General features: G+C 69.3%; 83 protein-coding genes, 2 pseudogenes and 1 riboswitch (1 of these 86 only partly in view). Of the genes and pseudogenes, 51 read left to right on the forward strand and 34 right to left on the reverse strand.

Annotation, left to right across the window (positions count from 1 at the left end; translation table 11 throughout):
* From JR065_RS03255 to JR065_RS03340, 18 genes are all read left to right on the forward strand, one after another.
* Positions 1-464: the end of an adenylosuccinate synthase gene (locus tag JR065_RS03255; protein ID WP_206232062.1), read on the forward strand. Its footprint begins 829 nt before the window's first position; the window shows 464 of its 1,293 coding nt (coding positions 830-1,293); its start codon lies off the left edge, out of view; it ends in the stop codon at positions 462-464.
* Between the two features lie 177 nt (positions 465-641).
* Entirely contained in the window at positions 642-926 is a 285-nt protein-coding gene (locus JR065_RS03260; protein ID WP_206232064.1) for a CopG family transcriptional regulator, read from the forward strand.
* A gap of 125 nt (positions 927-1,051) precedes the next feature.
* The gene (locus JR065_RS03265) at positions 1,052-1,750 is read left to right on the forward strand and encodes an Imm52 family immunity protein (RefSeq protein ID WP_206232066.1); all 699 of its coding nucleotides are present in this window, start codon (positions 1,052-1,054) and stop codon (positions 1,748-1,750) included.
* A 156-nt stretch (positions 1,751-1,906) separates the two neighbouring features.
* Positions 1,907-3,145: a hypothetical protein gene (locus JR065_RS03270; protein ID WP_206232069.1), complete on the forward strand. Its 1,239-nt coding sequence runs from the start codon at positions 1,907-1,909 to the stop codon at positions 3,143-3,145.
* Positions 3,146-3,366: 221 nt separating this feature from the next.
* Entirely contained in the window at positions 3,367-4,020 is a 654-nt protein-coding gene (locus JR065_RS03275) for a MarR family transcriptional regulator (protein ID WP_206232071.1), read from the forward strand.
* Complete coding sequence (locus tag JR065_RS03280) at positions 4,004-4,417, forward strand: hypothetical protein (RefSeq protein ID WP_206232073.1); 414 nt, start codon at positions 4,004-4,006, stop codon at positions 4,415-4,417. The genes JR065_RS03275 and JR065_RS03280 overlap by 17 nt, the downstream gene beginning before the upstream one ends.
* 67 nt (positions 4,418-4,484) lie before the next feature.
* Entirely contained in the window at positions 4,485-4,748 is a 264-nt protein-coding gene (locus JR065_RS03285) for a YlcI/YnfO family protein (protein ID WP_039007274.1), read from the forward strand.
* 6 nt (positions 4,749-4,754) lie between these two features.
* Positions 4,755-5,063, forward strand: a complete 309-nt coding sequence (locus JR065_RS03290) for a type II toxin-antitoxin system RelE/ParE family toxin (RefSeq protein ID WP_206232075.1) — start codon at positions 4,755-4,757, stop codon at positions 5,061-5,063.
* 60 nt (positions 5,064-5,123) lie between these two features.
* The gene (locus tag JR065_RS03295; protein ID WP_206232077.1) at positions 5,124-6,965 is read left to right on the forward strand and encodes a type I restriction-modification system subunit M; all 1,842 of its coding nucleotides are present in this window, start codon (positions 5,124-5,126) and stop codon (positions 6,963-6,965) included.
* A 109-nt stretch (positions 6,966-7,074) separates the two neighbouring features.
* Positions 7,075-8,373 (forward strand): restriction endonuclease subunit S, encoded by a 1,299-nt coding sequence (locus JR065_RS03300; protein WP_206232078.1) that lies wholly within the window; start codon positions 7,075-7,077, stop codon positions 8,371-8,373.
* Positions 8,370-9,284 carry a GIY-YIG nuclease family protein gene (locus JR065_RS03305; RefSeq protein ID WP_206232080.1) on the forward strand — a complete coding sequence of 305 codons (915 nt, stop codon included), beginning with the start codon at positions 8,370-8,372 and terminating at the stop codon, positions 9,282-9,284. The genes JR065_RS03300 and JR065_RS03305 overlap by 4 nt, the downstream gene beginning before the upstream one ends.
* A gap of 147 nt (positions 9,285-9,431) precedes the next feature.
* Complete coding sequence (locus tag JR065_RS03310) at positions 9,432-10,595, forward strand: ImmA/IrrE family metallo-endopeptidase (protein ID WP_206232082.1); 1,164 nt, start codon at positions 9,432-9,434, stop codon at positions 10,593-10,595.
* On the forward strand, positions 10,595-11,116 hold the full coding sequence (locus JR065_RS03315) for a DUF4411 family protein (RefSeq protein ID WP_206232085.1): 522 nt from the start codon (positions 10,595-10,597) through the stop codon (positions 11,114-11,116). Before JR065_RS03310 ends, JR065_RS03315 begins: the two co-directional genes overlap by 1 nt.
* 32 nt (positions 11,117-11,148) lie before the next feature.
* Positions 11,149-14,262: a type I restriction endonuclease subunit R gene (locus JR065_RS03320; protein ID WP_206232087.1), complete on the forward strand. Its 3,114-nt coding sequence runs from the start codon at positions 11,149-11,151 to the stop codon at positions 14,260-14,262.
* A 317-nt stretch (positions 14,263-14,579) separates the two neighbouring features.
* Positions 14,580-14,894, forward strand: a complete 315-nt coding sequence (locus JR065_RS03325; protein WP_206232089.1) for an XAC0095 family protein — start codon at positions 14,580-14,582, stop codon at positions 14,892-14,894.
* 1 nt (position 14,895) lies between these two features.
* Entirely contained in the window at positions 14,896-15,111 is a 216-nt protein-coding gene (locus tag JR065_RS03330; RefSeq protein ID WP_206232091.1) for a hypothetical protein, read from the forward strand.
* A gap of 162 nt (positions 15,112-15,273) precedes the next feature.
* On the forward strand, positions 15,274-16,479 hold the full coding sequence (locus tag JR065_RS03335) for a hypothetical protein (RefSeq protein ID WP_206232093.1): 1,206 nt from the start codon (positions 15,274-15,276) through the stop codon (positions 16,477-16,479).
* A 164-nt stretch (positions 16,480-16,643) separates the two neighbouring features.
* Positions 16,644-16,853, forward strand: coding sequence for a hypothetical protein (locus JR065_RS03340; RefSeq protein WP_206232095.1), 210 nt, complete (start codon positions 16,644-16,646; stop codon positions 16,851-16,853).
* Positions 16,854-17,077: 224 nt separating this feature from the next.
* Here JR065_RS03340 and JR065_RS03345 read toward each other — a convergent pair whose 3' ends face one another.
* Together JR065_RS03345 and JR065_RS03350 are read right to left on the reverse strand one after the other, a co-directional pair.
* Complete coding sequence (locus tag JR065_RS03345) at positions 17,078-17,845, reverse strand: LytR/AlgR family response regulator transcription factor (protein WP_206232096.1); 768 nt, start codon at positions 17,843-17,845, stop codon at positions 17,078-17,080.
* The gene (locus JR065_RS03350; RefSeq protein WP_206232098.1) at positions 17,842-18,945 is read right to left on the reverse strand and encodes a sensor histidine kinase; all 1,104 of its coding nucleotides are present in this window, start codon (positions 18,943-18,945) and stop codon (positions 17,842-17,844) included. The genes JR065_RS03345 and JR065_RS03350 overlap by 4 nt, the downstream gene beginning before the upstream one ends.
* A gap of 208 nt (positions 18,946-19,153) precedes the next feature.
* Here JR065_RS03350 and JR065_RS03355 point away from each other — a divergent pair, with 208 nt between their 5' ends.
* Positions 19,154-19,537, forward strand: coding sequence for a hypothetical protein (locus tag JR065_RS03355; protein ID WP_206232100.1), 384 nt, complete (start codon positions 19,154-19,156; stop codon positions 19,535-19,537).
* An 84-nt stretch (positions 19,538-19,621) separates the two neighbouring features.
* Entirely contained in the window at positions 19,622-20,566 is a 945-nt protein-coding gene (locus tag JR065_RS03360; RefSeq protein WP_206232102.1) for an IS481 family transposase, read from the forward strand.
* A gap of 316 nt (positions 20,567-20,882) precedes the next feature.
* Here the strand turns inward: JR065_RS03360 and JR065_RS03365 are convergent, their stop codons facing one another.
* From JR065_RS03365 to JR065_RS03380, 4 genes are all read right to left on the reverse strand, one after another.
* A complete protein-coding gene (locus tag JR065_RS03365; RefSeq protein ID WP_241093342.1) occupies positions 20,883-21,308 on the reverse strand; it encodes a hypothetical protein in 426 nt (141 codons plus the stop codon).
* Positions 21,309-21,367: 59 nt separating this feature from the next.
* The gene (locus JR065_RS03370; protein WP_206232108.1) at positions 21,368-23,179 is read right to left on the reverse strand and encodes a glycoside hydrolase family 15 protein; all 1,812 of its coding nucleotides are present in this window, start codon (positions 23,177-23,179) and stop codon (positions 21,368-21,370) included.
* 10 nt (positions 23,180-23,189) lie between these two features.
* On the reverse strand, positions 23,190-24,092 hold the full coding sequence (locus tag JR065_RS03375) for an SDR family oxidoreductase (RefSeq protein ID WP_206232110.1): 903 nt from the start codon (positions 24,090-24,092) through the stop codon (positions 23,190-23,192).
* Between the two features lie 394 nt (positions 24,093-24,486).
* A complete protein-coding gene (locus JR065_RS03380) occupies positions 24,487-25,467 on the reverse strand; it encodes an SDR family oxidoreductase (protein WP_206232111.1) in 981 nt (326 codons plus the stop codon).
* Between the two features lie 179 nt (positions 25,468-25,646).
* Here JR065_RS03380 and JR065_RS03385 point away from each other — a divergent pair, with 179 nt between their 5' ends.
* Positions 25,647-26,231 carry an alpha-ketoglutarate-dependent dioxygenase AlkB family protein gene (locus JR065_RS03385; RefSeq protein ID WP_206232113.1) on the forward strand — a complete coding sequence of 195 codons (585 nt, stop codon included), beginning with the start codon at positions 25,647-25,649 and terminating at the stop codon, positions 26,229-26,231.
* A 65-nt stretch (positions 26,232-26,296) separates the two neighbouring features.
* Positions 26,297-26,908: an HD domain-containing protein gene (locus tag JR065_RS03390; protein ID WP_206232116.1), complete on the forward strand. Its 612-nt coding sequence runs from the start codon at positions 26,297-26,299 to the stop codon at positions 26,906-26,908.
* A gap of 186 nt (positions 26,909-27,094) precedes the next feature.
* Here the strand turns inward: JR065_RS03390 and JR065_RS03395 are convergent, their stop codons facing one another.
* The gene (locus JR065_RS03395) at positions 27,095-27,373 is read right to left on the reverse strand and encodes a hypothetical protein (RefSeq protein WP_206232117.1); all 279 of its coding nucleotides are present in this window, start codon (positions 27,371-27,373) and stop codon (positions 27,095-27,097) included.
* Between the two features lie 91 nt (positions 27,374-27,464).
* Positions 27,465-27,989, reverse strand: coding sequence for a DUF1993 domain-containing protein (locus JR065_RS03400; protein ID WP_206232120.1), 525 nt, complete (start codon positions 27,987-27,989; stop codon positions 27,465-27,467).
* A 281-nt stretch (positions 27,990-28,270) separates the two neighbouring features.
* Between JR065_RS03400 and JR065_RS03405 the strand changes: the two genes are divergently transcribed.
* The 3 genes from JR065_RS03405 (at position 28,271) to JR065_RS03415 (ending at position 33,368) form a co-directional block, all read left to right on the forward strand.
* Positions 28,271-29,974, forward strand: a complete 1,704-nt coding sequence (locus JR065_RS03405) for an FAD-dependent oxidoreductase (RefSeq protein ID WP_206232122.1) — start codon at positions 28,271-28,273, stop codon at positions 29,972-29,974.
* Complete coding sequence (locus JR065_RS03410) at positions 29,971-30,276, forward strand: UBP-type zinc finger domain-containing protein (RefSeq protein ID WP_206232124.1); 306 nt, start codon at positions 29,971-29,973, stop codon at positions 30,274-30,276. The genes JR065_RS03405 and JR065_RS03410 overlap by 4 nt, the downstream gene beginning before the upstream one ends.
* A gap of 566 nt (positions 30,277-30,842) precedes the next feature.
* Positions 30,843-33,368 carry an excinuclease ABC subunit UvrA gene (locus JR065_RS03415; RefSeq protein WP_206232126.1) on the forward strand — a complete coding sequence of 842 codons (2,526 nt, stop codon included), beginning with the start codon at positions 30,843-30,845 and terminating at the stop codon, positions 33,366-33,368.
* A gap of 682 nt (positions 33,369-34,050) precedes the next feature.
* Here JR065_RS03415 and JR065_RS03420 read toward each other — a convergent pair.
* From JR065_RS03420 to JR065_RS03435, 4 genes are all read right to left on the reverse strand, one after another.
* A complete protein-coding gene (locus JR065_RS03420) occupies positions 34,051-36,333 on the reverse strand; it encodes a glycoside hydrolase family 3 N-terminal domain-containing protein (RefSeq protein WP_206232127.1) in 2,283 nt (760 codons plus the stop codon).
* Between the two features lie 321 nt (positions 36,334-36,654).
* The gene (locus JR065_RS03425) at positions 36,655-37,254 is read right to left on the reverse strand and encodes a hypothetical protein (protein ID WP_206232130.1); all 600 of its coding nucleotides are present in this window, start codon (positions 37,252-37,254) and stop codon (positions 36,655-36,657) included.
* A 275-nt stretch (positions 37,255-37,529) separates the two neighbouring features.
* On the reverse strand, positions 37,530-37,814 hold the full coding sequence (locus JR065_RS03430) for a hypothetical protein (RefSeq protein ID WP_206232132.1): 285 nt from the start codon (positions 37,812-37,814) through the stop codon (positions 37,530-37,532).
* Positions 37,815-37,964: 150 nt separating this feature from the next.
* Positions 37,965-39,026, reverse strand: coding sequence for an NAD(P)-dependent alcohol dehydrogenase (locus tag JR065_RS03435; RefSeq protein WP_206232133.1), 1,062 nt, complete (start codon positions 39,024-39,026; stop codon positions 37,965-37,967).
* Between the two features lie 86 nt (positions 39,027-39,112).
* Between JR065_RS03435 and JR065_RS03440 the strand changes: the two genes are divergently transcribed.
* From JR065_RS03440 to JR065_RS03450, 3 genes and pseudogenes are all read left to right on the forward strand, one after another.
* Positions 39,113-39,733 (forward strand): TetR/AcrR family transcriptional regulator, encoded by a 621-nt coding sequence (locus JR065_RS03440; protein WP_343237241.1) that lies wholly within the window; start codon positions 39,113-39,115, stop codon positions 39,731-39,733.
* Positions 39,734-40,115: 382 nt separating this feature from the next.
* Positions 40,116-41,546 (forward strand): DUF763 domain-containing protein, encoded by a 1,431-nt coding sequence (locus tag JR065_RS03445; protein WP_206232137.1) that lies wholly within the window; start codon positions 40,116-40,118, stop codon positions 41,544-41,546.
* Between the two features lie 131 nt (positions 41,547-41,677).
* Positions 41,678-42,190: pseudogene (locus JR065_RS03450) on the forward strand (DNA-binding protein); the annotation flags it as partial.
* 521 nt (positions 42,191-42,711) lie between these two features.
* Here JR065_RS03450 and JR065_RS03455 read toward each other — a convergent pair.
* Positions 42,712-43,062, reverse strand: coding sequence for a nucleotide pyrophosphohydrolase (locus JR065_RS03455; protein ID WP_206232138.1), 351 nt, complete (start codon positions 43,060-43,062; stop codon positions 42,712-42,714).
* 280 nt (positions 43,063-43,342) lie between these two features.
* On the reverse strand, positions 43,343-43,645 hold the full coding sequence (locus JR065_RS03460) for a hypothetical protein (RefSeq protein ID WP_206232140.1): 303 nt from the start codon (positions 43,643-43,645) through the stop codon (positions 43,343-43,345).
* Positions 43,646-44,236: 591 nt separating this feature from the next.
* On the opposite strand from JR065_RS03460, the gene JR065_RS03465 reads away from it, so the two are divergent.
* From JR065_RS03465 to JR065_RS03475, 3 genes are all read left to right on the forward strand, one after another.
* On the forward strand, positions 44,237-44,632 hold the full coding sequence (locus JR065_RS03465) for a post-PEP-CTERM-1 domain-containing protein (RefSeq protein ID WP_206232216.1): 396 nt from the start codon (positions 44,237-44,239) through the stop codon (positions 44,630-44,632).
* A complete protein-coding gene (locus tag JR065_RS03470) occupies positions 44,625-46,283 on the forward strand; it encodes a PA domain-containing protein (protein ID WP_206232142.1) in 1,659 nt (552 codons plus the stop codon). Before JR065_RS03465 ends, JR065_RS03470 begins: the two co-directional genes overlap by 8 nt.
* A gap of 262 nt (positions 46,284-46,545) precedes the next feature.
* Complete coding sequence (locus JR065_RS03475) at positions 46,546-47,199, forward strand: SMI1/KNR4 family protein (RefSeq protein ID WP_206232144.1); 654 nt, start codon at positions 46,546-46,548, stop codon at positions 47,197-47,199.
* Between the two features lie 31 nt (positions 47,200-47,230).
* Here JR065_RS03475 and JR065_RS03480 read toward each other — a convergent pair whose 3' ends face one another.
* The 6 genes from JR065_RS03480 to JR065_RS03505 all read right to left on the reverse strand — a co-directional run bounded on the left by JR065_RS03480 (position 47,231) and on the right by JR065_RS03505 (position 56,179).
* Complete coding sequence (locus JR065_RS03480) at positions 47,231-48,340, reverse strand: sugar kinase (RefSeq protein ID WP_206232145.1); 1,110 nt, start codon at positions 48,338-48,340, stop codon at positions 47,231-47,233.
* A complete protein-coding gene (locus JR065_RS03485) occupies positions 48,337-49,512 on the reverse strand; it encodes an SGNH/GDSL hydrolase family protein (protein WP_429001835.1) in 1,176 nt (391 codons plus the stop codon). The genes JR065_RS03480 and JR065_RS03485 overlap by 4 nt, the downstream gene beginning before the upstream one ends.
* A 127-nt stretch (positions 49,513-49,639) precedes the next feature.
* A complete protein-coding gene (locus tag JR065_RS03490; RefSeq protein WP_206232147.1) occupies positions 49,640-50,392 on the reverse strand; it encodes an SDR family NAD(P)-dependent oxidoreductase in 753 nt (250 codons plus the stop codon).
* Between the two features lie 41 nt (positions 50,393-50,433).
* The gene (locus JR065_RS03495) at positions 50,434-51,750 is read right to left on the reverse strand and encodes an MFS transporter (RefSeq protein ID WP_206232149.1); all 1,317 of its coding nucleotides are present in this window, start codon (positions 51,748-51,750) and stop codon (positions 50,434-50,436) included.
* Positions 51,747-53,966 (reverse strand): oligoalginate lyase, encoded by a 2,220-nt coding sequence (locus JR065_RS03500; RefSeq protein WP_206232219.1) that lies wholly within the window; start codon positions 53,964-53,966, stop codon positions 51,747-51,749. Before JR065_RS03500 ends, JR065_RS03495 begins: the two co-directional genes overlap by 4 nt.
* 17 nt (positions 53,967-53,983) lie before the next feature.
* Positions 53,984-56,179 (reverse strand): polysaccharide lyase 6 family protein, encoded by a 2,196-nt coding sequence (locus tag JR065_RS03505; RefSeq protein ID WP_206232151.1) that lies wholly within the window; start codon positions 56,177-56,179, stop codon positions 53,984-53,986.
* 279 nt (positions 56,180-56,458) lie between these two features.
* Here JR065_RS03505 and JR065_RS03510 point away from each other — a divergent pair, with 279 nt between their 5' ends.
* The 7 genes from JR065_RS03510 to JR065_RS03540 all read left to right on the forward strand — a co-directional run bounded on the left by JR065_RS03510 (position 56,459) and on the right by JR065_RS03540 (position 74,259).
* Positions 56,459-59,389 carry a TonB-dependent receptor gene (locus JR065_RS03510; protein ID WP_429001834.1) on the forward strand — a complete coding sequence of 977 codons (2,931 nt, stop codon included), beginning with the start codon at positions 56,459-56,461 and terminating at the stop codon, positions 59,387-59,389.
* Positions 59,390-59,494: 105 nt separating this feature from the next.
* On the forward strand, positions 59,495-60,238 hold the full coding sequence (locus tag JR065_RS03515; protein WP_206232155.1) for a FadR/GntR family transcriptional regulator: 744 nt from the start codon (positions 59,495-59,497) through the stop codon (positions 60,236-60,238).
* A 386-nt stretch (positions 60,239-60,624) separates the two neighbouring features.
* Positions 60,625-69,372, forward strand: coding sequence for a GH36-type glycosyl hydrolase domain-containing protein (locus JR065_RS03520; protein WP_206232157.1), 8,748 nt, complete (start codon positions 60,625-60,627; stop codon positions 69,370-69,372).
* Positions 69,369-69,581 carry a hypothetical protein gene (locus tag JR065_RS03525; RefSeq protein ID WP_241093347.1) on the forward strand — a complete coding sequence of 71 codons (213 nt, stop codon included), beginning with the start codon at positions 69,369-69,371 and terminating at the stop codon, positions 69,579-69,581. Before JR065_RS03520 ends, JR065_RS03525 begins: the two co-directional genes overlap by 4 nt.
* A gap of 99 nt (positions 69,582-69,680) precedes the next feature.
* Positions 69,681-70,844: a zinc-dependent alcohol dehydrogenase gene (locus JR065_RS03530; RefSeq protein ID WP_206232159.1), complete on the forward strand. Its 1,164-nt coding sequence runs from the start codon at positions 69,681-69,683 to the stop codon at positions 70,842-70,844.
* A 1,142-nt stretch (positions 70,845-71,986) separates the two neighbouring features.
* Positions 71,987-73,465, forward strand: coding sequence for a diguanylate cyclase (locus tag JR065_RS03535; RefSeq protein ID WP_206232161.1), 1,479 nt, complete (start codon positions 71,987-71,989; stop codon positions 73,463-73,465).
* Positions 73,466-73,533: 68 nt separating this feature from the next.
* Complete coding sequence (locus JR065_RS03540) at positions 73,534-74,259, forward strand: hypothetical protein (protein ID WP_241093348.1); 726 nt, start codon at positions 73,534-73,536, stop codon at positions 74,257-74,259.
* 411 nt (positions 74,260-74,670) lie between these two features.
* Here the strand turns inward: JR065_RS03540 and gcvP are convergent, their stop codons facing one another.
* Positions 74,671-77,532: an aminomethyl-transferring glycine dehydrogenase gene (gene gcvP, locus JR065_RS03545; protein WP_206232163.1), complete on the reverse strand. Its 2,862-nt coding sequence runs from the start codon at positions 77,530-77,532 to the stop codon at positions 74,671-74,673.
* Positions 77,533-77,633: 101 nt separating this feature from the next.
* A riboswitch (glycine riboswitch) is annotated at positions 77,634-77,736 on the reverse strand.
* Between the two features lie 148 nt (positions 77,737-77,884).
* Between gcvP and JR065_RS03550 the strand changes: the two genes are divergently transcribed.
* From JR065_RS03550 to JR065_RS03565, 4 genes are all read left to right on the forward strand, one after another.
* A complete protein-coding gene (locus tag JR065_RS03550; RefSeq protein ID WP_206232165.1) occupies positions 77,885-78,310 on the forward strand; it encodes a VOC family protein in 426 nt (141 codons plus the stop codon).
* Positions 78,311-78,463: 153 nt separating this feature from the next.
* Positions 78,464-79,714 carry a multidrug effflux MFS transporter gene (locus tag JR065_RS03555; protein WP_206232167.1) on the forward strand — a complete coding sequence of 417 codons (1,251 nt, stop codon included), beginning with the start codon at positions 78,464-78,466 and terminating at the stop codon, positions 79,712-79,714.
* 53 nt (positions 79,715-79,767) lie between these two features.
* Positions 79,768-80,190: a hypothetical protein gene (locus tag JR065_RS03560; RefSeq protein ID WP_206232169.1), complete on the forward strand. Its 423-nt coding sequence runs from the start codon at positions 79,768-79,770 to the stop codon at positions 80,188-80,190.
* 3 nt (positions 80,191-80,193) lie between these two features.
* Positions 80,194-80,724 (forward strand): GNAT family N-acetyltransferase, encoded by a 531-nt coding sequence (locus tag JR065_RS03565; protein WP_206232170.1) that lies wholly within the window; start codon positions 80,194-80,196, stop codon positions 80,722-80,724.
* A gap of 292 nt (positions 80,725-81,016) precedes the next feature.
* Here JR065_RS03565 and JR065_RS03570 read toward each other — a convergent pair whose 3' ends face one another.
* From JR065_RS03570 to JR065_RS03580, 3 genes are all read right to left on the reverse strand, one after another.
* Positions 81,017-83,020, reverse strand: coding sequence for a M2 family metallopeptidase (locus JR065_RS03570; protein ID WP_206232173.1), 2,004 nt, complete (start codon positions 83,018-83,020; stop codon positions 81,017-81,019).
* A gap of 147 nt (positions 83,021-83,167) precedes the next feature.
* A complete protein-coding gene (locus tag JR065_RS03575) occupies positions 83,168-84,823 on the reverse strand; it encodes a phosphoethanolamine transferase (protein ID WP_206232175.1) in 1,656 nt (551 codons plus the stop codon).
* Positions 84,820-85,641: a phosphatase PAP2 family protein gene (locus JR065_RS03580; protein ID WP_206232176.1), complete on the reverse strand. Its 822-nt coding sequence runs from the start codon at positions 85,639-85,641 to the stop codon at positions 84,820-84,822. Before JR065_RS03580 ends, JR065_RS03575 begins: the two co-directional genes overlap by 4 nt.
* Positions 85,642-86,070: 429 nt before the next feature.
* Here JR065_RS03580 and JR065_RS03585 point away from each other — a divergent pair, with 429 nt between their 5' ends.
* Together JR065_RS03585 and JR065_RS03590 are read left to right on the forward strand one after the other, a co-directional pair.
* On the forward strand, positions 86,071-86,772 hold the full coding sequence (locus tag JR065_RS03585; protein ID WP_206232178.1) for a response regulator transcription factor: 702 nt from the start codon (positions 86,071-86,073) through the stop codon (positions 86,770-86,772).
* On the forward strand, positions 86,762-88,054 hold the full coding sequence (locus JR065_RS03590; RefSeq protein ID WP_206232180.1) for a sensor histidine kinase: 1,293 nt from the start codon (positions 86,762-86,764) through the stop codon (positions 88,052-88,054). Before JR065_RS03585 ends, JR065_RS03590 begins: the two co-directional genes overlap by 11 nt.
* 521 nt (positions 88,055-88,575) lie before the next feature.
* On the opposite strand, the gene JR065_RS03595 is transcribed toward JR065_RS03590, so the two are convergent.
* The 5 genes from JR065_RS03595 to JR065_RS03615 form a co-directional block, all read right to left on the reverse strand.
* The gene (locus JR065_RS03595) at positions 88,576-89,085 is read right to left on the reverse strand and encodes a hypothetical protein (protein ID WP_241093349.1); all 510 of its coding nucleotides are present in this window, start codon (positions 89,083-89,085) and stop codon (positions 88,576-88,578) included.
* A gap of 145 nt (positions 89,086-89,230) precedes the next feature.
* Positions 89,231-89,488 (reverse strand): cell division topological specificity factor MinE, encoded by a 258-nt coding sequence (minE, locus tag JR065_RS03600; protein WP_160964358.1) that lies wholly within the window; start codon positions 89,486-89,488, stop codon positions 89,231-89,233.
* Positions 89,489-89,490: 2 nt separating this feature from the next.
* Entirely contained in the window at positions 89,491-90,300 is an 810-nt protein-coding gene (minD, locus tag JR065_RS03605) for a septum site-determining protein MinD (protein ID WP_206232182.1), read from the reverse strand.
* A gap of 36 nt (positions 90,301-90,336) precedes the next feature.
* Positions 90,337-91,089 (reverse strand): septum site-determining protein MinC, encoded by a 753-nt coding sequence (gene minC / locus JR065_RS03610; RefSeq protein WP_206232184.1) that lies wholly within the window; start codon positions 91,087-91,089, stop codon positions 90,337-90,339.
* Between the two features lie 2 nt (positions 91,090-91,091).
* Positions 91,092-91,691 carry a GNAT family N-acetyltransferase gene (locus tag JR065_RS03615; RefSeq protein WP_206232186.1) on the reverse strand — a complete coding sequence of 200 codons (600 nt, stop codon included), beginning with the start codon at positions 91,689-91,691 and terminating at the stop codon, positions 91,092-91,094.
* Positions 91,692-91,828: 137 nt separating this feature from the next.
* Between JR065_RS03615 and JR065_RS03620 the strand changes: the two genes are divergently transcribed.
* The 6 genes and pseudogenes from JR065_RS03620 (at position 91,829) to JR065_RS03650 (ending at position 96,749) form a co-directional block, all read left to right on the forward strand.
* A complete protein-coding gene (locus JR065_RS03620) occupies positions 91,829-93,022 on the forward strand; it encodes a sensor histidine kinase (protein WP_206232187.1) in 1,194 nt (397 codons plus the stop codon).
* A complete protein-coding gene (locus JR065_RS03625) occupies positions 93,022-93,663 on the forward strand; it encodes a response regulator (protein WP_206232189.1) in 642 nt (213 codons plus the stop codon). The genes JR065_RS03620 and JR065_RS03625 overlap by 1 nt, the downstream gene beginning before the upstream one ends.
* A gap of 84 nt (positions 93,664-93,747) precedes the next feature.
* Positions 93,748-93,816: pseudogene (locus tag JR065_RS21410) on the forward strand (DNA-binding response regulator); the annotation flags it as partial.
* A 614-nt stretch (positions 93,817-94,430) separates the two neighbouring features.
* Positions 94,431-95,600 (forward strand): polyketide cyclase, encoded by a 1,170-nt coding sequence (locus tag JR065_RS03640; protein ID WP_206232194.1) that lies wholly within the window; start codon positions 94,431-94,433, stop codon positions 95,598-95,600.
* 98 nt (positions 95,601-95,698) lie between these two features.
* The gene (locus tag JR065_RS03645; RefSeq protein WP_206232195.1) at positions 95,699-96,070 is read left to right on the forward strand and encodes a DUF423 domain-containing protein; all 372 of its coding nucleotides are present in this window, start codon (positions 95,699-95,701) and stop codon (positions 96,068-96,070) included.
* Positions 96,071-96,074: 4 nt separating this feature from the next.
* Positions 96,075-96,749, forward strand: a complete 675-nt coding sequence (locus tag JR065_RS03650; RefSeq protein ID WP_206232197.1) for a DNA-3-methyladenine glycosylase family protein — start codon at positions 96,075-96,077, stop codon at positions 96,747-96,749.
* 39 nt (positions 96,750-96,788) lie between these two features.
* On the opposite strand, the gene JR065_RS03655 is transcribed toward JR065_RS03650, so the two are convergent.
* The 5 genes from JR065_RS03655 to JR065_RS03675 all read right to left on the reverse strand — a co-directional run bounded on the left by JR065_RS03655 (position 96,789) and on the right by JR065_RS03675 (position 99,776).
* Positions 96,789-97,400, reverse strand: coding sequence for a hypothetical protein (locus JR065_RS03655; RefSeq protein WP_206232199.1), 612 nt, complete (start codon positions 97,398-97,400; stop codon positions 96,789-96,791).
* 103 nt (positions 97,401-97,503) lie between these two features.
* On the reverse strand, positions 97,504-98,316 hold the full coding sequence (locus JR065_RS03660) for a M15 family metallopeptidase (protein ID WP_206232200.1): 813 nt from the start codon (positions 98,314-98,316) through the stop codon (positions 97,504-97,506).
* Between the two features lie 176 nt (positions 98,317-98,492).
* Positions 98,493-98,672 (reverse strand): DUF4177 domain-containing protein, encoded by a 180-nt coding sequence (locus JR065_RS03665; protein ID WP_206232202.1) that lies wholly within the window; start codon positions 98,670-98,672, stop codon positions 98,493-98,495.
* Positions 98,669-98,848 carry an Arc family DNA binding domain-containing protein gene (locus JR065_RS03670; RefSeq protein WP_206232203.1) on the reverse strand — a complete coding sequence of 60 codons (180 nt, stop codon included), beginning with the start codon at positions 98,846-98,848 and terminating at the stop codon, positions 98,669-98,671. Before JR065_RS03670 ends, JR065_RS03665 begins: the two co-directional genes overlap by 4 nt.
* A 43-nt stretch (positions 98,849-98,891) precedes the next feature.
* Positions 98,892-99,776: an SPFH domain-containing protein gene (locus JR065_RS03675; protein ID WP_206232205.1), complete on the reverse strand. Its 885-nt coding sequence runs from the start codon at positions 99,774-99,776 to the stop codon at positions 98,892-98,894.
* Between the two features lie 146 nt (positions 99,777-99,922).
* Between JR065_RS03675 and purT the strand changes: the two genes are divergently transcribed.
* Positions 99,923-100,894, forward strand: a 972-nt coding sequence (purT, locus tag JR065_RS03680) for a formate-dependent phosphoribosylglycinamide formyltransferase (protein WP_206232206.1), incomplete at its 3' end; no start/stop codon positions are given.

The raw sequence follows: 100,894 nt of genomic DNA on the forward strand, positions 1-100,894 counted from the left end.
GCCCGTTCCCGACCGAGCTGGACGACGAAGTGGGCCAGGGCATCCGCGACCGCGGCCAGGAATACGGCGCCTCCACCGGCCGCCCGCGCCGCTGCGGCTGGATCGACATCGTCGCGCTCAAGCGCGCCGTGGCCATCAACGGCATCTCCGGCCTGTGCATCACCAAGCTCGACGTGCTCGACGGCATGGAGAAGCTGAAGATGTGTATCGCCTACGAATACCGCGGCAAGCGCACCGAATACGCCCCGCTGGACGCGCAGGGCTGGGAAGAGTGCACCCCGGTATACCTGGAATTCCCGGGCTGGACCGAGAACACCCACGGCATCACCGTGTGGGAAGAGCTGCCGCCGGCCGCACGCGCCTACCTGCGCGCGCTGGAAGAACTGGCCGGCTGCCCGCTGGCGATCGTCTCCACCGGCCCGGACCGCGACCACACCATGGTGTTGCAGGATCCGTTCGCGTAAGCAGGCCGCCTGCGCCTCGATCCTTCTCCTGCGCGCGGGAGGAGCCGGGGCCGAAGGCGAGCTTCGAAAGGCCTCCGCAAGGGGGCCTTTCTTGTATCTGCGTGGTGGGTTGTCGATACGGATTCTGTGGCACAGAAGTACTACATTTGTCCGGGACCCAATGTGCATGGAGGATTCATGAGCACCACCACCATCCGCCTGCCCGAGGAACTCAAGGCACGGGTTGCCGCAGCGGCGAAGCGGCAGGGCATCACGCCGCATAATTTCATTGTGGAAGCGATTGCCGAGAAAGCCGACCTGGCCGAGCGTCGCGCCGACTTCGACGCCGTGGCGGAGCAGCGCTACGCCGACATCGTCGCGTCCGGGAAGGCTATCGCGTGGAGCGATATGCGCGACTACCTGGAAAAGCGCATGGCGGGACAACCTGCCAAGCGCCCCTCGGCTCGGAAGCTGGCCAGATAGAGCGCCGATATCGAACTGGTGCCGAGCGGGCAGGGAAGTAGGGATTCCAGCCGCATCGGCCAGATTGGCCCCTTACATCCTTGGGCGTTTTCCATGAACATCACATGGTATGCCGATTCCCTTCCATGAAGCTTACGGCTGAGCAGGCTTATGAAGAGGCTGCTGGTTGGGTTGAGCGGTTGGCGAGCACTCATGAGGATTTTTGCGACTGGTGGGCCGTGCCCGCGGGACCTAAGGATCCTTTTGTCTCGTTCTCTGACCGGCAAGCCATCGTGTCCCGCATCCAGGCAGATGACCAAATGGACCAGGAATTTCCTGGGGCTCCCTCACAAGGAAGCAATGGGGTTCTTCTAACCAACGCAGGAAGCGAAAAGGAATGGGCCAAGCGCGGGAAAGTCTCCCTGTCCATCACGCCAAGCGCCGGGGACGTTCGCCTAGGAGTGAGTGGGATAGAGAAGCTCTACTCTCCCCCAGTGGATGTTGTTTGGGCGTTGTTGAAGGCATTGGTGTCGGATACGCGAACGAGGTTCGCACAAACCAACATCAAGCAGCGCGTCATCAACGAATTGCTTCTCTACAGCGTGGACCGCGCACCCTTTCCCCACCGCGAGTTCCTCGGCTGGATGGGCTACGTGCCTCAGGCGCTGACGACCGAGCAGGTGCCAAACGCGGCCAAGCTGGAGCGCCAGGGAAAGGGCACGCTGATTCTCTCCACGCCGCTGCTGGATCTGTCCGATCCGGCCGCCATCGAGCAGGCCAACCAGGTGGAAATGAGCCTGGTCGATCTAGACTTGCTTCCCGTTACCGATCCATACCTGTCCTGACCTGATGTGATGGCGCTTCTTGTCGAGACAACGCCCTCGCTTCTGGCGTCAGCGGGATTTCGGTGGGACTAAGCCTGGGCTGCGGCTAAAGCTGTGGTAGCTTTCGCGCGCTGCACACAGTACGAACGATGGCAATCCAACAGGGGAGGATCGCCGATGCTCGCGGCGCTGTTCAACAACGTATTCAATCGCAAGCCAAGCCAGGATGCCTTCGCCAAGCTGCTTCTGGACGCGCTGCGCAAGCGGGGCTATCCGGACGAACTGGTCTACCAGCCGGACGAGTTCCGCTTTGCCGACCCGCGCGGGCGCATCATCAATCTGCACAACGCCTATCACGCCTACACCACGGCCGACCGCCGAGGGCGGGCCGAGGTGCTGCGCAGCTATGTCGCGGCATTCGCGGAAGGGCATGGCGAAGAAGACGTGTCCAAGACCTTCGAGCAGGTGCGGCCGATGTTGATGCCCGTGCTGCGCCATCGCGGCATGCTGGAGGAATTGCGCCTGGCCCATGTGCGCGAGCACGGCTGGGAGGTTCCCTTTGGCGCCGTCTGGCGCGAACTGGCCGAGGACTGCGTCGAACTGCTGGCGATCGACCGCCCCGATTCCACCTTGACCCTGACCCACGGGCCGAAGGAAGCGTGGGGCATCACGCTCGAGGAAGGCTTGGCCATCGCGCACGGCAACCTGCGCGACGCCACGCCGGACCGCTTCGTGGAGGTTGCGGCCGGCATCTTCCGGGGCGCCTGGCAGGACGGGTACGACACCAGCCGCGCCTTGCTGCCCGACGTGCTACAGCGCGTCCCGGTGAAGGGGCGGCCGGTGTTCATGATGCCCACGCGCGATTGCCTGCTGGTGGTGGGCGACCGCGACGAAACGGCGATGGCCGGCATGCTGGAATTGAGCCTGGAAGCGGTCGCAAATGGCCGGTGCATCTCCTCGCTGGCATTCGCCTACGACGACGATCGCCGGATCGTCCCGTTCGCGCTGCCGCAGCCCGAGCACAGGCGCCGCCAGGCCGACCTGCGCCGTCTGCTGGATGCCTCCGCCTATTCCGCGCAGAAGGAATTCCTGGAAAAGATTCACGAGGCCAACCAAGACGACATCTTCGTCGCCTCCTACCGTGTGTTCGAGGAGAACGACGGCAGCGGCCGGCAGTTCTCGGTGGCCACGTGGACCCAGGGCGTAGAGGCCTCCTTGCCCAGGGCCGAGCGCATCGCGTTCGTTGCGCTGAAAGGCGAAGCGGACGCGGATGCGGACGTCGTGTTCGCGGACTGGCACAAGGTTGTGGCAGTGGTGGCCGAGCTCATGGAGCAGGAGCCCGATTTCTATCCGCCGCGCTTCCGGGTGTGTGGCTTTCCCAGTGAGGCGCAGCTCAGGCAGCTGATGCCGGTCTAGACAGCGCACAGCCATATCGCCAGCGGCCGCCCGAGGGCAAACAGGCGAGGGCGGGCGCACCGAGAAGCGTGACGACGCAGCAAGCAAAAGCCCCTCTCCCCCCGGGAGAGGGGTTGGGGTGAGGGTCCGGCACAAGCGAAACCCAGGACGAAGCGAGATCGACGGTCGCGCGACCACCACCATCCTTGCAAATACCCAAATTGGGCAGTAACGTGCCCATTATGGGTACGAAGACCGCCGGCACCACCACCCCAAAGATCGCCACCCCCCAAGCGCCAGCAACGCGGCCATCAGGACTGGCGGACGCCCTGTTCACCCGCACCCAGCAACGCGTCCTGGCCCTGCTGTACGGCCAGCCGCAGCGCGACTTCGGTGTCAGCGAGCTGATTGCGGCCACCGGCGCCGGCTCCGGCGCGGTGCAGCGCGAACTGGCCAAGCTGGCCGACGCCGGCTTGCTCACGGTGCAGCGCACCGGCAACCAGAAGCGCTACCAAGCCAACCCGCACTCGCCCATCCATGATGAGTTGGTCAGCATCGTGCAGAAGACCGTCGGCCTTGCCGGCCCGCTCGGCGAGGCCTTGCAGCCCATCGCCGCGGACATCGTGGCCGCCTTCGTCTACGGCTCGGTGGCTAAGCGCAGCGATACTGCGCGTAGCGACATCGACCTAATGGTTATCTCCGACACGCTGGGCTATGCCGACCTGATGCGCGCGCTGGATGGCATGGAAGAGCGGCTGGGCCGCCCGGTCAATCCCACGTTGTACACGCGCGCCGACTACGCCAAGCGGCTGCGCGACGAAAATGCGTTCCTGCAGCGGGTGCTGCAGCAACCTAAGATCTGGTTGATTGGAGGAATGGATGACCTCGCCACTTGAGAACCTGTCCGGCCTGGGCAAGCAACTCACCGCCGAGCCGGCCGACCAGCGCGAGCTGGAAGGCTTGACCCGATCGGGCCTGGCACGATTGCACGATGCCAAGAACGCGTCCCTCGCGCTCGAAAGCCGCTTCGACCTGGCCTACAACGCCGCGCATGCGTTATGCCTGGCGGCGCTGCGCGCCAAGGGCTATCGCGCCAACAACCGCTACATCGTGTTCCAGGTGTTGCCGCACACCTTGGGCCTGGGGCCGGAGGTATGGCGGGTGCTGGACAAATGCCACCACCAGCGCAACGTCGCCGAGTACGAGGGCGAGCTAGATGTGAGCGAGCGGCTGGTGCTGGATTTGATCGCGGCGTGCGATGCGGTGCGGGCTGCGCTTGGGCTTACGCCATAGCAGCGAACTTGAAGTCACAACGGCCGCCTGACATCATGCGTTGCAATTGCAACGCATGAGGTGTCGCATGAAATCAGCATCCCTTCCTTCGCTCCGTGTCGATCCTGCGCTGCGCGAGGCCGCCGAGGCGGTGCTGCAAAAGGGCGAAACCCTGTCCAGCTTCGTCGAGCAGTCCGTGCGTGCCCAAGTGCAGCTGCGGCAACAGCAGGATGCGTTTGTCGCGCGTGGCCTGGCATCGCGCGATAGCGCCCGGCAGTCGGGCCGCTACATCGACGCGAAAGACGTGCTGGCTGGGCTGCAGTCCCAGTTGGATACGGCCCGAAAGGGCTAGGCCAACGTGGGATTCACCGTCCGCTTCACGGAGGAGGCGCGCGAAGACATCTCGCGCCTTTACGACTGGCTGCTGCAACGCGCACAGGGCGACTTCACCGTGGCCGAGCGTACGCTGCAGGCCATCCGAGATGGCATCACCGTGCTTGAACTTGCGCCGTTGAGCTGCCGCAAAGCAGGTCTGGGTGATCCATTTCTGCGCGAGTTGGTCATCGGCTTTGGCGCCAGCGGTTATGTGCTGCTGTTCGAGGTCGAGGACAGCCAATGCGTCACGGTAGTGGCGGTTCGGCATCAGCGCGAAGACGACTATCACTGATATCCCGGTGGCACCCGACTCGATTTACGGATGCGCCATTCTCCATCTGGAAAGATCACTTTGAATCACGCTTCCCTTTCCGCCTTCATCTGGTCTGTTGCCGACCTGCTGCGCGGTGATTACAAACCGCACGAGTATGGCAAGGTCATCCTGCCGTTCACCGTGCTGCGCCGTCTGGACTGCGTGCTCGCGCCAACCAAGGCTGCCGTGCTGAAAGAACTGGATGCCAAGTCCAAAGCTGGCCTGAATCCTGAGCCCTTCCTGCTGCGTAAGGCTGGGCAAAGCTTCTACAACACCTCGCCGCTGGACCTGACCAAGCTGCTGGGTGACCAGGACAACATCCGCCAGAACCTCTATACCTACGTGAAGGCGTTTTCGCCGGCGGCGCGCGATATCTTCGAGCGGTTTGAATTTTTTACCCAGGTCGACCGACTGACCAAGGCCAACCTGCTGTACCTGGTCACCGAGAAGTTCGCCAATATCGACCTGCACCCTGATGTGGTGGACAACGCCACCATGGGCTCGGTGTTCGAGGAGCTAATCCGCAAGTTCGCCGAAATCTCCAACGAGACCGCCGGCGAGCACTTCACCCCGCGCGAGGTCATCCGTCTGATGGTCGGCCTGCTATTCATCGAGGACGACGACGTGCTCTCGCCCGGTAATGCCGTGGTGCGCACCATCTACGACCCCACCGCCGGCACCGGCGGCATGCTGTCCATCGCCGGCGAATACCTGGCCGAACACAACCCGCAAGCGCGGCTCACCATGTACGGCCAGGAGCTCAACGACGAGTCCTATGCCATCTGCAAGGCCGACATGCTGATCAAGGGCCAGGACGTGGGCAATATCGTCGCTGGCAATACGCTCAGTGACGACGGTCACGCCGGGCAAAAATTCGACTACATGCTCTCCAATCCACCATTTGGCGTGGAGTGGAAGAAGGTGGAGAAGGCCGTACGTGCCGAGTACGAGACCAAGGGCTTCGACGGCCGCTTCGGCCCTGGCCTGCCGCGCGTGTCCGATGGCTCAATGCTGTTCCTGATGCACCTGCTAAGCAAGATGCGCCCGGCGCGCGACGGCGGCAGCCGTTTCGGCATCGTGCTCAATGGCTCCCCGCTGTTCACCGGTGGTGCGGGGAGTGGCGAAAGCGAGATCCGCCGCTATGTGCTGGAGAACGACCTGGTGGAGGCCATCGTCGGCCTGCCCACCGACATGTTCTACAACACCGGCATCGCCACCTATGTGTGGATCCTGTCCAACAAGAAGCCGGACGACCGCAAGGGCTGGGTGCAGCTGATCGATGCCGGCAGCTTCTGGCAGAAGATGCGCAAGAGCCTGGGCTCCAAGCGCAAGGAGATGGCGCAGGCCCATATCGACACCGTCACCCGCCTGTTTGGCGACTTTGCCGAGGCCGAGCTGGTCAGCGTGATCGACGCCGCCGGCAACGCGCTGGGCCAGCCGCAGCTGGTGACCAATACGCAGGCCGCGCCGCAGCCCCCGGAAGGCGGCCGCCTCAAGCGCGTGCCCATCGCGCGCATCTTCAAGAACGAGGACTTCGGCTACACCACGATCACCGTCGAGCGTCCGTTGAAGGACGAGGCCGGCAACGTGGTGCTGGGCATCAAGGGCAAACAGAAGGGCAAGCCGCAGCCGGACAGCGCCCTGCGCGATACCGAAAACGTGCCGCTGGACCAGTACATCGCCGAGTACTTTGCCCGCGAGGTGCTGCCGCATGCGCCAGATGCATGGATCGACGAGGCCAAGAGCAAGGTGGGTTACGAGATTCCCTTCAACCGTCACTTCTACGTGTTCGAGCCGCCGCGCAGCCTGCACGCCATCGACGAGGAACTGAAAGCGGTGACGGCCAGCATCATGAAGATGCTGGGGGAGCTGGCGGAATGAACGCGCCCGATGCTTGCTCCTCTTGTCGTCATCCCCGCGAAGGTGGGACGTGCTTTTCAACGGCCGAACGGTTGGTCATCCAGGGACGTCGCGCCTGGCGAGGCCAGTCATGAGCCTGCCGCGTTATCCGGAGTACAAGGACAGCGGTGTGGCGTGGCTGGGAGAGGTGCCGGCGCATTGGGGCGTTCGCCGTTTGAAGTTGAATCTCGCCCTCCTCACCGAGAAGGCGACGCGACGGGATTGGCCGGTCGCGTTGGAAAACATCGAAGGGTGGTCTGGCCGCTTCTTGCCTACGGAAGGCGAGTTCGAAGGGGATGGTGTTGCCTTTGACGCAGGAGATATCCTTTTCGGCAAGTTGCGTCCATACCTTGCGAAGGTCTTTCTAGCAGAGCGTGCGGGCGAAGCCGTCGGTGACTTCCACGTCCTTCGCCCCAAGCAAGGCATGGACGGCCGCTATGTTCAGTATCAGATGCTGAGTCAGAGTTTCATCGACGCGATTGATGGCTCGACGTTTGGATCAAAGATGCCGCGAGCGAGCTGGGAGACTCTCGGTCACATGCCACTGACAGTCCCGCCCGCCAGGGAGCAAACAGCCATCACGGCCTTCCTCGACCGCGAAACCGCCAAGATCGACGCGCTGATTACTGAGCAGGAAAAGCTCATCGCCCTGCTGGCCGAAAAGCGCCAGGCCACCATCTCCCACGCCGTCATCAAAGGGCTCGACCCCAATACGCCGATGAAGGACTCCGGTGTGCCGTGGCTGGGCGAAGTGCCCGCGCATTGGCGCATGCTCCGCGTAAAAGCTGTCAGTCAGTTCACAACCAGTGGGCCGCGTGGGTGGTCTGAGCGCATTACCGAGGACGGTAGCCTGTTCATCCAAAGCGGCGACCTCAACAACACGTTAGGCATCGATTTTGAAGCTGCAAAGCGTGTGAGTGTCGCTGATGATGCGGAGGCGGCTCGCACTCGTCTCATTGATGGAGACGTGGTGGTTTGCATTACCGGCGCCAAGACAGGAAACGTCGCTGTATGCGCTCAGCTTCGTGAGCCGGCGTATGTGAATCAGCACCTTTGCCTCATTCGTCCGACAGAGGATGTCCTTCCGCTCTTCTTGGCCTCTACGTTGAAGAGCAATTTCGGCCAGACGCAGTTCGAACTTTCGCAGTACGGCCTCAAACAAGGGCTTAGCCTGGAAAACATTCGGGAACTTTGGATTGCGGTTCCTCCGCGTCACGAACAAACCGAAATCATCGGATTTCTCAGCGCGGAAACCATCATGCTTGAAGAACTCAAAGCCCAGTCCGAACATGCCATCGCCCTGCTCAAAGAACGCCGCAGCGCCCTGATCGCCGCCGCCGTCACCGGCAAGATCGACGTAAGCTGCCAAGTTGAGAACATCGCCATATGAACAGTCATCCACAGACCATCCAGATCTTTCTCCCCTCCGGGGATCCGCAGGGCGTGCGTGTTGCCGAGATCACCACGCGCATTGTGCGGATGATCGAAGTGCCGCGCAGCCTCATGGCCGAATTTTTGGCGATGCCGGAGTCTGAGCAGGTGGGCGTGTATTTCCTCTTTGGCGAGGATGAGACGAGTGGACGCGAGCAGGCTTATATCGGACAGAGCGGACTGCTGAGGCAACGGTTGTCCGAGCACAACACAAAAAAGGATTTCTGGAGCCGTGCAGTAGTAGCGGTGTCGTTGACCCAGAGCCTGACCAACACGCATGCAATTTACCTTGAGTGGTGTTCCATCCAGCAAGCCCAAGAGGCCGGGCGTTATCAATTGCACAACGGGACCGGTGGTGGACGACCGCACACGCCTGCGCCGATGGAAGCGGATTGCCGCGAGATCCACCAGACATTCCGAGTGCTGCTGGCGACGATGGGCTACCCGATCTTCGAGCCACTGCGAAAACTACAGGCCTCTGCCGCAGTTCAGAAGCCTCGCTATCACTGTCGTGGTCCGGAGACCGAAGGCCTTGGCGAGTACACCACCGAGGGCATGGTGGTCCTGAAGGGCTCTACTGGACGCTTTGAAACGGTCGCATCAGTCCCTGATCGGTTGCTCGCGACGCGTAAGGAGTTGCTGGAGCAGGGGGTGCTATCCGTTCAGGGGGCGCAGATCCGGTTTGAGGTCGACCACCTGTTCCGGTCGCCCAGTGCTGCATCGGGATTGCTGCTGGGTCGCTCGTCCAATGGCTGGGACGATTGGAAAGATGCTTCCGGCCGTTCCTTAGATGCGATTGAGCGACAGGCAGTGCAGGATGGTGTGGGTACTGTGAGCGGCCGCCATTCGGGCGAAGTAGTTGTTGGGTGACTGGAGCGGTGAATCAGGAGGGGGGCAAGACGGCGCAGATGAGCCATCCATGTTCTAGGCTGGCTTTAACATAGGCCACTTTGATTTTCTTGGGCAATACTGGCGATCACATGGAGCCGCCCGCGGCGTCTTGGTTAAACTCTTCAAATGATACGAGTTGATGTCCAACCTGAATTGTTGCGCTGGGCGCGGGACCGCGCGGGTCTGGATGCGCGGGCGTTGACAGTGCGGTTCCCAAAGTTGCCGGAGTGGGAGGCAGGTGATCTGCAGCCCACGCTGCGGCAGCTTGAAAGCTATGCGCGTGCGACGCACGCGCCCGTGGGCTACTTCTTCCTGCCTAGGCCGCCCGAGGAACCGCTTCCCATTCCGGACTTTCGTACCATCGGGGATCGTGCCGTTGCCCGGCCGAGCGCCGACCTGCTGGACACGCTCTATGCCTGCCAAGCTCGACAGGCCTGGTATCGCGATGAGGCGCTAGTCACGGGCCAGTGGCCGTTACCGTTCATCGGAAGCATGGACCTTTCTATTACGCCAGAACGTGCCGCCGAGCAGTTGCGGCTGACGCTGGGGTTCAGCGTGCAGGCGCGACGGGAATGTCCCGGCTGGACCGAGGCATTGCGCTTGTTCATTGCCCAGGCCGACGCGCTTGGCGTGCTGGTGATGGTCAGCGGCGTGGTGGGCAGTAACAACACGCGTATTCTGGATCCTGAGGAATTTCGCGGGTTTGCGTTGACGGACGCGCTGGCGCCGCTGGTGTTTATCAATGGAGCGGATAGCAAGTCCGCGCAGATGTTCACGCTGGCACACGAACTGGCGCATCTGTGGCTTGGGCAATCGGCGTTGAGCGATGCCGGCGTCGAGGGAGCCGGCCGGCCGCAACATGGCGCTGACGTTGAACGCTGGTGCAACCAGGTTGCCGCCGAGTTGCTGGTGCCTTTGCCCGTGTTTGTTGCGGCCCTGCGTGATGGCGAGCTGTTGGAAGAAGCGCTGCGCAGGCTCGCGCGGGAGTTCAAGGTCAGCACGCTGGTGGTGCTGCGCAGGATGCTGGATGCCGGCAGGCTAAGCCGCGATGCCTTCTGGCAGGCATTTCGTGCCGAGCAGGCTCGATTAGCGGCGATCCAGACAACAAGCAGTGGTGGTGGCGATTTTTATCGCACGACAACCGCGCGGGTGGGCAAGCGTTTTGCCCGTTCCCTGGTGGAGAGCACGCTCGAAGGCCGTACGCTGTATCGCGACGCCTTCCAGATGCTGGGAATCGCGAAGACAGGAACATTCAACGAGCTTGGCCGCTCACTGGGACTGCCGACCTGATGGCTTATCTGCTGGATGCAAATGTCTTTATCCAGGCCAAGAACCTGCAATACGGGTTCGATTTCTGCCCGGCGTTCTGGGATTGGCTGGTGATGAAGCATGCGGCCGGGAATGTTTTCAGCATTCGCCAGGTTGGCGAAGAGCTACAGACCGGTGAGGACGATCTGGCCGTGTGGGCGCACGCGCGCGGCGATGCATTCTTCCTTCCGCCTGACAATGCGGTGTTGGCTGCTGCTGCGCGGGTCAGCGCATGGGCTGCTAGCCAGCAATACGAGCCGGTCGCGGTGAACACCTTTCTGCAGGTCGCCGATTACTGGCTGGTGGCGTTCGCGTTGGCGGCAGGCCACGCCGTGGTGACGCATGAAGTGCCAGCCAATTCAACAAGGAAGATCAAGATTCCCAACGTCTGTGTAGGGCTTGGCGTGCGCTTCTTGACGCCATACCAGATGCTTCGACAGGAACGCGCGCGATTCGTGCTGGGGCCTCCCGCGCTTCCGGCGACGCCGGCACCATTGATTTAAATAAGCAGCAAAGAATGCCAACAGGGGATCGGATGAATCTGCACCAGGAACACCACTTCGAGCGAGAGATCTGCGCGCACCTTGCGGCCAGCGGCTGGCTGCACGAGGAGGGCGATGCGGACTTGTTCGACCGGGCGAGCGGCTTGTTCCTGCCCGATCTGCTGGCATGGATCGAGGCGACGCAACCAGACAGCTTGCAGCGCCTGGTCAAGACGCACGGCCCCGCAACGTCGCAGGTGCTGGCCGAGCGCCTGCGTAAGAACCTCAACGAGCGCGGCACGCTGGACGTGGTGCGCCGCGGCGTGGAGATGCTTGGCCTGCGCGAGCCGCTGGAGTTGGCGCAGTTCAAGCCGGCGTTGGCGATCAACCCGGACATCCAGGCCAGGTATGCGGCAAACCGGTTGCGTGTGGTGCGGCAGGTCCGCCATTCGCCTAACAATCCCGGTGACGAGCTGGATCTGGTGCTGTTCCTCAACGGTATCCCGGTGGCCACCGCCGAGCTGAAGAGTGACTTCACCCAGGGCGTAGACGACGCGGTGGACCAATACCGCTTCGACCGCCATCCGCATCCAAAAGGTGGCGTGCTTGAGCCGTTGCTGGGATTCCCTGGAGGGGCGCTGGTCCACTTTGCGGTTAGCCAGTCCGAAGTGATGATGACAACGCGGCTGGCCGGGACTGACACGGTCTTCCTGCCGTTCAATCGTGGCAACGACGGTGGTGCGGGCAACGCGCCAAACCCCGATGGCTATGCTACGGCCTATCTGTGGGAGGGGGTCTGGGCTCGCGAAAGCTGGCTGGACATCCTGCATCGTTATTTGATTGGCAAGCGCGACGACAAGAAGCAGCTGGCCAGCGTCATTTTTCCCCGCTATCACCAGCTGGATGCGACACGACAACTGGTCGCCGATGTGCTTGCTAATGGCGCGGGTGGGCGCTATCTGATCCAGCATTCGGCCGGTTCGGGCAAAACAAACTCCATCGCCTGGACCGCGCACTTCCTGGCGGATCTGCACGACAAACTCCACACCAAGCTGTTCGACAGCGTACTGGTGGTGAGCGATCGCACGGTGTTAGACGCGCAGCTGAAAGAGGCCTTGTTTGACTTCCAGCGTACCACTGGCGTGGTGGCCAGCATTACCAACGAATCCGGCAGCAAGAGCGCGCTGCTGAGCCAGGCATTGAAGGACGGCAAGAAAATCATTGTCTGCACCATCCAGACCTTCCCCTTTGCACTGCAGGCCGTGCAGGAGCTTGCGGCGACCGAGGGCAAGCGTTTCGCAGTGATCGCCGACGAGGCGCACAGCTCGCAGACCGGCGAGGCCGCGGTCAAGCTCAAGCAGGTGCTTTCCTCAGAGGAGTGGGCGCAACTGCAGGATGGTGGGGAAGTCGATACCGAAGCGCTGCTCGCCGCGCAGATGGAAGCACGTGCGAGCGTGAAAGGCCTGACGTACGTGGCTTTCACCGCCACACCCAAGGCCAAGACATTGGAGCTGTTTGGCCGCAAAGGTGAAGACGGACTGCCAAAGCCCTTCCATGTCTACTCGATGCGGCAGGCAATCGAGGAGAAGTTCATCCTCGATGTGCTGAAGAACTACACCACCTATAACCTGGCCTTCAAGCTTGCACACAATGGGCAAGAGTACGACCAGCTCCAAGTAGAGCGAAGTTCGGCGTTGAAAGGGATCATGCAGTGGGTGCGCTTGCATCCCTACAACATCGCCAGCAAGGTGCAGGTAGTGGTAGAGCACTTCCGCGAGAACGTGCAGCCGTTGCTTGGCGGGAAAGCCAAGGCGATGGTCGTGGTCGGCAGTCGCAAGGAGGCAGTGCGCTGGCAGAAGGCCATCCGCGGCTATATTGAGCGGCAGCACTATGCATTGGGCGTGCTAGTGGCGTTCTCGGGTGAGGTCAATGACCCGGATAGCTTCCCCGATGCAGTCGCCGAATCGAATCAACTGTTGAACCCCGGGCTGCGTGGGCGTGACATTCGCGAGGTCTTTAAGGAGCCGGATTATCACCTGCTCCTAGTGGCCAACAAGTTCCAGACGGGCTTCGACCAGCCGCTGCTGTGCGGCATGTACGTGGACAAGATGCTTGGCGGGATCCAGGCGGTGCAGACGCTGTCGCGGCTCAATCGTTCCTATCCTGGAAAGGACACGACGTACGTGCTCGACTTCGTCAACGATCCTGCCGAGATCCTGAGGGCCTTCAAAACCTATTACAAGACCGCGGAGCTTGCGTCGGTCACTGATCCGAATCAGGTGTACGACCTGCGTGCGAAGCTGGATGCAGCAGGTTACTACGATAGCTTTGAGGTCGAGCGCGTAGCGCGTGTTGAACTGGATTTTGCGGGTACGCAGAAGCAGCTGGATGCTGCCATTGCGCCTGTGGCCGATCGCCTGCTGAAGCGATACAAGGCTTTGCAGCAAGAGAAGATCGAATCCGAAGCCCGGGATGACCAGAAGAAAGCGAAGGCCGCCAAGGATCAGCTGGACGCTTTGATCCTGTTCAAGAACGACATGGGTGTCTATATGCGTCTTTACGCATTCCTTGGCCAGATCTTCAACTATGGCAATACCGACATCGAAAAACGCTTTCTGTTCTTCCGGCGCCTGATTCCGTTGCTCGAATTTGGACGGCAGCGCGATACAGTGGACCTTTCCAAGGTCATCCTCACACACCACACGTTGAAGGGCCGCGGCAAGCAACCGATGGGCCTCAATCAGGACGGCAGTTACAAGCTGGCACCGATGGATGCGGTGGGCAGTGGATCAGTACAGGAGAAGCAACAGGCCTACCTGGTGGAAATCATCGAGAAGGTGAATGGTCTTTTCCAAGGTGAGCTGACCGATGATGACCAATTGGTCTACGTTAATGGCGTCATCAAGGGAAAGCTTCTGGAGAACGACACGCTGGTGCAACAGGCGAGCAGCAACAGCAAGGAGCAGTTCGCCAACTCGCCCGACCTGAAAGACGCGCTGATGCACGCCATCATGGATGCATTCGAAGCACACCAGACGATGAGCACGCAGGCGTTGGACTCTGAGCGCGTTCGCGATGGGTTGAAGGACATCCTTCTCGGTCCGGCTCAGCTGTATGAGGCGCTGCGAGCGCGATCGCTGTCTGGAGAGCCGCCCCGACTCCCGTAAGTGGTTAGATGGTTGGCTCACGTTGGCTATTTACTAATTGCTTTCAAACACCTTGACGCGTCGCGCTGTCAGTAGCAAAATTACTAAACGGAGCCTAGAAACTCCGCTAACAGCGGTACCCACCTCCGACAAACTGGTGGGTTTTTTGTGTCTGCATGCTTCGCAGGTGCAACCGACGCGACGTTCTGCGTCGGGAGGGCGGTGAATACAACACCCGCAAGGGGAATAAGCCCGCCGGCTGTTAGCGGTTTCTAGCCTCCCGACTTCCCGTCCGCCATTGGCGGCGGATGGCCACTTCATGGAACGAGGAGGCGACGATGTCGGACTACAGCGTGGACGATCTTGAAATGCCGGGCTACTTCCTGCCCGAGGAGAGCCAGTTCCGGCTGGCGAGGCTGGCCAACCAGCTCAATTTCCTGGCGCGACTGGCGCGGCCGCGTACCCCGGCCGAAGAGCAGGCGGCTACGCCGGAGATACGCATGGGCGAGCTGGCGTTTTGCATGGAACTGCTCGCCGAACAGGTGAACCTGGTGCTGCGCGAGGTGTCGTGGCCGGCGCGCCGTCAGTCGCCTTACTCGAGCCAGGATCATGGCGCCGATACTGTGGCCGGGGTGGCGAGGGGGAGGAAGTGAGATGGCCACTTCATCCTTCGCCTTCGGCATTGCCTTGGACCAGGCGGACACGCTGGACCGCCTGGTGCGGACGATCGCCGCCCATGGCGACGTGATTGCCGCGGGTAGTGTTTCTCATCTGGATCAGCGAACCTTGCCCGCGCTTGGCGAGGCGATCTATGACGCGGCGCAGGCGGTGCGCGGCATCCTCGATGAGGTGGCCAAGCAGAAGCTTTGAGCGGCGCGGCGCAGTAGCGGGCTTGGCCCAGCTGCTCCGGATGGCATGCCGATCCGGCTGTATGCCGTGCGGTTACAGAGAAGTGTCTGCCTCCGTGGAGCGGCGCTTGAGTATGCTTGGCCCCTGCCAGGAAACAGTGCGGCCAAGCGCCAAGGAACCACGATGCAGCAGAGCGAGGAGGCCGCCCCAGGTGGCGGTGGAGTAGGCGGGCGGGCGATGCAGCACGACGCGCCCGCCATGCCGCTGTGGCGCATGTTGCGCCAGACGTTCGGGGTGGACCTGAAATGGTGGGTGCCATGCTGGGGTGGCGGCATGGTGCTGGCGCACTTCCTGCGCGTCGGTTACGTGCCGTCGTTGTCGCTGGGCGATCTTGGTGTGGTGCTGAGCGCGGTGGCATTGCTCGGCGGGATTGCGTTGCTTGGCTTCCTGGCGGTGCTTGCGTTGCCCGCATGCGTGATCGGGTTCCTGGTCGGTCAGCATCTGCTGATCGTCCCGTTGAGGCCGAGACAGGACGATGCGCCGCGTAAGAGCTTGAAGTCTTACTACCGCCGCGCGCAGCTCGCACTTGGCCGTCGGAAGGAACGCGTCTTCGGCAGTCTTTGGCTGTTCGCAGGAGCGGCGCTCCTCAGCGCTGGGTACTACGCCATGATGCTTGCCTTGGCGCACTGGAAGTTCGGCCGTCTGGCGACTTACGGTGTGATTGCCGGCTTCAGTGTGGGCGCCTTTGCCTTGATGGTGCTGCTGGTGCTTTCGGATGTAGATCGCGTACGGCGATTTTGGCCGGTCTTGCGCAAGCGTCGTGGCACCTTTTCGTTGATGCTGTTGATGTACTTAGTGTTCTGGCCGCTTGCTGCTTTTGCGGTCGGCTATGTGGCACCTCCAATCGGGCGTCTGGATTGGTTCTATCTGGCACTTGCAGCCTTTATGGTCGTCTTTATGCATTGGGTCTTGTATGCGACGCATCGGGCGGAGTTGTCCAAGCGCCTGCGCGTTATCGGACCCGCGATGTTCATGGCCGTTGCATACAGTGGCGCGCTGCTGGGGACAGTGGATATCACCGCGCGCAAGCTCGGCATCGGCATGCTGCCGGGCGTGCAGCTGCAGTTGACGGAGCAGGGCTGCCAGATCGTCAAGGCGGCTTGGCCGGCGGCGCAGTGCGAACCGGCGCAGCCCGCGTCGAACGTGTACGTGTTGCGCTCGGTGGACGTGTTGACGCGGTTGGGTTCGGATTTCTACGTGGCGCCGCCTGGCGGGCTCGGCGACGAGCACGCCCCGCGCTTCCTGATCCCGGCGAGCCAGGTGCTAAGTTGGAGCCGGGTGGAGATCTCCAAGAAGAATGCCGTTGCGGCTGCGCAACCGGGCAAATGAGTGGGATAGCTGCCGCGCCGCGTAGGCGCTGAGGAACGTGTGTCAGCGAGCCCCGCCTGAGCTTGCAATGCCCGCATCGTACGCCTTCTTCGTCATGACACCCGGCAGCAGTCCTCTTCACGCCTTGCGTCGTAGGCTCGGGCCGTCCATGAGGAGATACCGATATGAGCAAGCGCGACGACAACAAGCAAGGTGACACGGTGGATACCGACAAGGCGTCCGGCGGTTCGCCAGCAGATCCTCGCCAGACGCCGCCGCAGTCCGATCCGAAGGCCGGCATCGGGCGCGAGGTGGGCGATCTGGAGGATCCGGATGCGGTGGACGAAGACGGCGCGCTGCCGGGACGGGCGGGCGGTGGCCTGGCCGGTGGTTGAGTTGCTTGGCCGCGCCGATCGCCTGTAGCCGGGTGAGGGCGCGGTCGTCCATCGAAGCAATGCGGTGCCGCTGCCGGTAACAACGGCAGCGGTGACGGACAGGGATGGGTCGTGCAGTCACTCCGACGCCGACCGCTCCACCATGCGCCGCCACATCGCGCATCTGCGTCGGCCGGGGCCGGTTGGCCGACGTCTGCCTTCCGTCTGCCTTCCGCCGCGCTTCGTCAGTCGCCAGTCCCGTTGGTGACCAACCGCAGGAACACCTCGTGCTGGTACCGGCTCATGCGCAGCTGCTGGCCGGTGTCCATGGTGACCACGTGGTGGCCGTTGAACCAGGGGTGGATGGCCTTCACGCGGCGCACGTTGATGATGGCCGAGCGGTGCACGCGGGCGAAGTGGCGCGGGTCCAGGCGCGCGGCGACGGCGGCCATGGTCTCGCGCAGTTCGTGGGTGGCGCCGGCCAGGTGGATCTGCACGGTGTTGCGGTTGGCCTTGATCCAGACGATGTCGTCCACGTCGACGAACACCACGTGTTCGTCCACGCGCACGGCGATGCGCTGCAGGTAGGCGTCGCGCTGGCGCAGCGCGTCCAGCGCCTGCAGGATCTGCGCGGGACTGTTGCCGGCGCCGCCCACCCGCGTCCTGGCGCGCTGCAGGGTGGCGGCGAAGCGTTCGCGGCTGAACGGCTTGACCAGGTAGTCCACGGCGTTGGCTTCGAAGGCGCGCACGGCGTACTGCTCGTAGGCGGTGACGAACACGGTGGCGGGCATGCGTTCGGCGCCGATCTGCGCGACCACGTCCATGCCGGTCATTTCCGGCATCTGGATGTCCAGGAACACCAGGTCCGGGGAGTGCTCGCGGATCGCGGCCACTGCGGCGGCGCCGTCGCCGCATTCGCCCAGCAGTTCGATGTCGGCCTGTTCGCGCAGCAGGCGCACGATGGCGTGGCGCGCGATCGGTTCGTCGTCGATGACCAGCGCGGTCAGGCTCATGCGGGCACGTGCTCCGGCGCGCCTTCGGCATCTTCCAGTTCGCGGAACGGCAGGCGCACGCGGCACACCACGCCCTGCGGCCAGGTGATGTCCAGGCGGATCTGCGCGTCATCGCCGTACAGTTCCTTCAGCCGCAGCCGGGTGTTGGACAGGCCGATGCCGTGGCCGGCGGGTTCGCTACTGGTGTCCAGGGTGCTGTTGCGGTTGCGCACTTCGATCCAGATGTGGCCGTCCTCGCGGCGGCTCTCGATCTCTACGCGGTCGGCGCCGGCGTGGCGGCCGATGCCGTGCTGGATGGCGTTCTCCACGATCGGCTGCAGCATCAGGCTGGGCACGGCGCAGTCCAGCGTGGCCGGGTCGATGTACAGGCGCGTGCTCAGGCGGTCGCCGAAGCGCTTGCGCTGGATGCCCAGGTACAGGTCGAGCAGGGTGAGCTCGTGGCGCAGGGTGATCTCTTCGCCATCGAATTCCTCCAGCAGCGCGCGCAGCAGTTCGCTCAGGCGCAGCAGCATGTCCTCGGCCGAGGCGGTGTCCTCGTCTAGCAGGGTCACGATGGCGTGCAGCGTGTTGAACAGGAAATGCGGCTGCAGCTGGGTCTTGAGCGCCTGCAGCCGCGATTGCGCCAGTTGCGTGGCCAGGCGCCCGGCCTCCAGTTCGCGGCGGTCGCTCTCGCTGCGGTAGTGCAGCGCCTGCTGGATGGCCAGCAGGCCCCAGTAGGTGAGCAGGCCGATGGCGAAGTGCTTGCTGAGGAACTGCCAGAGCTGCTCGGAGAAGTCGCCCTTGGAGACGAACGCGCCGGCGATCATCGCCAGCAGGGTGACGCCGCCGCTGGCGAGCAGTTGCGGGCCCAGCGAACGCAGCCGCAGCGGCGGGCGGATCGGGTAGCGCTCGCCCAGGCGGAACACCAGCGGCGCCAGCGCGGCCCAGGTGTACCACTGGATCATCGACCAGCGCATGTATTCGGTCAGCGCCCAGCGGTGGCTGCCGCTGTTGACCATGTCGTACAGGTAGCCCTGCACGGTGAAGGCGACGACCACCGCCGTCCACAAGCTCAGGTATCGGGTCAGGCCGATTTCCGTGGAACCCAGGCGGATGTTCATGGGGCGGCGCTCGGACGGGATGCGCCGATGCTAAGCGCCGCCGCGCGCGCTGAGAAGCGCTGTGGCCGATGGCTACGATTGGTCACGGCCGCGCGACGATTCGTCCCGGATCGCTTTGCGGCAGGCGGGGGGTGCGCGCCAGATGTGCGCAACGGTCCCGCGGCGGCATGCGTGCGGGGCGGTTCCCTTTCTGCCGGAGATCGTCGCCATGCGCTTGTTCCGTACCGTAGTGCTCGCCAGTTCGCTGTTCGTTGTGGCCGCCGCCGCCCAGGCGCAGGACGAGGGCCGGCTGCACTATCTGCAGCTGGTCAACCGAGCGCACGACAGCGTGACCTCGCTGGCGGTGGCCCACGCCGGCAGCGGCGCGTTCCGCGCCATCGCCGCCGACCCGCTGCGCGGCGGCGGCGACTCGGCCACGGTCGGCATCGCCGGCGCGGGCTGCCGCTACGACCTGCGCTTCGGCTTCAGCGACGGCCGCACGCTGGTCTACAAGGACCTGGACGTGTGCCGGAACGTCCTGGTGCGCATCCGCCCGCTGCCGCGCAAGGCGGCCGGCACGCCGATGCAGTTCGTGGCGTCGATGGGGCGCTAGCTGTGATCTCTCAGTAGGTTGTTCATCCGGGGCATCCCAGGAAGATGGGGGTTACCAAGCCAACCCAGCGCCCAGGAGCCCCGGATGAACCTGCATGAACATGCCCGTTTGAGCCCTCGCGGTCGAGCCCTGCTCGTGGATCGCATCCTTGTTCAGGGATTGCGTGTGGAAGAAGCGGCGCATGCGGCAGGCGTGAGCGTGCGCACCGCCTACACGTGGCTCAAGCGATTCAGGCAGGAAGGTGCCGAAGGCTTGGCCGACCGCTCTTCACGCCCACACGCCTGCCCGCACGCGACGCGGCCAGAGTGGGTGGAACAGGTCCTGGAGCAGCGCCGGGCACGCCATAGCTACCGGCAGATCGCCCAGCACGTGCCGGTGGCACCCAGCACGATCGCCCGGCTGTTGCGCCGCGCCGGCCTGCACCGGCTGGCCGAGCTGCAGCCGGCACCGCCGCAGAACCGCTACGAGTACGCCCGACCCGGCCAACTGCTGCATCTGGACATCAAGAAGCTCGGCCGGTTCCGTCAACCCGGTCATCGGGTCACGGGCGATCGTCAGGTGACCTCCGATGGCGCTGGCTGGGAGTATGTCCATCTGGCCATCGACGATCATTCACGCCTGGCATTTGGCTCCATCGAGCCGGACGAGCGTGGGGCCAGCGCCTGCAGGGCCCTGTTGCAGGCGCTGCGCTACTACCGGGCCATGGGGGTGCGCGTCGAGCGCGTGCTGACCGACAACGGCGCGTGCTACCGCTCGCGCCGCTTCCGCCGACTTATCCGCCGGCTCGGCATGCGCCACCTACGCACGCGCCCCTACACGCCGCGCACCAACGGCAAGGCCGAGCGACTGGTTCAGACCTGCCTGCGCGAATGGGCCTATGCGCGCTCGTATGCCTGCTCTGAGCAACGCGCCAGCGCCTTCATCCCTTGGCTGCACCACTACAACTGGCACCGACCACACGCCACCCTCGGCTACGTACCCCCCATCTCACGCATCACACTGAACAACCTGGTGGGTTTACACAGCTAGCGAGCGGCCGGCATAGTCCAGCGCTTTTGTAGGAGCGGCTTCAGCCGCGACAAGGTCTATCGGTAAAGCTGGTCGCGGCTGAAGCCGCTCCTACAGTGTTCGGTGTGCTTGTCGCAATGTGTTAGCGGGTCGGTCCAGCCGCAAGCTTTTTGTAGGGGCGACTTCAGTCGCGACATGGTCAATCGGTAGAGCCCGTCGCGGCTGAAGCCGCTCCTACAGGGGTGCGCTGTGCTCCATCGCACGACGTTGGGAGAGGAACGCTGCGGCGTGGCGGCGTTGGCAGATGCCGGAGGCGATATCCGCCGCATGGCAGCGCTCAGCGCACCGGCTGCCCGTTCAATTGCCGCTCGACGATCTCCAGGATCGTCGCCACGCTGACCCCGAAGGATCCTGCGTTGCCTGCGTCGAACGCGGCTTTCCACTGCGCGTAGCCTTCGCGGTAGGCCGGGTCGGGCGTGTCGGTGCCGACCAGCGTGGCGCCGCTGCGTTCGAAGGTCTGTGCGATCACCGGCGCGTGCGGCAGGGAGTCGATCCAGCCGCTCGGCAGGGCGGGCTGGCGCAGCCGGATATCGCGCAGGGTCACGTGGTAGATCTCGCCGCCGAGCGGGTGCTGGTCGATCTGGTTGATCAGCAGCGTGGGCGTTTCGTCGGGCGTGCGGCCCTTGCAGCGCCAGAGCTGGCCGACGGCATAGGGGGTGGCGGTAGCGCTCATGCGGAACTCTTGAAGGAAACCAGCATGCATGATGCCCTTGCGCGCCGCCGCAGGGTAGGGCGCACGCCGCCACGCGCGCCGCAACCGGCCTATTCGCCGCCCACCGCCAGCGCAGCGTGGATCAGCGCCAGGTGGCTCAGGCCCTGCGGCATGTTGCCGAGCGCGGCGCCGCTGCGGGGGTCCACCAGTTCGGGCAGCAGGCCGACGTCGTTGCCGACGCACTCGAGCAGGCGCTCGAACAGGCGCCGGGCTTCGTCGCGTTCGCCGAGCAGGCCGTAGGCCTCCACCATCCAGAAGCTGCAGGCGATGAAGGCGCCTTCGCGCGCCTGCATGCCGCTGTAGCGGTGCAGCAGCGCGCCGTCTTCGCCGCGGCCCAGTTCGCGGCGGATCGCCTCGCGGGTGGCGACCATGCGTTCGCGGCGCGCCTGGCCCAGGCCGAAGCGCGAGGCCAGCATCAGGCCCGCGTCGAGCGCGTCGCTGCCGGCGTACAGGGTGTAGGCCTGCTTGTCCTCGGACCAGCAATGCGCATCGATCCATTCGAGGATGCGCGCCTGCTCGCGCTGCCAGCGCCCCAGCATCGCCTGGGATAGATGCCCGGCCTGGGCCAGTTCGCCGGCACGGCGCAGCGCCATCCAGCATTCGATCTTGGACATGGTGTAGTGCTGCGGGTCCTCCAGTTCCCAGAAGCCGGCGTCCTTGCGCATCCACGCGTCGGCGCACTCGTTGGCGAGCTCGAACAGCTGCTGCGCGGTGTGCGGGTCGAGGATGTGGCCGTGGTCGACGAAGCGCGAGGCCATCTCGAACACGTCGCCGTACAGGCACAGCTGCAGCTGGTCGTTGGCGGTGTTGCCCACGCGCACCGGGCGCGTGCCGCGGTAGCCGGGGATGTCGATCGCGCGCTCGTCCGGCACCCGTTCGCCGTGCAGGGTGTAGCACGGCCGGATCCACGGGCGGTGCCGGGCGATGGTGCCCAGCAGCCAGCCGAACGCGGCCTTGGCGTCGGCCAGCGCGCCCACGCGCATGAACGCCTTGGTGGTGTAGGCGGCATCGCGCACCCAGGCGTAGCGGTAGTCCCAGTTGCCGTTGCCGCCGATGGACTCGGGCAGCGAGGTGGTCGCCGCGGCGGCGATCGCGCCGGTGGGCGAGTACCACAGGAACTTCAGCGCCAGCGCCGAGCGCAGCACCGCCTGCGGATAGCCGCCGTCGTAGCGGAGGTTGCCGGACCACTGCCGCCATTCCTGGTCGCTGCGCTCGATGCGCCCGTCGATGTCGGCCAGCGCGGCCACCGGCAGCGCATCGTCCTTGGCGGCGAGCACGGCGAGGACCTCGCGCTGGCCGGCGTGCAGGCGCAGGCGCCCGTGCACGCCGCGGTCGCCATAGTCGGACACGTCCAGCGCGTGCGAGTGGCGCAGCATCGCCATCACCGGGCCGATGTGGAACACGCGGCCGTTGGGCGTGTCGCTCATCCACGGGGTGGACTTGCCGGCGCGCGAGCCGGGGCGGAAGCACAGCTCGAACTCCACCACGCCCTCCAGCCCGTCCAGCCGCCGCGCCAGCTCCGACCACGGCAACCGCCCGGCCTCGCCGCTGTTGAGCGACTCGGTCAGCCGCGCGCTGCCGCCGTCGGTATGGAAGGTGGTTTCCAGCACGTTGCTGCCGTCGCGGTAGCGGCGCTGCACGCGAGTGGCGCCAACCGGCGTGATCGCGAAGCGGCCGCCGTCGCGCGCGTCGAGCAGGCGGTCGAACAGCGGCGGTGCGTCCATCGTCGGCACGCACCACCAGTCGATGCCGCCGTCGAGGGCGACCAGCGCCACCGAGCGGCCGTCGCCCAGCGCGGCATAGCTCTCGATCGGCGCGGTGCCGTCGGCGTCGCGCTGCAGGTGCGGTGCGCGTGCGCTCAAGGCGGCAGGCTCAGGACAGCAGCAAGCCGCCGGTGGCGCCGATGATCTCGCCGGTGATGTAGCTCGATTCCTGCGAGGCCAGCAGCACGTACAGCGGGGCCATCTCCACCGGCTGGCCGGCGCGCTTGAGCGGGGTCTCCGCGCCGAACGCGGGGATCTTCTCCGGTGGCTGCCCGCCGCTGGGCTGCAGCGGGGTCCATACCGGGCCCGGCGCCACCGCGTTGACGCGGATGCCCTTCTCGGCCAGCTGCTGCGCCAGCGCCTGGGTGAAGTTGGCGATCGCCGCCTTGGTCGGCGCGTAGTCGATCAGCATCGGCGAGGGCTGGTAGGCCTGGATCGAGGAGGTGTTGATGATCGCCGCGCCCGGCGGCAGGTGCGGCACGGCGGCCTTGCACAGCCAGAACATCGCGAACACGTTGGTGCGGAAGGTGGCCTCGAACTGCTCGGTGCTCAGTTCGGCGATGTCCTTCACCGCGGTCTGCTTGCCGGCCACGTTGACCAGGATGTCCAGCCCGCCGAGCGCCTCCACGCTCTTGTCCACCAGCTGCTGGCAGAACGCCTCGTCCTGCAGGTCGCCGGGGAGGCTCACCGCCTTGCGCCCTTCGGCCTCGATCAGTTTCACGACCTCGGCGGCGTCCTGCTCCTCTTCAGGCAGGTAGTTGAGGACGATGTCGGCGCCTTCGCGCGCATAGGCGATGGCGGTGGCGCGGCCGATGCCCGAATCGGCGCCGGTGATCAGCGCCTTGCGCCCGGCCAGGCGGCCGAAGCCCTGGTAGGTCTGCTCGCCGTGGTCGGCGGCCGGCTTCAGCGCGTGCACGGTGCCCGGCGGCGACTGGGTCTGCTCGGGGAATTCGGGCTGCGGGAACTGGGTCAGCGGGTTCTGCATCGTGAACTGGTTCTTGGTGCCAGGCATGCGGGATCTCCTTGGCGCGGGGGAGGGAGAGCAGGGCGCCGTCGAGGTATGCGCACTCGGCAGGCGCGAAACGAAGCGCCAGTATGGAAATCGCGCCGATGCGATGCGGTGAACGAATTGAACAGGGCGCGTGAATGTGTGACGGCGGCGGGTGCAGCGCATCGATGTGCGCATTGCGTGCAGACGCGAACCCCGTGCCTGCGTGGTCGTGCATCGTGCTGTCGAAGATGTACCGCGAAAACCAGCGGCGCGGGCGCCGAACGAATGGCGCAGGGCGCGTGACCATGTGACGTGGCGACGCGGCGCATCGATGTACGCACTGCGCGCAGCCGCGAACCTGCCGCGCCTGCGCTGCGTGCTGCTGTCGAAGAAGCTCTGGCGCGGAAGAAGAACGCTAGCGGCGCGTGCGCCGCCACGCGATCACCGCCACCGTGGCCAGCGCGGCGACGGCGCCGACCGCGGCCACTCGGGTGGCCATCTGCGTGCGCGGCGCGCGCCGGCGCAGGCCGCCGTGCACGCCGCCGCCGAACAGCGGCGGCTGGAACACGTTGCCCGACGCGACCGGCGCCTGGGGCGCGCGCGCCAGGTAGCGCGAGAAGAAACGGCCCATGCCCGCGGCGAACGCGTTCGGCGCCAGCGCATGCGCCACGCGCATCGCGCCCACCGCCGGGCCGATCACCACGGTGGGACGCGGGCGCCGCAGCAGCCTGACCACCTCGCGGGCGACCTTGCGCGGATCGAGCATCGGCGGCGGCCCGCCGATGCGGCGCCCGGTGTAGTTGGCGCCATGCGCCAGACCCGGCGAGTCGACGAAGTACGGATAGACGTCGCACACGTGGATGTGCGGGTGGTCCACCAGTTCGGCGCGCAAGGCTTCGGAGAAGCCGCGCTGGCCGTACTTGCTGGCGCTGTACGCGGCCGCGTACGGGGTGGCGGCGAACCCGCCCATCGAGATCATGTTGACGAAGATGCCGCGGTCCTGGGCCAGGAAGATCCGCACCGCTGCGTGCGCATCGTGCATGTGCCCGATCAGGTTGGCCTCGACCACCGCGTCGCTGGCATCGACCGGCACCTCGTGGAACTTGCCGACCGCGCCCACGCCGACGTTGCTGAACCACATGTCGATATGGCCGAGGAACGCCACCGCCTTGTCCGCCAGCGCCTGCACCGCCTCGGCGTCCTTGACGTCGGTGGGCACCACCAGCACCTGGCCGCCGACGCGACGGCAACGCTGCGCCACCTGTTCCAGGGCCGCTTCGCCGCGTGCGGCGAGGACCAGTCTGGCGCCGCGCACCGCGAGCGCTTCGGCGGTCGCCTGGCCGATGCCGCTGGAGGCGCCGGTGATCACCACGTGGGCGCTGTGTGCTGTCGTCATGCGTCGGTGTCGCCTGTGTTGGGGGGGGCGGCTTCATGTTCCCAAGCGGGACGTTAACGCGGTGCGGGCGAAAAGTAAGAATCCTGGTTGTCGCCCGCACGCGCCTGCGCGCGTCTCAGCCGCTGAGCCGTTCAGATGCTGGGATGGCGCTCCTTCGGTCGCGCCCCCATCTTCGGCCCATGGACCTGTTCGCCCATCCCGACGATGCCCCGCAATGCCTGGTGCACGATGCCGAAGGCGGCATCCGCTACTGGCCGCGGCTGATCGACCCGGACACCGCGCAGGCGTGGTTCGAGGCGCTGCGCGACGGCGCGCGATGGCAGAGCCAGCGCCGCCCGATGTACGACCGGGTGGTGGACGTGCCGCGGCTGCTGGCGTCGTATGGGCTGCAGGCGCTGCCGCCGACGCTGCCGTTGCGCGAACTGCACGCCGCGGTGCGGGCGCGGGTGCCGGCGCCGTACAACGCGGTGGGCCTGAACCTGTACCGCGACGGCCGCGACAGCGTGGCGATGCACAACGACAAGCTGCACACCCTGATCGCGCCGCATCCGATCGTGCTGGTGTCGCTCGGTGCGGCGCGGCGCATGAACATCCGCGCCAAGGCCGGCGAGCGCCGGACGGTGAGCGTGGAGCTTGCACCGGGCAGCCTGCTGGCGATGAGCCATGCCTCGCAGCTGACCCACGAGCATGGCATCCCGAAGACGGCCAAACCGGTGGCGCCGCGGATGAGCGTGGTGTTCCGGGTGCGGCCGTTGCCGGACTGAGCGTGCGGCAGCGGCGGGGCCGTGCCGATTCGCCGATAATGCGGCCCCATCCGATGGAGGGCCGCATGACCGCACTCACCGAACGCTACGCACGCGCCGTGGAGTACGCGCGCATCGCCCATGCCGGGCAGGTGCGCAAGGGCACGGCGGTGCCGTATCTCAGCCACGTGCTGGGCGTATCGACGCTGGTGCTGGAGGCCGGCGGCGACGAGGACCAGGCGATCGCCGCGCTGCTGCACGACGTGGTCGAGGACTGCGGCGCCGCGCACGAGGCGGCGATCCGCGCGCAGTTCGGCGACGAGGTGGCGGCGATCGTGATGGCCTGCACCGACGCCAGCGCCGAGCGCAAGGCCGCGCACGACGAACCCGAGGCCAGGCGCCGCGACTGGCGCGCACGCAAGCAGGCCTACCTGGCGCACCTGCGGCAGGCGCCGGCGCCGGTGCTGCTGGTGTCCTCGTGCGACAAGCTGTACAACGCGCGCAGCATCGTCGCCGACCTGGAAGACCCGGCGACCGGCACCGACGTGTTCGAGCGCTTCACCGCCGGGCGCGACGGCACCTTGTGGTACTACGCCACGCTGCTGGCGGTGTTCGCCGAGCGCGGCACGCCGATCCTGCGCCCGTTCGCGTCCAGCGTGAAGCGGATGCATGTGCTGGCCGGGGTGGCGTTCGCTTAGCCGCCTATGCCGGATCGCGGGGGGCGCCCACCATGCGCCGCCTCACGCGCAGGCCCCGTATGCGTCGCGGAGATGCCGGCCTTCGCTTTGCGTCCTCGTTCTTGCTGTCGCGGGGGGACACGGGGATCGACTTCACCGCAGGCTGCGAATCGCACCATCGCGCGGAACTGCGCACCGCGCTTGCGGTCATTCGCCGTCGGCAACGAGCACTTCGTCCGCCCGGACCGACGCGTCCAGGAACGCCACGAACGCGACGACCCGCGCGTGTCGGCTGCCGGAAAGCAGCGATGCCAGCGTCTTCTGATGGGCGGGATAGATCCTGCACGTCCCGTAGGGATCGATATGGAGGCCGGTCCTGTTCCTGAGTTCGCCGAACGCGCGCTCGAACAGGGCCAGTTCCGAGTCGGCGATCGCGAACGACGGCCGCACGCCTGCGTCGTCGGAAAGGTAGGAGATGTCCAGCATGAGCGGCCGTCGATGCAGCGTCGGAGGCGAAAGGGTAGCTTTTTTCTGATCGCGCCGGCCTGCGGGTTCCGCCTTGGCCGGCGCGTGCGGCTCAGGACGGCAGGAACTGCTCGAACGGCCCCAGGTAGTCGAGCTTGCCCACCGCCAGGCCCTGCTGGCGCAAGATCGCGTGCGCGGTGGCCACGTGGAAGAAGAAGTTCGGCAGCGCGAAGGTGAGCAGGTAATCGGTGCCGTTGAAGCTGGGCTTGAACGTGCCGAAGCTCAGCGACACCTCGCGCTGCTCGGCGCCGTCCAGCGCGGCGGCGTCCACGCTTTCGAGGAAGCGCCGCGTGGCGGCGATGCGTTCGCGCAGTTGGGCCAGGGTGGTCTCGTTGTCGTCGAAGCGCGGCGGCACGATGTCGCTGAGGCGCCCGATGGTGTTCTTGGAGGTGTCCGAGGCGCGCTGGATCTGCCCGGCGAAGTTGAGCATGTCCGGCGCCAGCCGCGTGTCGGCCAGCGCGGTCGGATCCAGGCCGGCCTCCTGTGCGTGGCGCTCGGCCAGGTCGACGTAGTGCTGGAGCACGCCCAGGCCGCGCACGAACACGGGGACGGAGAGACGGTAGATCGGGACGGACATGCTCGATTCCTTTACTGCTGGATGGAGGTGCGGGACGCCGGGCTCCGCGACCCGGCGGGAAAGTGCGTGAGGCTGATGTGGGGCGGTGGCGGTGGAACGCAAGTGGCGGCATCCAATTGCCTGGCGCGCCGCGTGCGGACGCGCCCGCTTCCTGCATGACACCGAGCACGGCACTGCCACGGCACAGCGCATGGCCGGCCCCACCAATTTGGGTGATTGCCCCGTCGCACCGTGCACCGCATGCTGTAGGCCAGATCCCTTCCCCCGTTCCAAGGATGCCGATGAGCCTGATCGATACCCGTCGCCACCAGATGTTTCCCGAACTGGACCCGGTGCAGATCGACAGCGCGCTGCGTTTCGCCAGCGGCGCGGCGCGCAGCTTCGCGCCGGACGAGGAGGTGTTCGCGGTGGGCGAGCATCCGGCGCCGGTGTGGCTGGTGCTGCAGGGCACGCTGGCGGTGGTGCGCCGCGATGGCATGGGCCACGAGAAGCCGCTGGCGGTGCATACGCCCGGCCAGTTCAGCGGCGAGGTCAGCCAACTGGCCGGGCGCGCGTCGCTGGCCGGCGGCCGCGCCGGACCCGAGGGCTGCGTCGCGGTGCCGTTCGACGCGGCGCACCTGCGCGCGCTGATGGTCAGCTCGGCCGAAGTCGGCGAGATCGTGATGCGCGCGCTGATCCTGCGCCGCGTCGGCCTGATCGAAGGCGACGCCGCCGGCTCGGTGCTGATCGGCCAGCCCGGCGAGTCGCGGCTGACCGCGCTGCAGGGCTTCCTCACCCGCAACGGCTATCCGCACACCTTCCTCGATGCGGCCAACGACGACGAAGGCCGCGCGCTGGTCGAGCGCCTGGGCATCCGCCACGACGAACTGCCGCTGATGGTGTGCCCTGGAGGCGAGGTGCTCCGGCGCCCGGGCGACACCGAGGCCGCGCATTGCCTGGGCATGACCCCGGACCTGGACCCGAACAAGATCTACGACGTGGCGATCATCGGCGCCGGCCCGGCGGGCCTGGCGACGGCGGTGTACGCCGCCTCCGAAGGGCTGTCGGTGCTGGTGCTGGACCAGCGCGCGATCGGCGGCCAGGCCGGGGCGTCGGCGCGCATCGAGAACTACCTGGGCTTTCCCACCGGCATTTCCGGCCAGGCGCTGGCCGGACGCGCCTACAACCAGGCGCTGAAGTTCGGTGCCGAGCTGGCGCTGCCGCTGGAAGTGAAGCAGCTGCATTGCGAGGCGGCCGAGAGCGGGCGCTGCAGCATGCCGCTGCGGCTGGAACTGACCAACGGCACCCAGGTGCATTCGCGCACGGTGGTGATCGCCTCGGGCGCGCGCTACCGGCGGCCGCAGATCGCCAACCTGGCATCGTTCGAAGGCAACGGCGTGTCGTACTGGGCCTCGCCGGTGGAAGCGCGGCTGTGCGAAGGCGAGGAGGTGGCGCTGGTCGGCGGCGGCAATTCGGCCGGGCAGGCGGTGGTGTTCCTGGCGCCGAGGGTCGAGCGCCTGCACCTGATCGTGCGCGGCCCCGGGCTGGAAGCGTCGATGTCGCGCTACCTGATCGAGCGCATCGCGGCATTGCCCAACGTGCAGCTGCACACCGGCACCGAGGTGGTGGCGCTGGAAGCCGGCGCCGACCAGCGCCTGGCCGGCGCGGTGTTCCGCGACCGCGCCAGCGGCGCCACCCACCGCTGCCCGCTGCGCCACCTGTTCCTGTTCGTCGGCGCCGACCCGAACACCGGCTGGGTGGACGGCTGCGTGCGGCTGGATGCCGGCGGCTTCGTCGTCACCGGTGCGGACGGCGCCGGCGGCAAGACCGCCGCGCCGCTGGAGACCGACCGCCCCGGCGTGTTCGCCATCGGCGACGTGCGCGCCGGCTCGGTCAAGCGCGTGGCCGCCGCGGTGGGCGAAGGCGCCGCGGTGGTCGCGCAGATCCATCAATTCCTGGCGCGGCATCCCGAGCCCGCCGCCGTCACCGAGAGGACTGGCCCATGACCACGCGTTGCTCCCATCTTTCCACCATCGTCGAGGTCACCCCGAGCGCGCGCGGCTGCGAAGAATGCCTGGCGATCGGCAGCCCATGGGTGCACCTGCGCCTGTGCCGCAGCTGCGGCCACGTGGGCTGCTGCGACGACTCGCCGAACCGCCACGCCACCCAGCATTTCCACCAGACCGCGCACCCGATCATCGAAGGCTACGATCCGCCCGAAGGCTGGGGCTGGTGCTACGTGGACGAGACCGAAGTGGAACTCCCGGACCAGACGCCGCAGCTGGGGCCGATTCTGCGTTACGTGTAGCGGGCGGCGGGGCAGCGGCTTCGGACCGCATCGGGCTGGAAACCCTCCTGCGGTGCGCCAGCCGGCTTACCGCAAGTTCCTGTAGGAGCGGCTTCAGCCGCGACAGGCAGCTTGGAGTGTCGGTACATCCCGTCGGGGCTGAAGCCCCTCCTACAATGGACCCAGCCGGCTCGCCGCAAGCCCCTCCCTGTGGGAGCGACTTCAGTCGCGACGAACGAAGCGGTGCACTCGACGGCTGCGACAGCGTCGGGACTGAAGTCCCTCCCACAGTGCGCCCAGCCGGCTTACCGCAAGTTCCAGTAGGAGCGGCTTCAGCCGCGACAGGCACTTTGGAGTGTCGATACATCCCGTCGGGGCTGAAGCCCCTCCTACAGTGCACCCAGCCGGCTCGCCGCCAGCCCCTGTGGGAGCGACTTCAGTCGCGACGGGCGAAGCGGTAGACCTGCGGCTTCATCGCCATACACGCATGACGTCGCAACGCGCTCCGCACTCGCCACGCCGCCATGTACACGGCCGCATCCGGGCGACCCGCTAAGCTTGTGCGAGTTCTCGCCGACCGCCAGCCCATGCCAAAACCGCCCGGTTCTACCGATCCCACCGTTGCCGGTTTCGTCCGCGTCCGTGGCGCACGCGAGCACAACCTCAAGAACGTGGACGTGGACGTGCCGCGCGATGCGCTGGTGGTCTTCACCGGCGTGTCCGGCTCGGGCAAGTCCTCGCTGGCGTTCGGCACGCTGTTCGCCGAGGCGCAGCGGCGCTACCTGGATTCGATCTCGCCGTACGCGCGGCGGCTGATCGACCAGGCCGGCGTGCCCGAGGTCGACGCCATCGAAGGCCTGCCGCCGGCGGTGGCGCTGCAGCAGCACCGCGGCGCGCCGAGCACGCGCTCGTCGGTGGGCAGCGTCACCACCATCTCCAATTCGCTGCGCATGCTGTATTCGCGCGCCGGCCACTATCCGCCGGGGCAGGCGATCATCTACGCCGACGGCTTCTCGCCGAACACCCCCGCCGGCGCCTGTCCCACCTGCCACGGCCTGGGCCGCGTCTACGAGGCGACCGAGGCGTCGATGGTGCCGGACCGTTCGCTGAGCATCCGCGAGCGCGCGGTGGCCGCGTGGCCGCTGGCATGGCACGGGCAGAACCTGCGCGACATCCTCACCACGCTGGGCCACGACGTGGACGTGCCGTGGGCGAAGCTGCCGAAGAAGACCCGCGACTGGATCCTGTTCACCGACGAGCAGCCGGTGGTGCCGGTGTATCCGGGCTTCACCCTGGCGGAGGTGAAGGCCGCGCTGCGCAGGAAGATGGAGCCCAGCTACATGGGCACCTTCACCAGCGCGCGCCGCTACGTGCTGCACACCTTCGCGACCACGCAGAGCGCGCTGATCAAGAAGCGCGTGTCGCAGTACCTGCTCAGCACGCTGTGCCCCACCTGCGACGGCAAGCGGCTGCGCCGCGAAGCGCTGTCGGTGACCTTCGCCGGGCTGGACATCGGCGAACTGTCGCAGCGCCCGCTGGCGCAGGTGGCGCAGATCCTGCGCCCGGCCGCCGAGGGCCGGGCGCGCAACGCCAGGCAGCATCCGGAGCAGGCGATCGCCGCGCAGCGCATCGCCCAGGACCTGCTGGCGCGCATCCGCATCCTGCAGGAGCTGGGCCTGGGCTACCTGACCCTGGAGCGCAGCACGCCGACGCTGTCGCCGGGCGAACTGCAGCGCCTGCGCCTGGCCACGCAGATCCGCTCGCAGCTGTTCGGCGTGGTCTACGTGATGGACGAACCGTCCGCCGGCCTGCACCCGGCCGACGCGCAGGCGCTGCTGGCGGCGCTGGACCAGCTCAAGGCCGCCGGCAATTCGCTGTTCGTGGTCGAACACGAGATCGACGTGATCCGCCATGCCGACTGGATCGTCGATGTCGGCCCCGGCGCGGGCGAGCAGGGCGGGCAGGTGCTGTACAGCGGCCCGCCGGCGGGGCTGGCGCGCATCGAAGCCTCGTCCACCCGGCGCTACCTGTTCGGCGGCCACGCGCCGCTGCCGGGCCGCGCGCGCGAGCCGGCCGGCTGGCTGCGCCTGCGCGGGGTCACCCGCAACAACGTCGCCGGGCTGGACGTGGATATCCCGCTGGGCGTGTTCACCACCGTCACCGGCGTGTCCGGTTCGGGCAAGTCGTCGTTGGCGAGCCAGGCGCTGGTGGAACTGCTCGGCGAGCACCTGGGCCACGAGCGCGCCGATCCGGAAGAGGACCTGGACCCGCTGGAACGCAGCGCGCAGGTGCCGGTCGGCGGGCGCATCGTCGAGGGCCTGGAGCGGGTGCGGCGGCTGGTGCGCGTGGACCAGAAGCCGATCGGCCGCACCCCGCGTTCCAATCTGGCCACCTACACCGGCCTGTTCGACCACGTGCGCAAGCGCTTCGCCGCCACGCCGGCCGCGCGCCGGCGCAAGTACGATGCCGGCCGCTTTTCGTTCAACGTGGCCAAGGGCCGCTGCGAGACCTGCGAAGGCGAGGGCGCGGTGTTCGTGGAACTGCTGTTCATGCCCAGCGTCTACGCGCCGTGCCCCACCTGCCACGGCGCGCGCTACAACGCCAGGACGCTGGAGATCGAACTGCGCGGGCACAACATCGCCCAGGTGCTGCGCCTGACCGTGGCGCAGGCGGAGGCATTCTTCGCCGACGACGCGGCGATCGCGCGCCCGCTGCAGGTGCTGCGCGAGGTGGGGCTGGGCTACCTGCGCCTGGGCCAGCCGGCGACCGAGCTGTCCGGCGGCGAGGCGCAGCGCATCAAGCTGGCCACCGAGCTGCAACGCGCGCAGCGCCGCGATACCGTCTACGTGCTGGACGAGCCCACCACCGGCCTGCACCCGGCGGACGTGGACACGCTGCTGCGGCAGCTGCACGGGCTGGTCGACGCGGGCAACAGCGTGGTGGTGGTCGAACACGACATGCGCGTGGCCGCGGCCAGCGACTGGATTATCGACATGGGGCCCGGCGCCGGCGACGAAGGCGGCGCGGTCGTCGTCGCCGGCGCGCCGCAGGCGGTGGCGCGGCATGCCGGCAGCCGCACCGCGCCGTTCCTGGCGCAGGTGTTGCAGGGCTGAAGCGCTCCGGGGCGGCATGAACAACAACTACCGGTTTGAAAAGCTGAGAAAGTTAGGCCGGCAGCGGCGCTGCTAGCCCCTCTCCCACCGGGAGAGGGGTTGGGGCGAGGGTCGGGCGCGAAGCGCGCGGAATCGTTGCACCGGTGGCCCGTACCCTCATCCGCCCCTTCGGGGCACCTTCTCCCGACGGGAGAAGGAAGCGCCGCTAGCCCCTCTCCCCTCGGGAGAGGGGTTGGGGTGAGGGTCGGACGCGCAGCGCGCGCGATCGTTGCACGGGTGGCCCGTACCCTCATCCGCCCCTGCGGGGCACCTTCTCCCGAGGGGAGAAGGAAGCGCCGCTAGCCCCTCTCCCCTCGGGAGAGGGGTTGGGGTGAGGGTCGGGCGCGCAGCGCGCGCAATCGTTGCACGGGTGGCCCGTACCCTCATCCGCCCCTGCGGGGCACCTTCTCCCGACGGGAGAAGGAAGCGCTGCTAGCCCCTCTCCCAGCGGGAGAGGGGTTGGGGTGAGGGTCGGACGCGCAGTGCGCGCGATCGTTGCACGGGTGGTCCGTACCCTCATCCGCCCCTGCGGGGCACCTTCTCCCGACGGGAGAAGGAAGCGCGCTAGCCCCTCTCCCCCCGGGAGAGGGGTTGGGGTGAGGGTAGGACGCGCAGCGCGCGCAATCGCCCGGCCGCCCCGGGATCAGCCCAGCAGTTCGAAGCTCGCCGACACGCCGGCGGCTTCGGCCGACGGCGCCACCCACAGGTCGAACACGCCCGGCTCCACGGTGGGCGTGAGCGCCTGGCCGACGAACAGCAGGTCCTCGCGGCGCAGGCTGAAGGTCACCGTGGCGCTGCCGCCGGCCGGCACCGCGACCTTGCGGAAATCCTTCAGCTCGCGCACCGGGCGGGTGACGCTGGCGGCGCGGTCGCGCAGGTACAGCTGCACCACCTCCTCGGCGTCGCGGGTGCCGCGGTTGTGGATCCGCGCGCTGATCCGCACGCTGCCGTCGGCGGGCAGCCGCGCGTCGCTCAGGGTCAGCTCGCCGTACTCGATACGGCCATAGGTCAGGCCGTGGCCGAACGGGAACCGCGCGGCATTGGGCGCGGTGCGGTAGTGGGTCTTGTACGGCTGCAGCGCGTCCGGGCGCGGGTCGGGGCGGCCGCTGGGCTTGTGCGCATAGCTGTAGGGCGCCTGCCCGGATTCGTACGGGAAGCTCACCGGCAGGCGCCCGGACGGGCCATGCTCGCCGAACAGGATGTCGGCCAGCGCCGGACCCGACGCCGAGCCCAGGAACCACGCCACCACGATCGCCGAGGATTCCAGCACCGGGCCGTCGATCACCAGCGCGCGGCCGTTGCTCAGCACCACCACCACCGGCGTGCCGGTGGCCGCCACCGCCGCCAGCAGCGACTGTTGCGCGCTGGGGATGGCGATCTCGCTGCGCGACTGCGCCTCGCCCGAGTACTTCAGCGATTCGCCGATCGCCAGCACCGCCACGTCCGCGGCCGCCGCCGCCTCCACCGCGGCCTGCACGCCGCCGGGCAGGCTGTGTTCGAAGTCGCAGCCCTCCACCACCTGCAGCGCCTTGGGATCGGCCAGCAGCGTGCGCATCGCGGTGGCCAGGTCGTTGCCGCTGTCGTCGCCGCCGAACAGCGTCCACGGCCCGGCGCTGTCCACCCAGTTCTTCGCCATCGGCCCGATCAGCGCGATGCGCTGGCCGCGGCGCCGCAGCGGCAGCACCTGGTTGTCGTTCTTCAGCAGCACGATGGACTTGCGCGCCGCCTCGCGCGCCAGCGTCAGCGTTTCCGGGCGCCGCTGCCGTGCCTGCGCGCGTTCGGGCGCGATGCGCAGGAACGGGTCGTCGAACAGGCCCAGTTCGGCCTTGAACTGCAGCACGCGGCGCACCGAGGCGTCCAGCCGCGCCATCGGCACCTCGCCGGCGGCGACCAGGCCCGGCAGGTGCTGCAGGTACAGGCCGCTCTGCATGCTGATGTCCACGCCGGCCAGGAACGCCAGCTTGGCCGCCTCGCGCGCATCGGCGGCGATGCCGTGCGCGATCAGTTCCTGGTCGCCGGTGTAGTCGGACACCACCAGCCCGCGGTAGTCCCATTCCCCGCGCAGCACCTGGTCCAGCAGCCAGACGTTGGCGGTGGCGGGGATGCCGGCGATCTCGTTGAACGCGGCCATGGTGGTCACCGCGCCGGCGTCGAACGCGGCCTGGAACGGCGGGAAGTAGACCTCGCGCAGCGTGCGTTCGGAAAGGTCGACCGTGTTGTAGTCCAGCCCGGCTTCGGCCGCGCCGTAGGCGGCGAAGTGCTTCGGGCACGCGGCCATCGCGTCGGCATGGCCGATGCCTTCGCCCTGGAAGCCGCGCACCCGCGCCTGCGCGAAGCGGCGCCCGAGCAGCACGTCCTCGCCGCTGCCTTCCACGCCGCGGCCCCAGCGCGCGTCGCGGGCGATGTCCACCATCGGCGCGAAGGTCCAGTCGATGCCGACTGCGGTGGCCTCCAGCGCGGCGGCGCGCGCGGTGCGCTGCGCCAGCTCCGGCTCGAAGCTGGCCGCTTCGGCCAGCGGCACCGGGAACACGGTGGTGAAGCCGTGGATCACGTCGGCGGCGAACAGCAGCGGGATCTGCAACCGGCTCTGCAGCGCCGCCTGCTGCAGCTGCTGGTGCCAGCGCACGTTGGAGCCGTTGAAGATGCCGGTCAGCCGGCCGGCGCGCGCGGCGGCCAGCTGGCCCTCGGCGGTCGGGCGCACGGTCACCGGATTGGCCGCGGCCGCGGCGTCGGTCTGCTGCGCCGAACCGGACAGGGTCAGCTGCCCGGCCTTCTCCTCCACGCTCATGCGCGCGATCAGCGCATCGATGAACGCGGGCGTCCTCGTCCCCGCGCGCGGCAGCGCGAACCCCATCGGCACCTGCGACAGCAACGCGAGCGAACCGGCGCCGAGCAACAGCCCGCGCCGCGTGGTACGGAACGCCATATCCAAGTCCCCCTCAGCCCAGGCGCAACGCTAACGGATCGGCCACGAAAAGCTGTGACGCGCTGCACGATGGTTGCGGGCGCGACGCGCCGTGGCATCGGGATCGACTACGGCCCAAGTCGCGGTGCCGTGCACTAGGCGGTTCGCTTCGGTGCCGGGACACGACTTCGCCGGCGCGTAAAGGCCTGGCCTGGCCGAAGGGCCGCCGGATCGGCCGCGGCAAGCGCAAGGTTCGCCGCGAACAGGCCGCACGCTGCGCGTGGCGATCCGTGCTCGGCCGCGCCGCTGGCGAAGACGAAACCGCCAGCGCCGCCGTCATGCTCAGGACGCGTACCACTCCCAGGCATCCAGGAACTGCGCGGCCTGGTCAGCGGTGCCCAGATACGATGCCAGGGACGACTCGACGGCCGCCCGCGCCGTTGCCAGCAGCTCATCGGTATCGTCGAACGCGTCGTCGCCCAGTTCCGCCATGGCATTGGCCACGGTGGCCAGGCCGCCGAACGCGGTTTCCAGCGTGGGCGCCAGCAGCCGGGGGCGCCACGCGCCCGCGCCATGGAACGCGAAGAACACCTCGCCGCTGGCGATGTCCAGGATGAAAGGGTCCGCGCCTTGATCGGCGACCACCAGCCAGTGTTCGTTCCAGTCCGGCAGGCGTTCGCCGGTGAGGGCGTGCGTGCGGTATCCGGCCTGGCGCGACCACAGCTTGTGCAGCGGCGGGATGTCCACCGGATTGCCGCCGACCTCCAGCGACAGGCCGGTCGGGCCTACTTGGGCGTGATGGGTCTCGCCCCACGGCCCCACCTGCGCATAGAAATCGGCGAGCGTCGCCGGTAGCGGCGTCGGTCCCTGCCAGTCGGAGGCCGGCTGTGGGCGCAGTTCGCCCCAGGGTTCGAGCAGCGTGCGCAGTGCGGCGTAATGCATTGGCGTCCTTGCGGCAAACGATGTGGCGGTACTTTACCTGCCCGCATGCAGGGTGTCGCGCGCCTTTGCGCAATGCCGCCACCGGACGGCCTCAGGCCGTTGGCCGCACGCTGATTGCCGCCGCCGCCGCCGCCGCCACGTCTGCCGACGGCCGCGTCGCAGCAGTGGCCGCATCTTCTGCCCGAGCGTCATGCGTGCGGTCGCAATGGCGATGAAGCCGGGGTCTTCGCCGCGCGGCGCAGTAGCGCGGCGCCGGTTGCGGTGGCCGGCGAGCGCTAGCGCTCGCCGGCCGTGGCCGTGGCCGTGGCCTGCGCGTCGCGCAGATTGTCGCGCTGCGCCAGGTCCTTGCCCATGCCGTAGCCGAGGACGACGAGCAGGAAGGCGATCGCCAGCGCGGCGAACGCTCCGCGCTGGCGCGCGTCGCCGCGCATCGCGCTGCTGGCGGCCAGGCACACGAATGCCGCGCTGAAGCAAAGCGGATCGGCAAGCAGGCCAAGCGCCACGAACAGGCTGCTGGCGCAGGACAGGACCGCGGGTGCCACGCTCTTGTCGATGGACATCGTCGCCCTTCCTTTGCGGGGTCCACGGCCCATCGGGACCACGGCGGCAGGCCGGCAGGGGCATCGGCTACAGCCAGCCTCCATCGGGCATCGCCTGAGCGTACGGGGCGGTCAGGATGTCCTCGCCGCAGGGGCGGTCGCCCGAGCCGGCTACAGCGCCGAGCGCGCCATGTCGATCACGAAGCGGCAATGCACGTCGCCTTTCTGCAGCCGCGCGAAGGCGGCGTTGATCTGCTCCATCGCGATCACCTCCACGTCGGCGACGATGCCGTGCCGCTGGCAGAACGCCAGCATCTCGTGGGTGTCGGCGGTGCCGCCGGAGCCGGAACTGGCGATGCGGCGGCGGCCCATCGCCAGCGTCACCGGCGCGAAATCCAGCGTGTCCGGCAGGCCCAGCGAACACAGCGTGCCGTCCAGGGTCAGCGCCTGCAGCATGGGGTCCAGCGGGTAGGTCTGCGAGACCGTGTCGAGGATGAAGTCGAAGCGGAAGGCTTGCGCACGCATCTGCTCGGGGTCGGTGGACAGCACCACCTCGTGCGCGCCGAGGCGCTGCGCTTCGGCGGCCTTCTTCGGCGACGTGGTGAAGGCCACCACGTGCGCGCCGAGCGCACGGGCGAACTTCACCGCCAGGTGGCCCAGGCCGCCGATGCCGCCGATGCCGACGGTGCTGCCCGGGCCCACGTTCCAGTGCCGCAGCGGCGAATAGGTGGTGACGCCGGCGCACAGCAGCGGCGCGGCCGCGGCCGGGTCCAGCCCGTCGGGCAGCGGGTAGACGAAATGCGCGTCGGCCACGTAGTACTCCGAATAGCCGCCGCGGGTACGGCTGCCGTCCACGCGGTCCTGGCCGTCGAAGGTGAGCGTGGGGAATTCGCGGCAGTACACCTCCATGTTCGCTTGGCACGGCGCGCAGGCGCGGCAGGCGTCGACGATGGTGCCGATCATCACCCGCTGGCCGATGGCGAATCCGGACACCGCCGCGCCCACTTCCACTACCTCGCCGACGATCTCGTGGCCGGGCACCAGCGGAAATTCGACGCCCCAATGGTTCACCGAGTGGAGGTCGGAGTGGCACACGCCCGAGTACAGCACCTTCACCGCCACGTCGCGTTCGCGTACCGCGCGGCGTTCGAATTGCCAGGGCACCAGCGCGCCGCCTTTTTCCAGGGCGGCGTAGGCGCGGGTCGGGCGGGGCGATCGGGCGGCGGCATGCATCGGCAAGGCTCCAGGTGCTTTACAATTTGATTCGAAATGTAATTTTGACAAATTTACAAAGAATGTCAAGTGTAAAATCTCCCATCGTGGCCAAACCCTTGTCGGCCAAGGACACGCGGATCGTCGACGCGGCCTTGCAGCTGTTCCTTCGGCATGGCTACCGCAAGGTGAGCGTGGGCGACATCGCCGAGGCGGCGCGGATGTCGCGGCCGTCGCTGTACGCGTCGTTCGCGAACAAGGAGGCGATCTTCGCCGCGCTGGTGCTGCGCCAGCGCGAGCAATGCATGGCCCAGGCCGCGCTGCGCCTGAAGCCGGGGCAGGACCTGCAGGCGCGGCTGCGGCAGCTGTTCGACATCTGGGTGCTGGAGCCGGTGGCGGCGGTGATCGATTCGGAGAACGCCACCGAGCTGCTGGCCAACTGCGGCGACTATGCGCCCGAGGCGCTGGCCGATCTCTACGCGCACTTGGAAGCGCAACTGGTGGCCGCGTTGCAGCCGGAGGTGCGCGCGGACGCGGCGATGTCGGCGGCGGATATCGCCTACATCCTGCGCCTGGCCACCACCAGCCTGAAGGCCTCCGCCGACAACGAGGCGGACCTGCGCCGCCTGGTCGGCGGGCTGATCGTGATGGCGGTGGCGACGGTGCGAGCGGGCGAGGGTGCGGGCGGCGCTGCGACGGCAACCAGGCGCAAGCGCAGCGGCGGGTGAGGCTGCCAGGCGCCTGGCGCTTGGGAAGGGCTTCGGCCTCGACGCTGGCCGCAACCGACAGGTCCACTGCTTCGTTCGTCGCGGCTGAAGCCGCTCCTACAGGAGCTTGCGGCGAGCTGGGTGGATGCACTGTAGGAGGGGCTTCAGTCCCGACGCTTTCCGAAGGCCAATAAGGGCCACCGCTTCGTTCGTCGCGGCTGAAGCCGCTCCTACAGAGCGTGCGGAGCTGGCTGGGCGCACTGTAGGAGGGGCTTCAGCCCCGACGCTGCCTGCGTGACTCCGCTACGCAACAGTGCTGAATCGCTCAGCCTTGCCATCGCGAGCGGATCGCGCAGTGAGATGCGGCCTCGCTACCCTGTGCGCCCATCCCTGGAGCCCCCGCATGAGCCGACGTTCCGGCAGCGCCGATCTTCCCCTGCACGGCGGGCGCGTGCCGCGCTGGCTGGGCGAGCGCATGACCCGGCTCGGCGCGGTGATGTGCCAGGCCATCGTGCACAGCTACGGGCGCGACGAACTGCTGCGGCGCCTGGCGCACCCGTTCTGGTTCCAGTCCTTCGGCGCGGTGATGGGCATGGACTGGCATTCCTCCGGCATCACCACCAGCGTGCTCGGCGCGCTCAAGCGCGGGCTGGCGCCGCTGTCCGGCGAGCTGGGCATCCACGTATGCGGCGGGCGCGGGCGGCATTCGCGCGCCACCCCGGACGAGCTGCTCGCGGTGGGCGAGCTGACCGGCGTGGACGGGGCCGCGCTGGCGCGCGCCAGCCGCCTGGTGGCGAAGGTGGACAGCGCGGCGGTGCAGGACGGGTTCGACCTGTACCTGCACGGCTTCATCGTCAGCGACGACGGCCGCTGGGTGGTGGTGCAGCAGGGCATGAACGGCGCGAGCAAGCAGGCGCGGCGCTATCATTGGCTCTCCGAAGGGCTGACCAGCTTCGTCGATGCGCCGCACGCGGCGATCGACGGCCCGAGGCAGGGACGCATCGTCAATCTCGCCGACCATCGCGCCGCGGCCTCGCGCCTGGCGCAGGTGGAACTGCTGCAGGCGCTCGGGCCGGAGCGGATCGCGCGCGAGTACGGCGCGCTGGAAGCGTCGTCGGCGAAGGCGCCGGTGTCGGCGTCGCACGCCGCCGCGGGCAGGGCGCAGGGCGCTCCCGCCGCGCATGCCGCGCCGGGCGCGCGCGAGCCGGCCGCCGATGCGCTGTTCGCGCCGAGCGGCGATCTGTTCGCCGGCACCTGCGCCGCGGCCGCCGCGCCCTGGCGGCCCGGCGCGCAACCGCACCTGTCGCTGCCCGATCACCACGAGGTGCGCGGCAGCGACGTGGTGGCGCGGCGGCTGCACGCCAACCTGGCGGCGGCGGCCGAATGCGGGCCGCAGGATTTCACCGAACTGCTGCAGGTGCCGGGAGTCGGCGCGCGCACCGTGCGCGCGCTGGCGATGGTGGCCGAGGTGCTGCATGGCGCGCCATGCCGTTTCACCGATCCGGCGCGGTTCTCGATGGCGCACGGCGGCAAGGACCGGCATCCGTTCCCGGTGCCCACGCGCGTGTACGACCACACCATCGGCGTGCTGAAGACCGCGGTGGCGCAGGCCAGGCTCGGGCGCGAGGAGAAACTGGAGGCGATCCGCCGGCTGGACGCGCAGGCGCGCCTGCTCGAACCGCATGCGCGCGGACCGTCGGTGGAGGCGCTGATCGCGCAGGAACGGCGCGACTCGCATCTTTACGGCGGGCGCAGCGTGTTCGGCTGGGAGCCGCCGCCGGCGGCCGAGCCCGGCGAAGGCCTGCAGCGCACGGCGCGCAGCGCAGCGAAATAGCGCGCGGCGCGCGCAGGCAGGAACCGCGGCTCGCTCCACATGGGCTTCGCCTGGCGTATGCCTGGGCTTTACTTCGCAGCTGCTACACCTGCTACCTTCGGCCACGTCGTGGCCGCTTGCAGGAGTACGACATGCCAGAGAAGAAGACGGCGGCGCGCGCCAAGCAGGCCAAGCGCAAGGGCAAGGCCGGGACCACCCAGGCCGGCGAATTCGTCCGCGACGAGATCGAGCGGGTACGCGAGGGCAAGACCGAGGTGAAGTCGACCAAGCAGGCGATCGCCATCGGCCTGTCGAAGGCGCGCCGCGCCGGGGTCAAGACCGGCGCGTCGAAGACCGCGTCCAAGGCGACCAAGAAGAAGGTGGCCAAGGAAGAGAGCAAGGGCGCCAGCCAGAAGAAACCCTCGCCGACGCGTTCGCGCGGCGCCAAGAAGGCGCTCAAGACCGCGAGCAAGGGCAAGACCGCCAAGCAGACGGTAGGCAAGAAGGCGTTGTCGTCGCAGGCCAAGAAGGCGGCGAGCAAGCGCACCGCGTCCAGCCGCTCGGCGGCGGCGAAGAAGGCCGCGCAGACCAAGGGATCTTCCGTGCGCAAGGCCGCGGCCAAGAAGGCGGCCAGGACGCGCAGCGCCGCATCGAAGAAGACCGCGAAGAAGTCGGCGACCAAGAAGACGGCGGCCAGGAAGTCGACGGCCAGGAAGTCGCCCGCGAAGAAGGGCGCGGCCCGGAAATCGAGCGGCACCAAGCGCGCGTCCGGGAAGGCCTAAGCAAGTCGCGCGCGGCGATGCCGGCGGCCGCAGCGAGGCAGCCGGCCTTGTCGCCCGGCGCTCAACGCGGTCGGGCGTCACAGCTCGGTGTACTTGGTGATGCGCCCCCTGGCGCGTTCGGCCGGATGTTCGCCGCGGAAAATCAAGCAGCACCAGCCTGCGCACGGCGTGCCGGCCGCCGCAACGATGGCCGCCGGCTCTGTCGCCCGCGCTCAACGCGGTCGGGCGTTCACAGTTCGGTGTACTTGGCGATGCGCCCCTGACGCGCTCGGTCGGATACTTCGCAGCGGAAATCGAGCGGCACCACGCGTCCAAGAAGGCCTGGGCGCCGCGCCTGCGCACGGTCTGCCGGCGGTCGCAGCGATGGCCACCGGCATCCGCCGGCGCTCACTGCGTTCGGGCGTTCACAGCTCGGTGTATTTGGTGATGCGCCCCCTGGCGCGCTCGACCGGATACTTCGCCGCGTTCACCTGCATCTTCCGTCGCGCCGCGTCGATCGGGTCGATGCCCAGCTTGTCGCACAGCTGCAGCAGGTACAACAGCACGTCGGCCACTTCGCTGCCGACCTGGGCCTTCTTGTCGTCGGGCAGCTGTCGGCTCTGCTCGTCGCTGAGCCATTGGAAATGCTCGAGCAGTTCGGCCGCCTCGACCGACAGCGCCGCGGCCAGGTTGCGCGGGGTGTGGAACTGGCCCCAGTCGCGCGCTTCGGCGAACGCGCGCTGGGCGGTTTGCAGGTCGTGGAGGCTGTCGGGCATATACGCGGTCCGCGGGGCGTGACCTCGCATGCTAATGCAATGGCCGGTTCCCTGGCGGCGCTGGGCTACTGCGGCATGCGCACGCGGAAAGGCGGTGTCGGTGGAGGTGGAGGCCGCGATGGTTCGCTGGACGCGCGCCCAGGCGCGATGCCGATGCACCAGGGCTGCCCGCGCCTGGTCCGGTGCGTCCGACGCGATCTGCGGCATCGCGGCCCGGTGCGTTCCAGCGCCGCTGCGGCGGGCCGCGCCGCGATCGGCCATGGCATTGGCGCATGCCGTCTCACGCTTCGGCGGCTGCGCGCCAGCGGGCGATGGCGTCGCGCACGGCATCGTCGTATTCGCGGGACAGGTCGCGCGGATGGCTCGGCGTGGCGGTGAAGCGTACGTGTTCGGCCAGCGCATTGCAGGCGGCATGGCCGCCGTCCAGCACCGCGGCGCGCTCGGCGGCGTCGAGCCGGATCAACAGCGAATAGCCCAGCCACGATGCGCTGCAGTTCACGTCGAGGAAATAGTCCTCGCCCGCGCGCAGCAGATACCAGTCGTGCGGCGCGTGGTCCAGTACGCTCAATGCGGTCTGGCTCATCGCCGCGCGGCCCGTTCGCCGGTTGCGCTCGCGCTGTCGCCGGCGCCTGTACGCCGCGTGCAGCGGTGTCGATCGCGAGGGCGCAACGCGTTTGCGCCGGGGCAGGTGGGAAGGCAGGGCGGGATCATGGGGCGTGATGCGTGGTTGCGATGACAACAGCGTAGCGGAACGGCCGGGATTGGGGATTTTGGCATTGGCAACCGCAGCTATGGAACGTGAAGGAGGGCGTCGACCGGTCTTGGTGCGCCCCGCTGCGATGGATGGCGCGAAGCATCGCCGCTCGCCGGTGTGTGCATTGCAGCAATCGGCTCGAGAGGCCGAAGACATCGCTGCAGTGATTCCCGCCCGGCAAGCGATCGCCATGCAGTCCGCCCGCCGTGGCGGTAAGCGTTTTCCAGCGACGTTCGTGAATGCGCCGTCGGCCGATTCGGCTGAGCGGTAAAGACATTGGTGCTTGAATTCGGCTTCAGTTCGTGTTCAAACTCGAGCGACGGACAGCTGCTCCCTCCGCGCGCCACAACGCATTGCGGCGCAACTTGATGGATCCAAGGAGTCATGACGATGAAGCTTCGTATCACGCCCGGAACATTGATGCTGTCCGGCCTGCTGTGCGCTGCCTGCTTTTCGGCGCAGGCGGCCGGCCAGGCGAACACGCTGAGCAGCTCCAAGGTCGGCATCGATCCGGCCACCGGCAAGCTGCGTCCGCTCACTGCCGCCGAAAGCGCGGCGCTGGACCAGGCCGCGCCGGCGGCGCCGAGCAGCGCGCGTTCCAATGCGCTGCGCGGCGCGATCCCGCAGACCGACGCCGACGCGCGGGCGACCGAGCGGCGGATGTCCAACGGCACCATCGCGCGCAAGGTGCCGGCCAGCCAGATGAGTTCGGTGGTTGCCGCGCGCAATGCGGACGGCAGCGTCTCGATCCGCCACGCCGATGACGGGCAGGTGCCCGCCGACCACGCCGAGCAAGGAGAGCTTCCGAGTGAATAAGTCCGTCCTGGCCCTTTCCCTGACCCTGGCCGCCGCACTGGCGCCTTCCCCCGCCAGCGCCGCCAAGCTGGTGCTGATCAACGGCGACGCCGGCACCAGCGTCGGCCTCAACGACACCACCGCGGCCGCGCCGATCGGCGGCAATCCCGGCACCAGCGTCGGCGAGCAGCGGCGCATCGCCTATCAGTACGCGATGGACGCGTGGGGCGCGGTGCTGCAGAGCAGCGTGGACGTCAAGGTGTATGCGTCGTTCGCGCGGCTCAACTGCACGCCGACCAGCGGCACCCTCGGCCAGGCCGGGCCCAACTGGATCGTCAACGACTTCCCCGGCGCCAAGCCGGACACGCTGTATCCGTCGGCGCTGGGCGATGCGATCGCCGGCGAGGACCTGGTGCCGGATCCGGCCGATCCGGCCGACATCTTCTCGCAGTTCAATGGCGACCTCGGCAAGCCGGACTGCCTGACCGGCTCGAGCTGGTACCTGGGCCTGGACGGCAAGACCCCGGAAGGCCAGATCAATTTCCTCAACGTGGTGATGCACGAACTTGGCCACGGGCTGGGCGTCATCGGCCTGCTCAACAAGACCACCGGCCAGCTCGGCCTGGGCACCAACCTCACCGACGTCTATACCGCGCAGGCCTTCGACAACGTGCAGGGCAAGCGCTTCGACGACCCGGCGATGACCGACGCGCTGCGCGCCGAGGCGCTGCGCACGCCCGGGCGCACGGTGTGGGCCGGGCGCCGGGTCAATCGCGACGCGGCGCTGGTGCTGGACCGGCGCACCCTGCTCAAGGTGAGCGCGCCGGCCGCGGCGGCCGGCAGCTACGAGGTCGCCTTCGCCAGCTTCGGCCCGTTGGCCACGCCCGGCAATTTCCCGTCCAACCAGCTGGTGGTGGTCGACGACGGCGTCGCCGCGGCCTCGGCCAGCGACGGCTGCGAGACGCCCTTCGTCAACGCTGCGGCGGTGGCGGGCAAGGTGGCGATCGTCGATCGCGGCACCTGCGGCTTCGCGGTGAAGGTCAAGAACGCGCAGCTCAATGGCGCGGTCGGGGTGGTGGTCGCCAACAACGCGGCCGGGGTGCAGACGATGGGCAACGCCTCGCCGCCGATCGACGACATCGTGATCCCGGCGGTGATGGTGTCGCAGGCCGATGGCGCGCGGCTGAAGGCCAACGCGCCGGCGACGGCGGCGCTGGCCGAGGACCCGACCCTGCTGCAGGGCGCCGACGATGCCGGACGCACCCGGCTGTACACGCCCAGCGTGGTCGCCGGCGGCTCGACGTTCTCGCACTTCGATACCGCGCTGCAGCCCAATGCGCTGATGGAACCGTTCGACACGCCGGAAGTGCAGGCCCAGCTCAACGTCGACCTGACCCCGGCCCTGTTCGCGGACATCGGCTGGAAGCTCAACAACGGCAACGCGATGCTCGGCAGCTGCAACACGCGGGTCAAGGTGGTGGAGACCGGCGGGCTGATCCCCGGCGCCAACATCGCCGCGGAGAGCAACCTGTGCGCGACCGCCGCGGCGGGCAACCGCTTCCGCTACGTGCGCTGCATGGCCGACCATGCGCAGGACCTGGAACGGCAGGGCGCGATCAATCGCCTGCAGCTGGCGCACGTGTGGGTGTGCGCGGCGACCCATCGTCCGTAGGCGACACCGGTTCGGGGACGATCACCGGCGCCTTCGGGCGCCGGTGTCGTTTGCGCGGTGGCGCGAGCGCCTGTCTGCGCGCCGCCGGCATGAGGCATGCGCCGCCGCCGTCTTCTTCGGCAGCGCGACGGACGCACGGCGCCGATCGCTTGCCGAGCGTGTCGCGCCGGGTGCGCGCCGGCACGACTGCCACCGCGAACGACGGCGGCACCCTCATGGCGCCAGGCTACAATCGCCGGCCCGTTTTCGAGGCCCTACATCGATGCACGACGAATTCGACGCGATCGCGGCGGGCGCCGGTTTCGCGCTGCCGCCGCTGCTGGCAGACTGGTACCGCCGCGGTCTGACCACGATGGGCGGCGATGCGCTGCCGGCGCTGGGCAGCGACTACGACATCGAATGGCTGGACCCGGCTGCCTGCCGGCAGACCATCGGCGAGTGGTTGAACCCGCAGGCGCAGCAGGGCATCGCCTTCTTTCCGTTCGCGCAGTCGGGCGCCGGCGACGCCTATTGCCTGGTGCGCCTGCCCGACCAGCGCCTCGGCGTGGCCTGCGTGTGGCACGACGAGGACGAGAGCACGCTGCAGTACGCGTCGTTCGATGCGTTCGTCGCCGCCCGTTTCACGCAGGTGTTCGGCGACCTGGGCGCGGTGCCGGCCGAGGGCCAGGACGCGGCGCAGTTCGTGCGGCAGGACGTGGCACGTTGCACCGAGGCGATGGAGGCGCCGCTGCGCGAACTGCTGCGCCAGCAGAGCCGCTTGCCGGTGCAGTCGCTGGACTACCGCAGCGGCCCGAAGGCGCGCCCGGAAACCGTCAGCGCGCTGATCCCGCAAGCCACGCAGCAGGCGCAACTGGCCTCGCTGGAACTGGCCTCGCCGGTGGCGTTCGCGACCGTGCCGCGCTGGGAGCTGGAATAGCGGCGCCGATCCGCCTGCACGGCGCCGGCGGTCAGCGCCGCGCCGCCGCGCCTTCGCCGCGCATCAGCGCTTCGACTTCGGACTGCGCGACCATCGCGTTGTCGCCGGGCGTGGTCATCGCCAGCGCGCCGTGCGCGGCGGCGTAGTCGACCGCCGCCTGCGGCCCGGCGCCGCATAGCAGGCCGTGGATCAGCCCGGAAACGAACGCGTCGCCGCCGCCGACGCGATCGAGGATGTCCAGGTCGCGCGCGACCGAGCGGTAGCTGGCCTGGCGCGTGTGCAGCACGCCGGCCCAGTGGTTGCGCGAGGCCGAATGCGCATCGCGCAGCGGGAACGCCACCGCCTGCAGCTGCGGATAGCGCTGCAGCGCCAGCCGCGCGGCGGCCTCGGCGGGCGCCGGGTCCATCGGCGTGCTGCGTTGGCCGACACCGCTCATGTCCAGGCCCAGGCAGCCGGCGAAGGAATACTCGTCGCCGACCAGCAGGTCGCATTCGGCGACGATGCGCTGGTTGACGTGGCGTGCCGCATCCGGATCGGGATGGCTGTTCCACAGGCTGGCGCGGTAGTTGAGGTCGTAGGACACCATCGCGCCGTGGCGGCGCGCGGCCTGCACCGCGGCGATCGCGGTCTGCGCGGTGGTTTCGGACAGCGCGGCGAAGATGCCGCCGGTGTGCAGCCAGCGCGCGCCGCGGTCGCCGAACACCGCCGCCCAGTCGAATTCCTCCGGGCGCAACTGCGCGGCGGCCGAGTAGGCGCGGTCGGACACGCCCAGCGCGGCGCGCACGCCGAACCCGCGCTCGGTGAAGTTCAGGCCCATGCGCGTGTTGCGGCCGATGCCGTCGTGGTCGCGCCACACCAGGTGCCGGGTGTCGCAGCCGCCTTGCAGGATCAGGTCCTCGGCGAGCAGGCCCAGTTCGTTGCGCGGCAGCGCGGTCAGCGCCACGGTGGGGCGGCCGAAGGTCTTGCGCAGGCCGCGCGCGACGTTGTATTCGCCGCCGCCTTCCCACACGCGGAACTGGCGCGCGGCGCGGATGCGGTCCTCGCCCGGGTCCAGACGCAGCATCACCTCGCCCAGCGCCGCGCAGTCCCAGCGGCGCGGGGCGGGCAGGGCGGCGAACGCGGGATCGGCCGCCGCGCTCATCGGGCCGTGCAGCCGAACAGCGACAGGTCGATGGCGTTGGCCATGCGCGCATAGCCTTCGTCGTTGGGGTGCAGGTGGTCGCGGGTGATGGCGGCCGGCAGCGATTCGGCGTTGTCCGGCATGCGCAGGATCGCGTCGAAGTCGATCACCCCGGCGAACGCCTTGCCGTCGCGGACGAAGCGGTTCACCGCCTGGCGCGTGGCCGCGGACACCGGCTCGTAGCGCTCGGAACCGCCGAACGGGGTCAGCGTCGCGCCGATGGTGCGGATGCCGTGCTGGCTCAGCCGCGCGACGATCTGCCGGTAGCCCAGCCGCATGTCCTCGGCGTTGCGCCCGGGCACGAAGTTGGGCGCGCCGTTGTAGCGGATGTCGTTGATGCCCTCGAACAGCACCACGTGGGTGACGCCGGGCAGCGACAGTACGTCGCGGTCCAGGCGCGAGATCGCGCTGGGGCTGCGGCCATGGTCGAGCAGCTTGTTGCCGCTGATGCCGGCGTTGAGCACCACCACGCGGCCGGGGCAGGCCTGGTCCAGGCGCCGCGCCAGCAGTGCCGGCCAGTCGCCGTGGCTGCCGCGGGTGGCGGTGGCGCCCTCGGTGATCGAATCGCCCAGCGCCACCACCACGGTGGGCTGTTGCGGAGTCTGCGCGTAGACCGCCGACACCACGTTCTGCCGATAGCTCAGCGCGACCTTGTCGTCCACCTCGGCCTTGCCGGCGGCCACGCGCAGCGGCGTGCGCCGCACCGCCGGGCGGGCCGGCTCGGGGAAGTACAGGCTCAGCGCCACGTCGGCGAAGGCCGGCGCGCGCAGCGCCACCGGGTCGCTGAGCAGCACCGCGCCGGGCGGCAGGACGATCTCGGCGCGGCCGTCGAACAGCACCGGTAGCGCCGGCCGGCCGTTGCCGGCGATGCGCGCCGACGCCGCGCCGATCTTCAGCGGCTGCGCGCCCAGTTCGTTGCTGATGCGAAAGCGCAGCGCCTGCGCGGCGATGCCCAGGCGCATGTCCTGGCGCACGGTCTGGTCGGCGAACTGCAGCGGCGCCTCGGGGGTGCCGTCGAGCCGGTCCGGCGCCGGCGACGCGGTCCAGGCCGGCACCCAGTGCTGCGCCGGTTGCGCCAGCGCCGGGGTGGCCAGTATCCATGCCAGCGCGGTTGCGGCGATCCATCGCCGCAGCGTGCCCGTCCCGGGCATATCCATCGGTGCGCGGTTCGATGGCCGCGTGCCGGCGGGCCGATCCGTGCGTGGCCGGCTTGCGCGCGGCAGGCTGCTACCGAACATGAAGTGCTCCTACGCGCTGGGGTCAGGAAAAATACACGCCGCCGTTGACGTCGAGGTTGGCGCCGTTGATGAAGCTGGCCGCATCGGAGGCCAGGTACACCGCGGCATCGGCCGCTTCCTCGGCACGGCCTTCGCGGCGCAGCGGGGTGGCGTTGGCGACGAAGGCGCGCACTTCCGGCTTGGTGAAGTCGTCGTGGAAGCGGGTGGCGATCATGCCGCAGCACAGCGCGTTGACGCGGATGCCGCGCGGGCCCAGTTCCTTGGCCATCGCGCGCGAGAAGGTCATCACCGCGGCCTTGGCGGTGGCGTAGATCGCCGCGCCGGGACCGCCGCCGTCGCGCCCGGCCAGCGAGGCGAAGTTGACGATCGCGCCGCCCTCGGCCATGTGCGGGGCCACCGCCTGCGTGGTCAGGTACACCGACTTCAGGTTGAGGTCCATCACCTGGTGGAAGAAGGCCTCGTCGATGTCGGCCAGCGGCTTGCGCGCGACCATGCCGCCGGCGACGTTGACCAGGATGTCGATGCGCGGGCCGAACGCCTGCTGGGTCGCCGCGACCAGGCCGGCGACGGCCTGCGCGTCGGCGGCGTCGGCGCGGTGCACGATGGCCTGGCCGCCGGCGGCCTGGATCTGGCGCAGCGTCTCGTCGGCGCTGGCGGCGTCGTTGGCGTAGTTGATGCACACCTTGGCGCCGGCGGCGGCCAGCTTCAGCGAAACCGAACGGCCGATGTCGCGGCCGCCACCGGTGACGATGGCCACCTTGTCTTTGAATTGCATGAGTCGTGAGTCCTTTGCGTTGCGGGGGAAAGGGAAGGCGATCAGCCGCGCGCGGCGGGATCGTCGAGTTTCTCGATGCGGCCGGTGACCAGCCACACCGCGGCCAGCGACGCCGGCACCAGCGCGGCGACGAGGATGAACATCGGTGCGTAGGAGCGCGCGGTCATCACCGGCACCAGCCAGGTGGTGATCAGCGTGCCGGCCACCGCGGCCATGCCGCCGATGCCGGCCAGCGAGCCGACCGACTTGCCGTCGAACAGGTCGCCGGGCAGGGTCTGGATGTTGCCGATGGCGATCTGGAAGCCGAACAGCACCGCGGCGATGGTCAGCACCGCGACGGTGGGATCGGCGGCGAGCACCGCGCCGAGCAGCGCCGGCGCCATGATCACCCCGCCCAGGGTGATGGTCCATTTGCGCGCGCGGTCCACGCTCCAGCCCGAGGCGATCAGCCGCCCGGACAGCCAGCCGCCGGACAGGCTGCCGAGCATCGCGCCGACGAACGGCACCCAGGCGAACGCGCCGATCTGCTTGATGTCGAAATGGAAGGTCTCGGCCAGGTAGATCGGCAGCCAGGAGACGAACAGCCACCAGATCGGATCGATGAAGAAGCGCGCCAGCACGATGCCCCAGCTCTGCCGGTGCGACATGATCTGGCGCAGGCTCGGCAGGTAGGCCGGCTTGGCCGAGGCGGTGCCGTCGGCCGGAGCGTCGAGGATCAGCGCGCGCTCGGCGGCGTCCACCCACGGATGCTTGTCCGGGCCGGCGCGGTAGATCACCAGCCACGGCAGCAGCCACAGGAAGCCCAGCGCGCCGACCAGCACGAAGGTGCCCTTCCAGCCCAGCCACAGGAACAGCAGCGCGATCAGCGGCGCCGACACGATCGCGCCGATCGAGGCGCCGGCGTTGAAGATGCCTTGCGCCAGCGCGCGCTCGCGCGCCGGGAACCACTCGGCGTTGGCCTTGACCGCGCCCGGCCAGGCGCCGGCCTCGCTGATGCCGAGCATCGCCCGCACCACGCTGAAGGACAGGATCGAATGGGTCACCGCGTGCAGGGCGATGGAGATCGACCACACCGCGATCGACAGCGCAAAGCCCATGCGCGTGCCGATGATGTCGAACAGGCGCCCGAACACGAACTGGCCGGCCGCGTAGAACAGCATGAAGATCGTCACCAGCAGCGCGTAGTCCTCCTTGGTCGCGCCGATGTCCTGCGAGATCGCCGGCCACATCACCGCCAGCGCGTTGCGGTCGATGTAGTTGATGACCGTGGCCACCGCGATCAGGCTCACGATCATCCAGCGCACCGCGCTGCGCTTGCGCGAGGGCGTGGCGCCGGCGGGGGAGGGCGCGGCGCTCATTTGCCACCTGCGGCGCGGTCGAAGCGCGCATAGCCGCCGCGCCAGGCATAGCGTTGTCCGTGCGCCTGCACGCTGTGCTCGCGGCCGTCGGCGGCATCGTCGGCCACCGCCAGCGCCAGGGTCCTGCCCGTGGCCAGGGTCAGCACGATCAGCTCGGCGTCGTCGCCGCGCACGCGCTCGATCGCGCGGATGCGGCTGTCGGCGCCGTGCACGTATTCGGCGGTGCCGTTGTACTCGCCGTGCGGTTCCAGCACGCCGAAGAAGGTGACGTCGGCCGCACCGTCCACGCGCTGCAGCAGCAGCGGCTCGCGGCGCAGGTTGAAGTCCGGGTCGTTGGCGCCGCTCTCGGCCAGGATCGCGCGCGACGGCGCGCTGCTGCCGAAGCGGTAGCTGTAGAAGCGCCCGTCCAGCAGCCAGCTCAGGCTGCGCGGCGCCGTCGATGCGTCGCTGGTCGCGTCCACCCACAGGTGCTGGTAGCCGTTGGCCTTGCCCAGCACCGGGCGCTGCGCCAGTTCGCGCTGCGCCTTGAAGCCGACCTGCATGATGTGGCCGTTGAAGTGCAGCGGCAGGTCGTAGCGCGCCGGCCTGGCGCCGTCCACGCGCACCAGGTCGATCACGATCGGCAGCGCCAGGTCCGGGTGCTTCAGCAGCGCCTGGGTGCGGGTGAAAGCCACGCCTTCGTAGGCGTGGTCCATGCGCGCGGAGACGATCTGGGTGGCGTCGTCGTGCGCGAACAGCAGCGGCGTCGGCGCGTACTTCTCGCCCACGCGCCAGTCGCCGTCGAAGTGGCTGCGCTCGTCCACCACCAGCGTGTTGTGCGCCACCGTGGTCTTGGCCCAGCTGTTGTTCTCGGGCAGGTAGATGCCGCCGGACTTGGCCTCCACGTTGAGGAAGCGCGCCGCGCCGTAGTCGGTGACCACGCGCTGGCCGTTGTCGTAGAACAGCCAGTTCAGCTTGTCGAAATGGCCGTGGCCCATGCCCTGGGAGGTGTTCTTCATCACCAGGGTCTGGCCGTCCTCGCCGCCGTCGCGCAGGATCGCCAGCGCGCCGTGGTCGCCGTCGGCGCCGTCGCGCAACAGCGCCGAGCGGAACGCGAACGGCCTGGCCTTGTCCTGCGCCAGCGCGGTGGCGATGCCCAGGCCTTCGGGGGTCAGCAGCACGCGCTGCTGGCGCTGGGCGATCGACAGCAGCCGCGCGTCGTGGCTCTGCGCGTAGGCGATGCCGAGGCCGGCGACCAGTTCCTCGGTATCCAGGCCCTTGTCCAGGATCGCGTCGTTGATCGGGAAGAAGTAGCCGGCATAGCTGCTCTGCACCAGCGTGTCCACCGCCTTCAGCAGCACCCCGTCGCGGCGCTGGAAGATCTTCTGCTGCGGCTGGTTGCGCTCGATCGCATTGGCGAACAGCACGAACGGCGCCAGCGCGTAGCGCTGGTAATAGGGGCCTTCGGCGTAGTAGCCGTCGGGCGAGAACAACTGGTCGATCTGCTTGAGGAAGCCGGCGCTGTCGTCCTGCTTGCTGCCGCGCAGCGCCTTGTCGACCAACGTCTGGTCGCGCAGCACGTAGCCGGTCATGCCGACCGCGGCCACCGCCCAGGTGGCGTGGTTGTGGATCTTGTCGAAGTTGTCCGGGCTCTCGTCGCACAGGAACCGCGCCATGCGCCGGAACACCTGCTCGTCGATGGTCTGGCGCTCGGTGGGGCTCAGGCTGTCGCGGATCGCGTCGTAGCCCTGCGCGGCGTAGACCAGCCACACCGAATCGTTGAGCGACTGCCAGAACAGCCGGCCCGGCACCTGGCCGCGTCCGGCCGGATGCGCGCCCAGCGTCGGGTACAGCTTGGCGTAGGCCAGCAGCAGGTCGCGCGCGTAGTCGGCGTAGGCGCGCTCGCCGGTGAGCCGGTACAGCGCGCCGGCGGCCTGGATCGCCTGGTAGTTGCGCTTGTGCTGCTCGTGGCTGGCGCCGCCGCCCGGATCCTTCGGCACCGGCACGTCGATGCCGGCGCGCATCGCCGCGCGCACGCTGGCCACCGCGCGTTCCTGTTCGCGCGCGAACAGCGGATAACGCTTGCCGTCGGCCGCCATCTGCCGCCATTGCGCGGCGGTCACCAGCACCGGCGCGGTTTCGCCGGCCGCGGCCGCGGCGCCCTGGGGCGCATCGGTGGCGGCGAAACTCAGGCTGCAGGGAAGGGTACTGCCGGCGCCGATCAGCACCAGCAGCATCAGACGGTTGCGACGTTTCATAGAACCGGCTCCGCGGCGTAATCGGATTGCAGCGCCGGCGTGCCGACGAACTGGTTGCGGGTGGCGATCAACTGCGGGGTGCCGGTGGTGCGCCTGGCGCTGACCGGACCGCTGTCGACGAACTGGTTGTCGTGCAGGAACGCGCGCTGCACGCCGTGCAGGCGCAGCGACGGCACCGCGGCGCCGCCGACGCGCTCCAGGCGCGTGCCGCTGACCGTCAGCACCGGGCCGAAGGTGCTCTCGTCGCGGCCGCCGCGGTACAGGTCCACCGCCGGGCCGCCGATGCGGCGGAACTGCGAGTCGGCGATCTCCACGCGCTCGGCGTTGTAGGTGCCGCGGTCGTCGGTCTCGGCGCGCGCGGCCAGCACCGCGCCGGACACGTCCTCGACCTGCAGCCGGCGCAGCGCGATGCGCTCGGCCAGGGTGCCCTTGCCGAGCGCGATCACGTCGAAGCCGCGGTTGACGGTGAGGCCGTGGATGCGGCTGTCCTCCACGACCAGTTCGTAGTTGGCCGCGTGGGAGCCGGCCGCGGTGCGGATCACCGCGTTGCCGACCTCGTCCGGCGCCGCGCTGCCGTCGATCTGCAGCCGCGACAGCTTCAGCGCGCCGCCGGCGTCGATCTGGAACAGGGTCGAGCGCGAGAACGCGATCTGCGCCTGGCCGCGCGCCGGGCCCTCGACGGTGAGCGGGCGGTCCAGCGCCAGCACCTGGTTGACCAGGTAGTGGCCGGAGGCCAGCTGCAGGCGGTCGCCGGCGGCGGCGCCGGCCACGGCCTGGGTCAGGGTGTCGTCGCCGGGCAGCACGCGCTGGCGGCGGCCGCTGTCCAGCGCGGCCTGCGGCGCTTCCTTCGGGTACCAGCTCACCCCGACCTCGCTGCGCGGCACGTAGCTCAGCGCCGGATCGGCGCCCACCCCGGCGGCGTTGCTGGCGACCAGCAGGCCGGTGGCCGCGCGGGTCATCGTCACCGTGCGCCCGGCGACGCCGCCGGGCAGCAGCGGCGAGGCCGACGGGCTCTGCACGTTGCCGCTGAAGGCGATGCCGGACAGGTCGCCGAGCACGCGCACCGGGTCGCGCGCGCCGACGATCAGGTTCTCGGCGAAGTCGCTGTTGATCGGCGCGGCGGTGCGCTCGTCGTCCTTGCCGGCGCCGAAGAACAGCTGCTTGCTGTCGACGAAGGTGTTGCGCTCGATCAGCGCCTGGTCCACCTGCACGTAGCGGTTGGCCGGCGAATTGGGCACGCCGTACATGATGCTCAGCGCCGACGAATAACCGTCGCCGGTCAGGCCTTCCAGGTAGTTGTTGCGCACCGTCTGTTTGCGGTTGATCACGCGGATGCCGCCGGTGTCGCTCTTGCCGTCGCCGAAGAACACGTTGTTCTCGACCAGGTTGCCGTCGCCGTGGCGCAGCACCAGCGCCCCGCGCGACTGCTTGAACACGTTGCCGCGGTAGGTGTTGCCGCCGGACTTGTTGGACACCACCTCCACCTCGCCGTCGCAGCCTTCGAACCAGTTGTTCTCCACCAGCGAGTTGGAATCGGACGTGGCGTCGTTGCTGGTGCCGATGCGCAGCGTCTCGCCGCCGTTGGCGCCCAGGTTCGGACGCGGCCCGAACCAGTTGTGGTCGATGCGGTGGCGGTTGTCCAGGCCCTGCACGGCGTCGCGCACCACCACCATCGTCGGGCCGGCGTTGTTCTTGCCGACCAGCTGGTTGTGGTCGAAGCGGTTGTCGGTGTCGTACATCGCCACCCAGTTGTCCGAGCGGCTGCGGTCGGGCTGGTTAAAGCGGTCGACCACCACCCCGGTGATGCGGCTGTGGCGCGCGCGCGCCTTGCTCGAGGTCCGGAACGCCAGCACTTCGCCGGTCGGACTGTAGCCGTCGCGGAACACCAGGTTGGAGACCACCAGGTACTCGCCGGCCATGCGCAGATTGGACTGGCCGGTGACGAACACCTTGCCCGGGGTCTGCGCGGTCAGGGTGATCGGCTGTGCGGCGGTGCCGGTGCCGGTGAACACGATCTGGAAGTCGCGCCATTCGCCATCGGCCAGCACCACCTTGTCCCCGGGCTGCAGGGCAGTGGTGGCGGCGGCGTATTCGGCGGGGCTGGCGACCAGGATTTCAGCGGCGTCGGCGTGAGATGTCGCGATGGCGACGAACAGCAGCGCAAGGCCTGCGCGTGTAGCGTTCGATGACATGTTCCCTCCCTAGGAGCGCCCGGATGGCGCCGCTGGTGGCCGGATGGTAGCAGAGGTCGAACACTCGTCAACCAGATTTGCATACCAAATTTCGATTATCTGGACTGCGTACTTGGCGCGGAATTCATGCTGCATCCGCACATAAAATAGAGGGCAATCGCACTTACCAATTGGCCTATGCGGATATTTCTACCAATTTGTTGACATTGGTCGAAAGTGGGTTAAGGCTGCGCCCCCAGGTCCGTAGCCCTACGGCATTTACTCGGGAGGAGAGAACTCATGCGGCACCCCAATCCGGTCATGTCCGCCAGTCGCGCGCGCCCCCTGGCGCTGCGCAGCGTCCTGGCCTGCGCCATCGTCGCTTCGCTGGGCAGCGGCACCGCGCTGGCGCAACAGGCCGCGCCGGCGGCGCAGGCCCCGGACGCCGGCCAGGCCGCAGCGCCGGCCGCCGGCGCCACCACCCTGGACCAGGTCCAGGTCACCGGCATCCGCGGTTCGATCCAGTCCTCGATCAACAAGAAGCGCGACGACACGGTGGTGTCGGACGTGCTGTCGGCCGAAGACATCGGCGACCTGCCGGCACCGTCGCTGGCCGACGCCATCGAGACCCTGACCGGCGCGGCGTCCACTCGCGACAAGACCGGCGCATCGGAAATCTCGATCCGCGGCCTGGGCGCGTTCCTGAGCAGCACCAACTTCAACGGCCGCGAGATCACCAACGGCAGCGGCGACCGCTCGGTGAACTTCAACATGTTCCCGGCCGAGTTGATCAACACCGTGGCGATCTACAAGACCCAGCGCGCGGACCTGATCGAGGGCGGCGTGGCCGGCACCATCGGCCTGGAGACGGTCAAGCCGCTGGACTACGGCAAGCAGGCGATCCAGCTCGACGGCCGCGGCAGCTGGGCCGAGTACGACAGCAAGTACCGCGACAAGGACGGCATCGGCTGGCGCGGCACGGCCAGCTACGTGGACCAGTTCGAACTGGCCAGCGGCGGCAAGCTCGGCGTGTCGATCGGCCTGCAGGCGCTGGACGGCACCGACCCGGAAGAGAGCATGACCAGCGGCTCGACCTGGTACGCCTGCGACGGCACCCAGAACGTGACCAACGCCAACTGCGCCGAAGTGGACGCCGACGCCGTCGCCAACGGCGCGCCGTACTACCTGGTGCCGAGCAGCCGCATCTACCGGCTCAAGCAGGAGCGCAACGACCGCCAGTCCGAGTTCGCCGCGGTGCAGTGGAAGCCCAACGACCTGCTCGAGGTCAACGTCGACTACGAACACACCGACCGCAACTGGCACGAGACGCGCTCGGACCTGAGCCTGTCCAACACCCGCCGCGGCATCGTCAACCGGCAGGTCGACGACAATGGCGTGCTGCGCAGCTACTCCGGCAACACCTCGATCGACTCCACCTCCACGCTGTACGACCGCAACGAGGAATACACCGGTGGCGGGGTGAACATCATCCTGCGCCCCAGCGTGGCCTGGGAGATCTCCACCGACCTGTCGTACTCGCACACCCTGCGCCAGGACACCCAGCGCATGACCCGCCTGCGCGCCAACGCGCGCGACGTGAACAACGCCGTGGTGCCGGGCATCAGCAGCGGCACCACCGGCTACGTCAACTACGACTGGGCCGACCGCGGCGACGTGCCGAGCATCGCGCTCAACCCGGCGTTCGACGTCAACGACTGGGACGCCTACACCGGCGCGGCGCGCGTCACCTCCGAGGAGGAGGAGAACGAGCACAGCATCCGCGCCGGACGCTTCGACGTCAGCTACCTGCCCGAGGACGGCTTCCTGACCAAGGTCAAGTTCGGCCTGCGCGCCAGCCAGGCCGACTACACCTACTTCGACAACACCATCACCACCGACATCAACGCCACCGGCGCCGGGCGCGCGCAGATCATCGCCGCCAACCAGGCCTGCCGCGCGCCGTTCCCGCAGGACGACTTCCTCGACGCGGCCAGCGGCAACACCATCTCCAGCTGGGCCTACTTCGATCCGGGCTGCCTGTACGAGGCGTTCCGCGGCAGCAGCGACACCGGCGTGGACCCGAACTACATGGATCCGAACAACGTCGACGTGGTGGAGAAGACCAGGGCGCTGTTCCTGATGGCCGACTTCCGCAGCGAGCTGTGGGGCCTGCCGGTGTCCGGCAACATGGGCGTACGCTGGGTCAAGACCGACGTGCGTTCGCAGGGCGTGCGCGCCGACCTGGACCTGGTCGACAACGGCGCCGGCACCATCCGCCTGCAGCCCACCGGCACCTACCAGACCCTGGTCAGCAAGGCCAGCAACGACAAGCTGCTGCCCAGCGTCAACGCCGCCTTCGAGCTGCGCGATGACCTGCTGCTGCGCCTGGGCGCCTACCGCGCGATGTCGCGTCCGGACATCTCCGCGCTGGGCTCGGGCCGCAACGTGAACCTCACCGGCACCGAGAACTTCACCAGCCTGGAAGAGGCCCTGGCCGGCATCACCGCCACCGGCAACCCGCAGACCAAGCCGCTGATGTCGTGGAACGGCGACGTGTCGCTGGAGTGGTATCCGAACGAGGACACGCTGCTGGCCGGCGCGCTGTACTGGAAGCAGTTCAACGGCGGCACCGAGACCGCGCTGTTCGACGAGACCTTCGTCGTCGACGGCCAGAGCGTCACCGTGCCGGTGCCGCGCCAGGTGACCACCGACGAGAACAGCACGCTGACCGGCTTCGAGCTCAGCGCCGCGCACCGCTTCTCCTACCTGCCCAAGCCGCTGGACGGGCTCGGCTTCAAGCTCAGCTACAACTACGCCGACACCGACTACGAAACCCAGGACCCGCGCCTGGGCGAGCAGGTCGACTCCACCGGCGCGGTGATCCCGGCCATCGTCGATCCGGCCGGGCTGAGCGGCTTCTCGCGCCACGTGCTGTCCGGCTCGCTGTACTGGGAGCTGGGCCGCTTCGACATGCAGGCCATCGGCAAGTTCCGCTCCAAGTACTACCAGGACTTCACCGGCAACACCGCGCAGCAGAACCGCTACTACGGCGACAACACCAGCGTGGATTTCCGCGCCCGCTACCGGGTCACCAAGAACCTGTCGTTCTCGCTGGAGCTGATGAACCTGACCAACGAGCCGCGCGTGGCCTACCAGCCCATCTACGGCAACTTCCGCGAGTACGTGACCTACGGGCGGCGTGCGTATTTGGGTGTACGATACAAGTTCTGAAACGCAGCGGCGCGGCCCCCGGACCGCGCCGTTTTTCGAGCCGGATCAGACCCGGGCCAGGCGCCCCAGGGCTGATGCGGAACACACCAGACGGGTCCTGCTCGAATGTCCGAAAACCGCCTCTACCAGTCCATCGCCGCCAAGATCCTGTCGCTGATCGAATCGGGCGAGTTCCCGACCGGTTCGCGCCTGCCGGGCGAACGCGACCTGGCCGAGCGCTTCGGCGTGAGCCGGGTGACCATCCGCGAGGCCGAGATCGCGCTGGAGGCGCAGGGCTGGATCGCGATCAAGACCGGGTCGGGCGTGTACGTGCGGCCGCGGCCGATCGATGCGCAGGGCGCGCTGCCAGACGTCAGCGCCTTCGACCTGACCGCCGCGCGCACGGTGATCGAGGCCGAGGCGGCGGCGCTGGCCGCCGGCCGCCTGACCGATGCGGACATCGACGAACTGCAGGCGCTGGTCACCGCGATGTCCGACCCCACCGCGACCGAAGAAATGGCCGGCGAATACGACCGCCGTTTCCACCTGGCGATCGCGCGCATGTCCGGCAACCCGGTGGTGGAGTACTGCATCCACCTGATCTGGCGCATGCGCAACGAACTGCCGCGGGTGCGCCAGGTCTACGCCCATGTCTGCCACCAGGACGACCACGCGCGTACCGACGAGCACGCCGCGATCCTGCAGGCGCTCAGGACCCGCGACCCGGCCAAGGCGCGCAACGCGATGCGCAACCATTTCCAGCGCCTGTTCGAATCGATGCTGGAGGCCACCGAGAACCAGGCGCTGGCCGAGATCCGCCGCCGCACCCAGCAGGACCGCGAGCGCTTCCTGGCCACCACGCGGATCTGAACCGGCGGGCGAGGGCGCGCGGCACTTCCGCTCATCCCGTCGCCGGCACCTGCGCCTTGCCAGCGCACTGCGCCGTTCGCCGGTGGCTGGTGCATGCAGCATCTTGCGGCTGGCTTCGGCCAGCGTTTCTCGCATCGGGTTTGCGCAATTCCGCCGTCACGGCGACTGCGCGAGCGGCCTGGCGCCACTGCGCCATGCGCATGCTGAACGGGCAGGCTTTTGCCGGCGCCGGCCGCAGCGTCAACCGCAGGGCGGGTGCGTGCCGGTCGCGCGCCGACACCCGGCCCGTCGCGGGGCTCGAACCGGCTGCCGTGTTCACGCTTAGCGGCGCCGCCGGCTGCTATGCCTGACGCCCTGCGGGCTCTGTGGCCTGCCCTGGATTCCCGATGACTTCCCACTGGCGCGCGCTGCGCCGACGGCTGCTTCCTTATCGGCGCAGCCTGCTCGGCCTGCGCACGAGCTTGCTGCGCCACCGCCGCCAACGGCTGCATGCCGAAGAACCGCTGCGTGCGCAGCTGCTCAATGCCGAACAGATGGCGCTGCACGGCCAGGCGCTGGCGCGCGTGCACCGCGTGCGCAGCGGACGCAGTCCGGAAGCGTTGCTGGCGCGGCTGAAGCAGAACGAGGACATGCTGCGCGACGCGCTGGCGATGCTGGCGGGCATGGTCCGCGACGACGTGCGCATCACCCCGGCCGGGGAGTGGCTGCTGGACAACTTCTACCTGGTCGAAGAGCAGATCCATACCGCGCGCCGCCATTTGCCCACCGGCTACAGCCGGCAGCTGCCGGCGCTGGCGCAGGGGCCGTCGATCGGGCTGCCGCGCGTGTATGCGCTGTCGATGGACGCCATCGCCCACGGCGACGGCCGCATCGACGCCGACACCACCAGCCGCTTCGTCGCCGCCTACCAGACGGTGACGCCGCTCAAGCTCGGCGAGCTGTGGGCGATCCCGATCATGCTGCGCCTGGGCCTGCTGGAGAACCTGCGGCGGGTCGCGGCGCGGGTGATGCGCGACGGCATCGACCATCGCCTGGCCAGCGACTGGGCCGACCGGCTCAACACCACCGCCGCGCAGGATCCCAAGAGCGTGGTGCTGGTGGTGGCGGACATGGCGCGCTCGCAGCCGCCGCTGTCCGGCGCCTTCGTCGCCGAACTGGTGCGCGGGCTGCACGGCCGCGGCGGCGTGCTGGCGATGCCGGTGACCTGGGTCGAGCAGTGGCTGGCCGACAGCGGCCACCGCGTCGATGAACTGGTGCACGCCGAAAGCCAGCAGCAGGCCGCCGACCAGGTGTCGATCAGCAACAGCATCGCCAGCCTGCGCTTCCTGGCCACGATGGACTGGCGCGACTTCGTCGAAGAGCTGAGCGTGGTCGAACGGCACCTGCGCCAGGACCCGCACGGCACCTACGCGCAGATGGATTTCCATACCCGCGACAGCTACCGGCACAGCGTCGAACTGCTGGCGCGGCGCAGCGGCGCGGCGGAGTCGGCGGTGGCCGAGTGCGCGGTGCGGCTGGCGCAGGCCGCGGCCGGCGACGATGGCCGCCACGTCGGCTACTACCTGGTCGACGACGGCCTGCCCGAGTTGCAGGCGGCGATCGCCACGCTGCCGCAGGCGCGGCGCAAGCCGCGGGTGGCGGTGCGCACGCTGCCGCTGGCGGCGTACCTGGCGCCGATCGCGGCGATCGCCGCGATCGGCAGCGGGATGCTGCTGCGCCAGCTGCAGGGCCTGCCGCAGGCCGCGCCGTGGTGGCTGTGGGCGAGCACCGCGCTGCTCGGCGCAGTGGTGTTCAGCGAGCTCGGCATCGCCCTGGTCAACTGGGCGGCGACGATGCTGGTGCCGCCGCGCACGCTGCCGCGGATGGACTTCAGCAAGGGCCTGCCGGCGGCCTCGCGCACGCTGGTGGTGGTGCCGAGCATGCTCAGCGATACCGCCACCGTGGACGAACTGGTGGAGTCGCTGGAGGTGCGCTTTCTGGCCAACCGCGACCCGCAGCTGCATTTCGCGCTGCTGACCGATTTCCTGGACGCCGCGCAGGCGACGCTGCCCACCGATGCGGCGCTGCTGGACCATGCCGCGCACCACATCGTGCGCCTCAACCAGCGCTATGCGCCGGAGAGCGGCGACCGTTTCTTCCTGCTGCACCGCCCGCGGCTGTGGAATGCCGGCGAGCGCGCGTGGATCGGCTACGAGCGCAAGCGCGGCAAGCTGGCGGCGCTGAACCGGCTGCTGCGCGGCGGCGCGGTCGAGGCCGATTTCAGCGAGGTGATCGGCGCGGTCCAGGCGCTGGCGCAGGTGCGCTACGTGATCACCCTGGACGCGGACACGCGGCTGCCGCGCGACGCGGCGCGCGAGTTCGTCGCCACGCTGGCGCATCCGCTCAACGCCGCGCGCATCGACCCGCGGCAGGGCCGCGTCACCCGCGGCTACGGCATCCTGCAGCCGAGCGTCGGCAGCAGCATGAGCGGGCACCGCGTCACCCGCTATGCGCGCCTGTTCGGCAGCGAGCCGGGCATCGATCCGTACACGCGCACGGTGTCGGACGTCTACCAGGACCTGTTCGGCGAAGGCTCCTTCGTCGGCAAGGGCATCTACGACGTGGACGCCTTCGAGCACACGCTCGCGGGCCGTTTCCCCGACAACCGCATCCTCAGCCACGACCTGCTGGAAGGCTGCTACGCGCGCGCCGGGCTGGTCAGCGACGTGCGCCTGTTCGAGGATTACCCCTCGCGCTACGCGGTGGACGTCAAGCGCCGCACGCGCTGGATCCGCGGCGACTGGCAGCTGCTGCCGTGGCTGTTGCCGTGGGTGCCGGGGCCGCAGGGCGGCTACCGGCGCAACACCCTGTCGGTGCTATCGCGCGGCAAGCTGCTGGACAACCTGCGCCGCAGCCTGGTGCCGATCGCCGGCACCGCGCTGCTGGTGCTGGGCTGGGCCTGGCTGCCGCGGCCGGCGGCATGGACCGCGTGGCTGCTGGGCCTGTTCGTGCTGCCGGTGCTGGTGCCGGCCCTGCACAACCTAGTCGCCAAGCCGCTGGACATGGGCTGGCGCCTGCACCTGAGCGCATTGGGCAGGGCGCTCGGGGCGCAGCTGCAGCGCGCGGCGGTTTCGCTGGCATGCCTGCCGTACGAGGCCGGCTACAGCGCGCTGGCGATCGCGCGCACGCTGTGGCGCATGGCGCTCAGCCGGCGCAGGCTGCTGCAATGGCACGCGTCCAGCGAGGTCGAGCGTGCGCTCGGCCGCGGCGGCGCCGCCGAACTGGGGCACATGGCGCCGGCCGCGCTGTTCGCGGTGGCCACGCTGGCGCTGCTGGCGTGGCGGCAGCCCTCGGCCTTGTGGGTGGCCGCGCCGGTGCTGGCGCTGTGGCTGGCCTCGCCGGCGCTGATGGCATGGATGGGGCATGCCGGCGCGCCGCGCCGCTCGCAGCTGTCGCTGCCGCAGCGCGCGTTCCTGGGGCGGCTGGCGCGGCGCACCTGGGCGTTCTTCGAAGTGCACCTGCGCGAGGAGGATCACTGGCTGCCGCCGGACAACGTGCAGGAGCATCCGCAGCTGGTGGTGGCGCGGCGTACCTCGCCGACCAACATCGGCCTGGCGCTGCTCGGCAACCTGGCCGCCTACGACCTGGGCTACCTGCAGGTGGAGGGCGTGATCGAGCGCACCCGGCGCACCCTGGCGACGATGGAGACGCTGCCGCGGCACCGCGGCCACTTCTACAACTGGTACGACACCGAGACCCTGCAGCCGCTGCCGCCGGCCTATCTGTCGACGGTGGACAGCGGCAACCTCGCCGGACACCTGCTGACCCTGCGCCAGGGGCTGCTGGCGCTGTGCGACGCGCCGGTCCTGTCGCCGGCCACGTTCGACGGCCTGGCCGATACCTTGGGCGTGCTGCGCGAAGACTGCGGCGCGCCGGCGCGTGAACACACCGCGCTGGACGCGATGCTGGACAGCTTCGCCGCCGACCTGGAGGCGCTGCGCGCGCAGCCGGCGACGCTGGCGCAGGCGTGGTCGGCGCTGAGCGCGCTGGCCGCGCAGGCGACGACGATCGCCGGCCTGTGGCCGCCGTCCTCGCCCACGCTGGAAACCCCGGCGCAGGGCCCGGCGCCGTACCGCCCGCACCTGCTGCTCGACGCGTGCACCGCGGCGCTGGACGAACTGCGCAGCTTCGCGCCGTGGATCGCCAGTCGCGCCGGCGCCGCCGCGGCGGACCCCGACGCCGACGCCGGGCGCGTGCCGACACTGCGCGAACTGGCCGCCGGCAACCCCGACGCCGACGCGGCCACGCGCGCGCGGGCGCGGATCCACCAGCTCGAGCGGCTGGCGCATGTCGCCGGGCAGCTGTCGCTGATGGAATACGGCTTCCTCTACGACCCGGCCCGGCGGCTGCTGGCGATCGGCTACAACGTCGACGAGCGGCGCCTGGACCAGGGCTATTACGACCTGCTGGCGTCGGAGGCGCGGCTGTGCAGCTTCGTCGCCATCGCCCAGGGCCAGCTGCCGCAGGAGAGCTGGTTCGCGCTGGGGCGGCTGCTCACCGAGGTCGACGGCGAGGCCACGCTGCTGTCGTGGAGCGGCTCGATGTTCGAGTACCTGATGCCGCAGCTGGTGATGCCCAGCTATGCCGACACGCTGCTCGACCAGACCATGCTGCACGCGGTCAACGCGCAGATCGCGCACGGCGCGCGGCACGGGGTGCCGTGGGGCGTGTCCGAGTCCGGCTACAACGCGGTCGATGCGCGGATGAACTACCAGTACCGCGCGTTCGGCGTGCCCGGCCTGGGCCTCAAGCGCGGCCTGGACCAGGACCTGGTGATCGCCCCGTACGCCAGCATGATGGCGCTGATGGTGGCGCCGGAAGCGGCCTGTGCCAACCTGCAACGGCTGACCGACGAAGGGTTCGGCGGGCGTTTCGGCCTGCACGAGGCCATCGACTACACCGCCGGGCGCGTGCCGCCGGGCCAGGACCACGCGCTGATCCGCTCGTTCATGGCCCACCACCAGGGCATGGGCCTGCTGGCGCTGGACCATCTGCTGCGCGACCAGCCGATGCAGAAGCGCTTCGCCGCCGACGCCGAATTCCAGGCCACGCTGCTGCTGCTGCAGGAGCGCATCCCGCGCGCCGGCGTGTTCCATCCGCACGAGGCCGAGGGCGCGGCGCTGCGCAGCAGCCAGGCCGAGCGCGAAGGCGAAACCCAGCTGCGGGTGTTCCGCGAACCGGGCGCGCCGCGGCCGGCGGTGCAACTGCTGTCCAACGGCCGCTACCACGGCCTGCTGACCAGCGCCGGCGGCGGCTACAGCCGGCTGCGCGACATGGCGATCACCCGCTGGCGCGAGGACGGCACCCGCGACAACTGGGGCAGCTTCTGCTATCTGCGCGACGTGGACAGCGGCGACTACTGGTCGGCGGCGTACCAGCCCACCGCGGTGGCGGTGGACCACTACGAAGCGATCTTCTCCGACGCCAAGGCCGAGTTCCGCGGCCGCAAGCGCGGCTACGACACGCACATGGAAGTGGCGATCTCGGCCGAGGACGACATCGAACTGCGCCGGCTGCGGATCAGCAACCGTTCGCGGCATTCGCGCACCATCGAGATCACCACCTATGCCGAAGTGGTGCTGGCGCCGGCGATCTCCGACGAGCTGCACCCGGCCTTCAGCAACCTGTTCGTGCAGACCGAGATCGAGCGCGACAAGCAGGCGTTGCTGTGCACGCGGCGGCCGCGCGCGCACGACGAAGTGCCGCCGTGGATGTTCCACCTGGTCGCGGTGCACGACGCCGACATCGGCGCGATCTCCTACGAGACCGACCGCGCGCGCTTCCTGGGCCGCGGCAACAGCGCGCGCACCCCGCGCGCGTTGACCGGCGCCGCGGCGCTGTCGGACACCGCCGGCTCGGTGCTCGACCCGGTGGTCGCGATCCGTTGCCGCATCGTGCTGGCGCCGGAACAGACCGCGATGATCGACATGGTCTACGGCGTCGGCGGCGACCGCGCCGCGTGCGCGGCGCTGATCGACAAGTACCGCGACCGGCGCCTGGCCGACCGCGTGTTCGACCTGGCCTGGACCCACAGCCAGGTGGTGCGCCGGCAGATCAACGCCTCGCAGGCCGATGCGCAGCTGTACGAGCGCCTGGCCGGGCTGATGGTGTACGTGCATCCGTCGCTGCGCGCCGACAGCGAGCTGCAGCTGCGCAACCGTCGCGGCCAGTCCGGCCTGTGGGGGCATGCGATCTCCGGCGACCTGCCGATCGCGCTGCTGCAGATCGGCGACGCCGACAACATCGAGCTGGTGCGGCAGATGGTGCAGGCGCACGCGTACTGGCGGCTCAAGGGCCTGCATGCGGACCTGGTGATCTGGAACGAAAGCCAGAGCGGCTACCGGCAGCAGCTGCAGGAGCAGATCCTGGGCATGATCTCGGCCGATCCGGACGCCAGCATGCTCGAACGCCCGGGCGGCATCTTCGTGCGTCCGGTGCAGAACATCTCGCAGGAGGACCGGATCCTGCTGCAGGTGGTCGCGCGGGTGATCGTCAGCGACCAGCGCGGCACCCTGTCCGCGCAGATCGGCCGGCACCTGCCGCCGGCGCGCGGCATGCCCGAGCTGGTGCCGCTGCCGGCCGACGCGCTGGCCGAGGACGCGTCGGCGAGCGGACCGGCGCCGGTCGCCGACGGCGATGGCGACGAGGACAGCGCGCCGTGGCCGTTCGAGGCCGCGCACGCGCAAACGCTGTTCGACAACGGCACCGGCGCGTTCGCCGCCGACGGGCGCGAATACCAGATCACGCTGCGCGAAGGCGCGCCGACGCCGGCGCCGTGGTCGAACGTGCTGGCCAACGCCCAGCTGGGCACGGTGCTCAGCGAAAGCGCCGCCGGCTACACCTGGTTCGAGAACGCGCACGAGTTCCGCCTGTCGCCGTGGCACAACGACCCGGTCGCCGACACCTGCGGCGAAGCGTTCTACCTGCGCGACGAGGACAGCGGCCGGGTCTGGTCGCCGCAGCCGCTGCCGTGCCGCGGCGAAGGCGAGTACCACACCCGCCACGGCTTCGGCTACAGCGTCTACGCGCACGTGCAGGACGGCATCGCCAGCGAACTGTGGGTGTACGTGGCGCTGCACGATGCGGTGAAGTACTCGGTGCTCAAGCTGCGCAACCTGTCCGGGCGCCCGCGGCGGCTGTCGGCCACCGGCTACGTGGAGTGGGTGCTGGGCGACCTGCGGATGAAATCGCAGATGCACGTGGTCACCGAGCAGGACGGCGCCGGCGGCGCGCTGCTGGCGCGTAATCCCTACAACACCGAGTTCGCCGGGCGCACCGCGTTCTTCGACGCCGACGCCAGCGTGCGCAGCTGCAGCGGCGACCGCACCGAGTTCCTCGGCCGCAATGGCGACATGGCCGATCCGCAGGCCTTGCGCCGCGAGCGCCTGTCCGGCCGGCTGGGCGCGGGGCTGGATCCGTGCGCGGCGATCCAGGTGCCGCTGGCGCTGGCCGCCGGCGCCTCGTGCCAGACCGTGTTCCGCCTCGGCGCCGGCCAGGACCACGACGCCGCCGTGGAACTGGCGCGGCGGGTGCGCGGACGCGACGCCGCGCACGACGCGCTGGACGCGGTGCGCACGCATTGGCGCCAGCTGCTCGGCGGACTGCAGGTGAACACGCCCGATCCCAGCGTGGACCTGCTGGTCAACGGCTGGCTGCCGTACCAGACCCTGGCCTGCCGTTACCTGGCGCGCAGCGGCTACTACCAGTCCGGCGGCGCGTTCGGCTTCCGCGACCAGTTGCAGGACCTGATGGCGCTGGTGCACGCCACCCCGGCGCTGGCGCGCGAGCACCTGCTGCTCAGCGCCGCGCACCAGTTCCCGCAAGGCGACGTGCTGCACTGGTGGCATCCGCCGCAGGACCGCGGCGTGCGCACGCGCTGCTCCGACGACTACCTGTGGCTGCCGCTGGCGGCGTGCCGCTACCTGCAGGTCACCGGCGACCACGGCGTGCTCGACGAGGGCGTGCGCTACATCGAGGGCCGCAGCGTCGGCAGCGACGAGGAGTCGTACTACGACCTGCCGGTCATCTCGCATGAACGCGCGCCGTTCTACGCGCACTGCGTGCAGGCGCTGCGCCGCGGCATGGCGCTGCTCGGCGAACGCGGCCTGCCGCTGATCGGCACCGGCGACTGGAACGATGGCATGAACCGGGTGGGCGAGGGCGGCAAGGGCGAGAGCGTGTGGCTGGGCTTCTTCCTGTACCACGTGCTGCAGCAGTTCGCCGCGGTCGCGCGCGGCCGCGACGACGCCGCGTTCGCCGACGAATGCGACGCCGCGGCGCGGACCCTGCGCGGCAACCTCGATGCGCATGCCTGGGACGGCGACTGGTACCGGCGCGCCTGGTTCGACGACGGCACCGCGCTGGGCTCGGCGCACAGCGACGAGTGCCGCATCGACTCGATCTCGCAGAGCTGGTCGGTGCTGTCCGGCGCCGCCGCGCCGGCGCGCGCGCGCCAGGCGATGGCGTCGCTGGACCGGCACCTGGTCAAGCGCGAGGCCGGCCTGATCCAGCTGCTGGACCCGCCGTTCGACCGCACCGACAAGGACCCGGGCTATATCCGCGGCTACGTGCCCGGCGTGCGCGAGAACGGCGGCCAGTACACCCACGCGGCGGTGTGGGCGGCGATGGCCTTCGCCCAGCTCGGCGACGGCGAGCGCGCGTGGGAACTGGCACGCATGATCAATCCGATCCGGCACAGCCTGGATGCGGCGGCCAGCGAACGCTACAAGGTCGAGCCCTACGTGCTGGCCGCCGACGTGTACGGCGTGGCCCCGCACGTCGGGCGCGGCGGCTGGACCTGGTACACCGGCTCGGCCGGCTGGATGTACCGGCTGCTGGTCGAATCGCTGCTCGGCCTGCACCGCGAGGGCGACACCCTGCAGTTGCGGCCGTGCCTGCCCGCCGACTGGGACGGCTGCCAGCTGCAGTACCGCTACTACGAGAGCGTCTATCACATCGAGGTGAGCCAGGTCGACGCCGCCATGCCGGCCCAGCTGAGCGTCGACGGACAGGCGCAGGACGGGGCGAGCGTCGCCCTGGTCGACGACGGCGGCGTGCACCGCGTGCACTGGCGGCAGCCGCGCCCGCGCGCATGAACACGCGCCCGCAGACCCAGGCCGAACTGAACCACCTGGCGGCGATGCTGCCGGAGTGGATCGCGCATCTGCGCGATCCGGCCGAGTTCTGGCCGCAGTTCGACGCGCTGGCGCGGGAACTGCTGCAGCGCGCCGACCCGGCCGATGCGGCCTATGCGCGCGCTGCGCTGGCGAGGATGCGCGCCAATGCGCCGGTGTCGCCGCGATGAGCGCCGGCATGCGCCGCGACGCTGGGTTCACGGCATGGTCACCCCGGATGCACAGCCGCTGACCCCACACTGCGGCTCACGTCGCAAGAGGCCTCCCCCATGCAAGCGCTCACCTATCACGGCACCCGCGATGTCCGTGTGGAAACCGTGCCCGATCCGGTACTGGTCGACGCCGACGACATCGTGCTGCGCGTCACCGCCACCGCGATCTGCGGCTCGGACCTGCATCTGTACCGCGGCAAGATCCCCGACCTGCACGACGGCGACATCCTCGGCCACGAGTTCATGGGCGTGGTCGAAGAGATCGGCACGGGCGTGCAGCGGCTGAAGAAAGGCGACCGGGTGGTGATCCCGTTCGTGATCGCCTGCGGCGAATGCTTCCACTGCCGGCTGTCCGAATACGCCGCCTGCGAAACCACCAACACCGGCAAGGGCGCGGCGCTGAACCAGAAGGGCATCCGCCCGCCGGCCGCGCTGTTCGGCTACAGCCATCTGTACGGCGGCATCGCCGGCGGCCAGGCCGAATACGTGCGCGTGCCCAAGGCCAACGTCGGCCCGCTGGTGATCCCCGACGTGCTGCACGACGAGCAGGTGCTGTTCCTGTCCGACATCCTGCCCACCGGCTACCAGGCCGCGCTCAACGCCGGCATCGGCCAGGGGGCCACCGTGGCGATCTTCGGCGCCGGCCCGGTCGGGCTGATGACCGCGGCGTGCTGCCGCATGCTCGGCGCCGAACGCATCTTCATGGTCGACCGCTATCCGTACCGGCTGGACTTCGCGCAGCGCGCCTACGGCGTGATCCCGCTCAACTTCGAGGAGATCGACGATCCGGCCGACATCATCGTCGGCCAGACCGACGGCCGCGGCGTGGACGCCAGCATCGACGCGGTCGGCTTCGAGGCCAAGGGCAGCACGGTGGAGACAGTGATGGCCACGCTGAAGCTGGAAGGCAGCAGCGGCACCGCGCTGCGCCAGTGCATCGCCGCCACCCGCCGCGGCGGCACGGTCAGCGTGCCGGGCGTGTACGCCGGCTTCATCCACGGCTTCCTGTTCGGCGACGCGTTCGACAAGGGGCTGACCTTCAAGATGGGGCAGACCCATGTGCAGCGCTTCATGCCGGAACTGCTCGAGCACATCGGCGAAGGCCGGCTCAAGCCCAGCGAGATCATCTCCCATCGCCTGAGCCTGGCCCAGGCCGCCGAAGGCTACGACATCTTCGACAAGAAGGAGCAGGACTGCCGCAAGGTGATCCTGACGCCTTGACCGCGGCAGCCGCTGCCGGACAGGGCGCAGCGGCTGGCGTCGCCGCGCGATCCGGCAACGGCGGCCGCGCAGGTCGATCCCTGCAGACGTTGCCTGGCATGCGCGGGCCATGGGCCGTGCGCGGTCACGGCAACGGATTGCCTATCCCGGGTGCCTGGCGGCATGTTCCGCGGCAAGCTTGGGTGTCGGCAATGCGTTTCCGTCCCGCAGGGTGATGGCGGTCGCGTTGCTGGTCAGTTCTATTTTCCTGGCAGCGGACGCCATCGTCGCGCCGGCGGCATGCGCGCCACGCATGTCTCGGCAGGAACCATGCGTGGCGCGCCGCCCGCATACGCCGGGCCGGCGCGAGCCGCCGATGACGCCGCTGCCGCCTGCACCAAGCAGCGCCAGGCCGACCGCGCAGGCCCAAGCCGCTTGCTGCGGCGCAGCGCCCGTTTTGCGCGGCGACAGCCTGCCGGCCGGGTGCCGACAGGCCGCCGAAGCGGCGCCGAGTGGCCGTCCGCGGGCGGGGCCACCGGCGGCGGCAGGGCCTGATTTGCCGCGCAACGCAAAGCGCCGCGGCGGCGGCCATCGCCCGGGATAAGTTTTTCGCCGAAGCCGCTGCGCGGCCGCCATGGCCTGCGCCATCCGCTCGCGGCTGTCAATATGCGCGTGATTATTTGCATATGTTTCAATCAGTTAGCTACTTGCGCACAGGACGGCCGCGAACGCGCGTTTGTCCACAAGGGGTGTGGATGACTTCTGCATAAGGCTGTGGATAAACCTGGCGCCGGCCCGGGCCGCAACCGTGTCAAGAGCGATGGCGAAAAATTCGCCACGCTTTTTTAACGCTCGCCCGCGGACGGGTGCAAGGTGCCGTCGCCGCTGCCGAATAGCGGGCGGGGACGCCGGCACGGACGCCGCGCCGGGCCGCATCCACGTCCGCGTCGCGTCCGCGCGCGCGGCGCCGCCAAAGGCACATCGTCCTGCAACCGGCGGATCGCACGCACTGGCTACACTGCGCGGCTCAAGGAAGCCGGCGCGGCGCCGATAGGTTCGCTAGGCGGCGCTGGAAAGGCCGGACCGCGCCCATGGCGGCGGACGACGACGGTATCCCAGTGTCCGCACGTCCGGACCGCCATGCGTCCCCGGAGAGATCGAACGTGCTGTTGCCGACCCTCGCTATTGGCCTGCTGCTGGCGCACCTGCTGGTCGCGTACCTCGGTGGCGGCGCCGCCACGCCGGCGGCGCAGTGGCTCGGGCTGGCGGTGCAGGGCGTGGCGGTACTGGCGGTGCTGCGGCAGCGCGGCCGCGCGGCGGCGGTGGACCGCGTGCTGTGGCGGCTGCTCGCCTATGCGGCCGGCATGCAGATGCTGTGGACCGCGTGCAACCTGCTGGCGCCGCAGTGGCCCGAGCATGCCGTGGCGCTGCTGCAGGCCGGGGTCACGCTGTCCGGGCTGTCGATGATTCCCGCGCTGTACCTGATCGCGCGCTCGTTCAACCGCCAGCAGCCGCGTGCGATCCTGGTGCTCGACGCGACGCTGTCGCTGGTCGCCGCGGGCCTGCTGTACCTGTTGATCCAGCTCGCGCTGGCCGGCGGCAACGGCGTGTCGGGGCCGAACATCACCCTGATCATCCACCATGCCGACGCGATCGGCCTGCTGCTGGCGTCGATGGCCACGCTGCGCCTGTTCGGCGCCGGCGGCAGCGGCCGGCGCCGCTTCTATCTCAGCGCCTGCGCCTACCTGTGGATCAACGGCGCGGTGGCGGCGCTGTACAACCGGATCGAGATGAGCGGGCTGCCGTGGTGGGGCGGGGTGCTGATCGACCTGCCGGGCGTGGCGCTGGCCCTGGTCGCGGCGCTGCCCAACGGCCGCTGGCTGCGCCATGGGCGGCCGTCGTTGCGCGGCGCGGAACTGATCGCCGCGTTCGCGCCGATCGTGTTCTCGCTGGCGGTGCTGCTGCTGGCGATCAGCGTGTCGCGGGTGAGCTTCGTCTGGGGCATGATCGCCGCGACGCTGGCGGTGATCGTGTACGGGGTGCACGTGGCCTTCATCCACAGCCAGCATCTGGAGATCCAGCGGCTGAGCCGGCTGGGCACGCGCCGCCTGCAGCAGCAGGTGGCGCGCGACCCGCTGACCGGCATCGCCAACCGGATCGGGCTGGACGCGCGGCTGCGCGGCCTGCGCGGCGGCCAGGACTGCTCGCTGCTGATGATCGATATCGACTACTTCAAGCAGTTCAACGACAGCCAGGGCCACGTGGTCGGCGACGCCTGCCTGGTCGAGGTCGCCACCGCGCTGGCCGCGGCGTTGCCGGCGCCGGAGGCCACCGTGGCCCGCTACGGCGGCGAGGAGTTCGCGGTGGTGCTGCCGAACACGCCGGTGCAGGCTGCGCGCGATACCGCGCAGCAGTTGCTGCTGGCGATCGAGCGGCGCGGCATCGCCCATCCGGCCAGTCCGCTGGGCGTGGTGACGGTCAGCATCGGCATCGCCACGCGCCCGGCCAGCGCGGCCGCGGCGATCGCGCTGTTGCGGCAAGCCGACGCGGCGCTGTACCGGGCCAAGCACGGCGGCCGCAACCGCTGCGCGCACGCGCAGGATGCGGCGGCGGACGCGCAGAGCGTCGCCACGCCAGGCTGAGGCCGCGAGGCGCGGCGAGGCCGCCATCGTGCCAACATGGCGGTTGTCTTCCTGCACGTTCGATCGCGATGGCGCACAAACTCCTATGGCCGTGGTTGCCGCTGTTGCTGGGCGCGGCCGGCGCCGCGCAGGCTCTGGAACCGCCCCCGGTGCGCTACCCCGCGCTGCCGGCAAACGGCGGCGATGCCGGCGCCTTCGTGCCGCCGGGCTGGACGCTCGAATCCCGGCAACGCGGCGATCTGGACGGCGACGGCCGCGACGACCTGCTGCTGGTGCTGAAGATGGCCGATCCGGCCAACGTGGTGGACAACGGCGGCTTCGGCCCGGACCGCTTCGACACCAACCCGCGCATGCTGGCGGTGGCCTTCGCCGATGGCGCCGGCTACCGGCTGGCGCTGAGCGACCACGCGCTGATCCCGCGCGCCGAGTTCCCGAACATGGAGGACTATCTCGACGGCGGGCAACCGCGCATCGCGCGCGGCGGGTTCTCGGTGAACCTGCACCAGTTCTCCAGCGCCGGCAGCTGGAGCGCATCCGAAACCACGTTCCTGTTCCGCCACCAGCAGGGCTGTTTCCGGCTGATCGGCTACGACGTGCACCACCTGCATCGGGGCAGCGGCGAGGTCCGCGAGCTCAGCGTGAACTACCTGACCGGCAAGGCCAAGCTGAGCGAAGGCAGCATCGAAGACAGCGCGCTGCGTACGCGCTGGCGCCGGCTGCCCAAGCCGCCGCTGCGCTGCCTGGAGCAGGTCGGCGATGGGCTGGCCTTCGATCCTGGCGTGGAGCGCGACTGAGCGCAGTGCCCGCGAACGCGCGTAAAGCAAAGCACGTGCGCGGCAACGGAGAGAAGTAGCGAGCGTCGGCATCGGCATGGGAGCGCTCGAGCGGTGCGGCGAGAACGATGGCGTGACCCGCCCTGGGCCAGGCCCACCTCGGTTGTGCGTTCCAGCGCAGCAGTTGACGGTCAGCGGGCCATGAGAGCGCCTCTGGCGGCTTGGCCCATCGTCGCGATGCGCGCTACTGATTAAGCCCGTCGCGACGAATGGCCCACCCGGCGCGTCGCTCCCGCAGGCGGCCTCGTCTGGACAGGAAATGGGCAGCGCAGCCGCGATGCATGCCGAGGCCGGCGAGCGCGGTGCCTGTCGCGGAAACACCAGCCCCGGCATGCGGGGCTGGCGTGGCGATACGCGGCAGGGCCCGGCGGGTTACGCCACCACGTCGTCCTTGTACGCGTCGACCGGGATGCAGGCGCACATCACGTTCTTGTCGCCGTAGACGTTGTCCACGCGCGCGACCGGCGGCCAGTACTTCTGCAGCTTCAGCGTCGGCAGCGGGAACGCGGCCAGCTCGCGCGGGTAGGCATGCGTCCATTCGCCGGCGGTGACCTGGGCGGCGGTGTGCGGGGCGTGCTTGAGCGGGTTGTCGTCGCGGTCCAGGCGGCCGTCCTCGATCGCGCGGATCTCTTCGCGGATCTGGATCATCGCGTCGATGAAGCGGTCCAGTTCGTGCTGCGATTCGCTCTCGGTCGGCTCCACCATCAGCGTGCCGGCGACCGGGAAGCTCAGCGTCGGCGCGTGGAAGCCGAAGTCGATCAGGCGCTTGGCCACGTCCTCGGCGCCGATGCCGGTGGCCTTCTCCAGCGGGCGCACGTCCAGGATGCACTCGTGCGCCACCAGGCCGTTGCGGCCGGTGTACAGCGTCCTGTAGTGCGGGGCCAGGCGCTTGGCGATGTAGTTGGCGTTGAGCAGCGCGACCTGGGTCGCCTTGCGCAGCCCGGCGCTGCCCATCAGGGTGATGTACATCCAGCTGATCGGCAGGATCGAGGCGCTGCCGAAGCTGGCCGCGCTGACCATGCCGACATCGCCTTCGCCGCCCAGCGTCTTCGGCAGGTAAGGGGCAAGGTGCGACTTGACCGCGCACGGGCCTACGCCCGGGCCGCCGCCGCCGTGCGGGATGCAGAAGGTCTTGTGCAGGTTCAGGTGCGACACGTCCGAGCCCCACTTGCCGGGCTTGGCCACGCCGACCAGGGCGTTCATGTTGGCGCCGTCGGTGTAGACCTGGCCGCCGTGCGCGTGCACCGCCTCGCAGATCGCCACCACGTCTTCCTCGAACACGCCGTGCGTGGACGGGTAGGTGATCATCAGCGCGGCCAGGCGGTCGGAATGCTTCTCGGCCTTGGCGCGGATGTCGTCGACGTCGACGTTGCCGTTGGCGTCGCACTTGGTGACCACCACGGTCATGCCGCACATCTGCGCCGAGGCCGGGTTGGTGCCGTGCGCCGATTCGGGGATCAGGCAGATGTCGCGATGCGCCTCGCCGCGCGAGCGGTGGTAGGCGCGGATCGCCAGCAGCCCGGCGTACTCGCCCTGTGCGCCGGAATTGGGCTGCAGGCTCACCGCGTCGTAGCCGGTGCATTCGACCAGCATCGCTTCCAGCTCCTCGATCAGCCGCTTGTAGCCGGCCGCCTGCTCGGCCGGGGCCAGCGGGTGGATCGCGCCGAATTCCGGCCAGGTCACCGGGATCATCTCGGCGGTGGCGTTGAGCTTCATCGTGCAGCTGCCCAGCGGGATCATGGTGCGATCCATCGCCAGGTCCTTGTCGGCCAGCGCGCGCATGTAGCGCAGCAGTTCGTGCTCGCTGTGGTGGGTGTTGAACACCGGGTGCTGCAGGAACGCGCTGCCGCGCAGCAGGTTTTCCGGCAGCGCATCGGCGGTGGCGGCGTCCAGCGCGTCGATGTCGGCGTGGGCGCCGAACAGCTGCGCCAGCGCGACTACGTCGGCGCGTGTGCTGGTCTCGTCCAGGCTGATGCCCACCGCTTCGCTGTCGATCGCGCGCAGGTTGATGCCGGCCGCGCGCGCCCTGGCGTGGATCGCGTCGGCATCCACGCCCTTGACGTGCAGGGTGTCGAAGAAGCGCTCGCCGACGCTGACGCCGGCGCCGCCCAATGCCGCGGCCAGGATCGCGGCCAGGCGATGGGTGCGCCGCGCGATGCGGGTCAGGCCGTCGGGGCCGTGGTAGACCGCGTACATCGACGCCATCACCGCCAGCAGCACCTGTGCGGTGCAGATGTTGGACGTGGCCTTCTCGCGGCGGATGTGCTGCTCGCGGGTCTGCAGGGTGAGGCGGTAGGCGGGGTTGCCGGCGGCGTCGATCGACACGCCGATCAGGCGGCCCGGCATCGAGCGCTTGTAGGCGTCGCGGCAGGCCATGAACGCCGCATGCGGGCCGCCGAAGCCGAACGGCACGCCGAAGCGCTGCGAGTTGCCGACCACGATGTCCGCGCCCCATTCGCCGGGCGCGGCGATCAGGGTCAGCGCCAGCAGGTCGGTGGCCACCGCCACCAGGCCGCCGCGCGCATGCACGGCCTCGGCCAGCGCGGCGTGGTCGCCGATGTGGCCGAAGCTGTCCGGATACTGCAGCAGCACGCCGAAGCACTCGGCCTGCAGCGCCTCTTCCGGCGTGCCCACGCGCAGCACGATGCCCAGCGGCTCGGCGCGGGTGCGCAGCAGCTCCAGGGTCTGCGGATGCACCGCGTCGTGCACGAAGAACGTGTCCGACTTGGCCTTGGCCGAGCGCTTGGCCAGGGTCATCGCCTCGGCCGCGGCGGTGGCCTCGTCCAGCAGCGAGGCGTTGGCGATCTCCATGCCGGTCAGGTCCGCGCACATGGTCTGGAAGTTGATCAGCGCTTCCATGCGGCCCTGCGAGATCTCCGCCTGGTACGGCGTGTAGGCGGTGTACCAGGCCGGGTTCTCGAGGATGTTGCGCAGGATCACCTTCGGCGTGTGGGTGCCGTAGTAGCCCTGGCCGATGAAGCTGCGCAGCACCTGGTTCTGCTCGGCGATGGCGCGGATCTTGGCCAGCGCCTCTTCTTCGGTGATCGCCTCGGGCAGCGCCAGTGGCAGTGGCGACTTGATCTTGCCCGGGACGATCGCGTCGGTCATCGCCTCCAGCGAGTCGTGGCCGACGACGCGCAGCATGTGCGCGATTTCGGCGTCGTTCGGGCCGATGTGGCGCTCGACGAAGGCGCAGTGGTGTTCGAGGTCGCGAAGAGAGGGGGTCTTAGACATGGCGGTCGTCCGGCAGAGGAGGGCACGAAGGGCGGGGGACGCGCGGACGCCGCCGTCGGCCGCTGCTGCGGACACGACCGACGGGAAGCCGCGGGTCTTCCCAGTGCCCCTCTGTCCTTTTGCCTGAGAGTTTGGAAGCGGCGACGGATCGCGCTTCGTGCCCCTTCGGCGCCGGGTTGGACCGGTCTCTCCAGAGTCTTGGTGCGGGTGGTATCGGGCCTGAGCGATTACGGGCGTTTGCGCCTTCGGCAGCGGGTCGCCCCGCTTCTCCCACCATGCTGCGCGGCGATTATAGCTTGGAGCGGGCGCGCGGCGGGGCACACTGCGGCCGGGCCGAGCCAGGAGCAGGAGCATGAACGAAGCAGTCCCGTTCGCGTTGCGCGGTATCGATCATCTGGTGTTGCGGGTGCGCGATCCCGACGCCATGCAGGCGTTCTACTGCGACGTGCTGGGCTGCCGGGTGGAGCGGCGCCAGGATGAATTGGGGCTGGTGCAGCTGCGCGCGGGCGCCTCGCTGATCGACCTGGTCACGGTCGACGGCAAGCTCGGCCGGGCCGGCGGCGCCGCGCCGGGCGCGCAAGGGCGCAACCTGGACCACCTGTGCCTGCGCATCGAGCCGTTCTCGCGGCAGGCGCTGAGCGACCACCTGCGCGCGCACGGGGTGCGCGTCGGCGACTACGGCGGGCGCTACGGCGCCGAAGGCGAGGGGCCGTCGCTGTACCTGAGCGACCCGGAAGGCAACGGCATCGAGCTGAAAGGGCCGCCCGGCCCGGCGTGAGCGGCCGCGCCGCGCGGCGGAGCGCTTAACCTGGCGGCCGCCAGGGCTTATCATGGAGGCCTTCCCGTCTCCCGCCACCCCGTCCGCTGACGGGGCGCACGCGGTCGCGTCGTCGGTCCTTCCGGGCCGCGAGGCGCTTTCCAGGATCCCTCCATGACGCTCCCGAGTATCTCGACTCGCCGCCTGGCTTTGCTGCTGGCCGGACTGGCGATGTTCGGCCCGTTCTCGATCGACACCATCTTCCCGGCGTTCCCGCAGCTGGCGCAGCGCCTGCACGCCGATCCGGTGGCGATCCAGCAGACCGTCAGCGTGTACCTGCTGGCCTACGCGCTGATGGGGCTGGCGCACGGGCCGATGTCCGACGCCTGGGGCCGCAAGCGGGTCATCGTCGGCGGGCTGCTGGTGTTCATCGCCGCCTCGGCCGGCTGCGCGCTGTCGCGCGACCTGAACACGCTGCTGGCGTTCCGCGCGCTGCAGGGGTTCTCCGCCGGCGTAGGCATGATCGTCGGCCGCGCGGTGATCCGCGACCTGTTCCACGGCCACGACGCGCAGCGGCTGATGAGCCAGGTATCGATGATCTTCGGCATCGCCCCGGCGATCGCGCCGATCATCGGCGGCTGGATCCTGGCCACCGGCGCCGGCTGGCCGATGATCTTCTGGTTCCTGGTCGGCTTTTCGCTGCTGCTGCTGGTCGCCACGCTGCGCTGGATGCCGGAGACGCATCCGCCCGAAGCGCGCACGCCGCTGGCGCCGCGCACGCTGTTTCGCGACTATTTCTCCATCGCGTTCAATCCGCGCTTCCAGCGCCTGGCCGCGGCCGGCGCGTTCAACTTCGGCGGCGTGTTCCTGTACATCGCCTCGGCGCCGGCGTTCATCATCGACCTGCTGCACCTGACCGAGCGCGACTTCGCCTGGCTGTTCATCCCCACCATCGGCGGCATGACCCTGGGCTCGTTCCTGTCCGGGCGCATGGCCGGGCGCATCGGGCCGATGCGGCAGGTGCGCATCGGCTTCATCTGCTGCGGCGTGTCGATGGTCGGCAACATCGCCTACACCGCGATCGCGCCGCAGATAGCGCTGCCGTGGGCGGTGCTGCCGATCTTCGTGGCCGGCGTGGGCATGGCGCTGATCTTCCCGATCCTGGCGCTGGCGGTGCTGGACATGTACCCGCGCCAGCGCGGGCTGGCCTCGTCGCTGCAGGCCTTCACCCAGCTGATGGTCAACGCGGTGGTGGCCGGGGTGCTGTCGCCGCTGCTCAGCGGCCGGCCGATGCATCTGGCGCTGGGCTCGGGCGGGTTCTTCCTGCTCGGCTGGGCGTTCTGGCGCTGGGAGCGGCGCAGCGGCAGGCGCCTGCCGCGGCAGGAGGCGCAGGTGCCGCGGCTGGAACCGTCCGATCCGGTATGAGCGCCGCGCGCGCGGTTCGGCTATCGTCGTCGCGTGACCGTTGAGGAGACCGCATGTCCACCCAATCCAAGCAGCGCCGCGACGCGCGCAAGAAGCTGGCCGAGCGCCTGCGCCATCGCGCCACCGCGGCCAGCGCGTCGGCCCCGGCGTCGCCGATCGAGCCGCATGCCGAACTGCGCGACCAGCAACGCACCCTGCTGGCCGGCATCGTCCGCCGCGACGGCGAATGGGTGCTGGGCCTGGACGGGCGCATCGCCGGGCAGAGCGAGAGCGCGGCGCAGGTGCTGTCGCTGATCATGCAGGCGGCGGAACTGCACGAGCGCGCCGGCACGCCGGTGCGGCTGGTGTATTCGGACGCGCTGAAGGACGCCGCCCAGGCCGACGCGATCGCCCAGGGCATGAGTTTCGACGAGTTCAAGGCGCGGCAGGCGCAGGTCATGCAGCGCGGCGACGGCGCGGCGGCCGCGGCGAGCTGAGCCATGGGCCAGAGCGCGACGCAGGCCGCCGAGGCCGCCGTATCGCTGGCCCGCGTACGCCGGCGCGATGGCGCCGACCTGATCCAGGCGCACCGCGCCAGCGTGGCGCTGCACCATCCGTGGACGCATCCGTTCACCGACGTGGCCGGCTTCAACCGTTGGTACGCGCAGACCCTGGACGGCAGCAACGTCGCGCTGCTGGCGCGCGCACGCGACAGCGGCGCGGCGGCCGGGCTGTTCACCTTCAGCCAGGTGGTCGGCGGCTGTTTCCAGAGCGCCTACCTGGGCTACCACGCGATGGCCGGCTGCGAAGGCCGCGGACTGATGACTCACGCGCTGCGCCTGGCAGTGGCGTACGCGTTCGCCGAACTGGGCTTGCATCGGGTGGAGGCCAACATCCAGCCGGACAACGCGCGTTCGCTGGCGCTGGTGCAGCGCGCCGGTTTCCGCCGCGAAGGCTATTCGCCGCGCTACCTGCGCATCGGCGGGATCTGGCGCGACCACGAGCGCTGGGCGCGGCTGGCCGACGACTGAGCGCGCGGCGCGGCCAGGGCCTGTTAACGCGATCGGGGTAGGCCACTTGTCGTGCCGGCGTCCAGGTGGTCATGCGTGGCCGCGGCAGGCCTGTCCAAGCCATGCGCGGCCGGCGGTGGACGCCGCAACACGGCACCCGCAGGGCCGTGCTAGGGCGCGCGCGGTGCGGCGTCATCACTCGGTCGCCTATTGCATAAGCTCCCTCGCTCTCCCGTGCCCGCACGCGCCCTAGCGCGGCGTTGCCATCCCAATCGCGTTGACAGCAGGCCGCGCCGCTGCGCGCGCCTGCTACCTACTGCGGCTTGGGCGCCGGCGTGGCCGGGGCCTGCGGCGCCATCGCAGATAGCGGCTTGGGCGCTTCCCAGCCGCACATCTGGCCCTGGTTCTGCTGCTTGAGCCATTCCTGCATCGGCGCGAAGTACTCCAGCAGCGGGCCGGCATCGAGCTTGTCGTTGCCGGTCAGCTCCTTCAGCGTGGCCTGCCACGGCTGGCTGGCGCCGCGCTGCAGCATCGACCAGAACTTCTGCCCGGCTTCCTTGTTGCCGTAGAACGTGCACTCGTACAGCGGGCCCTTGTAGCCGGACGCGTCGCACAGGCCCTTGTAGAACTGGAACTGCAGCACGTGCGACAGGAAATAGCGCGTATACGGCGTGTTGCCCGGCACGTGGTACTTGGCGCCCGGGTCGAAGTAGGTCTCGTCGCGCGGGCTCGGCGGGGCCACGCCCTGGTACTGCGCCTTCAGTTCCCACCACGCCTGGTTGTAGCGCTCCGGCGGGATGGAGCCGTCGAACACGCCCCAGCGCCAGCGGTCGATCATCAGCCCGAACGGCAGGAACGACACCTTGGTCAGCGCCATGCGCATCTGCGCGTTGACCAGCGCCTCGCGGCTGAGCTGCGGCTCGCCGACCATGCCGATCGAATGCAGGTACTGCGGCGTCATCGCCAGCACCATGGTGTCGCCGATCGCCTCGTGGAAACCGTCGTTGGCGCCGCCCTGGAACAACGGAGGCAGCGGGTTGTAGGCCAGGTCGTAGTAGATGTGCCCGAGCTCGTGGTAGATGGTGGTGAAGTCTTCCTCGTTGGGCTTGATGCACATCTTGGTGCGCACGTCGCCGGCCATGTCCATGTCCCAGGCGCTGGCATGGCAGACCACGTTGCGCTCCAGCGGCTTGATGAACTGGCTGCGGCTCCAGTAGCTGTCCGGCAGCTTGGGCATCGCCAGTGAGGTGTAGAAATCCTGCGCGCGTTCGGTCATCTGCTTGGCGCTCTGCAGCTGCGCCTCGCGCTGGGCCATGAAGCGCGCTTCCGGCGAGGCGTCGCCGCCGCGCCGCGCCAGCGCCGCGCTGAGGTTGCTCTGGTACTGCTTTTCCAGGGTGTCGGTGATGTCCAGGCTGCCGGCGCCGGGGTAGGGCTGCAGCAGGTCCCACAGGTTGCTCCAGTCCTGCTGCCACATGTTGCCGAGCAGGTGCGCCGGCAGCAGGCCGCCGGCGACCTCGCCCTTGTCCTTGCCGTACTCGGCGTGGAGCTTGCCGCGGGTGTAGCAGTGCAGCTGCTCGTACAGCGGCTTGACCTGGGTCCACAGCCGGTCGCTCTCGGCGGCGATCTGCGCCGGCGGCATGTCGTAGCCGCTGCGCCACATCGCGCCGGTGTCGGCATAGCCCATCTCGCGCGCGCCTTCGTTGACCAGTTCGACGAAGCGCTGGTAGTCCTTGCGCATCGGCTGCGCGGTGCCGTGCCAGCCCTGCCAGGCGTCGAGCTGCTGGTCGTAGTCGCGGCTGCTGCGCAGCACGTCCTCCAGTTCGCCCAGCTGCCGGCAACGGCGCGCATCGCCCTCGCCGGTGCAGTAGCTGGCTTCGCCGTAGCTGCCTTCCATCTTCGCGGCGATGGCGGCCAGCTCGGCCAGCTTGGCCGGATCGCGCGGCGCCGGCATCGCGGTCATCAGCTTGAGCAGCTGCAGTGCGCGCGCGCTGTCGGCGGACATCGGCTTGCCCTCGTAGCGCTTGGCCTGCTCGATCCACTGGTTGAGCTTGCCCAGCGCGCGCTCGTTGGCCTTGGCCGCGACCAGCTGCGAATCGCCATTGATGTAGGTCGACGACAGCCACTGCGCCGAGGTGATCTCGGGAAAGGCGGCCTTGTACTCGGCGTTGATGCGGGCGACGAACTGGTCGGCAGTCTCGCCGGCGTCGGCCTGGGCCGGCGCCGGAGCGTCGTCGGTGGCGGTTTCCTTGCGGCACGCGGACAGCGTCAGCACGCACGCGCCGATGGACAGCGCGAGCAGCAGAGGGCGGTGGTTCACGGGGAGATCCTTGGGTGGTGGCTCCCGCGAAGGCTAGTGGCCGCACCCATCCGCCGCAAGGGCCGCCGGCCACCGCCGGCCGCGGCAGCCCGCTTTCACCCCCCAATCCCGAATGACGAATCCCAATCCCGGCGCCGCAACGCGGCGCTACGCCTCGCAACCGGCGAACAGGTCGCGCGCCGGATCGTAGACCCGGGTCCTGACCTGCATCAGGCCCAGCACCGACGGGAACAGGTTGTCCTGGTCGGCACGCTGGCGCGCGCGCGCCCGCAGGCACGACAGGTCCAGCCTGCGCTCGCGCGCGAAGTCCTGCGAGAACCACATCACCATCGGCACGTGGGTCTGCTCCTGCGGCGCGATCGCGTACGGCACCCCGTGCAGGTACAGGCCCTTTTCGCCGAGCGATTCGCCGTGGTCGGACAGGTAGACCATCGCCGTGGCGTAGTCGGGCATCGCCTCCAGCGTGGCGATGGTGCGCGCCAGCAGGTGGTCGGTGTACAGCAGCGCGTTGTCGTAGGCGTTGGTGATCTGCTCGCGGCTGCAGTCGCCCAGGTCGGCGGTGAGGCAGGGCGGGCCGAAGCGGTCGAACCCGGCCGGATAGCGCTGGAAGTAGCTCGGCCCGTGGTTGCCGAGCTGGTGCAGCACCACGACCCGGTCGCCCGGCCTGGCGCGGACCTGCGCGGCGAGATCGGCGAGCAGGATCTCGTCCATGCAGCGGCCGTCCTTGCACAGCGCCGGGTCGCGCGCATCGTCCAGGCGCTGGATCGCCAGCCCGTCGCACACGCCCTTGCAGCCGGACTGGTTGTCGCGCCACAGCGTGGCGATGCCGGCGTGCTCGAGCACGTGCAGCAGCGACTGGTGCTTGCGGATGTCGTCCTCGTTGTAGTCGTGGCGGCCGAACGGCGAGAACATGCACGGCACCGACACTTCGGTGCTGGTGCCGCACGAATGCATGTCGGGGAAGTTGATCACGCCCAGTTGCGCCAGTTCCGGCGTGGTCTGGCGGACGTAGCCGTTCAAGCCCCAGTTCTGCGCGCGCGCGGTTTCGCCCAGCACCACCACCAGCAGCCGCGGCTTGGTCCCGGCGGCGCGCGGGGCGGCGGTCGCGTCGTGCTCGACCGGCAGCTTCGGCGCCTTGCCCGCCGGGCTGGCCGATTTCAGGTTCTGCCGCAACGCCACCAGGTAGTTGATCGGCGTGGCGAGGTAGCGCACCTCGCGATGGTTGCGCATCAGCGCCGAGATGTCCTGGAACGACAGCATCGCCCCGGCCGCGCCGAGCGCCAGCATCGCCAGCAGGAAGCCGGCGCGCAGCGCCAGCGCCTTGCCGGCGCTGCGCCGGGTCAGCCGCAGCCGCCACAGCACCGCGATCGGCAGCGCGGCATAGAACAGCAGCGGCGCGATCAGCGCCGGGGTCAGCAGTTCGCGCGATTCCTTGTGGTCGGTGGCGAGCACGTTGCGCAGCATGTCCGCGTCCAGGTAGACGCTGTAGCTGTTCATGTAGTGCGCGGCGAACGCGGTGGTGACCAGCAACACGGTCAGCAGCGGCTTGGCGGCGCCGCGCCACAGCAGCAGGCCGAGCAACAGGCCGTGCACCGACACCAGCAGCATGAACAGCGACAGGCCCAGTTTCAGGTCGCCGACATGGCCGCCCATCGCGCTGCGCCAGAACATCCCGTTGCAGGCCAAGGCGAAGAACACGCTCGCGGCCAGCGCCAGCGCCTCGTTGCTCAGCCGCGGGCGGATGGCCCACCACTGGGCCTTGCCGGCGGCGATCGCCGGCGGCGTCGGCAGCGACGCGCTCATGCGCGATCCACCGTTGCCGACGTTGCCGACGTTGCCGGAACCGGCACGAGCGCGCCGCGCGTCGGCCACAGCAGCGCGCGGTACAGGCCCAGCGCCACCATCCAGCACGCGGCCAGCGTCCACAGGTCGTGCGACAGGAAATGCGCGCCGCGCAGCTGCTGGCCCAGGCCGAACAGCAGCCCGGCGCCGAGCCCGACCGCCAGCGCCGGCCAGCGCCAGGACGGCTTCAGCGCCAGCGCGAAGAAGTACAGCGCCACCCAGGCATAGCCGGCACTGGCATGCCCGGCCGGAAAGCAGGCCGCATGCGGCATGCCGGCCGGGCGCGGTTCGAACAGGCCGACGAAGGCGCGGTTGCCGCCGTAGCGGACCAGGTCCCATGGGCAGTCCATGCCGGTGAACGACTTCAGCAGCGACACCACGCCGGTGCCCAGCGCCACCGACGACGCCAGGTACAGCAGCGGCAGCCGGTAGCGCCGGCGGTCGGCGCGGCGCCAGGCCCAGGCCGCCAGGCCGGCGGTCACCCCCCAGGCCACGGTGCTCAGCAGCTTGCCGTCGTGGTGGATCAGGCCCTGGGTCAACGCCGCGTCCTTCAGCGCCCAGTGCCCGCCTTCCCACCGGTACAGCAGATCGGCGAACCGGAAGTCGCCGCCCAGGCCCATCAGCGCCGCGCTGGCCAGCAGCGCCAGCGCCAGCGGCAGCCACAGGTGCGACAGGTAGAAGCCTCGGGCCGGGTGCGCGCCGGCCACGGACGGACCGCCCGGGTACGGAGCGCTGCTTTCAGGAAGTGTGCCGACGGCGGCGTGCGGGGCAAAGGTCATGGACCGGGTCTCAGGGCTGGCTTGCATAGGCGTGCGAGGTGCACGTGGGTACCGAAAAGCCGAACATGGCGCGCAGTGCAGCTGGCTTGCGCCGCTCGCCGCGCTGCCGGGCGCCACGACCTGCGGCGGCGCGCCCGCGCGCCTTGGACGCCTGCGCCCAGGCGGACGGAACGGGCAGGCGGCCTGTGCCATTGCACGGACGACGGAGCGGAACCTGGGCGGTGGCGACGCGGCAATGGTGTCGCCGCCGATGTCGGAGAGCGGTCGGATTCGGCGCGCCGGGGCGGTGCCGCTTCAGCCGCCGTTGCCGCCGCGGGAGCGGCGCCCACGACCGGGGGCCGCGTCGGCGGGCCGCATTCCGACCGCGTTCCGACATGCATCCGCTAGCATGGAGCCTTCCGGCCGTCCCGGACTGCGAGTGAACTGCCCATGCGGCTGCTGGTGATCGAAGACAACCGGAACCTGGTGGCGAACCTGTTCGATTACTTCGAGGTGCGCGGGCACACGCTGGATGCGGCCCCGGACGGCGTCACCGGGCTGCACCTGGCCACCACCCAGCGCTACGACGCGGTGATCCTGGACTGGATGCTGCCGCGGCTGGACGGGCGCGAGGTGCTGCGCGCGCTGCGCGAGGACCACCACGCCGAGGTGCCGGTGATCATGCTGACCGCGCGCGACGAGCTGCCGGACAAGATCGCCGGCTTCCGTGCCGGTGCCGACGACTACCTGACCAAGCCGTTCGCGCTGCCCGAGCTGGAGGTGCGGCTGGAGGCACTGCTGCTGCGCGCCAACGGCCGCGGCCGCAGCAAGTTGCTGTGCGTCGGCGACCTGCAACTGGACATGGCCACGCTGGAGGCCAGCCGCGGCGGCCGCCCGCTGCACCTGTACCCGGCCTGCCGCAAGCTGCTGGAAGTGCTGATGCAGGCCAGCCCGGCGGCGGTCACCCGCGATCGCCTGGAGCACGCGCTGTGGGGCGACGATCCGCCCGACGGCGACATGCTGCGCTCGCATATCTACGACCTGCGGCGCAGCGTCGACGGGCCGTTCGCGACCAAGCTGATCCACACCCTGCCGCGGGTCGGCTACCGGCTGGCGCTGCCCAGCGCGCACGAGCGCGAACATGGCGCGTAGGATGGGTTTGCGCCGCCGCATCACCCTGTGGCTGGTCGGCTACGCGGCGCTGCTGTCGCTGACGGTGTTCGTGCACGGCTACATCGTCAACGACCAGGCCGAGCAGCTGACCTGGCGCTCGCTGCTGAGTTCGGAGCTGGACCATTTCCTCGCGCGCAGCGCGCTGGACCCGGACTATCGCTGGATCGACACCAGCACGGTCAGCCTCTACGGCGACGAAGGCGGGCAACCGCTGCCGCCGGCGGTGGCGGCGCTGCCGCCCGGCCTGCACGACGACGTGCCGCTGGACGGGCGCGACAAGGTGGTGCTGGTGCAGCAGGTGCGCGGGCGCCGGCTGGCGCTGGCGCTGGACATCACCGAACTGCAGCGGCACGAGGACAATCTGGCGGTATGGATGCTGCTGTCCAATGTGGTGGCGGTGCTGCTGCTCGGCGCGCTGGTGGCGTGGGGCCTGGGCCGGGTGGTGAAGCCGCTCAGCGACATGGCCGAGCGCATCGGCCGGTTGCGCCCGGACCGGCCCGGGCAACGCATCGAGGTGGACGCGCGCGCCAGCGCCGAGCAGGTGGTCATCGCCGACGCGCTGAACGACTACCTGCTGCGCAACGACCTGTTCGTCGAGCGCGAGCGCGCCTTCATCGACAGCGCCAGCCACGAGCTGCGCACGCCGGTCGCGGTGATCGGCGGCGCCGCCGAACTGGCGCTGGAGCAGGCGGACACGCCGCCCAGCACGCGCAACCAGCTGCTGCGCATCCGCCGCACCGCCGCCGGCGTGGAGCAGCTGATCTCGCTGCTGCTGGTGCTGGCCAAGGACCCGGCGCGGCTGGCGCGCGGCAGCGATCTGGTGCGGCTGGACCAGCTGCTGCCGGACATCGTCGAGGACCATCGCCACCTGTGCGCGGACAAGCGCCTGGAACTGGCGCTGGCGCCGCTGCCGGCGTGCCAGGTGCTGGCGCCGGTGGCGATCGTGCAGGCGGCGATCGGCAACCTGTTGCGCAACGCGATCGAGAACAGCGACCAGGGCCGCATCCATGTCGCGATGCCGGCGCCGGGCGTGGTCCGCATCGACGATCCCGGCCACGGCATGTCGCCGGAGGAGATCAGCGCGGTCTATGCGCGCATGGCCCGCGGCGGCAGCCGCGAGGGCAGCGGCATCGGCCTGGACCTGATCGCGCGGCTGTGCGAACACCTGGGCTGGGCGCTGCAGCTGGAGTCCATCGCCGGCCAGGGCACGCGCGCGACGCTGGACCTGAGCTCGGCATTGAAGGAGGGCGGCGCGGTGTGAGGGACGAGTGCGGCGGCGTCGCTGCGGCCGGAGAAGCTTCGCGGCTGGCGGTTGCATTGCAGGAGGGCTTCAGCCCCGACGGTTCCGCAGCCGGAAAGATCGCCGCTTCGTTCGTCGCGACTGAAGTCGCTCCCACAGGGACTTGCGGGGGCGTGTTGGGTGCACTGTAGGAGGGGCTTTAGCCCCGACAGCATCCGAAGCCGGGAAGCTCGCCGCTTCCGCTCGTCGCGACTGAAGTCGCTCCCACAGGGACTTGCGGGGGCGTGTTGGGTGCACTGTAGGAGGGGCTTCAGCCCCGACAGCATCCGAAGCCGGGAAGTTTGCCGCTCCGCTCGTCGCGACCGAAGCCGCTCCTGCAGGGACTTGCGGGGGCGTGCTGGGTGCACTGTGGGAGGGGCTTCAGCCCCGACAGCGCGAGGTATCCGAAGGTCCAGCGCTTCGTCGTTCGCAGCCGAAGCCGCTCCTGCAGCAAGCGCAGGGATGCTGGCCGGTGCACGGTGGATGCAGGGGCCCGCCGATCATCAGCCCCGATCCGGCAACAGCCCCCGCTGCTGCAGCCAGGCGCGCGCGTCCTCGGCGTCCTGCTCGAACCATGCGCGGGTGGAGCCCAGCCGGTAGCTGTAGCCCCAGGCGTCCATGTCCGCCATCAGCCGCGCGCTGCCGACCCCGGGCAGCGCGTCGGCGAGCAGGATCTGCAGGTAGCAGGTGGCGTCCTCTTCCTCGACCGAATCGGTGGCGTCGGTGTGCACCGCCGCGCGCCGTTCCGGCGGCAACACGATCAGGTGGCAGGCCTCGTGCAGCATCGAATGCACCGGCGTGTCGTCGCGCACGTAGACGTCGCTGGCGATCACCCCGGCTTCCGGTTCGCCCCAGTAGCTGCCGGGGATCGCGGCGCCGTCGGCGATCCGGTGCAGCGCCAGCCCGTAAGCGGCCAGCAGCGCGCGCGGCGCGTCCAGGCCGATGTCGCGCAGCGTGAGCACGGCGTCCGCGGCAGCAGGGGCGAGGTCGGCGGTTGCGGCGGCGATGGGCATGGGTTCGGGCATGGGCGAGGGGCGGCGCAACGGCGAAGCGAGCGGCGCGCTGCCGTGCGCGCCTGCGGGTTCGCCGCAGGACGCAGGACGCGCCCGTCGCTGGATGGCGAGGTCGGCGGCCCTGGCGCAGCGGCCGCCGCCGGGGTCAGGGCGTGGGCCCTTCCGGCAGCGCCACCGAGATGTCGAGCACGTCGTGTTCGCCATCCTTGACCAGGTCCACCTTCACCGCGTCGGCGTCGATGTTGACGTACTTCTTGATCACTTCCAGCAGCTCGCGCTGCAGCAGCGGCAGGTAGTCGGGGCCGCCGCGATGGTTGCGTTCCTGCGCGATGATGATCTGCAGGCGGTTCTTCGCCGTCTCGGCGGTGTTCTTCTTGGTCTTGAGGAAGTCGAACAGTCCCATGCTCACCCTCCGAACAACTTGCTGAAGAAGCCCTTCTTCTCCACGGAGATGAAGCGCATGGGGCGTTCCTCGCCGAGGATGCGGCCCACGGCGTCGTCGTAGGCCTGGCCGGCCGGGGATTCGCCGTCCAGGATCACCGGCTCGCCCTTGTTGGAGGCGTTGAGCACGTCGCCGGACTCGGGGATCACGCCGATCGCCTTCAGCCCGAGCACCTCCTCCACGTCGGTGATGCTGAGCATCTCGCCGGTTTCCACGCGCGAGGGGCTGTAGCGGGTCAGCAGCAGGAACGCCGGCAGGTCCTTGCCGTTCTCGGCCTTCTGGGTCTTGGAGTCGAGCAGGCCGAGGATGCGGTCGGAGTCGCGCACCGAGGACACTTCCGGATTGACCACCACCACCGCGCGGTCGGCGAAGTACATCGCCAGGAACGCGCCCTTCTCGATGCCGGCCGGCGAATCGCAGACGATGTAGTCGAAGCCTTCGGCGGCCAGGTCCTTGAGCACCTTCTCCACGCCTTCCTGGGTCAGCGCGTCCTTGTCGCGGGTCTGCGAGGCGGCCAGCACGAACAGGTTGTCGAAGCGCTTGTCCTTGATCAGCGCCTGCTTCAGCGTGGCCTCGCTGTGCACCACGTTGACGAAGTCGTACACCACCCGGCGCTCGCAGCCCATGATCAGGTCGAGGTTGCGCAGGCCCACGTCGAAGTCGATCACGGCGACCTTCTTGCCGCGTCGCGCCAGCCCGCAGGCCAGGCTCGCGCTGGTGGTGGTCTTGCCGACGCCGCCCTTGCCGGAGGTGACTACGATAATTTCAGCCAAAGGAATGTCTCCTGATACGTTCGTGGAAGGGCCGCGTCACTCTTGCGCGGCGATCTTGATCTGGTCCTGCTCCAGCCAGACCTGGACGGCCTTGCCACGCAGTTCCTTGGGAATATCGTCCAGCACCTTGTAGTGGCCGGCAATGGCGACCAGTTCGGCGTGGAAGTCGCGGCAGAAGATCCGCGCCTCGGTATTGCCCTGGGCGCCGGCCAGGGCGCGGCCGCGCAGGGTACCGTAGATATGGATGCTGCCGTCGGAGATCACCTCGGCGCCGGCGCCGACCGTGGCGACCACGGTCAGGTCGCAGTTCTCGGCGTACAGCTGCTGGCCCGAGCGCACCGCGGTCTTCTGCAGCCGGCCCGGCTGCGGTCGCGCGGCCGGGGCGGGCGGCGGCGGGGGCGGCGACACCGGCGCCGGCGCGGCGGCCGGCGCGCCGCCGTCGATGCGCTCGTACTGGGCGCGGAACTTGGCCAGCAGCGGCAGGCCGAGCTGCTCGGACAACGCCTCGATCTCGCGGGTGCCGTAGGCCAGCGCCACCGGCAGCACGCCGGCCTCGCGCAGGCCTTCGAGCAGCGCGCGCGCGGTGGCGGTGTCCGGCGCCTGCGCCAGCCCGCCGAAATCGATGATCACCGCGGCGCGGCCGAACAGCTTGGGCGCGCGCTGCACGCGCTCGCGCATCTCCTGGGTCAGCCGCGGCACGTCCAGGGTGCGCACGCGCAGGTTGGCGATGCCGACCTGGCCGATCTTCAGTTCGCCGGCCTGTTCGTAGTCCAGATTCACCGTCGACACGCTCAGGTACCCGTCGGGCGCGGCGCGCGCAGCTGCTGCAGGCGGCGGGCATGGCCGACCCAGGGCAGGTCGGGGAGCTGGTCGCCGTAGGTCTCGCGGACCCAGGCGTAACTGCACAGATCCTTCAACAGCATGCTGGCGCGCACCTCCACTTCGTTCATGGTGTTCTGGCCGACTTCGCGGAAACCGAAGCTGCCATGGAACAGCAGCGCCGCGTCGGCGCCGTGGTCGAGGAAAACCTCGCAGGCCAGCTGCGGGTAGCGCAGCTCGGCATAGCTCTGCACGTCGGCGTAGAAGGCGCGGCCGACGCCGCCGCCGCGGCGGCGGCTGGCCACCACGATGCGGTCGATATAGAAGAATTTCGGGTAGCGCTCGCGGAACCAGGCGAAATTGCTGCTGTCGTGGTCGCCGTCGTCGCCGAAGCCGACCAGGAAACCGGCCAGGTTGCCGTCGCGCTCGGCGACGCGGAAGTACTCGGCGGTCTCGTAGAAGCGGTGCAGCTTGGCTTGATCCAGCGGCAGGATCGCCAGTCCGGCGTTGTTGTTCAGGGCCAGGACGGAATCGAGCTCGTGCTCGCGCACGTCGCGGATGACGATCGACATTGGGACTCCGTTGCTCATGCGCGCGGCCAGATGCGGACCGCCGGCGGGATTATCGCACGCGGGGGACGGGGCGGCGAGCCGCACAGGCATGACTTCCGTGGGAGTGCAATGCGCGCCGTTCATCCTAAGATGCGTGCATGTTGGGATATCTAAGCCACACCCGCGTCCTGCGCTTCGCCGGCCTGTTCACCTGGGCCATCGTCTGCGTGCCGCTGATCTACATCCAGTTCGTGCCGGTCGAAGGCAGCGGCGCGCGCGCCAATGCCGAGGCCTGGTGGCTGTTCGCGGTGTATTTCGGCTTCGGCGCCTGCTACTTCTCGCTGACCCGCCGGCTCAGCAGCGGCAGCCACGCGCACTGGTACGAGCGCGCGCTGCTGCTGGTGCTGACGATCTGCGCGCTGGCGGTCAGCTATTTCAACGGTTCCGGGCTGGGCAGCATCCTGATGATGGTGGCGGCGGGGGTCATCCCGTGGCTGCTGCCGGTCCGCGCCGGCGTGGCCTGGCTGCTGCTGAGCCAGCTGGCGGTGCTGCCGGTGTACTACGTGATCATGGGCTTCCCGCTGTTCGAGGCGCTGATGCAGTCGCTGCTGTACGGCGGCTTCTCGATGTTCATCTTCGTCACCAGCCTGGTCGCGCGGCAGCAGACCCAGGCGCGCGAGGAGCAGCGCCAGCTCAACGCCGAGCTGCGCGCCACCCGTGCGCTGCTGGCCGAGAGCGCACGGGTCAACGAGCGCACCCGCATCTCGCGCGAGCTGCACGACCTGCTCGGCCACCACCTGACCGCGCTGAGCCTGAACCTGGAAGTGGCCGGGCACATCACCGACGGCCGCGCGCAGGAGCACGTGCGCCAGGCGCATACGCTGGCCAAGCTGCTGCTGACCGACGTGCGCGAGGCGGTCAGCCAGCTGCGCGACAGCGGCGCGATCGACCTGGCCGCGGCGCTGCGCCCGCTCACCGAGCAGGTGCCGTCGCTGCAGATCCACCTGGACGTGGACGAGCCGCTGACCGTCGAAGACCCGGAGCGCGCGCACGTATTGCTGCGCTGCACCCAGGAGATCATCACCAACACCGTGCGCCACGCCGAGGCCGGGAATCTGTGGATCCGCGTGCGCCGCGACGGCCCGCTGGTGGTGATCGAGGCGCATGATGACGGCCGCGGCTGCGAGGCGCTGTCGCCCGGCAACGGCCTGCGCGGCATGCGCGAGCGCCTGAGCCAGTACGGCGGCAGCCTCGAAATCGATGCGCCACAAGGCGCGGGCTTCCGCCTGCGCGCCTCGGTTCCCGGCGCGCCGGCGCTGCTGCCGCCCGCCGTTCCACAAGGAGTGCTGTGATGATTCGTGTTTGCCTGGTCGACGATCAAACCCTGGTGCGGCAGGGCATCCGCTCGCTGCTGGCGCTGGACGGCGGCATCGAGGTGATCGCCGAGGCCGGCGACGGCCGCCAGGCGGTGGAGCTGATTCCGCAGGTGCGGCCGGACGTGGTGCTGATGGACATGCGCATGCCGGCGATGTCCGGGCTGGAGGCGCTGCAGATGCTGTCGCGCAACGGCACCCTGCCGCCGACCATCATCCTGACCACCTTCGACGACGACCAGCTGGTGCTGGCCGGGCTCAAGGCCGGGGCCAAGGGCTACCTGCTCAAGGACGTGTCGCTGGAGCAGCTGGTCGGGGCGATCCGCACCGTGGCCGCCGGCGGCTCGCTGGTGCAGCCGGCGGTGACCCAGCGCCTGCTGTCGGGCCTGGAGCACATGCGCAACGACTTCGTCAGCCTGGACCGGCCCGATCCGCTGACCGACCGCGAGACCGAGATCCTGCGGCTGATGGCCAGCGGCTTCTCCAACAAGGAGATCGCCAACTCGCTGGGCGTGGCCGAGGGCACGATCAAGAACCACGTGTCCAACATCCTGTCCAAGCTCGGCGTGCGCGACCGCACCCGGGCGGTGCTGAAGGCGTTCGAGCTGCAGTTGGTCTGACCGGACAGGATGCCCGGCCCGGCGCAGCGCGCCGGGCGTTCGCGGGCGCGCGAGCCGGTGGCTCGCAAGCGGCGCCCGCTCACCCTGTCCAAGCTCGGCGTGCGCGACCGCACCCGGGCGGTGCTGAAGGCGTTCGAGCTGCAGTTGGTCTGACCGACAGGATGCCCGGCCCGGCGCAGCGCGCCGGGCGTTCGCGGGCGCGCGAGCCGGTGGCTCGCAAGCGGCGCCAGCTCACCCTGTCGAAACTGGGCGTGCGCGACCGCACCAGGGCGGTATTGAAGGCGTTCGAGCTGCACTGGTATTGACTGACCGGTGCCCGGCCCGGCGCCGGGCACCCGCCGGCGCGCGAGCCGATGGCGCGGATCCCTCCTGTGGGAGCGACTTCAGTCGCGACGAACGAAGCGGCAGGCCCGCCGAGCACTGGAAAGGGTCCGAGCCGATGGCCCGGCGCTACACTGCTGCGGATGCATTGGTCTGGCCGCCCAGCCCGGCGGCACGGTCCGCGCGCAAGCGCAAACGCGTCGCCGAAGCGGGGCCGCCCGCAGCGCTGCGACCCCACTCCAGGCCTGTCCGCCGCTGCCACGGCGACAATGGTATGGTCGCCCGCAGCTCAGCGCGGCGGCGCTGTGCACGGAGCCTTCGCGGGGAATTGGCCACTGTGCCGAATTCCGCGCCGCGATCTGCATGACCACGAGCCGCGAAGCCTGCTAGGATGGCCGCTTCGCTTCATCAACCCGGCCGTGGGATCGGCCCCGGAGACCTCCTGAATGACCCGTATTATCGAATTCCTGATCGCGCTGGGGATCGTGGCTGGCCTGTTCGTCCTTGTTGGCCTGGTGTTGCCCTCGGAGCGTCACATGTCCGAGAGCGTCGAGACCAACCGGCGCATGACCATCGTCTATGACACGGTTAACAGCCTGCGTCGGTTCAAGGACTGGAACCCTCTGGTGCTGCGCGACCCGCGCATCCAACTGAAGCTCTCCGGCCCCGAGGCGGGCGTCGGTGCCCGCCTGGACTACACCTCGTCCGAGGGCTACATCGGCAAGGGAAGCTGGACCATCACCTCCTCCGAGCCGAACAAGCAGGTCGTCATCGCGATCGAGGACGAGACCAAGGGCCACGACAAGACCACCTCGTTCAAGCTCGAGCCCACCGGCAAGAGCGGCCGCAACGTCAAGATCACCCAGGACTACACGGTCAAGTACGGTTGGGACCTGTTCGGTCGCTACGCCGGCCTGTATGTCAGCCGCCACGTCGGCGACGACATCAAGCTGGGCCTGTCGCGGATGACCAACGTGCTGGCCACCGTGCCGAACGTGGACTACCGCTCCGCGGAGACCCCGCTGAAGGACCTGAAGGTCGTCGACCTGCCGGCCGAGGATCTGCTGGTGGTCAACGCCGGCAACATCGATCGCGACAACGACGCCATCAAGAAGTCCATCAAGGACAACCAGGAGTGGATCAAGCGGGTGATGGACGCCAACGGCTTGGAGCCTGCCGGTCCGGTGCGCATCGTCACCACCGACTTCGGTGCCGAGAAGTACGCGTTCGACGTCGCCCAGCCGGTCCGCAAGCGTGCCGGTGGCGCGCCGAAGCCCGACGCGGCGGCGGCCAAGCCGGAAGAGAAGAAGGACGACGCGGCGGCGCCTGCCGCACCGGTCGACGCGACCCCGGTTGCCGCCAGCGGCGAGCCGATGAAGCTGACCATCCCGCAGGGCGCGCCGGTGACCTACCTGCGTACCGAAGCGCGCCGCTCGGCGTTCGCGACCTACACCGGCCACATGGCGGGTCTGGACGCGGCACGCAACGCGGTACGTGCCTGGGCCGCCACCAGCGGCAACGACGTGACCGACCGTCCGTTCGAGTCGTGGAAGGGCGGGGTGGACAATGCGTTCACGCCGGAAGGCAGCTACGACATCTACTGGGCGATCAAGTAAGTTTCGCTCCTATGGCTTGAGTGACCACGAAACGCGCCGCATCTTGCGGCGCGTTTTCGTTTTGGGCCCTGCCAAGGCAGGGCAGGGGGGATATCCGCATGCTGAATTTCGACCGCCGTTCGCGCAAGCCGTCGTGGCTGGCCTGTGCCGGCGGCATGCTGGCCGCCGTCGCGATCGGGCTGTCCGCGTACGCCTCGCACGGCGTCGCCGAGCCGCTGGCGCAATCGCATCTGCAGACCGCCGCGCTGTACGCCTTCGGCCACGGCCTGGCGCTGGCGGCGCTGGGCCGCAGCAGCGAGCGCGCGCTGGGCCGGACCGGCCTGGCGTTGTTGCTGCTGGGCACGTTGCTGTTCGCCGGCAGCCTGGCCGGCAACGCCCTGGCGCAGTGGCCGACCCGGCTGGCCCCGGTCGGCGGGGTGACGCTGATGCTCGGCTGGGTGCTGTGGGCGCTGGATGCGCTGAGGCGCTAGCGCGATGCCCTGGCATGCACGCGGCTTCGACACCCAGGCCGCCTACGAACACCTGAGCCGGCGCGACCGCAAGCTCGGCGCATGGATGCGCAGGATCGGGCCGATCGCGCCGCAGCCGGGCTGGCGCAAGCCGTTCGACCCGGTCGACGCACTGGCCCGGGCGATCCTGTTCCAGCAGCTCAGCGGCAAGGCCGCGGCGACCATCGTCGGCCGCGTCGAAGCGGCGATCGGCAGCGCCCGGCTGCACGCCGACACGCTGGCGCGGGTGGACGACGCCGGGCTGCGCGCCTGCGGCGTGTCCGGCAACAAGGCGCTGGCGCTGCGCGATCTGGCGCGGCGCGAGGCGGCCGGGCAGATACCCAGCCTGCGGCAGATGGCGGCGATGCACCAGGACGCGATCGTCGAGGCGCTGGTGCCGGTCCGCGGCATCGGCCGCTGGACCGTGGAAATGATGCTGATGTTCCGCCTGGGCCGGCCGGACCTGCTGCCGGTGGACGACCTGGGCGTGCGCAAGGGCGCCCAGCGCGTGGACAAGCTGGAACTGCCGCCGACCCCGAAGGAATTGCTGGCGCGCGGCGAACGCTGGGGCCCGTACCGGACCTACGCCAGCTTCTATCTGTGGCGCATCGCCGACGCCGCGGTGGCGGCCAAGACGCCGACGCCGCGCTCGCAGGAGTAGGGCGGGTGGCGCCGTGGCGCCGCGAACGCCGGTCGCCGCTCAGGGAGGCGGCGACACCGTCTGGTCCTGCGTGGGTCGGACAGCCGCTGCAGACGGCGTCCGGAACAGCGGATCGTCGCTCAACCGCGGGCGCTGCGAGGACGGGAAGCGCCGTTCCTGTTGCAGCCAGCGGTGGTACTGGAAGGTGCCGCGCGCCGCGCTCAGGTACACCAGGATCATGATCACCCCTAGGACCGCGCCATCGAGATGGCCGGTGAACAGCAAGGCGATCCGGGCGAGGACGTAGTAGGCCAACAGCGCGCTTGCCGCCACCCGGTGCTTGCGCCATACGCCGTACGCCAGCGCCGCGATGAACATGGCCTCGACCGCGCTGGCCCAGCCGCCGACGGTGTTGCCGTTCTTGAGCGCGACCAGTCCGCCGAACAGGATGATCGCCGCTTGCAGTGCGGCCACGATCCAGCCGACCTTGATTCTGCGCAGCACATCGTCCGGTGCCTTGCCCAGCGGCGCGGCGGGGGCTGCCTGCAAGCCGGTCGCCGGTGCCGAGTAGGGGTTCTGTTCCATCAGCGCGATTTCCTGGAAGGGACGCCGCGATATCGGTTGCGGGCGCGCCAACTTGAGGCGCGCCGCGGCGTCTGCCGCGGACGGCATCGCGCCTTCCTTGGTCAGGCGGGCACTGGTCCCGCCGCCGCTTGCGGAAGCGGTGCCGCGGCTTCGGGATGGGCCGCGGGCGACAGCCTCGGTCGCGGAGGCCTCATGCCGGCGCTTGCGCGTGCCAGCGCCAATGCCAGGGTTCGTAGACGATGCCGTGCGGGTTGTTGCGCGGGTAGCTCATCCGGTAGCCGAAGCCGGCGGCGCGCGCCTGCAGCCAGGCGAAGGCCGGCGTGCGTTCGAAGCTCTCCTCGGCCGGCGGCTCGCCCGGCGTGCCGATGTCCAGCGCGTCGCCGCTGTGGTGCTCGCTGTAGCCCGGCGCGGCATTGACGGTGAGGATCTGCGCCACGCTCAGGCCGCGCGCCAGCTTGCGTTCGAAGATGCCCAGCTGGTAGTCGTGGCTGCGATAGCCGGAGATCGCGTCCAGCACGATGCCGTCGGCCTGCGCCGCGCGGCGCAGCGCGTGCCAGGCGCGCGCTGCGCCGTCGCTGAGCCACAGCGCGCGCCGGTAGCGGTCGCGGCCGGCGTAGCGCAGCACGCCCGGTTCGGCGATCAGCGCCAGCCCGCTGCGCGCCGCGTAGCGCTCGTCCAGGCCAAGCCGGGCCAGGTTTTCGCGCAGGCCCTGCAGCGGCAAGGCCGCCGGGTCCGCGCCGCCGCCGCGGCGATGCGCGGCGTCGAACCCATCCAGCGCGTCCAGCGCCAGGCCGATGCCCGTTTCGCGCGCCAGCCTCGGCACCAGCGGCAGCAGCCCCTCGGGCAGCAACGCGGCCAGATAGCGGCCATCGCGCTTGCGCCGCAGCAGCCAGTGCGCGCGCGCCAGCGCCCGCGCGTCGGCGTTGCCGCGCGCGCGCGACAGGCCGCCGGGCCACAGTTCGATCGCAGGGGTGTTGAGCAGGAAGCGGGGCGGGGTGCGCATGCGGCAAAGCTTAAGCGCTGCGCCCGGCGCCAGCCAGCGCGCGCGGGCGCGCCTTGTTGCGGGCGGCAGCGGCGCATTCGATCATCGCGCCGCTGCGCCAGCTGCGCAGCGATGGCGATGGGAAGGCATGGTCAGCGAACCTGGCGCATGCCGGTCCATTCGCGGCGTCGCCCGCCTCAGCCGCCTTTCTTGAACACCAGTAGCGTCGGCAGCAGCGGCGCGGCGCTGACCACGTTGACCAGTTCCCAGCCCTGGGCGCCGTGCTTGTCCAGCTCGGCCTGGATCAGTTCGGTGTTCAGGCCGCCGAGGAAGGTGGGCTTCACTTCGACGGTGAGGTAGTTCCAGGGTGCGGTCATGGCTTGGGTTCCTTTGCGTCGCCGGGCTTGGGCAGCCGGCCGGCCTTGCGCAGCGCGTCGCGCAAAACGTATTCGATCTGCGCGTTGAGACTGCGCAGTTCGTCGTCGGCCCAGCGCTGCGCCGCGGCCAGCACGTCGGCGTTGATGCGCAGCGGATAGGCCTTCTTCTCGGACATCGGTTTCCTTCGGCCCGCGCGCCGGGGTGGGTGCGCGAGCGTATCAGTACAGGGAACCGGCGTTGACCACCGGCTGGGTACCGCGGTCGGAGCACAGCACGGTCAGCAGGTTGCTGACCATGTGCGCCTTGCGCTCTTCGTCCAGCTGCACCACGCCGTTCTTCTGCAGCTCGGCCAGTGCCATCTCGACCATGCCCACCGCGCCGGCGACGATGCGCGTGCGCGCGGCGATCACCGCATTGGCCTGCTGGCGCTGCAGCATCGCCTGGGCGATCTCCGGCGCGTAGGCCAGGTGGCTGATGCGCGCTTCGATCACGTCCACGCCGGCCTGGGTCAGGCGTTCGTCGAGGTGGCGCTTGAGCTGTTCACTGATCTCCACGGGGTGGCTGCGCAGCGAGATCTGGCCGTCCTCGTGCTGGTCGTACGGATAGCTGGTGGCCATCGCGCGCAGCGCCGATTCGGACTGGATGTGCACGAAGCTCTCGTAGTCGTCGACGTTGTACACCGCCTCGGACGCATCGATCACCTGCCACACGATCACCGCGGCGATCTCGATCGGGCTGCCGTCCAGTTCGTTGACCTTGAGCCGGCCGCTTTCGAAGTTGCGCACGCGCTGGCTGACCTTGCGCTTGGCGTAGAAGGGGTTGTTCCAGCGCAGGCCGTTGTCCTTCACCGTGCCCACGTACTTGCCGAACAGGCTCAGCACCGCGGCCTGGTTCGGCTGCACCGTGTACAGGCCGACCAGGCTGACCAGGGAGACGGCGCCGACCAGCAGCGACAGCAGCACCAGCGGCAGCGAGGTCGGCCCGCCGGTGAGCGGGTCCTTGATGACGCCGATCACGAACAGCCACAGCGCCAGCCCGGCCAGCACCAGGACGCCGAGTAGGAACGGGATGCCGGGCAGCGAGCGGAGAGTGCGTTCTTTCATGGCGGTGGCCCCAGGGTGTGTGGGGTGGAAGATATCATTTTGATATCATGTTGCAAGCGATGCCGGGCCGCAGCGCGTGGCGGCGGGCGTGGTGGCGAGTGCCGGCCGTTAGAATGGCCCCCCTCTTCCGCGCAGGCATCGCCGCCATGAACACCCTGGGAACCCCGCTGTCCGCTTCCGCCACCCGCGTGCTGCTGCTGGGCTCGGGCGAACTGGGCAAGGAAGTGGCGATCGAGCTGCAGCGCTTCGGCGTGGAAGTGATCGCCGCCGACCGCTACGCCGATGCGCCGGCGATGCAGGTGGCGCACCGCTCGCACGTGCTGGACATGCTCGACGCGATGGCGTTGCGCGAGCTGATCGCGCGCGAGCAGCCGCACCTGATCGTGCCGGAGATCGAGGCGATCCATACCGAGACGCTGGTGGCGCTGGAGCGCGAGCACGGCCAGCGGGTGATCCCGACCGCGCGCGCGGCGCGGCTGACGATGGACCGCGAAGGCATCCGCCGCCTGGCCGCCGAGACCCTGGGCCTGCCGACCTCGCCGTACCGTTTCGTCGACACGCACGAGGACTACCGCGCGGCGATCGCGGCGATCGGCCTGCCGTGCGTGGTCAAGCCGGTGATGTCGTCCTCGGGCAAGGGCCAGAGCACGCTGCGCGGCGAAGCGGACATCGACGCGGCCTGGGAATACGCGCAGACCGGCGGCCGCGCCGGTGCCGGGCGCTGCATCGTCGAAGGCTTCATCGACTTCGACTACGAGATCACCCTGCTGACCGTGCGCCATGTCGGCGGCACCTCGTTCTGCGCTCCGATCGGGCACTGGCAGCAGGACGGCGACTACCGCGAGAGCTGGCAGCCGCAGCCGATGTCGGCGGCTGCGCTGGCGCGCGCGCAACAGATCGCCCACGCGGTCACCGACGATCTCGGCGGCTGGGGCGTGTTCGGCGTGGAGCTGTTCGTCAAGGGCGACGAAGTGTGGTTCAGCGAGGTGTCGCCGCGTCCGCACGACACCGGGCTGGTGACGCTGGTGTCGCAGGAACTGAGCCAGTTCGCGCTGCATGCGCGCGCGATCCTCGGCCTGCCGATCCCGGTGATCCGCCAGCAGGGGCCGTCGGCGTCG

Origin of the sequence: Xanthomonas sp. (assembly GCF_017163755.1) — a bacterium.
In the GTDB taxonomy this organism is placed as follows: Bacteria; Pseudomonadota; Gammaproteobacteria; order Xanthomonadales; family Xanthomonadaceae; genus Xanthomonas_A.

Excerpts from the sequence above, each read along its gene's own strand:
- JR065_RS03260 (WP_206232064.1), top strand. The coding sequence starts at position 642 with ATGAGCACCACCACCATCCGCCTGCCCGAGGAACTCAAGGCACGGGTT.
- JR065_RS03265 (WP_206232066.1), top strand. The coding sequence starts at position 1,052 with ATGAAGCTTACGGCTGAGCAGGCTTATGAAGAGGCTGCTGGTTGGGTT.
- JR065_RS03270 (WP_206232069.1), top strand. The coding sequence starts at position 1,907 with ATGCTCGCGGCGCTGTTCAACAACGTATTCAATCGCAAGCCAAGCCAG.
- JR065_RS03275 (WP_206232071.1), top strand. The coding sequence starts at position 3,367 with ATGGGTACGAAGACCGCCGGCACCACCACCCCAAAGATCGCCACCCCC.
- JR065_RS03280 (WP_206232073.1), top strand. The coding sequence starts at position 4,004 with ATGACCTCGCCACTTGAGAACCTGTCCGGCCTGGGCAAGCAACTCACC.
- JR065_RS03285 (WP_039007274.1), top strand. The coding sequence starts at position 4,485 with ATGAAATCAGCATCCCTTCCTTCGCTCCGTGTCGATCCTGCGCTGCGC.
- JR065_RS03300 (WP_206232078.1), top strand. The coding sequence starts at position 7,075 with ATGAGCCTGCCGCGTTATCCGGAGTACAAGGACAGCGGTGTGGCGTGG.
- JR065_RS03305 (WP_206232080.1), top strand. The coding sequence starts at position 8,370 with ATGAACAGTCATCCACAGACCATCCAGATCTTTCTCCCCTCCGGGGAT.
- JR065_RS03310 (WP_206232082.1), top strand. The coding sequence starts at position 9,432 with ATGATACGAGTTGATGTCCAACCTGAATTGTTGCGCTGGGCGCGGGAC.
- JR065_RS03315 (WP_206232085.1), top strand. The coding sequence starts at position 10,595 with ATGGCTTATCTGCTGGATGCAAATGTCTTTATCCAGGCCAAGAACCTG.
- JR065_RS03320 (WP_206232087.1), top strand. The coding sequence starts at position 11,149 with ATGAATCTGCACCAGGAACACCACTTCGAGCGAGAGATCTGCGCGCAC.
- JR065_RS03325 (WP_206232089.1), top strand. The coding sequence starts at position 14,580 with ATGTCGGACTACAGCGTGGACGATCTTGAAATGCCGGGCTACTTCCTG.
- JR065_RS03330 (WP_206232091.1), top strand. The coding sequence starts at position 14,896 with ATGGCCACTTCATCCTTCGCCTTCGGCATTGCCTTGGACCAGGCGGAC.
- JR065_RS03335 (WP_206232093.1), top strand. The coding sequence starts at position 15,274 with ATGCAGCAGAGCGAGGAGGCCGCCCCAGGTGGCGGTGGAGTAGGCGGG.
- JR065_RS03340 (WP_206232095.1), top strand. The coding sequence starts at position 16,644 with ATGAGCAAGCGCGACGACAACAAGCAAGGTGACACGGTGGATACCGAC.
- JR065_RS03345 (WP_206232096.1), bottom strand. The coding sequence starts at position 17,845 with ATGAGCCTGACCGCGCTGGTCATCGACGACGAACCGATCGCGCGCCAC.
- JR065_RS03350 (WP_206232098.1), bottom strand. The coding sequence starts at position 18,945 with ATGAACATCCGCCTGGGTTCCACGGAAATCGGCCTGACCCGATACCTG.
- JR065_RS03355 (WP_206232100.1), top strand. The coding sequence starts at position 19,154 with ATGCGCTTGTTCCGTACCGTAGTGCTCGCCAGTTCGCTGTTCGTTGTG.
- JR065_RS03360 (WP_206232102.1), top strand. The coding sequence starts at position 19,622 with ATGAACCTGCATGAACATGCCCGTTTGAGCCCTCGCGGTCGAGCCCTG.
- JR065_RS03365 (WP_241093342.1), bottom strand. The coding sequence starts at position 21,308 with ATGCATGCTGGTTTCCTTCAAGAGTTCCGCATGAGCGCTACCGCCACC.
- JR065_RS03375 (WP_206232110.1), bottom strand. The coding sequence starts at position 24,092 with ATGCCTGGCACCAAGAACCAGTTCACGATGCAGAACCCGCTGACCCAG.
- JR065_RS03380 (WP_206232111.1), bottom strand. The coding sequence starts at position 25,467 with ATGACGACAGCACACAGCGCCCACGTGGTGATCACCGGCGCCTCCAGC.
- JR065_RS03385 (WP_206232113.1), top strand. The coding sequence starts at position 25,647 with ATGGACCTGTTCGCCCATCCCGACGATGCCCCGCAATGCCTGGTGCAC.
- JR065_RS03390 (WP_206232116.1), top strand. The coding sequence starts at position 26,297 with ATGACCGCACTCACCGAACGCTACGCACGCGCCGTGGAGTACGCGCGC.
- JR065_RS03395 (WP_206232117.1), bottom strand. The coding sequence starts at position 27,373 with ATGCTGGACATCTCCTACCTTTCCGACGACGCAGGCGTGCGGCCGTCG.
- JR065_RS03400 (WP_206232120.1), bottom strand. The coding sequence starts at position 27,989 with ATGTCCGTCCCGATCTACCGTCTCTCCGTCCCCGTGTTCGTGCGCGGC.
- JR065_RS03405 (WP_206232122.1), top strand. The coding sequence starts at position 28,271 with ATGAGCCTGATCGATACCCGTCGCCACCAGATGTTTCCCGAACTGGAC.
- JR065_RS03410 (WP_206232124.1), top strand. The coding sequence starts at position 29,971 with ATGACCACGCGTTGCTCCCATCTTTCCACCATCGTCGAGGTCACCCCG.
- JR065_RS03415 (WP_206232126.1), top strand. The coding sequence starts at position 30,843 with ATGCCAAAACCGCCCGGTTCTACCGATCCCACCGTTGCCGGTTTCGTC.
- JR065_RS03420 (WP_206232127.1), bottom strand. The coding sequence starts at position 36,333 with ATGGCGTTCCGTACCACGCGGCGCGGGCTGTTGCTCGGCGCCGGTTCG.
- JR065_RS03425 (WP_206232130.1), bottom strand. The coding sequence starts at position 37,254 with ATGCATTACGCCGCACTGCGCACGCTGCTCGAACCCTGGGGCGAACTG.
- JR065_RS03430 (WP_206232132.1), bottom strand. The coding sequence starts at position 37,814 with ATGTCCATCGACAAGAGCGTGGCACCCGCGGTCCTGTCCTGCGCCAGC.
- JR065_RS03435 (WP_206232133.1), bottom strand. The coding sequence starts at position 39,026 with ATGCATGCCGCCGCCCGATCGCCCCGCCCGACCCGCGCCTACGCCGCC.
- JR065_RS03445 (WP_206232137.1), top strand. The coding sequence starts at position 40,116 with ATGAGCCGACGTTCCGGCAGCGCCGATCTTCCCCTGCACGGCGGGCGC.
- JR065_RS03455 (WP_206232138.1), bottom strand. The coding sequence starts at position 43,062 with ATGCCCGACAGCCTCCACGACCTGCAAACCGCCCAGCGCGCGTTCGCC.
- JR065_RS03460 (WP_206232140.1), bottom strand. The coding sequence starts at position 43,645 with ATGAGCCAGACCGCATTGAGCGTACTGGACCACGCGCCGCACGACTGG.
- JR065_RS03465 (WP_206232216.1), top strand. The coding sequence starts at position 44,237 with ATGCTGTCCGGCCTGCTGTGCGCTGCCTGCTTTTCGGCGCAGGCGGCC.
- JR065_RS03475 (WP_206232144.1), top strand. The coding sequence starts at position 46,546 with ATGCACGACGAATTCGACGCGATCGCGGCGGGCGCCGGTTTCGCGCTG.
- JR065_RS03480 (WP_206232145.1), bottom strand. The coding sequence starts at position 48,340 with ATGAGCGCGGCGGCCGATCCCGCGTTCGCCGCCCTGCCCGCCCCGCGC.
- JR065_RS03490 (WP_206232147.1), bottom strand. The coding sequence starts at position 50,392 with ATGCAATTCAAAGACAAGGTGGCCATCGTCACCGGTGGCGGCCGCGAC.
- JR065_RS03495 (WP_206232149.1), bottom strand. The coding sequence starts at position 51,750 with ATGAGCGCCGCGCCCTCCCCCGCCGGCGCCACGCCCTCGCGCAAGCGC.
- JR065_RS03500 (WP_206232219.1), bottom strand. The coding sequence starts at position 53,966 with ATGCTGCTGGTGCTGATCGGCGCCGGCAGTACCCTTCCCTGCAGCCTG.
- JR065_RS03505 (WP_206232151.1), bottom strand. The coding sequence starts at position 56,179 with ATGTCATCGAACGCTACACGCGCAGGCCTTGCGCTGCTGTTCGTCGCC.
- JR065_RS03510 (WP_429001834.1), top strand. The coding sequence starts at position 56,459 with ATGCGGCACCCCAATCCGGTCATGTCCGCCAGTCGCGCGCGCCCCCTG.
- JR065_RS03515 (WP_206232155.1), top strand. The coding sequence starts at position 59,495 with ATGTCCGAAAACCGCCTCTACCAGTCCATCGCCGCCAAGATCCTGTCG.
- JR065_RS03520 (WP_206232157.1), top strand. The coding sequence starts at position 60,625 with ATGACTTCCCACTGGCGCGCGCTGCGCCGACGGCTGCTTCCTTATCGG.
- JR065_RS03525 (WP_241093347.1), top strand. The coding sequence starts at position 69,369 with ATGAACACGCGCCCGCAGACCCAGGCCGAACTGAACCACCTGGCGGCG.
- JR065_RS03530 (WP_206232159.1), top strand. The coding sequence starts at position 69,681 with ATGCAAGCGCTCACCTATCACGGCACCCGCGATGTCCGTGTGGAAACC.
- JR065_RS03540 (WP_241093348.1), top strand. The coding sequence starts at position 73,534 with ATGGCGCACAAACTCCTATGGCCGTGGTTGCCGCTGTTGCTGGGCGCG.
- gcvP (WP_206232163.1), bottom strand. The coding sequence starts at position 77,532 with ATGTCTAAGACCCCCTCTCTTCGCGACCTCGAACACCACTGCGCCTTC.
- JR065_RS03550 (WP_206232165.1), top strand. The coding sequence starts at position 77,885 with ATGAACGAAGCAGTCCCGTTCGCGTTGCGCGGTATCGATCATCTGGTG.
- JR065_RS03555 (WP_206232167.1), top strand. The coding sequence starts at position 78,464 with ATGACGCTCCCGAGTATCTCGACTCGCCGCCTGGCTTTGCTGCTGGCC.
- JR065_RS03560 (WP_206232169.1), top strand. The coding sequence starts at position 79,768 with ATGTCCACCCAATCCAAGCAGCGCCGCGACGCGCGCAAGAAGCTGGCC.
- JR065_RS03565 (WP_206232170.1), top strand. The coding sequence starts at position 80,194 with ATGGGCCAGAGCGCGACGCAGGCCGCCGAGGCCGCCGTATCGCTGGCC.
- JR065_RS03575 (WP_206232175.1), bottom strand. The coding sequence starts at position 84,823 with ATGAGCGCGTCGCTGCCGACGCCGCCGGCGATCGCCGCCGGCAAGGCC.
- JR065_RS03580 (WP_206232176.1), bottom strand. The coding sequence starts at position 85,641 with ATGACCTTTGCCCCGCACGCCGCCGTCGGCACACTTCCTGAAAGCAGC.
- JR065_RS03585 (WP_206232178.1), top strand. The coding sequence starts at position 86,071 with ATGCGGCTGCTGGTGATCGAAGACAACCGGAACCTGGTGGCGAACCTG.
- JR065_RS03590 (WP_206232180.1), top strand. The coding sequence starts at position 86,762 with ATGGCGCGTAGGATGGGTTTGCGCCGCCGCATCACCCTGTGGCTGGTC.
- JR065_RS03595 (WP_241093349.1), bottom strand. The coding sequence starts at position 89,085 with ATGCCCATCGCCGCCGCAACCGCCGACCTCGCCCCTGCTGCCGCGGAC.
- minE (WP_160964358.1), bottom strand. The coding sequence starts at position 89,488 with ATGGGACTGTTCGACTTCCTCAAGACCAAGAAGAACACCGCCGAGACG.
- JR065_RS03615 (WP_206232186.1), bottom strand. The coding sequence starts at position 91,691 with ATGTCGATCGTCATCCGCGACGTGCGCGAGCACGAGCTCGATTCCGTC.
- JR065_RS03620 (WP_206232187.1), top strand. The coding sequence starts at position 91,829 with ATGTTGGGATATCTAAGCCACACCCGCGTCCTGCGCTTCGCCGGCCTG.
- JR065_RS03625 (WP_206232189.1), top strand. The coding sequence starts at position 93,022 with ATGATTCGTGTTTGCCTGGTCGACGATCAAACCCTGGTGCGGCAGGGC.
- JR065_RS03640 (WP_206232194.1), top strand. The coding sequence starts at position 94,431 with ATGACCCGTATTATCGAATTCCTGATCGCGCTGGGGATCGTGGCTGGC.
- JR065_RS03645 (WP_206232195.1), top strand. The coding sequence starts at position 95,699 with ATGCTGAATTTCGACCGCCGTTCGCGCAAGCCGTCGTGGCTGGCCTGT.
- JR065_RS03650 (WP_206232197.1), top strand. The coding sequence starts at position 96,075 with ATGCCCTGGCATGCACGCGGCTTCGACACCCAGGCCGCCTACGAACAC.
- JR065_RS03655 (WP_206232199.1), bottom strand. The coding sequence starts at position 97,400 with ATGCCGTCCGCGGCAGACGCCGCGGCGCGCCTCAAGTTGGCGCGCCCG.
- JR065_RS03660 (WP_206232200.1), bottom strand. The coding sequence starts at position 98,316 with ATGCGCACCCCGCCCCGCTTCCTGCTCAACACCCCTGCGATCGAACTG.
- JR065_RS03665 (WP_206232202.1), bottom strand. The coding sequence starts at position 98,672 with ATGACCGCACCCTGGAACTACCTCACCGTCGAAGTGAAGCCCACCTTC.
- JR065_RS03670 (WP_206232203.1), bottom strand. The coding sequence starts at position 98,848 with ATGTCCGAGAAGAAGGCCTATCCGCTGCGCATCAACGCCGACGTGCTG.
- JR065_RS03675 (WP_206232205.1), bottom strand. The coding sequence starts at position 99,776 with ATGAAAGAACGCACTCTCCGCTCGCTGCCCGGCATCCCGTTCCTACTC.